General features: G+C 65.4%; 110 protein-coding genes, 1 tRNA gene and 3 rRNA genes (1 of these 114 cut by a window edge). 54 read left to right on the top strand and 60 right to left on the bottom strand.

The features are described 5' to 3' along the window. Window positions 1-101: 101 nt before the first annotated feature. The 3 genes from NKH51_RS04750 to NKH51_RS04740 all read left to right on the top strand — a co-directional run bounded on the left by NKH51_RS04750 (window position 102) and on the right by NKH51_RS04740 (window position 3866). Window positions 102-1280 (top strand): thiolase domain-containing protein, encoded by a 1179-nt coding sequence (locus NKH51_RS04750; protein ID WP_254764101.1) that lies wholly within the window; start codon window positions 102-104, stop codon window positions 1278-1280. After that, complete coding sequence (locus NKH51_RS04745; protein ID WP_254764100.1) at window positions 1277-2704, top strand: zinc ribbon domain-containing protein; 1428 nt, start codon at window positions 1277-1279, stop codon at window positions 2702-2704. The genes NKH51_RS04750 and NKH51_RS04745 overlap by 4 nt, the downstream gene beginning before the upstream one ends. A 316-nt stretch (window positions 2705-3020) precedes the next feature. Beyond that, window positions 3021-3866, top strand: coding sequence for a hypothetical protein (locus NKH51_RS04740; protein ID WP_254764099.1), 846 nt, complete (start codon window positions 3021-3023; stop codon window positions 3864-3866). An 840-nt stretch (window positions 3867-4706) separates the two neighbouring features. Here the strand turns inward: NKH51_RS04740 and NKH51_RS04735 are convergent. From NKH51_RS04735 to NKH51_RS04725, 3 genes are all read right to left on the bottom strand, one after another. After that, window positions 4707-5705, bottom strand: coding sequence for an ornithine cyclodeaminase family protein (locus NKH51_RS04735; protein WP_254764098.1), 999 nt, complete (start codon window positions 5703-5705; stop codon window positions 4707-4709). Between the two features lie 66 nt (window positions 5706-5771). Beyond that, window positions 5772-5987, bottom strand: coding sequence for a DUF8015 family protein (locus tag NKH51_RS04730; protein WP_254764097.1), 216 nt, complete (start codon window positions 5985-5987; stop codon window positions 5772-5774). 297 nt (window positions 5988-6284) lie between these two features. Further along, window positions 6285-6710 (bottom strand): DUF3054 domain-containing protein, encoded by a 426-nt coding sequence (locus NKH51_RS04725; RefSeq protein WP_254764096.1) that lies wholly within the window; start codon window positions 6708-6710, stop codon window positions 6285-6287. Window positions 6711-7066: 356 nt separating this feature from the next. Here NKH51_RS04725 and NKH51_RS04720 point away from each other — a divergent pair, with 356 nt between their 5' ends. Continuing rightward, complete coding sequence (locus NKH51_RS04720) at window positions 7067-7759, top strand: J domain-containing protein (RefSeq protein ID WP_254764095.1); 693 nt, start codon at window positions 7067-7069, stop codon at window positions 7757-7759. On the opposite strand, the gene NKH51_RS04715 is transcribed toward NKH51_RS04720, so the two are convergent. The 9 genes from NKH51_RS04715 to ligA form a co-directional block, all read right to left on the bottom strand. Beyond that, complete coding sequence (locus tag NKH51_RS04715) at window positions 7732-8370, bottom strand: toll/interleukin-1 receptor domain-containing protein (protein WP_254764094.1); 639 nt, start codon at window positions 8368-8370, stop codon at window positions 7732-7734. The two genes, NKH51_RS04720 and NKH51_RS04715, sit on opposite strands and share 28 nt — an antisense overlap. 58 nt (window positions 8371-8428) lie before the next feature. Continuing rightward, window positions 8429-8875: a DUF8159 domain-containing protein gene (locus tag NKH51_RS04710; protein WP_254764093.1), complete on the bottom strand. Its 447-nt coding sequence runs from the start codon at window positions 8873-8875 to the stop codon at window positions 8429-8431. A gap of 97 nt (window positions 8876-8972) precedes the next feature. Then, window positions 8973-9617, bottom strand: coding sequence for a triose-phosphate isomerase (gene tpiA, locus NKH51_RS04705; RefSeq protein ID WP_254764092.1), 645 nt, complete (start codon window positions 9615-9617; stop codon window positions 8973-8975). 60 nt (window positions 9618-9677) lie between these two features. Beyond that, the gene (locus tag NKH51_RS04700; RefSeq protein ID WP_340674297.1) at window positions 9678-10223 is read right to left on the bottom strand and encodes a multiprotein bridging factor aMBF1; all 546 of its coding nucleotides are present in this window, start codon (window positions 10221-10223) and stop codon (window positions 9678-9680) included. Window positions 10224-10308: 85 nt separating this feature from the next. Beyond that, window positions 10309-10923: a CDP-alcohol phosphatidyltransferase family protein gene (locus tag NKH51_RS04695; RefSeq protein ID WP_254764091.1), complete on the bottom strand. Its 615-nt coding sequence runs from the start codon at window positions 10921-10923 to the stop codon at window positions 10309-10311. Further along, complete coding sequence (locus NKH51_RS04690; protein ID WP_254764090.1) at window positions 10920-11477, bottom strand: adenylate kinase family protein; 558 nt, start codon at window positions 11475-11477, stop codon at window positions 10920-10922. Before NKH51_RS04690 ends, NKH51_RS04695 begins: the two co-directional genes overlap by 4 nt. Next, window positions 11474-12616, bottom strand: a complete 1143-nt coding sequence (gene hisC, locus NKH51_RS04685) for a histidinol-phosphate transaminase (protein WP_254764089.1) — start codon at window positions 12614-12616, stop codon at window positions 11474-11476. Before hisC ends, NKH51_RS04690 begins: the two co-directional genes overlap by 4 nt. 146 nt (window positions 12617-12762) lie before the next feature. Further along, complete coding sequence (locus NKH51_RS04680) at window positions 12763-13131, bottom strand: rhodanese-like domain-containing protein (protein ID WP_254764088.1); 369 nt, start codon at window positions 13129-13131, stop codon at window positions 12763-12765. A 63-nt stretch (window positions 13132-13194) separates the two neighbouring features. Beyond that, window positions 13195-15018: an ATP-dependent DNA ligase LigA gene (gene ligA, locus NKH51_RS04675; RefSeq protein ID WP_254764087.1), complete on the bottom strand. Its 1824-nt coding sequence runs from the start codon at window positions 15016-15018 to the stop codon at window positions 13195-13197. Between the two features lie 100 nt (window positions 15019-15118). Between ligA and NKH51_RS04670 the strand changes: the two genes are divergently transcribed. Next, window positions 15119-16672, top strand: a complete 1554-nt coding sequence (locus NKH51_RS04670) for a glutamate-cysteine ligase family protein (RefSeq protein ID WP_254764086.1) — start codon at window positions 15119-15121, stop codon at window positions 16670-16672. 42 nt (window positions 16673-16714) lie between these two features. Here NKH51_RS04670 and NKH51_RS04665 read toward each other — a convergent pair whose 3' ends face one another. Further along, window positions 16715-18118 (bottom strand): FAD-binding oxidoreductase, encoded by a 1404-nt coding sequence (locus NKH51_RS04665; RefSeq protein ID WP_254764085.1) that lies wholly within the window; start codon window positions 18116-18118, stop codon window positions 16715-16717. A gap of 252 nt (window positions 18119-18370) precedes the next feature. Here NKH51_RS04665 and NKH51_RS04660 point away from each other — a divergent pair, with 252 nt between their 5' ends. The 3 genes from NKH51_RS04660 (at window position 18371) to NKH51_RS04650 (ending at window position 21701) form a co-directional block, all read left to right on the top strand. Then, complete coding sequence (locus NKH51_RS04660) at window positions 18371-19801, top strand: FAD-binding oxidoreductase (protein WP_254764084.1); 1431 nt, start codon at window positions 18371-18373, stop codon at window positions 19799-19801. 144 nt (window positions 19802-19945) lie between these two features. Beyond that, window positions 19946-20938, top strand: a complete 993-nt coding sequence (cofD, locus tag NKH51_RS04655) for a 2-phospho-L-lactate transferase (protein ID WP_254764083.1) — start codon at window positions 19946-19948, stop codon at window positions 20936-20938. A gap of 1 nt (window position 20939) precedes the next feature. After that, window positions 20940-21701 carry a tRNA-dihydrouridine synthase gene (locus NKH51_RS04650; protein ID WP_254764082.1) on the top strand — a complete coding sequence of 254 codons (762 nt, stop codon included), beginning with the start codon at window positions 20940-20942 and terminating at the stop codon, window positions 21699-21701. A 24-nt stretch (window positions 21702-21725) separates the two neighbouring features. Here NKH51_RS04650 and NKH51_RS04645 read toward each other — a convergent pair whose 3' ends face one another. Then, window positions 21726-22070, bottom strand: a complete 345-nt coding sequence (locus tag NKH51_RS04645; RefSeq protein WP_254764081.1) for a cupin domain-containing protein — start codon at window positions 22068-22070, stop codon at window positions 21726-21728. Window positions 22071-22221: 151 nt separating this feature from the next. Between NKH51_RS04645 and NKH51_RS04640 the strand changes: the two genes are divergently transcribed. From NKH51_RS04640 to NKH51_RS04630, 3 genes are all read left to right on the top strand, one after another. Beyond that, window positions 22222-23073 (top strand): triphosphoribosyl-dephospho-CoA synthase, encoded by an 852-nt coding sequence (locus NKH51_RS04640; RefSeq protein WP_254764080.1) that lies wholly within the window; start codon window positions 22222-22224, stop codon window positions 23071-23073. Beyond that, a complete protein-coding gene (locus NKH51_RS04635) occupies window positions 23070-23675 on the top strand; it encodes a DUF447 domain-containing protein (protein ID WP_425606689.1) in 606 nt (201 codons plus the stop codon). Before NKH51_RS04640 ends, NKH51_RS04635 begins: the two co-directional genes overlap by 4 nt. Window positions 23676-23760: 85 nt before the next feature. Next, the gene (locus tag NKH51_RS04630) at window positions 23761-23952 is read left to right on the top strand and encodes a 30S ribosomal protein S17e (protein WP_254764079.1); all 192 of its coding nucleotides are present in this window, start codon (window positions 23761-23763) and stop codon (window positions 23950-23952) included. Window positions 23953-24100: 148 nt separating this feature from the next. Here the strand turns inward: NKH51_RS04630 and NKH51_RS04625 are convergent, their stop codons facing one another. Then, window positions 24101-24358 carry a hypothetical protein gene (locus NKH51_RS04625; protein ID WP_425606688.1) on the bottom strand — a complete coding sequence of 86 codons (258 nt, stop codon included), beginning with the start codon at window positions 24356-24358 and terminating at the stop codon, window positions 24101-24103. A gap of 186 nt (window positions 24359-24544) precedes the next feature. On the opposite strand from NKH51_RS04625, the gene asd reads away from it, so the two are divergent. The 3 genes from asd to NKH51_RS04610 all read left to right on the top strand — a co-directional run bounded on the left by asd (window position 24545) and on the right by NKH51_RS04610 (window position 26678). Further along, window positions 24545-25579, top strand: a complete 1035-nt coding sequence (asd, locus tag NKH51_RS04620) for an aspartate-semialdehyde dehydrogenase (RefSeq protein WP_254764077.1) — start codon at window positions 24545-24547, stop codon at window positions 25577-25579. 92 nt (window positions 25580-25671) lie between these two features. Beyond that, window positions 25672-26316 (top strand): helix-turn-helix domain-containing protein, encoded by a 645-nt coding sequence (locus NKH51_RS04615; RefSeq protein ID WP_254764076.1) that lies wholly within the window; start codon window positions 25672-25674, stop codon window positions 26314-26316. Window positions 26317-26369: 53 nt separating this feature from the next. Further along, a complete protein-coding gene (locus tag NKH51_RS04610) occupies window positions 26370-26678 on the top strand; it encodes a HalOD1 output domain-containing protein (RefSeq protein WP_254764075.1) in 309 nt (102 codons plus the stop codon). Window positions 26679-26702: 24 nt separating this feature from the next. Here the strand turns inward: NKH51_RS04610 and NKH51_RS04605 are convergent, their stop codons facing one another. Both NKH51_RS04605 and NKH51_RS04600 read right to left on the bottom strand, forming a co-directional pair. Beyond that, window positions 26703-27134, bottom strand: a complete 432-nt coding sequence (locus NKH51_RS04605; protein ID WP_254764074.1) for a universal stress protein — start codon at window positions 27132-27134, stop codon at window positions 26703-26705. Between the two features lie 87 nt (window positions 27135-27221). Further along, entirely contained in the window at window positions 27222-28196 is a 975-nt protein-coding gene (locus tag NKH51_RS04600; protein ID WP_254764073.1) for a D-2-hydroxyacid dehydrogenase, read from the bottom strand. 164 nt (window positions 28197-28360) lie between these two features. Between NKH51_RS04600 and NKH51_RS04595 the strand changes: the two genes are divergently transcribed. Together NKH51_RS04595 and NKH51_RS04590 are read left to right on the top strand one after the other, a co-directional pair. Beyond that, entirely contained in the window at window positions 28361-29752 is a 1392-nt protein-coding gene (locus NKH51_RS04595; protein WP_254764072.1) for an NAD(P)/FAD-dependent oxidoreductase, read from the top strand. Between the two features lie 71 nt (window positions 29753-29823). After that, complete coding sequence (locus tag NKH51_RS04590) at window positions 29824-30735, top strand: cytochrome c oxidase subunit 3 (RefSeq protein WP_254764071.1); 912 nt, start codon at window positions 29824-29826, stop codon at window positions 30733-30735. Between the two features lie 181 nt (window positions 30736-30916). On the opposite strand, the gene NKH51_RS04585 is transcribed toward NKH51_RS04590, so the two are convergent. Both NKH51_RS04585 and NKH51_RS04580 read right to left on the bottom strand, forming a co-directional pair. Beyond that, a complete protein-coding gene (locus NKH51_RS04585) occupies window positions 30917-31474 on the bottom strand; it encodes a DUF7979 domain-containing protein (RefSeq protein ID WP_254764070.1) in 558 nt (185 codons plus the stop codon). Window positions 31475-31476: 2 nt separating this feature from the next. Next, window positions 31477-33759 (bottom strand): DUF6789 family protein, encoded by a 2283-nt coding sequence (locus tag NKH51_RS04580; RefSeq protein ID WP_254764069.1) that lies wholly within the window; start codon window positions 33757-33759, stop codon window positions 31477-31479. A gap of 219 nt (window positions 33760-33978) precedes the next feature. Here NKH51_RS04580 and coxB point away from each other — a divergent pair, with 219 nt between their 5' ends. Together coxB and NKH51_RS04570 are read left to right on the top strand one after the other, a co-directional pair. Beyond that, the gene (gene coxB / locus NKH51_RS04575) at window positions 33979-34749 is read left to right on the top strand and encodes a cytochrome c oxidase subunit II (RefSeq protein WP_254764068.1); all 771 of its coding nucleotides are present in this window, start codon (window positions 33979-33981) and stop codon (window positions 34747-34749) included. A gap of 78 nt (window positions 34750-34827) precedes the next feature. After that, window positions 34828-36117, top strand: a complete 1290-nt coding sequence (locus NKH51_RS04570) for an MFS transporter (protein WP_254764067.1) — start codon at window positions 34828-34830, stop codon at window positions 36115-36117. Window positions 36118-36258: 141 nt separating this feature from the next. Here NKH51_RS04570 and NKH51_RS04565 read toward each other — a convergent pair whose 3' ends face one another. From NKH51_RS04565 to NKH51_RS04530, 9 genes are all read right to left on the bottom strand, one after another. Continuing rightward, window positions 36259-37056 (bottom strand): enoyl-CoA hydratase/isomerase family protein, encoded by a 798-nt coding sequence (locus NKH51_RS04565; protein ID WP_254764066.1) that lies wholly within the window; start codon window positions 37054-37056, stop codon window positions 36259-36261. A 603-nt stretch (window positions 37057-37659) separates the two neighbouring features. Further along, window positions 37660-38076: a DUF7344 domain-containing protein gene (locus NKH51_RS18885; RefSeq protein WP_425606687.1), complete on the bottom strand. Its 417-nt coding sequence runs from the start codon at window positions 38074-38076 to the stop codon at window positions 37660-37662. A 172-nt stretch (window positions 38077-38248) separates the two neighbouring features. Beyond that, a 5S ribosomal RNA gene (rrf, locus tag NKH51_RS04560) occupies window positions 38249-38370 on the bottom strand. 124 nt (window positions 38371-38494) lie between these two features. After that, window positions 38495-41412 (bottom strand): 23S ribosomal RNA (locus NKH51_RS04555). A 224-nt stretch (window positions 41413-41636) separates the two neighbouring features. After that, window positions 41637-41708 (bottom strand) — tRNA-Ala (locus NKH51_RS04550). 137 nt (window positions 41709-41845) lie between these two features. Next, a 16S ribosomal RNA gene (locus tag NKH51_RS04545) occupies window positions 41846-43319 on the bottom strand. The 16S, 23S and 5S rRNA genes sit together here with 1 tRNA gene alongside, the layout of an rRNA operon. An 853-nt stretch (window positions 43320-44172) precedes the next feature. Beyond that, window positions 44173-44781 (bottom strand): metal-dependent hydrolase, encoded by a 609-nt coding sequence (locus NKH51_RS04540; RefSeq protein ID WP_254764065.1) that lies wholly within the window; start codon window positions 44779-44781, stop codon window positions 44173-44175. A 166-nt stretch (window positions 44782-44947) separates the two neighbouring features. Further along, window positions 44948-45787, bottom strand: coding sequence for an NmrA family NAD(P)-binding protein (locus tag NKH51_RS04535; protein ID WP_254764064.1), 840 nt, complete (start codon window positions 45785-45787; stop codon window positions 44948-44950). Next, window positions 45784-46218 carry an NAD(P)-dependent oxidoreductase gene (locus NKH51_RS04530; protein WP_254764063.1) on the bottom strand — a complete coding sequence of 145 codons (435 nt, stop codon included), beginning with the start codon at window positions 46216-46218 and terminating at the stop codon, window positions 45784-45786. Before NKH51_RS04530 ends, NKH51_RS04535 begins: the two co-directional genes overlap by 4 nt. Window positions 46219-46347: 129 nt before the next feature. Here NKH51_RS04530 and NKH51_RS04525 point away from each other — a divergent pair, with 129 nt between their 5' ends. The 7 genes from NKH51_RS04525 to NKH51_RS04495 all read left to right on the top strand — a co-directional run bounded on the left by NKH51_RS04525 (window position 46348) and on the right by NKH51_RS04495 (window position 51269). Further along, the gene (locus tag NKH51_RS04525; protein WP_254764062.1) at window positions 46348-46827 is read left to right on the top strand and encodes a winged helix-turn-helix transcriptional regulator; all 480 of its coding nucleotides are present in this window, start codon (window positions 46348-46350) and stop codon (window positions 46825-46827) included. Window positions 46828-46909: 82 nt separating this feature from the next. Then, entirely contained in the window at window positions 46910-47983 is a 1074-nt protein-coding gene (locus NKH51_RS04520; protein WP_254764061.1) for an ABC transporter ATP-binding protein, read from the top strand. After that, a complete protein-coding gene (locus tag NKH51_RS04515) occupies window positions 47980-48822 on the top strand; it encodes an ABC transporter permease (protein ID WP_254764060.1) in 843 nt (280 codons plus the stop codon). The genes NKH51_RS04520 and NKH51_RS04515 overlap by 4 nt, the downstream gene beginning before the upstream one ends. A 106-nt stretch (window positions 48823-48928) precedes the next feature. Next, entirely contained in the window at window positions 48929-49150 is a 222-nt protein-coding gene (locus tag NKH51_RS04510) for a hypothetical protein (RefSeq protein WP_254764059.1), read from the top strand. A gap of 43 nt (window positions 49151-49193) precedes the next feature. After that, on the top strand, window positions 49194-50489 hold the full coding sequence (hisD, locus tag NKH51_RS04505; protein WP_254764058.1) for a histidinol dehydrogenase: 1296 nt from the start codon (window positions 49194-49196) through the stop codon (window positions 50487-50489). 91 nt (window positions 50490-50580) lie between these two features. Continuing rightward, window positions 50581-50793 carry a hypothetical protein gene (locus NKH51_RS04500; RefSeq protein ID WP_254764057.1) on the top strand — a complete coding sequence of 71 codons (213 nt, stop codon included), beginning with the start codon at window positions 50581-50583 and terminating at the stop codon, window positions 50791-50793. Between the two features lie 101 nt (window positions 50794-50894). Then, the gene (locus tag NKH51_RS04495; protein WP_254764056.1) at window positions 50895-51269 is read left to right on the top strand and encodes a HesB/IscA family protein; all 375 of its coding nucleotides are present in this window, start codon (window positions 50895-50897) and stop codon (window positions 51267-51269) included. Window positions 51270-51397: 128 nt separating this feature from the next. Here NKH51_RS04495 and NKH51_RS04490 read toward each other — a convergent pair whose 3' ends face one another. The 5 genes from NKH51_RS04490 to NKH51_RS04470 all read right to left on the bottom strand — a co-directional run bounded on the left by NKH51_RS04490 (window position 51398) and on the right by NKH51_RS04470 (window position 55045). Beyond that, entirely contained in the window at window positions 51398-51598 is a 201-nt protein-coding gene (locus tag NKH51_RS04490) for a dodecin (protein WP_254764055.1), read from the bottom strand. A gap of 63 nt (window positions 51599-51661) precedes the next feature. Beyond that, entirely contained in the window at window positions 51662-52636 is a 975-nt protein-coding gene (locus NKH51_RS04485; RefSeq protein WP_254764054.1) for a M48 family metalloprotease, read from the bottom strand. A gap of 77 nt (window positions 52637-52713) precedes the next feature. Then, complete coding sequence (locus NKH51_RS04480) at window positions 52714-53373, bottom strand: DUF2238 domain-containing protein (RefSeq protein WP_254764053.1); 660 nt, start codon at window positions 53371-53373, stop codon at window positions 52714-52716. Then, the gene (locus NKH51_RS04475; RefSeq protein ID WP_254764052.1) at window positions 53366-53983 is read right to left on the bottom strand and encodes a hypothetical protein; all 618 of its coding nucleotides are present in this window, start codon (window positions 53981-53983) and stop codon (window positions 53366-53368) included. Before NKH51_RS04475 ends, NKH51_RS04480 begins: the two co-directional genes overlap by 8 nt. An 81-nt stretch (window positions 53984-54064) precedes the next feature. Beyond that, window positions 54065-55045, bottom strand: coding sequence for a metal-dependent hydrolase (locus NKH51_RS04470; protein ID WP_254764051.1), 981 nt, complete (start codon window positions 55043-55045; stop codon window positions 54065-54067). Between the two features lie 159 nt (window positions 55046-55204). Here NKH51_RS04470 and NKH51_RS04465 point away from each other — a divergent pair, with 159 nt between their 5' ends. Then, window positions 55205-56416: a pyridoxal-phosphate-dependent aminotransferase family protein gene (locus NKH51_RS04465; protein ID WP_254764050.1), complete on the top strand. Its 1212-nt coding sequence runs from the start codon at window positions 55205-55207 to the stop codon at window positions 56414-56416. A gap of 29 nt (window positions 56417-56445) precedes the next feature. Here NKH51_RS04465 and NKH51_RS04460 read toward each other — a convergent pair whose 3' ends face one another. Together NKH51_RS04460 and NKH51_RS04455 are read right to left on the bottom strand one after the other, a co-directional pair. Continuing rightward, the gene (locus NKH51_RS04460; protein WP_254765114.1) at window positions 56446-56754 is read right to left on the bottom strand and encodes a DUF7116 family protein; all 309 of its coding nucleotides are present in this window, start codon (window positions 56752-56754) and stop codon (window positions 56446-56448) included. Between the two features lie 214 nt (window positions 56755-56968). Then, window positions 56969-57208, bottom strand: coding sequence for a DUF5816 domain-containing protein (locus NKH51_RS04455; RefSeq protein ID WP_254764049.1), 240 nt, complete (start codon window positions 57206-57208; stop codon window positions 56969-56971). 181 nt (window positions 57209-57389) lie between these two features. Between NKH51_RS04455 and NKH51_RS04450 the strand changes: the two genes are divergently transcribed. Beyond that, window positions 57390-57800: a universal stress protein gene (locus NKH51_RS04450; protein WP_254764048.1), complete on the top strand. Its 411-nt coding sequence runs from the start codon at window positions 57390-57392 to the stop codon at window positions 57798-57800. Window positions 57801-57880: 80 nt separating this feature from the next. On the opposite strand, the gene NKH51_RS04445 is transcribed toward NKH51_RS04450, so the two are convergent. Both NKH51_RS04445 and NKH51_RS04440 read right to left on the bottom strand, forming a co-directional pair. Continuing rightward, complete coding sequence (locus tag NKH51_RS04445) at window positions 57881-58324, bottom strand: universal stress protein (protein ID WP_254764047.1); 444 nt, start codon at window positions 58322-58324, stop codon at window positions 57881-57883. Window positions 58325-58479: 155 nt separating this feature from the next. Continuing rightward, complete coding sequence (locus NKH51_RS04440) at window positions 58480-59535, bottom strand: mechanosensitive ion channel family protein (protein WP_254764046.1); 1056 nt, start codon at window positions 59533-59535, stop codon at window positions 58480-58482. A 139-nt stretch (window positions 59536-59674) separates the two neighbouring features. On the opposite strand from NKH51_RS04440, the gene trmB reads away from it, so the two are divergent. The 8 genes from trmB (at window position 59675) to NKH51_RS04400 (ending at window position 68499) form a co-directional block, all read left to right on the top strand. Next, window positions 59675-60742: an HTH-type sugar sensing transcriptional regulator TrmB gene (trmB, locus tag NKH51_RS04435; protein WP_254764045.1), complete on the top strand. Its 1068-nt coding sequence runs from the start codon at window positions 59675-59677 to the stop codon at window positions 60740-60742. Between the two features lie 277 nt (window positions 60743-61019). Beyond that, window positions 61020-62486 (top strand): extracellular solute-binding protein, encoded by a 1467-nt coding sequence (locus NKH51_RS04430; protein ID WP_254764044.1) that lies wholly within the window; start codon window positions 61020-61022, stop codon window positions 62484-62486. Further along, window positions 62476-63573 carry a carbohydrate ABC transporter permease gene (locus NKH51_RS04425; protein ID WP_425606686.1) on the top strand — a complete coding sequence of 366 codons (1098 nt, stop codon included), beginning with the start codon at window positions 62476-62478 and terminating at the stop codon, window positions 63571-63573. Before NKH51_RS04430 ends, NKH51_RS04425 begins: the two co-directional genes overlap by 11 nt. Continuing rightward, window positions 63573-64667: a carbohydrate ABC transporter permease gene (locus tag NKH51_RS04420; RefSeq protein ID WP_254764043.1), complete on the top strand. Its 1095-nt coding sequence runs from the start codon at window positions 63573-63575 to the stop codon at window positions 64665-64667. Before NKH51_RS04425 ends, NKH51_RS04420 begins: the two co-directional genes overlap by 1 nt. Before the next feature lie 4 nt (window positions 64668-64671). Further along, window positions 64672-65856, top strand: a complete 1185-nt coding sequence (locus NKH51_RS04415; RefSeq protein ID WP_254764042.1) for an ABC transporter ATP-binding protein — start codon at window positions 64672-64674, stop codon at window positions 65854-65856. A gap of 183 nt (window positions 65857-66039) precedes the next feature. Further along, window positions 66040-67107 (top strand): Gfo/Idh/MocA family protein, encoded by a 1068-nt coding sequence (locus NKH51_RS04410; protein ID WP_254764041.1) that lies wholly within the window; start codon window positions 66040-66042, stop codon window positions 67105-67107. Between the two features lie 77 nt (window positions 67108-67184). Next, entirely contained in the window at window positions 67185-67430 is a 246-nt protein-coding gene (locus NKH51_RS04405; RefSeq protein ID WP_254764040.1) for a DUF7127 family protein, read from the top strand. A gap of 100 nt (window positions 67431-67530) precedes the next feature. Further along, the gene (locus NKH51_RS04400) at window positions 67531-68499 is read left to right on the top strand and encodes a sugar phosphate isomerase/epimerase family protein (RefSeq protein ID WP_254764039.1); all 969 of its coding nucleotides are present in this window, start codon (window positions 67531-67533) and stop codon (window positions 68497-68499) included. Window positions 68500-68511: 12 nt separating this feature from the next. On the opposite strand, the gene NKH51_RS04395 is transcribed toward NKH51_RS04400, so the two are convergent. Next, a complete protein-coding gene (locus NKH51_RS04395) occupies window positions 68512-68826 on the bottom strand; it encodes a HalOD1 output domain-containing protein (RefSeq protein WP_254764038.1) in 315 nt (104 codons plus the stop codon). Between the two features lie 179 nt (window positions 68827-69005). Continuing rightward, complete coding sequence (locus NKH51_RS04390) at window positions 69006-70415, bottom strand: cryptochrome/photolyase family protein (protein WP_254764037.1); 1410 nt, start codon at window positions 70413-70415, stop codon at window positions 69006-69008. Window positions 70416-70715: 300 nt separating this feature from the next. Here NKH51_RS04390 and NKH51_RS04385 point away from each other — a divergent pair, with 300 nt between their 5' ends. Next, on the top strand, window positions 70716-71873 hold the full coding sequence (locus NKH51_RS04385) for a tubulin/FtsZ family protein (protein WP_254764036.1): 1158 nt from the start codon (window positions 70716-70718) through the stop codon (window positions 71871-71873). Between the two features lie 66 nt (window positions 71874-71939). Here NKH51_RS04385 and NKH51_RS04380 read toward each other — a convergent pair whose 3' ends face one another. Then, window positions 71940-72380, bottom strand: a complete 441-nt coding sequence (locus NKH51_RS04380) for a hypothetical protein (RefSeq protein ID WP_254764035.1) — start codon at window positions 72378-72380, stop codon at window positions 71940-71942. 308 nt (window positions 72381-72688) lie between these two features. Here NKH51_RS04380 and NKH51_RS04375 point away from each other — a divergent pair, with 308 nt between their 5' ends. Then, entirely contained in the window at window positions 72689-72877 is a 189-nt protein-coding gene (locus NKH51_RS04375; RefSeq protein WP_254764034.1) for a hypothetical protein, read from the top strand. Between the two features lie 63 nt (window positions 72878-72940). Here NKH51_RS04375 and NKH51_RS04370 read toward each other — a convergent pair whose 3' ends face one another. The 4 genes from NKH51_RS04370 to NKH51_RS04355 form a co-directional block, all read right to left on the bottom strand. Further along, on the bottom strand, window positions 72941-73642 hold the full coding sequence (locus NKH51_RS04370; RefSeq protein ID WP_254764033.1) for a 6-hydroxymethylpterin diphosphokinase MptE-like protein: 702 nt from the start codon (window positions 73640-73642) through the stop codon (window positions 72941-72943). 263 nt (window positions 73643-73905) lie between these two features. Next, the gene (gene folP, locus NKH51_RS04365; protein WP_254764032.1) at window positions 73906-75099 is read right to left on the bottom strand and encodes a dihydropteroate synthase; all 1194 of its coding nucleotides are present in this window, start codon (window positions 75097-75099) and stop codon (window positions 73906-73908) included. Window positions 75100-75149: 50 nt separating this feature from the next. Continuing rightward, on the bottom strand, window positions 75150-76370 hold the full coding sequence (locus NKH51_RS04360) for an AMP-binding protein (protein ID WP_254764031.1): 1221 nt from the start codon (window positions 76368-76370) through the stop codon (window positions 75150-75152). A gap of 211 nt (window positions 76371-76581) precedes the next feature. After that, the gene (locus NKH51_RS04355) at window positions 76582-77811 is read right to left on the bottom strand and encodes a Cdc6/Cdc18 family protein (protein WP_254764030.1); all 1230 of its coding nucleotides are present in this window, start codon (window positions 77809-77811) and stop codon (window positions 76582-76584) included. An 841-nt stretch (window positions 77812-78652) separates the two neighbouring features. Between NKH51_RS04355 and NKH51_RS04350 the strand changes: the two genes are divergently transcribed. Further along, the gene (locus NKH51_RS04350) at window positions 78653-79435 is read left to right on the top strand and encodes an RNA methyltransferase (protein WP_254764029.1); all 783 of its coding nucleotides are present in this window, start codon (window positions 78653-78655) and stop codon (window positions 79433-79435) included. A 122-nt stretch (window positions 79436-79557) separates the two neighbouring features. Beyond that, the gene (locus tag NKH51_RS04345) at window positions 79558-80592 is read left to right on the top strand and encodes a hypothetical protein (protein ID WP_254764028.1); all 1035 of its coding nucleotides are present in this window, start codon (window positions 79558-79560) and stop codon (window positions 80590-80592) included. 64 nt (window positions 80593-80656) lie between these two features. On the opposite strand, the gene NKH51_RS04340 is transcribed toward NKH51_RS04345, so the two are convergent. The 4 genes from NKH51_RS04340 to btuC form a co-directional block, all read right to left on the bottom strand. Then, complete coding sequence (locus tag NKH51_RS04340) at window positions 80657-81319, bottom strand: HTH domain-containing protein (RefSeq protein WP_254764027.1); 663 nt, start codon at window positions 81317-81319, stop codon at window positions 80657-80659. 182 nt (window positions 81320-81501) lie between these two features. After that, window positions 81502-83370, bottom strand: coding sequence for a Glu-tRNA(Gln) amidotransferase subunit GatE (gatE, locus tag NKH51_RS04335; RefSeq protein WP_254764026.1), 1869 nt, complete (start codon window positions 83368-83370; stop codon window positions 81502-81504). 108 nt (window positions 83371-83478) lie between these two features. After that, window positions 83479-84822, bottom strand: coding sequence for a heme ABC transporter ATP-binding protein (locus NKH51_RS04330; RefSeq protein ID WP_254764025.1), 1344 nt, complete (start codon window positions 84820-84822; stop codon window positions 83479-83481). Then, window positions 84819-85916, bottom strand: a complete 1098-nt coding sequence (gene btuC, locus NKH51_RS04325; RefSeq protein WP_254764024.1) for a vitamin B12 ABC transporter permease BtuC — start codon at window positions 85914-85916, stop codon at window positions 84819-84821. Before btuC ends, NKH51_RS04330 begins: the two co-directional genes overlap by 4 nt. Window positions 85917-85975: 59 nt before the next feature. Here btuC and NKH51_RS04320 point away from each other — a divergent pair, with 59 nt between their 5' ends. From NKH51_RS04320 to NKH51_RS04305, 4 genes are all read left to right on the top strand, one after another. Continuing rightward, window positions 85976-87055, top strand: coding sequence for a PGF-CTERM-anchored ABC transporter substrate-binding protein (locus NKH51_RS04320; protein ID WP_254764023.1), 1080 nt, complete (start codon window positions 85976-85978; stop codon window positions 87053-87055). 94 nt (window positions 87056-87149) lie between these two features. After that, window positions 87150-87431: a signal recognition particle subunit SRP19 gene (gene srp19, locus NKH51_RS04315; RefSeq protein WP_254764022.1), complete on the top strand. Its 282-nt coding sequence runs from the start codon at window positions 87150-87152 to the stop codon at window positions 87429-87431. Between the two features lies 1 nt (window position 87432). Beyond that, window positions 87433-87702: an H/ACA ribonucleoprotein complex subunit GAR1 gene (locus NKH51_RS04310; protein WP_254764021.1), complete on the top strand. Its 270-nt coding sequence runs from the start codon at window positions 87433-87435 to the stop codon at window positions 87700-87702. A 102-nt stretch (window positions 87703-87804) separates the two neighbouring features. Continuing rightward, on the top strand, window positions 87805-88839 hold the full coding sequence (locus NKH51_RS04305; RefSeq protein WP_254764020.1) for a presenilin family intramembrane aspartyl protease PSH: 1035 nt from the start codon (window positions 87805-87807) through the stop codon (window positions 88837-88839). Between the two features lie 21 nt (window positions 88840-88860). Here the strand turns inward: NKH51_RS04305 and NKH51_RS04300 are convergent, their stop codons facing one another. The 4 genes from NKH51_RS04300 to NKH51_RS04285 all read right to left on the bottom strand — a co-directional run bounded on the left by NKH51_RS04300 (window position 88861) and on the right by NKH51_RS04285 (window position 93231). Then, entirely contained in the window at window positions 88861-89556 is a 696-nt protein-coding gene (locus tag NKH51_RS04300) for a DUF6517 family protein (protein ID WP_254764019.1), read from the bottom strand. Window positions 89557-89642: 86 nt separating this feature from the next. Then, window positions 89643-90773: a sensor histidine kinase gene (locus NKH51_RS04295; RefSeq protein ID WP_254764018.1), complete on the bottom strand. Its 1131-nt coding sequence runs from the start codon at window positions 90771-90773 to the stop codon at window positions 89643-89645. A gap of 84 nt (window positions 90774-90857) precedes the next feature. Further along, complete coding sequence (cysS, locus tag NKH51_RS04290) at window positions 90858-92396, bottom strand: cysteine--tRNA ligase (protein ID WP_254764017.1); 1539 nt, start codon at window positions 92394-92396, stop codon at window positions 90858-90860. 292 nt (window positions 92397-92688) lie between these two features. Continuing rightward, on the bottom strand, window positions 92689-93231 hold the full coding sequence (locus NKH51_RS04285) for a DUF7523 family protein (protein ID WP_254764016.1): 543 nt from the start codon (window positions 93229-93231) through the stop codon (window positions 92689-92691). A 116-nt stretch (window positions 93232-93347) separates the two neighbouring features. Between NKH51_RS04285 and NKH51_RS04280 the strand changes: the two genes are divergently transcribed. Then, window positions 93348-93674, top strand: coding sequence for a NifU family protein (locus NKH51_RS04280; protein ID WP_254764015.1), 327 nt, complete (start codon window positions 93348-93350; stop codon window positions 93672-93674). Window positions 93675-93757: 83 nt separating this feature from the next. Next, window positions 93758-94018 (top strand): BolA family protein, encoded by a 261-nt coding sequence (locus NKH51_RS04275; protein ID WP_254764014.1) that lies wholly within the window; start codon window positions 93758-93760, stop codon window positions 94016-94018. 1 nt (window position 94019) lies between these two features. On the opposite strand, the gene NKH51_RS04270 is transcribed toward NKH51_RS04275, so the two are convergent. Further along, window positions 94020-94832, bottom strand: a complete 813-nt coding sequence (locus tag NKH51_RS04270) for an enoyl-CoA hydratase/isomerase family protein (RefSeq protein WP_254764013.1) — start codon at window positions 94830-94832, stop codon at window positions 94020-94022. A 136-nt stretch (window positions 94833-94968) separates the two neighbouring features. On the opposite strand from NKH51_RS04270, the gene NKH51_RS04265 reads away from it, so the two are divergent. Then, complete coding sequence (locus NKH51_RS04265) at window positions 94969-95448, top strand: PH domain-containing protein (RefSeq protein ID WP_254764012.1); 480 nt, start codon at window positions 94969-94971, stop codon at window positions 95446-95448. A 1-nt stretch (window position 95449) separates the two neighbouring features. Continuing rightward, complete coding sequence (locus NKH51_RS04260; protein ID WP_254764011.1) at window positions 95450-97060, top strand: PH domain-containing protein; 1611 nt, start codon at window positions 95450-95452, stop codon at window positions 97058-97060. A gap of 91 nt (window positions 97061-97151) precedes the next feature. Here the strand turns inward: NKH51_RS04260 and NKH51_RS04255 are convergent, their stop codons facing one another. Continuing rightward, on the bottom strand, window positions 97152-98186 hold the full coding sequence (locus NKH51_RS04255; protein ID WP_254764010.1) for a Na/Pi cotransporter family protein: 1035 nt from the start codon (window positions 98184-98186) through the stop codon (window positions 97152-97154). 317 nt (window positions 98187-98503) lie between these two features. Here NKH51_RS04255 and NKH51_RS04250 point away from each other — a divergent pair, with 317 nt between their 5' ends. Beyond that, window positions 98504-99916 carry a class II fumarate hydratase gene (locus tag NKH51_RS04250; RefSeq protein ID WP_254764009.1) on the top strand — a complete coding sequence of 471 codons (1413 nt, stop codon included), beginning with the start codon at window positions 98504-98506 and terminating at the stop codon, window positions 99914-99916. Between the two features lie 756 nt (window positions 99917-100672). Here the strand turns inward: NKH51_RS04250 and NKH51_RS04245 are convergent. Beyond that, window positions 100673-101749, bottom strand: a complete 1077-nt coding sequence (locus NKH51_RS04245) for a CNNM domain-containing protein (protein ID WP_254764008.1) — start codon at window positions 101747-101749, stop codon at window positions 100673-100675. Between the two features lie 300 nt (window positions 101750-102049). Between NKH51_RS04245 and NKH51_RS04240 the strand changes: the two genes are divergently transcribed. Beyond that, a complete protein-coding gene (locus NKH51_RS04240) occupies window positions 102050-102283 on the top strand; it encodes an HVO_2901 family zinc finger protein (protein ID WP_254764007.1) in 234 nt (77 codons plus the stop codon). 99 nt (window positions 102284-102382) lie between these two features. On the opposite strand, the gene NKH51_RS04235 is transcribed toward NKH51_RS04240, so the two are convergent. Next, window positions 102383-103039 (bottom strand): enoyl-CoA hydratase/isomerase family protein, encoded by a 657-nt coding sequence (locus NKH51_RS04235; protein WP_254764006.1) that lies wholly within the window; start codon window positions 103037-103039, stop codon window positions 102383-102385. Window positions 103040-103168: 129 nt separating this feature from the next. Here NKH51_RS04235 and NKH51_RS04230 point away from each other — a divergent pair, with 129 nt between their 5' ends. From NKH51_RS04230 to NKH51_RS04210, 5 genes are all read left to right on the top strand, one after another. Then, on the top strand, window positions 103169-103657 hold the full coding sequence (locus NKH51_RS04230; protein ID WP_254764005.1) for a PH domain-containing protein: 489 nt from the start codon (window positions 103169-103171) through the stop codon (window positions 103655-103657). Further along, a complete protein-coding gene (locus tag NKH51_RS04225) occupies window positions 103654-105255 on the top strand; it encodes a PH domain-containing protein (protein WP_254764004.1) in 1602 nt (533 codons plus the stop codon). The genes NKH51_RS04230 and NKH51_RS04225 overlap by 4 nt, the downstream gene beginning before the upstream one ends. An 845-nt stretch (window positions 105256-106100) precedes the next feature. Beyond that, on the top strand, window positions 106101-106505 hold the full coding sequence (locus tag NKH51_RS04220; RefSeq protein ID WP_254764003.1) for a DUF5805 domain-containing protein: 405 nt from the start codon (window positions 106101-106103) through the stop codon (window positions 106503-106505). Further along, window positions 106495-107544, top strand: coding sequence for a tyrosine-type recombinase/integrase (locus tag NKH51_RS04215; protein WP_254764002.1), 1050 nt, complete (start codon window positions 106495-106497; stop codon window positions 107542-107544). The genes NKH51_RS04220 and NKH51_RS04215 overlap by 11 nt, the downstream gene beginning before the upstream one ends. A gap of 341 nt (window positions 107545-107885) precedes the next feature. After that, window positions 107886-108404, top strand: coding sequence for a hypothetical protein (locus NKH51_RS04210; RefSeq protein WP_254764001.1), 519 nt, complete (start codon window positions 107886-107888; stop codon window positions 108402-108404). A 19-nt stretch (window positions 108405-108423) separates the two neighbouring features. Here the strand turns inward: NKH51_RS04210 and NKH51_RS04205 are convergent, their stop codons facing one another. The 4 genes from NKH51_RS04205 to NKH51_RS04190 form a co-directional block, all read right to left on the bottom strand. Next, complete coding sequence (locus tag NKH51_RS04205; RefSeq protein ID WP_254764000.1) at window positions 108424-109146, bottom strand: hypothetical protein; 723 nt, start codon at window positions 109144-109146, stop codon at window positions 108424-108426. Between the two features lie 83 nt (window positions 109147-109229). Further along, window positions 109230-110447, bottom strand: coding sequence for a PQQ-binding-like beta-propeller repeat protein (locus tag NKH51_RS04200; RefSeq protein ID WP_254763999.1), 1218 nt, complete (start codon window positions 110445-110447; stop codon window positions 109230-109232). A 159-nt stretch (window positions 110448-110606) separates the two neighbouring features. Then, window positions 110607-111533 (bottom strand): phosphoribosyltransferase HisG-related protein, encoded by a 927-nt coding sequence (locus NKH51_RS04195; protein ID WP_254763998.1) that lies wholly within the window; start codon window positions 111531-111533, stop codon window positions 110607-110609. A gap of 97 nt (window positions 111534-111630) precedes the next feature. Next, on the bottom strand, window positions 111631-112790 hold the 3' portion of the coding sequence (locus tag NKH51_RS04190; RefSeq protein WP_254763997.1) for a midas domain-containing protein. The gene runs 703 nt beyond the window's last position; 1160 of the gene's 1863 nt are visible here — the last part of the coding sequence; the start codon falls outside the window, past its right edge — the gene reads right to left on this strand; the stop codon is at window positions 111631-111633.

The following is a 112790-nucleotide window of genomic DNA, read 5'->3' as shown; positions in this document are numbered from 1 at the left end:
TCGAATCCGAACGGGACGCTCGCGGTCGATTTCAGCCAGTTGAGACGTGTCGCGGCCGGAGAACGCACACTTATTTCATCTGGATACCCGAACGGGGCAGTATGCGCGACGCATATCTCGTCGGTGCGGGACAATCCGACTACGGGGCTTTCCCCTCGGAGAGCTACCGGTCACTGTTCCGGACCGCATTCGACGCGGCGACCGACAGCGTACCGAAAGGGATCGACGCCGACGACGTCGACGAAGCGTTCGTCGGCAACCTCGGCGTCGGCGGCCGTCAGCTCGGCCTCTCCGGGCCGGCGGTGACCGAACACGTCGGCCTCGACGGCGTCCCGACGACGCGGGTCGAGAACGCCTGTGCGGCCAGCGGCTTCGCGGTTCGACAGGCCGTCCAAGCCGTCAAATCGGGGATGGCCGATGTCGTTCTCGCGGGCGGCTTCGAGATCATGTCCGACATGAGCTCGGACGCGACGAAGTACTGGCTCGGCGTCTCCGGCGAGACCGAGTGGGAGCGGCTCTCGGGCACCACCTTCTCCGGCGTCTACGCCCAGATGGCCAGCGTGCACATGGAACAATACGGCACGACGCGCGAGCATCTCTCGCAGGTCGCCGTCAAGAACCACGCGAACGGCTCGAAGAATCCCCACGCGCAGTTAGGATTCGAGTGCTCGCTCGAGGACGCCCAGTCCGCGCCGGTCGTCGCGGACCCGCTGAACCTCTATCACTGCTGTCCGACCTCCGACGGCGCGGCCTGCGCGCTGATCGTCAGCGAAGACGTGGTCGACGACTACACCGACGACCCGATTCGAGTCGCCGGCGTCGGCGCCGGCAGCGACACCGTCGGACTTTTCCAGCGTGACTCCTACACCGGTGTCCCCGCGAGCCAGCGGGCCGGCGAGCAGGCCTACGAGATGGCCGACGTGACCCCGGACGACCTGGACTTCGCGGAGGTCCACGATTGCTTCGCCATCGCCGAACTCCTGGCCTACGAGGATCTGGGCTTCTGTGAGAAAGGCGAGGCCGGACAGTTCATCGACTCCGGCGCGACCGAGATCGGCGGTGACCTCCCCGTCAACACCTCCGGCGGTCTCAAGTCCAAGGGCCACCCCATCGGCGCGACCGGCGCCGGACAGGTCGTCGAGGCGTACAAACAGCTCTCCGGCAAGGCCGGCGAGCGACAGGTCGAGAACCCCACACGCGGGCTGACCCACAACGTCGGCGGCAGCGGTGGTGCCGCCGTCGTCCACGTCTTCGAGAAGGAATCGGAGGTGAGAGCATGAGCGCGATCACCGGCGTCGGCGCGTACGCGCCGCGGTTCCGCATCAGCAGCGAGGCCTTCGAGGAGGCCTGGGGCCAGTTCCACGCCGCGGGCGTCAGCGAGAAGGCCGTCCCCTCGGCCGACGAGGACGCCCTGACGATGGCCTACGAGGCCGCGACGCGAGCGCTCGAGGCGAGCGACACCGATCCCGCGGCGATCGACTGGCTCGGCTTTGCCTCTTCGCGGCCGCCCGAAGCCGAAGAGGACCTGACCGCCCGGCTGGGCGCGATGCTCGCCCTCTCGCAATCGGCGACCAGACAGACCTTCACCGGCAGCACGCGGGCCGGGACGCGCGCGCTCTGGGCCGGCCAGGACGCGCTCGAGGCCGACGCGACGACCGCCCTCGTCGTCGCCGCCGACGCGCCGAAAGGCGACCCGGACGACGGGATCGACCACGCCGCCGGCGCGGGGGCCGCGGCGTTCGTCGTCGAGCGCGACGGCCCGGCCGAGATCGTCGACCGCGCGGAGTACGCCGCGCCCTACCCCGGGACGCGGTTCCGAACCACCGGCGAGGACGAGACCCAGGGACTCGGCGTCACCCAGTACGACCGCAGCGCGTTCACCGAGACGATCGGCGGCGCCGTCTCCGGACTCGAGGTTGACCCCGAGCCCGAAGCGGCCGCAATTCAGGCCCCCGACGGCAAACTCCCCTACCGCGCGGCGGGCGCGGCCGGCGTCGGCACCGACGAGATTCAGGCCGCGGCGACGGTCCACGAACTCGGTGATCTCGGCGCTGCGAGCGTTCCGGTCTCGCTCGCGCGGGCGCTGGCCGACGGCTACGAGTCCGTCCTCGCGGTCTCGCAGGGCAGCGGCGCGGGCGCGGACGCGTTCGTCGTCGAGGCCGACGGCGAGGTACCGGCCGCGACCGCCCTCGAGGGCGACGATCCGCTCTCCTACGCGGAGTACCTGCGCCAACGCGGCGTCGTGACCACTGGCCCACCGTCGGGCGGCGGCGCCTACGTCAGCGTCCCGTCCTGGCGGCGCTCGATCCCGCAGCGCTACCGGCTCGAGGCCGGTCGCTGTTCGGAGTGTGGCGCGCTCGCCTTCCCGCCCGAAGGAGCCTGTGACGACTGCGGCGCGCTCGCCGACTACGAGCCAGTCGAACTCGCGGGTGAGGGGACGATCGAGGCCGTCACGACCATCTCGCAGGGCGGCGCGCCGCCGGAGTTCGCCGAACAGCAGGCCAAGTCCGGCGACTACGCGGCCGCGATCGTCGCCTTCGAAACTGACGGCGGCGACGAGACCGTCAGCGCCCCGGCCATGGGGACCGATGCAGACCCCGCCGACTTCGCGGTCGGCGACCGGATCGAGACGACGATTCGCCGCATCTACACGCAGGAAGGCGTCACCCGGTACGGCTTCAAGATCCGGCCCGCGGACGAGTAGCGGGCTCGATTGGCATCCGCTTCGAGACGCAGTAGTTCCCCGTTTAACAACCGTTGTGGGGCTCGCGAAGTCGGTTACTCGCGATTCGAGTGGGTCTCTACTCTGTCGGTCGTTTCGGTCAGGAAGGGGTCACTATATCTGTGAGACGGGTAATTGGAAGTAGCATCAAACCCGATCTACTTCATGTGGGTTTGTAATCCATACAATGTGATATTTCCGCCCGGAACCAATACAGTCGGATCACTGGATATGAGAATATATTTTAATTTTATAAAATAGTAAATATTAAGTATATTTGCTATTACTTTCTACTCGGATGAAAGACTCGAATAATGACTTCGACAGGAGAAGTGTACTGAAAACGGTCGGTGCAGCCGGGATCGCTGGCGTCGGTCTCACTGGAGTAGTAAGTGCTGAACAGACCGACCTAGTAGAGGAAACCGAAGAACTCGAGGGGGCGGACGCAATATCCGCGTACAGATCAGCGCTGTCGACCGAATCGGGGAAGGCCATCCGCGAGTTCCTCGTCGGCAAATCCGCCTCGCTTGACTCGTCGAGACTCGAAGGACACGTCGTCGATCCCGCCGGGGACGCCCCTCGCCACAAAGTTCTGGATGTCCCCCTCGAATCGGCTAATCGAGAGGACGGTCTGCTTTCCATCCGTCTGTTCGACGACAACGCCAGTGCAACGGTCCTGCTTGGAGAATCGTCCTACAGAACCAACCCGGGAATTCGAAAAGAACTCGAGGAAGATGTGGTTCCCGTCGAACGATGGGTGACGTACAAACAGGAAAACCTCGGGGACGAAACCCAGCGCGTAAGTACGCAAATTTCCGTGGGCCTCAACGAATGCGTTACAGCGGATCCCCACGACGATTGCTACATTTTAGGAGGAATCGCGTTCTTGGGTGCAGTCACGCTGGTTATCGTGCCTGAACCGAGTTCGACAGCGGCCGGTGCGGCCTACTCGGGAGCAGTCGCAGCCGAAGCCCTCTTGGGTACCTCGGGAGGGGCCTGTGCTTTCACGAAGATCATCGACGAGCACATCGCTACCGGTTGTAATTACAGTGAAATCGAAATGTGTCTGGACTGGTCGTCCTCTGTCGGATGGGACGGTGTGAGTTGGGAACTCGAGGTCACGGCTACTCCGGTCGACTGTTAATCAGTTCCGTCTTCCGTTCTTTTGAAAATCACGGGCTCGCATCCAATGTAACTAGACTCAGACGTGCATCGTCACGGCTAGTGCTGTTCGGACTCGACTGCCAGAGAATGCGTCTATCGAAAGCACATACCGATACCGGGCGATGGAACTATAGGCGTTCTCCGCGAACGGCAGGTCCACTCCGAGACGGCTCCCACCGAGATAACTCTGTAACGAGAAATCCGCTATCCGGTTATCGCAGCCGTAGGCCTCGGTAGAGGAGATATCCAGCGGCCACCAAACATATCAGAGCGATCCCGGGAACGAAACGCCCAAGAGCGCTTTCGAGTTGCGTGACGTTGCTTTCCACTTCAAGAAGTAACGCAGAGACTGCAACGAACCACGCTGCGGCTACGAATCGTATCTCGGCTTGCGACAGGTTACTCCAACGGTTGATGACGAATACGGTCGCAGGTCCGAGAGCTACTATCGCGCCAACGATATATATGCTCTGTTCCACTGCCATAATTTCATTATATGCGCTCTGGTACAAATCATTTCCGTTCCGTCGTTCGATCAGTTAGCGAACCCCAACCGGTGCCTGTCTATCACGCGATCGCCGTCACTCACAACGATCGACATCGGGATCTGGTTGCCGATTACCGCGGCCTCGTGTCTCTGGCGCACGATGTGTCGACATGGCCCGCCGACAGACGACCGCTGTTGCGACTGGCTAACGGATCTTACGGAGTCGAAAGGTCGGTAGCCGTCGGCTGTCTGCATCCAGCACTGACCCGGAGGCTACCTGATAGATCTATCCGTTCCTGAAGTGCGGAACTCGAGCGGACTACGTGATCGAGTTCAGTTCCCGGTCAGCGCCTCGCTGGCCGGCGCGAACTCGATCGTCTGGCCGCGACCCTCCGCTTTCGCGCGCTCGTAGAGCAGATACGCCGCCGCGACCGTCTCGATCCCGGTCCCGCCGCTGTCGAAGACCGTGATCTCGTCGTCGCTCGTCCGACCGGGTGCGTTCCCGGCGACGACCTCGCCCAGCTCCGCGTGGACGTGGTCCTCGTCGATCGCACCCTCCTCGAGCGCCTGTATGAAGGAGCCGGCGTCGAACGTCGCCCGCTCGCGCAGGTCGGGCACGTAGGTCGCGTTCGCAACCGTCTTCGCGTCGAGTTCGCGCTTATCCGGCGAGTACTGGCCCATCGCGGTGACGTGGGTGCCGGGCTCTAAATCGTCGCCGTCGAAGACCGGTTCGCTGGCCCGTGTCGCAGTGATGACCACGTCCGCGCCCGAGAGCGCGGCCGTGCTCGAGTCGACGGGTCGGACGGAGGCCTCGAGCGACTCGTCGAAGTCGGCAGCGAATGACTCGCGGCTCTCGGGCGTCGGCGAGTAGACGCGAACGTCAGTGAAGTCCCGGACCGTCGCGGTCGCGTGGAGCTGCCCCCGGGCTTGCGCGCCGCTGCCGATTACCGCGAGGGTGTCGGCGTCGTCACGCGCGAGGGCGTCGACGGCGACGGCACCGGCGGCGCCGGTCTTGTGCGGGTTCATGCTCGCGCCGTCGAGCAGGGCCAGCGGCGCGCCGCTCTCGGCGTCGAACAGCGGCGTCATGAACCAGGCGTCGACGGCACCGAACCCGGAGCTGTACATGTAGCCACCCATCGCGCCCGTTTCGGGGAGCACGGCGGCGTAGGTCGTGAGCATCCCCTGTGGGTCCTCTCGGAAGAACTTCGATCGCGGCTGTGCCGGTGCGCCGTTGCCCCGCTGGCGATAGCCCTCGCGGACGGCGTCGACGTACTCGGCCGGTGTTGCGAGGTCAGCGACATCCGAACTGGTCAGGAACAGCGTGTCGGTCATGACCGACACCACGGAACGAAGCGGGGAAAAGGAATCGAAACCGGGGATAGAGACGGGAAAGGGAGATCAGTCCGCGTTCATCGGGGGACGCGCGGATCGGGCCTCGTCGGAGACGTCTGCGGGCGTGTTGACGAACATCGCATGACCGATGATTCCCATCGCGACCAGCGAACCGAGCGGCACTGCCGCGGTCAGCGAGAGGCCGACGACGGTGAGGGCTGCGGTAATGCCGAGCAGTGCGACTGGGATGAGGCCGAGAACAATGTCGTAATATCCAGTCATAATCTATCCTATAGTATGGGGAATAGGTATATAAGTGTTTCCCATAATTAGCCCGTTGGAGATGTCTTTCCGACAGATATTTGACCCAGACTATTCCTGTAACTTATGGGTGTGTTATTCGACCGTCGGTATTCGATCATATTACATTATAGTCACGTCTGGTATGGAGAATGATTTCAAAATTTAGCCCACTCAGAGTCTACAGGCAGAGTATTAGGCGGGGATCCAAACAGAAGTTACGGAAACGGATAGGTCACGGACGACCCATGTTCGTCCGAACGTCGGTCAAGCGATGACTTACGTCGTCGCCGACTGGAACAGCGCGTACCCCAGACGCCAGCCGAGGAGGGCGAGCAGTCCGAAGCCGGTGATCACGAGCGGAAACGGCCAGTTCGCACCGCCCTCGAACAGTGACGACGCCCGAAGCATGAGGCCGACGTTCGCCGCCGCGATCCAGGTGACGGCCAGCAGTCGATAGTCGCCCACCGGTTCGAATTCTTCACGGGTGTAGACACCCGCGAGCAACGCGACAGCGATCCAGCCGATCGCGAAGGGGGCGACGGTCTCGAGCGATGCCAGCGGGTCGGCGATCGGATTCCCGCCGTGTTCGACGTTCCCGAGGAGGACCAGTCCGACGACGAGCGCGGTGTCGACGGTCGCGGTCACGAGCCGGTCTCGGCTGACGGTGCCGTCACGCGTCTCGGTCCGTACTGCCGTGTCCATACGCGTCCCTCACGGTCGAGAGACCATTGGTGTCCCGGTTCGAACCGGCCGCCGGAACGACCTGACAGGACAGGAGAGGAGGAACTCGGCGACGGTTGCCGCCGAGTACCGTCCAACGGACAGCGCGTCCGGTGCGAGGGTCGCCTCGCACGACCGCTCGGTCGGTAGGTGGCTACTTTGTTATCGGTCCCGTTCAGACATGGGTGCTGACTAACTGCTCCAACGACGATCGGTAAGCGAATCATACGCCGCCGCGTGTCCCGGTTTGGGAGTTCGATCGTGGCCGGTCCATCCCGCTCGTGAGTGCGACTGTCAGCAGAAATACTAATGAAGGTCGACGACTAATCGGTCGGATAATGGCTGTCGTCGGCGATCGTCGGCCCGGTTGTGACGGGTGCGGCCGAACGGTTCCGGTCGAGGACGCGGCAACGATACGCATGCCGGACGGCGAAGCGGTCGTCTGCTGTCCGGACTGTGCACCACACGCCAGAGTGGCCGCCCAGAAAGGCGGCTCGCTCGACCAGCGCCGCGACGCGTGTGACGGCTGTACCGCGACCGTCCCCGTGGCCGACCTCGAGGACGTGGTGCTCGACGACGGGACGGTGGTGACCTGCTGTCCGTCGTGTGCGGCAGAAGCATCGGGATATAGCGCAGACGATGCGAGCGCTACGGACGCAACCGGCTCGACTGCAACCGGCGGTCCCGGCTCGACGAACGGCGGCGACGCAGACGAACAGACCCGCTGTACGCAGTGTCGCGATCGAGTGTCCGAGGAACTGTATCGCGTGACGACGATCGACGAGCGTACCGAACGACTCTGTTCGGACTGTAAGGCAGACGCCGACGAGCGGGGAATCGTCGCCGCGGTCGCCATGCGAAAGCGGCGGGCTCGCGAGATACTCGGCGTCGACGCGGACGCGACCGACGAGCAACTCCGCGCCGCATACTACGAACAGGTGAAACGCGCCCATCCGGACCGGAAAAGTGGCAGCAAATCGGCGTTCGCGCTTGTCACCGACGCCTACGAGCGACTTCGAGACGGCGACTGACGGTCGGGACCGTCCTCGCGGCGGACGAAACCGATCGTCCCCGGATGGAAGTAGTACGTGGACTCACAGACCTCACAAGACGCCGAGAGCAGTTTTCCGTGACTGTGGAGCTTCCAGAGTTTCGTCTGCCCCTGCTCGAGCTCGAGGGTCACAGGGTGGCCGCAGTCGGGAACGGTGCAGGGAAATCGGATGTACCAGTTCGGCACCGACAGCGCACCCAGCGGCGCGAGTTCGCTTCGCAGCCGACAGAGGAGGTTAAAGATCGTAAAGGAGAGATTGCTCCGATCGATCGTCACCCCCTCGACGTCGCTGACGAAGCCGCGATGAGTGATCCCCTCGTCGCGCAAGGGGAGGACGGGGATCCCTTTGGCCACCGCGTATCCGATCTCCTGGTTGATCCAGGTGTTCTCGACCGCCGACTTCGTCAGCACCGCGACGACGACGTCACTGTTCGCGAGTCGTCCCTCAAGGCGCTTGCGCGAGCGGCCGGATTCGACCTCCTCGAGCGCGATGTGGACGCCAAAGGGGAAGTTCTTGACCGTCGAGAACAGGTCCTGAACGAGCGAGAGATCGTTGGGCGCGTGCGATACGTACACCTGTTCCCCGGTCATGATCCCACTTAGGACTACCAGGTAATCGGATCGTTATTAATCTATCTCTCGGACACATTCAATTTGTGTCAGGTCCGGTCGGGCGGTCGGTGATCGTCCGCAACACGCGCTCGGAGAACACGAGTTCGGAAAGCTCCGCTCCCAGTCGCTCGAACCAGTCGGATTCGACGTGCCAGCGACCGCGAACCGCCCCGTCGGTCGACAGTGAGGTGGCCTCGAGTCGGCCCGGTGTCCACGCTCGCTCGTCGGCGATCGACCGCAGCGTCCGGAGGACGGTCCCGACCTCGTCGTTCGAGACCCGCGGTGACGCGGTGACGACCTCGTACTCGAGTTCGAACCCGGCCCCGTCTTCGACCGCGTCGGGCCCGTCGGTCGGCTCGTCCAGCCACGCGAACGAGGTCACGTAGAGGCCGTGGCCCATCAGCCGGTTCTCGAGCGCGACGGGGACGGGCGGGTCGCCGGATCCGGAGTCAGGGCTGGCGCCGCCGGAACCATCGTCGATCATATGGGTCGGTTCGACGGGAAGCGAGAAAAGACGGTCGGCGGGCGCGCCGTCGCCACGAGGATGGGACGATCCGGATCCGCCGATCGGTGACCGGCGCTCAGAGCGGGTCGACGAGGTCCTCGAGGGCGGCTTTCGGGTCGTCGGCCTTCGCGACGCCGCTTGCGAGCAACACGCCTTCGGCGCCGAGATCGCCCGCGGCGACGACGTCGTCGCCCGTGCTGATGCCCGCGCCACAGAGGACCGAGACATCGGGATCGACGCGCTCGGCGGCCGCGACCGCGTCCTCGACGATGTCGGGGTCGGCCTGACTGACCGGCGTTCCGGTGCCGATGAGTTCGGGCGGTTCGACGGCGACCGCGTCCGGTCCCAGCGCCGCCGCAGCGCCGATCTGGGCCGGATTGTTCGCGCAGACGACCGTCTCGAGGCCCGCTCGCTCGGCCGCCCGAACCGACCCGTCGATGTCGGCCAGCTTCAGCCGCCGCTCGGAGTGATTGATCAGCGTCCCGTCGGCGCCCGCCTCGGCGACGGACTCGGCCAGCGCGTGGCCGGTGTTGCTCCCGTGGTCGATCGGGTCCACGTGCTGGGCCCACGTTTCGACGCCCGTCTCCGCGACGCGCTCTATGTGGGCCGCCTGCGGCGCGACGACGAGGCGGACATCGGTTGTCTCGTCGACATCGCGGACGGCTTCCGCGACGGCGACCGGATCGCACGGATAAGTCTTCAGGTTAACGAGGACGAACATATCGACACCCGCACCCGCCCGAAAGAAATAGCTTGCGAGTCCGCGACGGGTCTCCCAGCGTCAGTCCTTGCGCTTGACGACGTCGCCGAGCGTGTAACTCCCCGTCGAGGAGCCCCCAGACCACTCGGAGTCGTCGCCGGAGCTTCCCTCCGCGCTCAGATCGATCTCGAGGAAGTTCTCGAGTTTGGACTGGACGCGGTCGCTCGGGAGGGTGTCGCCGCGCTCGATCTTGCGAATGAGGCTCGCCTTCTCGTTGAGTTCGTTCGCCAGATCCGACTGACTGAGCCCCTTGCTCTCGCGAGCGTTGCGGACTCGGTCGTCGTAGTCGGTCGCCAACTCCTCCATGTCGTCGAACATGTCGGAGCGACGGCGCTGGCTCGAGCCGCCCGAACTCGAAGTGCCCCCGCCGGAACCGGAGGACTGGCTCCCGCTCGAGGACGAGGAACTCGAGCCGGTCGAGTACTTCGTCGACGTGCTCGAACTCGAGGTCTGTTTGACCTCTGTGCCGAAGTCGGTGCAGTTCGAACACACGTCGAGCTTGGCGCCCTCGACTTTGATGGTCTTCGGGGACGACGTCTCGGCGCCACACATCTCGCACTGAACCATGTGACTCCCTATATCGTGGCGAGGGATAAAGCATGCGGCGCGCTCCCGATCGGCAAAAACCGTCGGAAAGCGGGCGAACCGTCCCTCACTCGAGCGCGGCCCAGGAGTAGTAAAAGCGCTGGAGCGCGGTCAGATGACCGACGACCGCGAGGAAGATGAGCAACCAGCCCACGAGCGTGAAGCCGGCGAGGAGCGCTCCCGAGACGGGATACGCGAGGAAGCCGACGATCCCGATAATCGCCAGGCGGTCGGCCCGACCGACGAGTCCGCCGTAGACTCGATCGAGGCCGACCGCCTGGGCCTGCGTGCCGAGATAGGAAGTCATCACGACGCCGGTTACGGCGGCGAATCCGAGGAGGTAGTTCTCGAGGCCCGCGGCGAGTCCGGCGATAACCACGATGTCGGCGTAGCGGTCGAGAACGTGATCAAGCAGGTCGCCGCCGGCCGAGGCGACCTCCTGTTCGCGCGCGAGCGCGCCATCGACGATGTCGAGCCAGCCGTTGAGGAAGACGAGCGCCGCGGCGACGGCATACCACATCGGGTCTTCGAGGCCGCCCAGCGCGAACGCCCCCGCGGCCAGAATCGCCATCCCGAACGCGATCACGCTCACGCCGTTGGGCGTCATTCCAATGCGGTCGAACCCCGTGACGAACGGGTCGAGAAACCGCGAGACGTAGGGGCGGAACTTGTCGAGCGTCACGTCAGGTACCCCACGAAGTCGACCTCGCCGGCGCTCGGGTCGCGCTCGCCCGTCGCGACCGCCGCGAGGGCGTCGGCGACGCGCTCGGGATCGCGGTCGGTCGTGTCGATCTCGTAGACCGACTCGAGGCCGTGTACCTCGACGGCCTCCGAGAGGATCACGTCCAGCGCCTCGCTCTCGGCGTTCTCCCTCGCTTTCGCCTCGGACTCGCCGCGCTCGCGCAGCCGTCCCTCGAGTTCGTCGGGCCGACACCGCAACACGGCGACTCGGTCGGCGTCGACGTGGTGGGCGAGGTGCGATTCGATCACCGCGTCGTCGCGTCCGGCGAGTCGCTCGCGCAGGGCCTCGAGGTCGGCGATTTTACTATCGCGGTCGGCGTCGACGTCGGTGTAGAGCTCCTCGTCCTCGAGGACGCGGTTGAGGTGGATCACCTCGAAGTCGGCCGGGAGACCGTCCCCGCCGGCGTCGGCCGCTCGGTCGGCCAACCGGGACTCGAGCAGGTCCGTCGCGGTCGTCTTCCCGGTGCCGGGCGTGCCGGTGACGGCGACTCTCACGTGTCGGCCACCTCCGTGTCGGGGTCTGCGACGTCGGGCTCGAGGCCGAGATCCGCGAGCACGGCGTTGAGCGCGTCGACCGCGCGCTCGGTCTCCTCGTCGGTGCCGCAGGTGATGCGGATACAGCCCGGCAGGCCGAAGCTCGAGCAGTCCCGAACGATGACGCCGCGGTCTTGCATCTCCTCGGCGACTGCCGTCGCGTCGCCGACGGCGACGAGGACGAAGTTCCCCTCGCTGTCCCAGACGTGGGCGTCGATGTGCTCGCGCATGTACTCGCGAGAATCGCGGGCCGTCTCGACGGTGCGCGCGACGTGTTCCTCGTCCTCGATCGCGGCCAGCCCCGCGCGGCAGGCGAGTTCGCTCGCCGCGAACGGCGTGTTCACGCGGGCGTAGGCGTCGGCCCACTCCTCGGGGACGACGGCGTAGCCGAGCCGGATCCCGGCCAGCCCGTATGCCTTCGAGAACGTCCGTAAGACGGCCACGTCGTCGCGAGCCGCGAACCCCTCGCGGCCCTCGATGAGGGCGACGGCGCTGTCGCGGTCGGCGAACTCGCCGTAGGCCTCGTCGACGACGATCAGGGTTTCCTCGTCGGTTTCCTGGGCGAGTCGCTCGATCTCCGCGAGCGGCATGGTCGAGCCCGTGGGGTTGTGCGGACTGGTGATCCAGACCACCCGCTCGCCGTCGTAGACCTCGAGGACGCCGTCGGCGGTCTGGGCGAAGTCGTCGGCTCTTGAGAGGTCGTACTCGCGAACGTCGCCGTGGTGAAACCGGGAACTCATCCCGTAGTAGGCAAAGCCCGGCGTCGGAACGAGGGCGTCGTCGCCGGGCTCTACGGTCGCCCGGTGAAGGTAGTCGATGGCTCCATCGCCGCCGTTTGCCAGCCAGACCTGGTCGTCGCTGACCTCCCAGCGGTCGGCGACGGCGCTCGTCAGATCGGCGTGGGCGGCCTTCGGGTAGGAACTCACGCTCGCGGCCGTCTCCCGGATGGCCACGGCGGCGGCCGGCGAGGGTCCGTGCGGGTTCTCGTTCGAGGCGAGTTTGACGAATTCGGAGGGATCCCGGTCGAGTTCGCGGGCGACCTCCTCGATGCCTCGCCCCGCCTCGTAGGCGACGTGGTCGGACAGGTCGCGCGGTTGCATACGCGAATCCTGTTTCCCGTGGCTCTTAAGGGTGCTTACATGTGGTCGGCCGTTCGCGCTCGGCTGTCACACTCGTAGGCGGACTCGAGCCCAGCAGAGCCGACGCGAGCGATCGCCTCGAGCCGCCGTCGACAGTCACGTTGAGCCTACCGGAGCCTCCAGAGCAACGATCGGAGTTTGTATCCCAACGAGCCGCGCTGATACCCGGTCCACCCGCTCATCCCACCGGCGAGCGTTGCCGCGTCGTACCCCTCGTCGGTCAGCAGCGCGGTCGCCCGCTTGGCGACTACGCCCATCTTACACACCACGACCACCTCCTCGTCGGCCGGAATCTCGTCGAGTTGATCGCGTAGCGACTCCTCGTCACCCCGACGCAGTGCTCCGTAGACCGGAACGTTGTAGCTGTTTTCGATCGCGTTCGACTGAAAGGCCGAGCGCGGGCGGATATCCAGCAGAAACGGGCCGTCTCCCGAGTTGAGTCGCTCGGCCAATTCGTCCGGACGGATACCACTCATCGCCACTATATTGTTCCGTGTGAACAAAACCGTGGCGCTTCGAGCGGCCCCTCGGATAGCGTGTCACTCCCCCTGAAGCCGCTCGAGCCGTTCCAGCGAGTCCGCGTCCGCCGGATCTTTGTCGGACCGAACGCCCTGGAACCGCGGGAACCGCAGCGCGTAACCCGACGAATAGGTCGGCGAGGACTGGATCTCCTCGTAGCCGACCTCGAAGACGACTGCGGGCTCGAGGTCGACTTCCTGTCCCTCCTCGGCGGCGATATGGGGCTCGAGCAGCTCCGTCAGTTCCGCGAGTTTCTCGTCGGTGATTCCGGTCGCGACCTTACCGACCGTCTCCAAGTCGTCGCCTGACTGCACTGACAGCTCGAACGTTCCGAGGAACGTCGCGCGCCGGCCCTCGCCCCACTCCGCGCCGGTCACGACGCAATCGAGAGTCTCCACGTCCGGTTTGCGCTTGCGCCAGTGTTTCCCGCGTCGGCCGGGCGAGTACGTCGAGTCGGGGTCTTTGAGCATGATCCCCTCGTGGCCCGCCTCGAGGGCGTTGGCGTCGATCGACTCGATCTCGTCGGGGTCGTCGGTGCGCCAGAGCAGCGAGAGGCCCTCGATGTCGTCGTCCGCGACGCCGTCACCCGCATCGCCACCGACGTCTGACTCGGCCAGCACCGACCGCAGCCGGTCGTGACGCGCCGTCAGCGGCTCCTCGAGCAGGTCCGCCCCGCCCGCGTGCAGGCAATCGAAGAAGACCGGCCGCACCGTCACGTCCTCGCGGACCTTCGCCACGTCGTGTTTCCGGCGGAAGCGCTTGAGCACCTCCTGGAACGGCAGCGGATTCCCGCCGTCGTCGACCGCGACCACCTCGCCGTCGAGGATGACAGGCTCCTCGAGCGTCTCCTCGGCAAACTCGACCACTTCGGGCAGCGCGCCGGTCACGTCCTCCATGTTTCTCGAGAAGACGCGGGTCTCCGTCGCCGACTCGCCGTCCCCTCCCGACGCGCCGAGCACGTGATGCAGTTGCACTCTCGCGCCGTCGTATTTCCATTCCACCGCGGCCTCGTCCCACTCCTCGAGCGCATCGGTGACCGTCCCCGCCTGCGCGAGCATCGCCTGGACGGGGCGGCCGACCGCGAGGTCCATCGCGTCCAGCCCTTCGAGGCCCTCATCGCGCGCGATCCGCGCCACCTGCCCGTAGTCGTTCGAGACCTGCAGGGCGCGCTCGACCCGATCGTGGGGTACGTCGAACGCCTCGGCGATCGCGTCGCGGACGCTTCCCTCGCCGACGCCGATTCGCATCTCCGAGAGGACGAGCCGGGCGAGATACCGGGCCTCCTCGCTCGAGCAGCGATTGTACAGTCCGAACAGCAGGTCGACCTTGCGGTCCTGGCTGCCCGAGCCCTCGGCGGCGGCCAGTTCCTCGAGCGTGTCGTAGACCTCGCGAACGGTGAGATCGTCGCCGTTCCCGCCGCTGCCGGCGCCGACACCCCCGCCGCTGCCGGCGCCGACACCCCCACCGCCAGTGAACGCACCGAGCCCCTGTTGGCCGCCGAACTCGTAGCTCGCCGCCACGTCGCCGATCTCACCGACCTCCGCGAGGCGATCTTCCACGTCGTCGGCACCCACGTTCGTCCCCGCAGCGCGGGCGATCGCCTCGTAACACGCGCTCGGCCCGATATCGAGCGTCGTCGAGTCCCAGGCCGGGAAGACCCGCCCCTGAACGAAGCGCGCGACGAGCTCGAGGGTCTGTGGTTCCACCGCGTCCTTCGAAGATCGTCGTCCCTCGCCGTCGTTCCCGGCGTCCGCGAGCAGGTCCCGAACGTGGGCAACGATCTCGAGATCCGCGGGTTCGGCTTCGATCGTCCCGGCGCGGTCGGCGAACGTGGCGAACTCCATCGGCCGACTCTACCGCCGCGTGGAGTAAAACGATTCTGAGACGCGCTCGGGCAGCGGGAGAGGGACGCGTTTAAAGACCCTCGCGTCCCCACTCGGAGATATGCCAGAGGAGGAACTCGCCGCGCGGGTCGCGGACGTGCTGGCGGTCGACGCCGCCGACTTTCGCGAGCAGGCCGAGGCGGACGCCGAGGTGATCAAAGACGCCGTCGAGGAGGGGGTCTTCGACAATCCGCAGGCGATCGTCGGCCTCGAGTACGAGTTTTACGCGGTCAAGGCCGACGACTGCACGCTGCGGCGGGTTCCGCGCCGGCTGCTCGAGTTGATCGGCTTCGAGAAGGAACTCGGCCTGCACAACGCGGAGATGGTAACCAGCCCGCAGCCGCTGAACGCCCCCGGGCTGGCCGCTCAGGAGTCGGAGGTGAAAGCGCGCTTGCGAACGGCGCTGGACGTGACCCAATCCGAACGGATGCGGCTGGTCAGCGACGCGCTGTGGACGCTCCCGCCGGAAGGCGAGGCGGCCGGCACGTACCTCACCGACAGCGTGGAACGGACGGCAGTCGCGCCGGACGGGACCGAGCGCACGTTCCGCATCGCGACGAACATGAGCGACTCCGCGCGCTACCACGCGATGGCCAACACCGACCAGGCCGACTCCGCGGGAATGCGCATCGAGGCACCGCACGTCTCGCTGCAGGCAGACACGGTCATGCCCGAGAGCCTCATCACGTCGATCCAGCCCCACTACCAGGTCGCCCACGCGCCGGACCTCCCGGAGTACTTCAACTACGCCCTGCGAGTCGCCGGCCCGCTGCTCGCGCTCGGCGTCAACTCCCCGTTTTTCCCCCCGGACCTGTACGACGAGAGCGCGACGGCCGACGAGATTCTCCGGGACGGATGGATGGAACACCGGATCAGCGTCTTCGAGACCGTCCTCAACGACCCCACGACCGGCGAGGGAAAGGTCCGCTTCCCGCACGATTTGGAGACCGTCGAGGAGGCCATCGACCGGATCGCCGACGACGATACGATCGTCCCGATGCCGGTCGGCTCCGGCGACCGCTTCGACGACCAGTTTCCCCACTTCAGCCGCAAACACGGCACCTACTGGCGGTGGGTCCGCCCGGTCTTCGGCGGCCCGACGCGCTCGGCCGCCAACGCCCGCATCGAATTTCGACCGATCCCCGCCCAGCCGACCGTCCGCGACTCGATCTCCTTCCTCGCCGCCTTCGCCGGCCTGATGGAGAGTCTCACCCGCCTCGAGCACCCCGTCGTCGAACTCGACTGGCAGATCGCCCGCGAGAACTTCTACGCCGCGATGGTCGACGGCCTCGGGGCGGACCTGACCTGGATCACCAACGACGGCAAGGAGACGACCGATAGCCTGACGCTCTACGAAGATCTCTTGGCGCACGCCGAGGACGGGCTGACGAACCGCGGGCTGAGCGAGGAAGACGCCGCGAAGTACCTCTACCCACTCCGACGACGCGTCCGGCAGGCGGTGACGCCGGCGAGCTGGAAACGCGAGCAAGTCGAGGCGGCGCTCGAAGACGGCGCGGACCTCGCCGACGCGATCGAGCGGATGCAACAGGAGTACGTGGCTCGACAGTCGGAAACCTTGCTCGAGGGAAGCTTCGCGGACTGGATCGGGGACTAGCGGTTCGACGGCGTTCGTCTGATTGGCGAACGAAAAAGGAGATCAGCGAGCCGGTGCCGGCTCGACGTTCTGGTTCATCCGGAACAGGTTCTCCGGGTCGTATTTCGCCTTGAGCTCGGCCAGCCGCTCGTAGCTGTTGCCGTAGGCGATGTTTTCCTCGCCCTCGCGCTCGCTGACGAAGTTCACGTAGACGCCACCGGTCGCATGTGGCGCCATGGCGTCGTGAAACGTCCTCGCCCAGGCGATACACCGGTCGTCGTCCGCCGGGTCTTCCCAGCGCGTGTGGACGTTCATCCCGTACGCCGCGTCGCGGTGTGGGAACGCCGTCGCGTCCGCCGGAACTCGCGCCATCACGCCGCCGAGCTGCCCGAAGAAGATCTCGGACAGCGGCGTCGGGAGCGTTTCGGCGTATTCGATCGCCGTGTCGATGGCGCCGTCGGAGAGTTCGCTGAAGTTGTGCGATTTCCAGTAGTTGCGCGCGCCCTCGGTGAGCAGCGGGTCGAACGACTGCTGGAATTCGGCGTAGGTATGCGGACCGATGCCGTCGGCGATCGGGTCGCCGAACTCTCGAAGCGAGGCCAGCACTTCCTCGCCCTCCGAGATGTCGCCCGTATAGAACGCGACGACAATGACGACACCGACGCCGTGGACGTCCTCCGGGAGGAACGGGAGCGGCGGTGCCTTCCGGAGGACCACCCAGACCGTCGACTCGTCCGGCGCGTCCTCGTTGAAGTCCCGGACGTGCCGGAGGACATCGGGTGCGTCTTCACCGAGATAGACCATCGGCCCAGCGAGCACTTCCGGTCCGACCTCGTGGAGATCGAATTCGAAGTCGGTGACGACGCCGAAGTTGCCGCCGCCGCCCCGGACCGCCCAGAAGAGGTCCGGGTTCTCCGTCTCGCTCGCGCGGCGCAGGACGCCGTCCGCGGTGACGATGTCGACGGAGCGCAGGTTATCGACGGTCATGCCGTACTTGCGCGTGAGCCAGCCGAAGCCGCCGCCCAGCGTGAGCCCCGCGATGCCCGTCGTCGAGTTGATTCCCAGCGGCGTGGCCAGTCCGAACGCCTGCGTCTCGTGGTCGACATCGGCGAGCGTCGCCCCCGGCTCGACGCGAGCCGTCCGCGCTTCCGGATCGACGCGGACCGACCGCATCGCCGAGAGGTCGAGCATCAGTCCGTCGTCACAGACCGCGTTCCCGGCGATGTTGTGCCCGCCGCCCCGGACCGCCAAGAGCAGGTCGTGCTCGCGGGCGAAGTTTACCGCCGCGATCACGTCCGAAACGCCCCTCGAGCGGACGATCATCGCCGGATACTTGTCGATCATCCCGTTCCAGATCGCTCGAGCCTCGTCGTAGTTCGGATCCTCCGGCCGAAGCAACTCTCCGTGAAGCCGCTCGCCGAATCCGTCCAGTGCACCGTCGTCTACGGGTGTGGTAGTAACTGCCATTCTCCCCCAGTGGTCGTACGCCTCGCGCGAGCATATAGTTCCACATGATTAATAACTATAATATATCCGCTAGCCGAGAGAGACTCGAGAACTGGCTCGTCAGCGCCTGGTGCGAGCGTACGGGCGAGGTACGGCTGCCGCTCGGCCGTCCGCCTCGCGATCCGACTGACGCCGAATTGGACATATCTACCCGATTGATCATCGTGTTAGATATACAACTGTTTTATTTCCGCCGGCCGCTTACTGAGCCCCATGGGAGCAACACACGAGCAAGAGGGCGAAGCGGCGTTTCAGGGGCTTCCGGCCGAAGCCGTTCGGTCGTTCGTCAGGGGATTCCGGGGCGACGTGGTGACACCCACCGACGAGGGATACGACGACGCTCGAGCGATCTGGAACGGGATGATCGACAAGTACCCGGCGCTCGTCGCGCGCTGTGCCGGCGTCTCCGACGTCGTTTCGGCCGTGGATTTTGCCCGCGAGCACGACCTACCGCTCGCGGTCCGGGGCGGCGGGCACAATGTGGCCGGGACGGCCGTCTGCAACGGCGGCGTCGTCGTCGACCTCTCGGCGATGAACGGGGTCCGGGTCGACCGCGAGCGACGGACCGTCCACGCCGAAGGCGGCGCGACGCTGGGTGACGTCGACCGCGAGACGCAACTGTTCGGCCTCGCCACGGCGCTCGGTGCGGTGTCGCAGACGGGCATCGCGGGGCTAACCCTCAACGGCGGCTACGGACACCTGAGCCGCGAGTACGGACTGGCGCTGGATAACCTGGTCAGCGTCGACATCGTCACCGCGGACGGCCACGTGCGCACCGCGAGCGAAAACCGAAACGAGGATCTCTTCTGGGCAGTCCGGGGCGGCGGCGGCAACTTCGGCGTCGTCACGACCTTCGAGTACGACCTTCACGAAGTCGGCCCGGAGGTCTACGCCTTCTTCGCCTGGTTCCACGCCGACGACGCGGACGCGACGATGGCGGCCTTCCGCGAGTGGACCGAGACCGCACCGCGAAACGCAGGCGTCCTCGCCTTTACGGCTCACGTCCCCGAACTCGAGGAGTTCCCCGAAGAGACGTGGGGTGAACCGGCCATCGCGTTCCTCGGCTCCGCCCGCGGCGATTCGGCCGACGGCGAGGTCTACGACTCGCTCCGGAAGAGCGCGACACCCATCGTCGACATGAGCGGGCCGATGGCCTACGTCGACCTCCAGTCGATGCTCGACGAGGACTATCCGGACGGGCTGCGCTACTACTGGAAATCGGTCTTCCTCGAGGAGGTCACCGACGAGGTCTTCGATCTCATGATCCGGTACAACGAGTCGGCCCCGTCGGCGCTCTCGACGATCGACTGCTGGCACCTCGGCGACGCGGTCGCGGATGTGCCGCGGGACGCGACCGCGTTCTGGCATCGTGATAAGCCGTACATGCTCACCGTCGAAGCGAACTGGGAGGACGCCGACGATGACGACGCGAACGTGAACTGGGCGCGCGAGGTGTTCGCCGACGTGCAGGCGCTGTCGGTCGCCTCGGGTCGCTACGGCAACTTCCCGGGGCTGAACGAAGACCCCACGAAACTGCTCTACGGGGACAACTACGAGCGGCTGGTCGAGGTCAAGACGGAGTACGATCCGGAGAACCTGTTCCGGATGAACCAGAACGTCGCGCCGCGAACCGACACGAAATGATAGCACGGCGCTCGCCGATATCCACGGACTGATCGACCAACCCGGCTGTCGGAGCGCGACGCCGAATCGCACCGATCCGTGGCTCGCGGTCCGGGCCTCGAGCGGCCGAAAGCGATTAAGTAGCCTCGCTCGAGAGTTGTGGGTATGGTAACCTTCCTCTCCGGGGGCACCGGGACGCCGAAGCTGTTAGACGGGGCAGCAGCCGCGTTCTCGCCGGAGGAGACCACGGTCGTCGCCAACACGGGCGACGACATCGAGCTCGGCGGACTCTTCGTCTCGCCGGACGTCGATACACTGCTATTTCAGGGTGGTGGAATCCTCGACCGCGAGACGTGGTGGGGCATTCAGGGTGATACGCACCGAACCAACTCGGCGCTGGGCGACATCGCATCGGCTGCGGGACTCCCCGAAGGCCCGCAGTATCTGCCCGAGGAACGCCAGACCGAGGGGCGCCGACTCGCGAACTGGCGGCGCTTTTCCGGTATCGCGGAGTTCATGACGATCGGCGACCGCGACCGGGCCGTCCACATTACGCGGACGAGTCTCATCGACGAGGGCCACACGCTGAGCGAGGCGACCCAGCGGCTGGCCAGCGCGTTCGGGTTGACGATCGACCTCCTGCCGATGAGCGACGACCCCGTCGCCAGCCTCGTGCACACGGATCAGGGGCTCATGCACTTTCAGGAGTACTGGGTCGCCCACCGTGGCGAACCGACCGTCGACACCGTCGAGTTCCGCGGCTCCTCGAAGGCCGAACCGGCGCCGGGCGTCCTCGAGGCGCTCGACGACACGGTCATCATCGGCCCCTCGAACCCGGTCACCAGCATCGGCCCGATGTTGGCGCTCCCCGGCGTCGCGGACGCCCTCGCCCAGACGACGGTGATCGCCGTTTCCCCGTTCCTCGGCGACGACGCCTTCTCCGGCCCCGCAGGCAACCTCATGGAGGCCGTCAACGCCGAACCCAGCACCGACGGGCTGGCGACCGCCTACCCGTTCGCCGACGCCTTCGTGATCGACGAGGACGACGACGCCGACTTCGACCGGCCGACGGTCCGGACGGACATCAAAATCGACTCCCGCGAGGACGCAGCCCGCATCATCCGTGGAATCGACGCCGCGATCGATCGGCTGACCTGAGATGGCCGCAAACGCCCCGTTCACGCCGCCGCTCGCTCTCGCCAGCCTCAGCGGCGAGGCCGACGCCGACTGGGCGCGAGCCGGCGCAGCCTACGCCGGCGCCGCGTTCCTCGGCGGCATCGCCCTCGACGCCGACTCGAGAGCGGCGGCGCGAGAACTCGTCGCCCGCGACCGATCCGAGTTCCTCCCCGACGAACCGATCACCTTCATCGACCGCGAACTCGCCGCGCTCGGGGACGTGCCCATCCAACCGGCGTTCAACGTCCGAAGCGCCACCGTCGAACCGGTCGCCGAGGCCGCCCGCGTCTGCCGGGATCGCGACACCCTCCTCGAGATCAACGCCCACTGCCGGCAGGACGAACTCTGCGCCGTCGGCTGTGGCGAAACGCTGCTTCGGGACCGTGAGCGACTCGCGACCTACGTCGAACGAGCCGCCGAGACCGGCGTCACCGTCGGCGCGAAGGTCCGCGCCGAAGTCCCCGGCGTCGACTTACCCGTGCTGGCACGGGACCTCGAGGCCGCCGGCGCGGCCTTCGTCCACGTCGACGCGATGGACTCGGAACCCGTGATCGCGGACGTGGCCGACGCTACCGACCTGTTCGTGATCGCGAACAACGGCGTTCGCGACACCGAGACCGTCCGCGAGTACGTCGAGTACGGCGCCGACGCGGTCAGCGTCGGCCGACCCAGCGACAACCCCACGGTACTCGAGCGAGTCCGCGCGGCCGTCGATCGGGAGTTCGGGCTCGAGGCGACGCGATAGCCGCGAACCGATTCCGAACCTCGCTCACAATGGTGCGCCGACCAGCACGAGTTTCGCGCGCTCGTCGCCGCGGTTGAAGATCTGGCGCGTCTCGTCGGAATCGAGCCGGATCGCCTCGTCCGTCTCGAGTCTCACCGTCTCGTCGGCGTCGGACAGTTCGATCTCGACCGCACCGGCGACCACGTAGTAGACTTCTTCCTGGCCGGTATGCGTCTCGTCGTGTTCTTTGCCCATCCCGTCCGGCTCGAGTTCGAGCACCGAGATGCCGATGTCGTCCGTCTCGAGTTCTTCCTTCAGAAACCACATGCCGCCCCACTCCTCGGGGACGACGGAGTCGACGTCGGTCTTGGCTGCGGTATCGTAGCCCATACCCCCATCGTCGTCCGTTCGAGGCATAAATCGACGGGACGGCGAACTCCCTGCCGGCTGCCGACTCCGACGATCGGCGGCCCGACCGGATCGGCGATCGCAGCGGTCGACAACCCCTACCCCTAAGCCGTCCCGGCACGCAGCGGGAGGTATGCGATCGCCGGACGCGAACGCGGAACTGGCGCTGCTGCTCGAGGTCGCCGGCACCCCGAAACCGGGTAACGTCGACCGCCACCGCGACCTGTCGGAGCTGCGGTTCGAACACTTCCTCGCCGGTGCGGTGGGTGCCCGCGAGGGGCTCGAACTGGCAGCCGACGGCGCGGCGGTCGGACCCGCCTTCGAGCGAGCCGTGGCGGGGATGGCGACGCAGCAGGGCGGCAACACGCAGTTCGGGGCGCTGTTGTTGCTCGTCCCGCTGGTTCGAGCCACTCGTGAAGAGCTCTCCCAACCCGTCGCCGAGGCCGTCGTCCGCGAGACGACCGTCGGCGACGCGGCGGCGTTCTATCGCGCGTTCGACCACGTCGACGTGGGGGTGGGGGACCCGCCCGCGGAGATGGAAGCGCTGGACGTGCGCCGCGGCTCGGACGCGGTGCCGGCCGTCGAGGAGCGCGGACTGACGCTGCTCGAGCTCATGGAGCGATCAGTCCCGGGCGACGATGTCGCCCGCGAGTGGGTCCGAGGATTCGAACGGTCGTTCGCGGCGGCCGAGCGGCTCGCGGACGCCGACGGCCCGATCCCGGATCGGACCGCGTCGGTCTTTCTCACCCTGCTCGCGGAGCGACCCGACACACTCGTCGCGACGCGCCACGGCGAGGGCGCCGCTCGAGCGGTGACCGAACGCGCAGCGGAACTGGTCGACGCCGACGCCCTCGAGACCGATCGGGACGCCGTCGAGGCCTTCGCGGACGACCTCGTCGACCGCGGACTCAACCCGGGAACGACGGCCGATATCACCGCGGCCGGGCTGTTCATCGCTCTCGAGCACGGGGCGATCGAGCCGTGACCGGCGACCGAACAGCGGACGACACGCGGCGTGAGGGGGCCGCCGAGTGGCCCGTCTCGATGTCCGGCGTCACCGAGTCGGTCGTGACCACGCTGGGGCCGAACGGGCTGTGGAACGCCGCCGCGCTCGGCCTACACGCCGGCGACCCCGTCACCGCGCGGACGTGGGGCAACACCCGCACCCGCCGAAACTTCCACCGGCAGGGCGAAGGCTACGTCCAGTTCGTCGACGACCCGGTGGTCTTCGCCGACGCGGCGCTCTCGATCGTCGAAGACGAGGACCCGGTCCTCGAGTCGGCGACCGCCTGGGCGCGCGTGGCCGTCGAACGAGTCGACGCGGGGACCGAGGGCGAGACCGACTGGGAGGAGTGGGTGCTCCGTCCCGTCGAGTCGGCGGTCGTTCGCGAGACGGTCCCGACGATCGACCGCGGGTTCGGAGCCGTCGTCGAAGCGACCGTCGCCGCCTCCCGGCTCGAGGTGGCCGATTACGACGAGGCCGAACTCCGCAACCGGTTGGCCCACTGCGCCGCGGTCGTCGAGCGCGCCGGCGGGCCGCGCGAACGTGAGGCGCTCGAGCGCGTCCGCGAACACTCGACGTGGTGAGCGCGACGCGTCGATCCTCGCCGAGGCCGACCCGTCGCCGCCCCAGAACGAATGGCTTTAGGGCGCGCTCGGAGAACGAACCGACATGGCAATCAAACCGGCCTACGTCAAGAAGACCGGGACCCTCCTCTTAGAGCGGTACCCGGAGGCGTTCACGACCGATTTCGAACAGAACAAAGAGAGCGTCGAAAAGCTCACCAACGTCGATTCCAAGGGCGTGCGCAACCGCATCGCGGGCTACGTGACCCGGAAGAAAGGCGCCGAAGTCCCTGCGTAAGTCGGTATTCTGCTTCATCGATAGTCGTCTCGAGCCACGACGAGCCGCGGCGCTGGCCAGTAGTCTCCGGTCTCGAATACCGAGAGAATCGGTCCGTCTGTGATCGGCGGACGAGCCGGCCGGGCCGCCAGTTCGACGCAGAAGATCGTTACTCGCCGAGGCCGGGCTCCATGTAGGACGCGGCGACGAACGCGACCAGCGCAACGCCCGCCAGGAACAGCATGCCGACCATCCCGGATAGGATGTTCATCTGGTAGCCCAGTACCGGCAACACGCCGTCGGTGTACCCCAGCCAGCCGAAGGCGAGGGCCAGCAACACCGCGACGCCCGCCACGGCCGTCGCACCCATGCTGAATCGCGTCTCGAGCAGTCCCCGATCGCTCGTACTCGTGGTCGAACTCGTCATCGGGACCACCTCCTATCGGCGGCCTCGCGTCGGTCCTGTCGGTAGTGCATCGGTCGCTAGGTGCCGCTCCCGTTTCTTAATATCTTCTATCCGGGCGCTGGATCCGCTCGGCCGCAGCGTCCGCGCAGTGACATGCGCTACCGAAAACCCAAACGGTTTTGCGGACACGACTCGGAGGTGCGGAAAATGGCAGTACGAGTAGGCGTACTCGGTGCGACCGGCGCAGTCGGACAGCGACTGATTCAGCTGCTCGATCCTCACCCGGACTTCGAGATCGCAGCGCTGACCGCGAGCGGTTCGAGCGCCGGCAAGACGTATCGACAGGCCGCCAAGTGGCGCGTCGACAGCCCCATCCCGGACGACGTCGCCGACACCACCGTCACGGCGACCGACCCCGACGAAGTGCCCGACGATGTCGATCTCCTGTTCTCGTCGCTTCCCTCGAGCGTCGGCGCGGAGGTCGAGCCGCCGTTCTGTGAGGCGGGCTACGTCGTCTCTTCGAACTCCTCGAACGGCCGGATGGACGACGACATCCCCCTCGTGATCCCGGAGGTCAACCCCGATCACCTCGACTTACTCGAGGTCCAGCGCGACGAGCGCGGCTGGGATGGCGCGATGGTCAAAAACCCCAACTGCTCGACGATCACCTTCGTTCCCACGCTCGCGGCGCTGGCAGAGTACGGCCTCGAGAAGGTCCACGTCTCGACGTTGCAGGCCGTCTCCGGCGCGGGCTACGACGGCGTCTCCTCGATGGAGATCATCGACAACGCCATCCCCTACATCGGTAGTGAGGAAGACAAGCTCGAGACCGAATCCCGAAAACTGCTCGGCGACTTCGACGGCGCCGAACTCTCGCACAACGGCATGTCGGTCTCGGCCTCCTGTAACCGCATCCCGACGATCGACGGCCACCTCGAGAACGTCTGGGTCGAGACCGAGGAGGAACTGACTCCCGACGAGGCCGCCGAGGCTATGCGCGAGTACCCCTCGCTCGACCTGCGCTCCTCGCCGGAACCGCTGATCCACGTCTTCGACGAGCCCGACCGCCCGCAGCCGCGGATGGACCGAACGCTCGGCGACGGAATGGCGGTCGCCGCGGGCGGCCTCCAGGAGACCCCCTTCGGCCTGCAGTACAACTGTCTGGCCCACAACACGATCCGCGGTGCCGCCGGCGCGAGCGTCCTCAACGGCGAACTGCTCCTCGAGAACGGCTACCTCTAACGGCGCGAACCGCTTTTCCGCGACGTCGGTCCCGTCCGCGAGCGTGCCATACTATAACAATCGTTCGCGTGGTAGGTGGACGGAGAGCGTGTATGGTCCTCATCGCCGAGTTCGAGATCACGACGCCGATCCTCCAACGGACGGCCGAGGCTGCCTCGCGGATCGACGTCGAGGAGATCTTCCGGACCGCGACCGGCGAGACGAAGTTCATCTTCTGGGTCTACGGGGCGGACCCGGACGCCATCGACATCGCACTGGACGACGACGAGACCGTCCGTCAGTGTTCCCTCCTCGAGGACCACGCGGACCGTCGGCTCTACAGCGGTACGTTATCGGAGTACGGAGACGGGAAGCTGACCTATCCGATCGCGGTGGAGTACGACATCTCGTATCTGGAGATCACCGTCACGGGGAATACGAGAATCCGCGCGCGCATTCCGACGCGAGAAGCGCTGTTCGCCTACCGTGACGCCTGTCGAGAGCGAGAGATCCCGTTTCGGATCGACCGCATCTTCGACGAATCGGATCGGTCCGGCGATCGGTACGGCGTCACCGACAGACAACGAGAGGCACTGCTGGTCGCCCTCGAGGCGGGATACTTCGACGTACCGCGGAAAACGACGTTGTCGGAAGTCGCTGCGCAACTGGACATCTCGGATCAGGCGCTGTCCGCTCGCCTTCGCCGCGGTCAGGCCGCTCTGCTCCGGAGCACGCTCGAAGAGCGTACCCCGTCTTAAACCGTTGGCCCTCCAAGGGGAGTCGTTTCCCCCATCGCACCGCTATGAGAGGTATGGAAACCGAAATCACTACTGACGAGTCGCGGTCGCAGGGCGCAGGTGAGATCTATCAGGCCGCCCCGTCTCAGACGCTCACGGAAGCAGTCGTCGAGGCGATCGCCTCGGCGTCCGGGCTGGACACGCTCGAGATCGCCGACGAGTTCGGGCCGCTGTACGACGTGATCGATCCGTCGGCGCTGGACTCGCTGTTCCAGTCCGGCGGGGGACCGAGCCCTGCCGTCGGCAGCGTCACGTTCGAATACGGGGACTACAGAGTCACGGTCGACGAGACGGGTCGCGTCGAACTCGCCGAGCAAGCGTAACGACCGCTCGAGGACGGTCAGCGGTTACTCGCCGGTCCGCGGCAGTGCGACCACGGGAACCGACGCCTCTCTGACGAGTCGACGCGCCACGTCGCCGGTCAGCAGTTCCACGAACCGATTCCCCTTGCGGGGCTCGAAGACCACGGCGTCGACGTCGCGTTCGATCGCCGCTTCGAGGATCGTCTCGGCGACGTCGGTCCCGAACAGGATCGCCGTCTCGACCGATCCCGCGCGGTCCTCGAGGGGCCCGCGTGCGCGCTCGAAGATCTCGCGGGCGTACTCCTCGCGCTGTTCGACCGATGCTTTGTCGGGCGCACCGCCGGCTTTCTCGATCACGTTGACGACGAGCACCGTACTCGAGGGCGAGAGGTACGGCGCGAGCGCCGCCGCGGTCTCTTCACCGTCGTCCGGGTCCGCGACGGGGACGAGGACAGTCCCGTCGAAGGAGAGCGTCATACGCGCAGTTCGGTACACGGGATCAAAAAGGTGCGTCGGACGCCTCGGGCTGTTCGAGCGAGCGGAGACCGCCCGCAGTGGGGGCGATCAGAACGATACCTGATTCCGAAGCGCCGCGTCGGCACCCTCGTCGTCGAACCGGCGGCGGTTTTCGGCGACGATGTCCGCCAGCCGGTCGTAGTACTGCGGCGTGTGGCCGGCGTTGTGGGGCGTTATCTGGACGTTCTCGAGCGTCCAGAGCGGGTGCGCTTCGGGTAGCGGTTCGGGGTCGGTCACGTCCAGCGACGCGCCGCGGATCCAGTTCGAGCGCAGCGCCTCGACGAGTGCGTCGGTGTCGACGACCGGGCCGCGGGCGACGTTGACCACCACCGACTCGGGGTCCATCGTGACGAACGCGTCGCGATCGATCAGTCCGCGAGTGGTTTCGGTCAGCGGACACGCGAGCACGAGATAGTCCGTCCGCGCGAGCGCGTCGTCGAACTCTTCGCCGTCGAAGCCGACGACCTCGTCCGTCGGTCCGCCCTTTGCGGGCGTGTAGCGCACGCCGATCGTCTCGACGCCGAAGGGCTCGAGGCGCTCACAGACCGCCCGCCCGATCGCGCCCAGGCCGACGACGGTGACCGTCGACCCCTGTAGCTCGTGAGCCTTGTAGTGGCGCCACTCGCGGCGGCGCTGGCGGCGCGCGCCGACGTGAAAGCGGCGCGTGAAACGGAGGATCGCGCCGAGCACGTGTTCCCCGATGTTCGGACCGTGAACGCCCGACGCGTTGGTCACCGCCACGCTGCGCTCGTCGAGTTTCGCGAGCGGGAGGTGGCCGGTCCCCGCGTAGGCACACGCGAAGACCGCGAGGTTCTCGGCGTTCTCAAGGAGGTCGTCTTCGAGGGTCATGCCCGTGACGAACGTCGCGTCTCGGATCGCCGCGTGCTCCTCGGCGGGCGTCCGCGCGAGTGCAACGGTGTGATCGGGGAGGCGATCGCGGATCGCGTCGGCGTACTGTTCGATCGGCGTTCCATGGGTCCCCTTCCGGAGGACGAGCACGTCCGGCGCGTCGGCGTCGCTCATGTCCGTGGCGTCGTCCAGCGCGCTCAAAAGCGTTCGTCTCGCGGCACTCGGCCCGCTCGGGGAGGCGACACAACGGAGTCGAACCGGTCGCTCGAGCGGAACCACCTGGTTGCCGGAAAATCGCCTCGCAGTTTTTATAATGGCTCAATGAGTCTCACTGCCGTATGGAACGCGTAGACGTCGCGATCGTCGGCGGTGGCCCCGCAGGCGCGTCCGCGGCCGAACAGGCCGCCGCGCACGGTGCCGAGACGGTCCTCTTCGAACAGGGGGTGCCTCGAGAGGACCGCGAGGGGCTGGGGCCGGACTCGACCGACGCCGCCGGAATGCTCGACTACTGGATCGACCTCATGGAGTTCGACTATCGGGAGATTCCCGACGACGTCGTCCTCCGCGAACTCGAGGGGACGGAGTTCATCGGACCGAACAGCGCCGTCGAAATGCGGACGACGGGAATCGAGGCTAGCTATCCGAAGTTCGGCTACACCTTCCACCGAGCGCGCATGGACGACTGGCTTCACGAGCGCGCGGCCGACGCGGGCGCCGATCTGCGCGTCGGCACCGGTGTCAAGGACCTCGAGACAGACCTCCGATCGGCGAGTGCGAAGGGGCCGACCCACACCCTGACACTCTCGAACGGTGACGAACTCGAGGCGCAGTACGTCGTCCTCGCGGACGGCCCCCAGCGCCGAATCACGCTCGGGGCGCTCGATCAGTTCACCGCGCCCGGCCGGAGCGTCTCCGACTACCTCTCGCCGCCGGAAGCAAACCACATCGCCTATCAGGAGTATCGGGAGTTCCCGCCGGAGCTGTTCGCGGAGTTCGAGGACACCCTCAAGTTCTGGTGGGGGTACATGCCCGGCGAGACCGCCTACCCGTGGATCTTCCCGAACGACGGCACGGTCGCCCGCGTTGGACTGACGATGCCCATCGGGATGGACCTCGAAGACGTCGACAACCCCGGCGGCTACAAGCTCTTGCGGCCGGACGACGACAAAATCCCGTCGGGCGCGGAGTACATCCGCCGCCTGCTCGAGCAGGAGTACGGCGACGAGTACGACATCGAGGAGGACATCCCGCGCGTCGAGGACCGCGGGAAGTCCAAGGGGACCGAAACGTATCCGATCTCCTCGACGCGGCCGATCGACTCGCCGGTCGGCGCGAACATCGCCGTCGCCGGCGGCGCGATGGGCACCACCTCGGCGTTCCACGAGGGCGGCTACCACGTCGCCGTCCGCACCGGCAAGATCGCCGGCCGTCTCGTTGGAACCGACTCGCTCGAGAACTACAACCGACTCTGGAAGGACGCGATCGGCGACGAGATCCTGCGCAACGTCGCCTTCGCGGACATCGTCGAGGACTACGGCCCCGACGACTGGGACTGGGCGTTCGACACCATCAACGATATGCAGGGAAACGGCACCGACAACGTCCTGATCAACCGGCGCTACACCGCCGGCATCGACGCCGCGAAAATCTTCGCGATGTACAAACGCCAGAAGTACAGGTACCGCGACGGGCGCTACGTCCAACTCTCGGAAGACGAGTATTTCTACTGACTGGGGTGTAGCGGCTCCCTAACCGCGCTTGAGCGGCGATCCTTTTTCCCGCTCGACGTAGGACCGGGTGTATGGACGCTGGCGTATCCGGGGGACCGTCCGGCGAGCGCGACCCTCGGACGGACGGTGCGAGCCACCGAGTTCCCGAGGGACAGGCACCCGAAGAGTACGGCGACCACCGCGGGCAAGGCGATCACGACGATCACGACCACCACCGGAGTCGCTGGCCGCTGATCGCCGCCGCGGGGGCCGGCGGACTTTACGCCGGGGTCGGAATCTTCATCTTCGGACGGACGACCGACATCGTCCCGCCGGTGATCGGCCTCGCGCTCGCCGTCGTCGGGACGATCGTCCTGTTGGCCGGCGTCGCGGGCTGGCTCGAGCAGGCGTTTCTGGCACCGGCCCGCGACATGCAGGGGGACACAAACTCCCGTCAGTCGTACGTTTCGACGACGGTGCTCTTTCTCGTGACCGATGTCGCGACGTTCAGTGCGCTGTTTATCTACTATTTCTTCATCAGAGTGGGAACGTGGCCGATCGATGAGCTGCCGCCGCTTTTGGGGTCACTCGTCGTGATCAACACCGTACTCTTGGTCGCCAGCAGCGTCACCTTTCATTTCGCACACGAGGCGCTCGAGGACGACAACCGGCAGCGTTTTCTCGGCCTGCTCGGTGCGACACTCGCGCTCGGAATCGTCTTCCTCGCCGGTCAAGCCTACGAGTACTACGAGTTCATCGCTATGGAGGGGTTTTCCCTCACGACCGGAATCTTCGGGAGCGCCTTCTATGGACTGACCGGTCTCCACGGACTTCACGTTACGCTCGGCGTCGGCGGAATCGCCGTTCTCTGCTGGCGGGGGGGTCGAGGCCAGTACGGTCCCGACCGTGATACATCCATCACGACCGTCTCGCTGTACTGGCACTTCGTCGATGCGGTATGGCTTTTTCTCGTCGCCGCCCTTTATATCGGCGCGACGGTGTGATGACTGTGACTCGTACCGCCCGTCCACCGTGTCACAGTCGCTGGTCGAACTCTAGATCGCGCTCGAAACTGCACAACGCCGGCGCGTCACCATTCTAGAACAGTGTCTCGATCCGCTGGGCGACTCACGCGGCCAGCGAAGATGGGCTCGGTCAGCGGCCTTTGTGTGACTCAGCGACGGTTCACTGTTGGTCACCTCGTATCCGCTCTTCGAAACCAGCCATCTTCCGATAGATCGGTGGCGTCAACACGCCGGCGATCCCCACGAGAATCGCGATTCCGCCAATCGGAAACAACAACGGTTCTGCCGTGAGACAGGAGTTGCGAGACGTAATCCGGACGTAGTACCGTTGGCCTTCATACGAGATGACTACGCCATCGAACAACGCCTCCCTGTTTGCCATGTCGCCAGCAATGGTTCCCTCCCGGAGCGGGCTCTCGAGGGCTTCCTCGAGGGCACGCCGCTCGGCAGCCGTGAGTTGCTCCGCGGGGAGTTCCTCGACTGTCGCCGGAAAGTCGCCATACTCGTCGACAGGTGTCGCCGTAATCGAGGGGGAACCACAGAGTCCAGCACTGTTCTGAATGACGACATAACCGCCGACGATCGTCAGCGGAAGCCCGACGGCGATCAGGAGGACGCCGAGAAACGGCGCGATGTAAGTCAACAAAAACGATTCCGAGTCGGTCGTCGGTTCGCTTGGACTCGTGTCGTCCACAGAAGGCGCATCGTCAGCACTCATCGCTACTCGGTCTCCCCCATTGATCGACGGCGTTGCCGGCCACCGAGATACGCGATCGTTCCCGCAAGTCCCAGCCCGTAGAGCCAGTGAGCAAGCAAGACGAAAACGAGGTACGCAACCAACTCGAGGCCGGATTGACCCGTGTAAAAGGCGATGGCGAACCCGGAGGCGATGACGGTCGCGTACCACAGCCCCGTAACGAGGGTGAGTTCACCCGGCAGGTACTCGCCCAGCGAGAGGAACAGCAACGCCCAGACCGTCATCCCGCCGACGAGGAAGAGGCCGTAACCGAGTGCGACGCTCGCGGGGAGCCCGACGAGCGTCGCGAGGTTCGCGAACGACGCGAGGTCGAACGCGCCCAAAATCACTGCCGCGAAGAGGACGCCCGACATGAGCATCGTCCCGACGAAGCCACCGGTCGCGCCCGCGCCCGCATCGTTCGCGACGGTGCGGGCGACCGGCACGATCCGGCCGGAGAGCGACGGCGGCCGCTCGTCACGTGCGGGCACGTACGACGGCCGAACCTCCTCGGGTTCGCTCGGCGGGATGCCGCGTTCGCGCTCGAGGCGGTCTTCGAACCACTGCCACTCCGGCGTGAACTGCTGGGTCGCTTTGAGGTCCCAGGGATCCGCGGTCTCGACCGGCGCCCCCTGAAAGTACGACCAGAGCATGTTGTACAGCCACATCAGAACGCTGATGCCGATGATGAACGCCCCGACGGTCGCGACCACTTGCAACGCCGAGTATCGCGGCGGATAAGTCGCCCAGCGACGGGGCAGCTCGAGGAACCCGAGCGCCATCAGCGTCATGAACGTCAGCGCGGAACCGGCCACCAGCAGCGACGACTGAAAGAGCGCGAGCCGGCGGTCGTACATCCGGCCGGTGAGCAGCGGATACCAGTAGTAACTCGCGGCGAACATCATCAGGGGGATGATCCCCATGAGGATGAGGTGGAAGTGGCCGACGACGTAGTAGGTCCCGTGGTACATGATGTCGACGGGGATCACCGCGAGGAAGATGCCGGTGACGCCGCCGACGATGAACAGGCCGATCGAACCGACACAGAGGATCGTCGGCGCGGCGAGTCGAACGTCGCCGTTCCACATCGTGGTGATCCAGTTGAACACTTTGATCGCGCTCGGAACGGCGATGGCCACCGACGTCGCCATGAAACTCGCTCGGACGCGCGGGTCGACGCCGGTCACGAACATGTGGTGGGCCCAGACGCTGAACGAGAGGACGCCGATCGCGATCGTCGAGTAGACGATGAACTTGAACCCGAACAGCTTGCGGCCAACGAACTTCGGCAAGATCAGACTCATCAGGCCCGTCGCGGGCAAGAAAATGATGTACACCTCCGGATGACCCCAGAACCAAAAGAGGTGCTGCCAGAGGATCGGGCCACCGCCCTCGACTGCGAAAAACGTCGTCCCGAAGTTCCGGTCGAACAACAACATGAGCACAGCGGTCCCGAGCAGCGGGAACGCAAAGATGACGATCGCGCTGGTGACGAGCATGTTCCACGAGAAGATGTCGAGGTTCGCCCAGCCGATCGACTCGTCGCGCTCGTAGATCACCGTCGTGATGAAGTTGAGCGCACCGATCGTGGTAGCGATGCCACTCAAGTGGAGTCCGAGCAGGAGGAAATTCGTCTGCGGATTCGGAGCCAGTGACAGCGGCGGATAGAGGTACCAGCCGATCGCCGGCTCGCGCAACGCGAACAGCGCGGTCAACAGGTCGGCCGGAACCACCAGCGCGAGTACCTTGCCCGTTACCTCGGCGACGATTCCCAGACGGGCGAGCAAGAGCGAGGGCGGCAGCATCCAGAAGCCGACGGCGTTGAGCCGCGGAAACGCCATATCGTCGGCCCCGATCAACAGCGGGAGGAAGTAGTTCCCGATCCCGAAAAACACCGGCGTAACGAAGAAAATCAGCATCGTCAGCCCGTGCATCGTGAAGAGTTCGTTGTACGTCTGTTCCGTCCAGAGGTTCGCCTCTGGCGTCAGCAGATGCGTCCGCATCATCATCGCGTCGATCCCGCCCCATAGCGCCGCGACGGTCCCGAACGCGATGTAGAGCAGCCCGATTTCTCGGTGATTCGTCGTCGTCGTCCAGCGAACCGCGGCCGCCCTGGCGTCGGCGAGCGTAAATCGACGGTCGCGACCGACGGCATATCCGCCATCCGGCGACGGCTCAGCACGCAATCGCCGCGCGAGTACCACCGTCAGCAGGCAACTGATGGCGACGACACCGAACAACGATACCTCCACGAGGGCGCGGTTCATCGTCACCCGCCACCTCCGATCGATCGACCGCACCGCTCGCCGCCGTGCATAGCGGTGGACTCATCACCGCCCCAAATAAATATGAACTGACAACATACAGATTGTCATCGTCCTCGACACGTCTGCCCGTAGAATACGGCCCCTAGAACCGATACGTACTCGTGACAGTTCAACGATCAATGGCTGCCGTATATCAGCGCGGCCCTCGAACCCCCGCCAATGGGTCGCCGTCGACGCACGATCGAGACGCTCACTCTCACAGCCCTCCTGAGTCTCCTCGCGCTATCCGGCTCCGTCGCCGCACAGTCGGTGAACCGAGAACTCATCGACGACCTCGAGTATCAGTTGCTCTACGTCGCGCTTCCCCTTACTCTGTTCGTCCTGCTCATTCTAGTCTACGCGGCCGTCAAATTCCACGACAACGACGACCCGCAGCCGACCACCGAGGACCCCGCCCTCGAGATTACCTGGACCGCCGCGACGGCGATCATCCTGCTGTTCGTCGGCCTCTCCGGCTACACCGTCCTCGTCAGTCCCTACGTCTCGCCCTCACAGTCGGCCGACATCGATCGCAGTCAGCAGGGGTTCGATTCGTTCGCGGACCTCCCCGACACCGGCGACGAGGAGGTCTACGTCACCGGCTACCAGTGGGAGTGGCAAGCCAGCTACCCCGGGACGAACGTGACGACCGAAGACGAGATCGTCATTCCGGCCAACGAGAGCGTGACCATCTGGCTCACGAGCGAAGACGTCATCCACTCGTTGTTCGTTCCGGACCTCGCGATCAAGCAGGACGCCTTCCCCGGCCGCTACACCCGCGCCCGGACCGTCGCCTACGAACCCGGCCGGTACAACGTCGTCTGCGCCGAATTCTGTGGCTCCGGCCACTCGTGGATGGACGCCGAACTCGTCGTCCTCGAGCCCGACGCCTACGAGCAGTGGCTCGCGGAGAACGAGGGTACCGTCACCGAGACGCCCCAACCCGAATAACGTCCGGAACCGAGACTCCGTAGCCGGATCGGAAGAAACGGCTTTTATCCGCCCGGCATCGAACCGTCGAGCAGTGCTATGGACTCGAACGATCGTGCCATCGTGAGTTTCGCGATGCTCTCCCACGCGATGGTACACACGTACGAACTCTCGATCCCGATTCTCATGTTGCTGTGGACGGCCGAGTTCTCGATTTCGATCGGCTTTCTCGCCGTCGTGGTCTCCGCCGGCTACGCGATGTTCGGGCTGGGGGCCCTCCCGTCCGGCGTCCTCGCAGACATCTACGGCTCGCGCCCGCTCATCGTCTGCTGTCTCGTCGGCATGGGCGCGTCGTTTCTCGTCTTGAGCGTCGCGCCGAGCCTCCCCATCCTCGTCCTCGGCTTGGTCTGTTGGGGGATCGCCGCGAGCATCTACCATCCGGCCGGTCTCTCGTTGATCAGCACCGGTGTCGTCGATCGCGGAACCGCGTTCGCGTACCACGGCATGGCGGGAAACGCCGGCATCGCACTCGGCCCGCTCGTGACCGCACTGCTCTTGCTCGTCGTCGACTGGCGGCTCGTCACCGCCTTCCTGGCGATGCCCGCGCTCCTCGTCGCGCTGTACGCGCTTCGCGCTCGGTTCGACGAAACCGCGGGGACGAGAGACCGACGGGGCGAGGCCGATTCGACCGACGGGACGCCGGCGACCTCGCCGGCGGAACTGTGGGCGGGTTCGAAAGCGCTGTTCGCCACCGGGTTCAGCGTCGTCTTCGCGATCGTCATGCTCAACGGGCTCTTCTACCGCGGGACGCTGACGATGCTGCCCGAGATACTCACCACGTTTCTCGAGCCCGTCGTCGGCGGTTTGCAGGTGTTCGATCCGAACTCCCCGATGGCAGACGAGTTCGAACCGTCGCGGTTCCTCTATACGGGACTCCTGGTGGTCGGCATCGGTGGTCAGTACGTCGGGGGGAGACTCACCGAACGAGTGGCAACCGAACGGGGCCTCATGGTCGTGCTGGCATCGCTTTCGATTACCGCTCTCGCGTTCATCCCCGCGGCGCGGGCCGGTATCGCATCGCTCGTGGCGGTCAGTGCGGTGCTCGGCTTTCTCCTCTTTATGCTCCAGCCGCTCTACCAGGCGACGATCGCGCGCTACTCCCCGGCGGACGCTCGTGGCCTCTCGTACGGCTTCACGTACGTTGGGACGTTCGGAATCGGAGCCCTCGGCGCTGCCATCACTGGAATCATTTACGAAACCTTCAGTGTGTTCGTGATGTTCGCGACCCTCGCCGGGTTCGCGCTCCTCGCAGCCACGCTCAGCTACTCGTTGCTCGCCAGCAGTTCTGCCGGCGCGCACTCGAGTACCGCGGAGTTGGATAGCGACTAGACGCTCCCGGAACGCATCCGGGTCGACTTACCGTTCCTGAATCACCGCGCGACAGCCCGACGGCGTTGACGATCACGCCCCGCACTCGAGAGCGGGACAGGCATCGGTCACGGCTGACCCGATCGCTGACCGGAAATCATACTAGTGTCCCTCGAACTCCGGTTCGCGGTCCTCCTGAAAGGCGGCGACCGCTTCCTCGTGGTCGGCCGTCTGCGAGCAGATCCGCTGTGCGCGGGTGGCGTCCTCGAGCGCGCGCTCGAGGTCCGAGTCGAAGCTCTCGTTGACGAGGCGTTTACTCTGGGCAAGCGCGACCGGCGGCCGGCCGGCCAACTCGTCTGCGAACGCCGCGGCCGCCTCGAGCAGGTCGTCCGCGGGGACCTGTTCACGTGCGAGGCCCCACTCGACGATCTCCTCGCCGGCGAGTTTCCGGCCGGTGAAGATGAGTTCCTTCGCGCGCTCCTCGCCGATCAGTCGCGGTAGGAGGAACGCGCCGCCGTCGCCGGGAACGAACCCCACGTCGATGAACGTCTCGCCGATGACGGCCTCGTCGCTGACGATGCGGAAATCACAGGCCAGCGCGGTGTCACAGCCGGCCCCGAGCGCGTAGCCGTTGACCGCCGCGATGACCGGCGTATCGATCCCGCGGATCGTTCGGACGACGTTCTGGAACAGCCCCAGCCCCGTCTCGTACTCGGCGAAGTCCATCTCCGGAGTCAGCGGCATGTCGTTTAGGTCGACGCCGGCACAGAACGCGTCGCCGGCCCCCGTGAGGACGATCGCGCGGACCTCATCGCGATCGTCCAGCCGTTCGAACGCGTCGACCGCCCCTCGAAGCAGGGCTTCGTTGTACGCGTTCATCGCGTCGGGTCGCTCGTACGTGACGCGGGCGACGTGATCGTCAGTCCGTTCGACTCGCAGTGGTGCGTCAATCTCGATCATCGATTGTCCCTCGCTGGGAAATGTCACCGTCGACTCGTACAGTTCCATCGATCGAACCGGTCACGGCGTCGACACCATTGCCATCACCGGATGTCGACATCGCTTGACGGTTGCTCCGTCGGACTCGACAGTTCGGCGGGACCTCCGGTTCGTACGCGGAGCCGGGCAGCGACACGTGCTCGAGCGAGAAGCGCACCACTGCGGTAACTCTCTGTGCACTCACCACTCTCGCCCCATCTGACGGTATCCGTGAATATCGTGTCGTCCGAACACGTGACCCAGCGCCGCGGAAGAGTAGAAGAGTTAAACGATCGACGCACGTAGGCAGATCGCGTGCCTTTAGTCCCCGTCCGAGCTCACCCATTCGGGTGCGATGACAGCACGGCGAACCCGGGCACGCGACAGCAGTACCGGGGAACGCGACGTTCCTCCGCCCGGCACGAGGGTTAGCCAGCCGACGCGGCACGCCGCCACGGGATGAGGCTGGACGTTAGTGTTCCGGGCGATAGTTCTCTCCAGAAGCCTATCGGCTCTCGGCCCGTCCTGACGGGATTTAGAACTACACCGCTACTGCCTATCGACGATCGTCCGTCCTACTCCGTCTCAGTGATCCTCGCCGGTCGATTCCGGTACCGGATGCCGAGACAGAAACGACTCAGCAGCGCCGTTGGTGACCGAATCGGGTGTCTCCTCCTCTCGCGCACGCTTGACGGTCGAGCGAACACTGTCGAACTCTGTCCCGACGGCGACATCCCCGCTTCGCTGATCGAAGGTAACGAGCCCGTGATCGGACAAACGTGGGAGATGATTGTGGCGCAGCGCCATCGAAACCGTCTCTTTCTCGTCGTCGGAGACAGACTCGAGGGGGGCATCGGTTTTCCACCCAGCGAGTTCCAGCGCTATTCGGTCGATAGTGCTCCGTTCGTTCTCGAGGAAGTAATACAGAACGTATCGTCGGTCCGAATCGGACAGTAATCCATAGATAACGTCGAGATCGGACGGGTCTACCTCTGTATCCATGTTTTACTTTTTCAGAGATAACAGGATAAGCTCGGCTCCAAAAATATTTGGTTGTCGATTGTGGAAGCAAACCGTGAACCGATTCACCGAGCTTGAGCTGCAGCTGTATAAAACTGCAAAAAGCCCCACAGCGCTAACCGCGACGCTGTGAGGCTTGAAATGAAGTATGAGTGGTCGGCGGCGAATCAGATTTCCCAGAGGCTCGCGCACTCCAGTACTGACCGAAACGCAGGCGAGCTTATCTTCCGTGTTCGGGATGGGTACGGGAGGAACCTCGCCGCTGTGGCCGCCTTAACGCCGATTCACGGAATCGAACCGCGATCATGCCAATATCGGTGGTGTCTGACCGTCATGTACGTGTAGTCCAGTTTGCGTCCGGACCCGTTCTCGCGTCACGGATCCAATGCGATGTAGTATGAGTGTGTGGCTCGATCGGTTAGTGCTCGCGGGCTCAACGCCTCGTTGCCTTGGCGCGTACACCCCGAGTCTATCGAACTCGTCTTCTACGAGTGATCTCGGTGGTATCTCTTTTTCAGGTGGGTTTCGAGCTTAGATGCGTTCAGCTCTTACCCCGTGGTGCGTGGCTGCCCAGCACGTGCTCTTTCGAACAACTGGTACACCAGTGGCACCCATTCGTAGTTCCTCTCGTACTATACGAACGTTCCCGTCAGATACCGTAACACCCCCAATAGATAGCAGCCGACCTGTCTCACGACGGTCTAAACCCAGCTCACGACCTCCTTTAATAGGCGAACAACCTCACCCTTGCCCGCTTCTGCACGGGCAGGATGGAGGGAACCGACATCGAGGTAGCAAGCCACCCGGTCGATATGTGCTCTTGCGGGTGACGACTCTGTTATCCCTAAGGTAGCTTTTCTGTCAGCAATTGGCCGCATCAAGCAGCCTAATTGGTTCGCTAGACCACGCTTTCGCGTCAGCGTCCGTCGTTGTGCCGGACACTGTCAGACTTCCTTTTGCTCTTGCGCTCTTCCTCGGGTCTCCGACCCGAGTGAGGAAATCTTGGGGCGCGCCCGATATCTTTTCAGGCGCGTACCGCCCCAGTCAAACTGCCCGGCTACCAGTGTCCTCCGCCAGGAGTGAGAGTCGCAGTCACCATCGGGTAGTATTTCAATGCTGCCTCGGTGGCCCGCTAGCGCGGGTACCTGTGTAACGGCTCCTACCTATGCTGCACAATGGCGACCACGTCTCAGTGACAGCCTGCAGTAAAGCTCTATAGGGTCTTCGCTTCCCCTTGGGGGTCTCCAGACTCCGCACTGGAACGTACAGTTCACCGGGCCCAACGTTGGGACAGTGGCGCTCTCGTTGATCCATTCATGCAAGCCGCTACTGAAGCGGCAAGGTACTACGCTACCTTAAGAGGGTCATAGTTACCCCCGCCGTTAACAGGTCCTTCGTCCCCTTGTACGGGGTGTTCAGATACCTGCACTGGGCAGGATTCAGTGACCGTACGAGTCCTTGCGGATTTGCGGTCACCTATGTTGTTACTAGACAGTCGGAGCGCCCGAGTCACTGCGACCTGCCCCTTCGCGGGGCAGGCATCCCTTATTGCGAACGTACGGGACTAACTTGCCGAATTCCCTAACGTCGGTTACTCCCGACAGACCTTGGCTTTCGCCGCCACGAGTACCTGTGTCGGATCTCGGTACGGACAGTGTGCTTGCCTTTTCACGGGCTCTAGGTTGGCCTCTCTTACGCTATCCAGCCATTCGTTCGCTTCGTGCCATTACGGCTTCCACGAATTTCGACTGTTCGACCGGGCGAAGGCCCGGCAGAGGCGGCCCCAAAGCGTCGGCTTTGAGTGCACACTGGCATAGGAATATTAACCTATTTCCCTGTTGTCAGCTTCGACTTACGGGCTGACTTAGGACCGGCTAACCCTCAGCTGATTAGCATTGCTGAGGAACCCTTACTCGTTCGGCCGTCGGGGTTCTAACCCGACTAACGCTGCTACTATGACCAGGATTTTCGTTACTGAACGGTCCACACGACTTCTCAGCCGTGCTTCCACCCGAACAGAACGCCAACCTACAAGATTGCGGTTTGATCCGCACTGCTAGGTCTCGGTGGTGGATTTGAGCCCCGATCATTTTGGGCGCCTCAAACCTCGGCCGGTAAGCTGTTACGCTTTTCTTAGAGGGTAGCTGCTTCTAAGCTCACCTCCCGGCTGTCTAGGGCTTGAGACCACCTTCGATCGCACTTAATCCACACTTGGGGACCTTAACCCAGCTCTGGGTTGTCTCCCTCACGGTACACAGGCTTACCCCGCGCACCGGACTCCCTGCGTCAAACGGCGTTCGTAGGTTCGGAGTTGGACAGGGGGGCGCACTCCTCTCGGAGTGCGGTCCCCCAATCCGTCGCTCTACCCCACGAACTACCTCGGCAGAGGTCATGCTTCGACATGTTTCGGTTGGAACCAGCTGTTTCCGGACTCGATGGGCCTTTCACCCCTACACAAAGGTCACGAGAGGGTATTGTAGGACACCAACTCTAACAGGCCTCCACGTGCCTTTCGGCACGCTTCACCTTGCCCTTGCGTAGATCGTCCGGTTTCGGGTCGTGCCCGTTTGACTCCCCGCGCTTGAACACGGCGGCCCTCGTCGTAAGACTGCGGCCATGTCGGTTTCCCTTCGCCTTCCTCGATAATCGAGTTAGACTCGTCAAACAGGCACACTCCCTGGTTCGTTTTTCAAAACGTACGACAGAACATCGGCTTCCCAAACTTCCTACTTGAGGCTCGCGCCTGGTTCGTTTTGTCCGGGACCTTCTATGCCCTGTCGCTCCATCGCCAACTGATTTCACGCCCTATTGCACCTCCCTTCTTGGGGTGCTTTTCAGCGTTCGCTCACGCTACTTGTTCGCTATCGGTCTTGAGGAGTGTTTAGTCTTCGCGGTCGATGCCCGCGAAATTCACGAGGGATATCCAACCCCCGCTACTCTGGAGCTGACTCGTTCCTTACTAATCGACAGTACGGGACTGTCACCCTGTCTCGTGCTCTATTCCAAGAGACTTCGTGTCGCGGTTCGGGAAGTGATCGTCAGTCCGAACACCACATTGCCCGAAGGCTTCGGTTTGGACTGTATCGCGTTCATTCGCCATTACTAACGACATCACATTCGTTTTCTTTTCCTGTCGATACTAAGATGTTTCAATTCTCGACGTTCCCCATTGCGCGAAGCAATTGCGGTGGGGATTCCCATTCGGAGATCCTATGTTCTTTGCCTCCGTGCGGCTCCCATAGGCTTATCGCAGCTTGGCACGTCCTTCTTCAGCTCTCAAGCCGAGCGATCCACCAGCTGGCACAGTAGCCACGTTCATCGGATCGGCGTTGCACCGAAGTGCAACATCGTGACCCGGGAACGGGTCCAGTGGACGCCTGGACTACACGTACACACGGTCTCATTTGCACGCCGGTAGACGGCCGGCCTGCATTAACCCTTCCCAGCCACGTTTACACGGGCTGGTGCATCGGTTTCGTTCGGATTCAATCGTCGGGCCTTGCCCCACTTAAGGGGCACGATCCGAGATTTCCACCGAGTGATGGACCCACAGGGATTCGAACCCTGGGCATCCTCCTTGCAAAGGAGGCACTCTCCCACTGAGCTATGGGCCCACTCCCATCGCGCTTGGACGCGATGGGACATCTAGTGTTAGCCTTGGTAGTTCAAAGGTGCCCGATCGGCCGGTCGGACGACGTGGTCGATCGAACGCGAACCGTGTGGGCTGGGGCATCGCCCCAGTCCCGGTCTGTGGAGGTGATCCAGCCGCAGATTCCCCTACGGCTACCTTGTTACGACTTAAGCCCCCTTGCGGAGCCCAGATTCGACCGACGTTACGTCGGCCTCATCCGGACCCCACTCGGGTGCTTTGACGGGCGGTGTGTGCAAGGAGCAGGGACGTATTCACCGCCGTCTTCTGAACGGCGATTACTACCGAATCCAGCTTCATGAGGACGAGTTTCAGTCCTCAATCCGAACTACGACCGAGTTTCGGAGATTAGCGCCCCCTTTCGGGGTTGCGTCCCACTGTCTCGGCCATTGTAGCCCGCGTGTCGCCCAGCACATTCGGGGCATACTGACCTACCGTTGCCCGTTCCTTCCTCCAGTTTGGCACTGGCAGTCCTCCTAATGTACCCAACCACCGCAAGGGTGTTGCTGGCAATTAGGAGTGCGGGTCTCGCTCGTTGCCTGACTTAACAGGACGCCTCACGGTACGAGCTGACGGCGGCCATGCACCTCCTCTCAATGGCTCCAGTAAGGTCATCAACCTGACCTTCACAGCACATTGTCGATGCTGGTGAGATGTCCGGCGTTGAGTCCAATTAAACCGCAGGCTCCTCCGGTTGTAGTGCTCCCCCGCCAATTCCTTTAAGTTTCATCCTTGCGGACGTACTTCCCAGGCGGTCTGCTTCACGGCTTCCCTACGGCACAGCACTGGCTCGTAGCCAGTGCCACACCTAGCAGACATCGTTTACAGCTCGGACTACCCGGGTATCTAATCCGGTTCGTGACCCGAGCTTTCGTCCCTCACCGTCGGATCCGTCTTCCAGAGGCGCTTTCGCCACCGGTGGTCCGTCCAGGATTACGGGATTTCACTCCTACCCCAGACGTACCCCTCTGGTCTTCCGGTCCCAAGCCACGCAGTTTCCACCGGACGCCCACGCGTTAAGCGCGCGGATTTCCCGATGGACTTGCGCGGCCAGCTACGGACGCTTTAGGCCCAATAAGAGCGGTCATCACTCGTGCTGCCGGTATTACCGCGGCGGCTGGCACCGGTCTTGCCCAGCACTTATTCCACCACCACCTTACGGTGGTGAAAAGCGAGGACTATATGCCCTCGCACTTGGAGTCCCCTTATCGCACTCTCGTGCAGTGTAAAGGTTTCGCGCCTGCTGCGCCCCGTAGGGCCCGGTATCTTGTCTCAGATACCGTCTCCGGGCTCTTGCTCTCACAACCCGTACCGATTACAGGCACGGTGGGCCGTTACCCCACCGTCTACCTAATCGGCCGCAGCCACATCCTATGGCGCCGGAGCGTTTCGCGTTCACGCCACTCCAGGCTGTGAACGGTATTCCGAATTAGCCTCAGTTTCCCGAGGTTGTTCGGATCCATAGGGTAGTTTGGCCACGTGTTACTGAGCTATCTGCTACGAGTCTAAACTCGTGCAACTAGCATGGCTAAATCGGACTCCAATAGCAATGACCTCCGGCAGGATCAACCGGAATGCTCTTCCCCGGCAGAGCCGGGGAGGTTGGCGGTGAATGTAGGTACACACTCACACTTCGCTATATGGTCCACGTTCGGCGACGTCGCCGGTCGCGATGACCGGTCGGGCGTCACCGAACTACCAAGGCTAACATCAGATCCCATCTGTACGGCGGACCGCAGGGGTAGGATCCTCATTTCCTTCGGACGTATTCGTAGGCCATCTGGGGTACATAACCCCTTCGAACCCTTCCCGTCCGAGAGCGGGATGACGGCTCGAGTCGAACGTGCCGTCGATCACGCGTTCGCGTTCTTATCCGAAGACCCTCGTACACTTAAGGGCGTCGGATCGTTTCCACGCCGGAAATCGCATCCGGCGAGGACTTTCGCGTATCCTGAAGTACGCTGCCCGAGTATATAAGGGCGTCGTACTGGGACGCCGAGAACCGGCGTCAGACGCGATCGATCCGAACGGCCTCGAGATGACCGACCATTCGACAGTCAGTCGTGACGAGGAAACGGAATATTTCCTGCCTCCGCGCCGGAGAACGGCCGGAGGGAACGTGGCGGCGTGCGCCACGTCGTTCGCATTAGTGTCGAAAGCCGGGTTTCTATAAAAGGCCGTCGTCTCGGCTCCCCATTGGCTATCGTTGGCATTCAACCGGGAGAACCGTTCGCTGTGAGAAAGACTCTATTACCGTACTCGTCGAAACGGGACGGTTCGACCGAGCAGATCCGAACGTTGGACCGGCGAAGGTAGGCGAGGCGACCGGCGACGGCCGAATGGGTCGACGCGTGCTGTGCCGCAGGCGATGAGTCCCCTCTGCGGACCGACAAAGGCGAAACTGAACGTACCGAAAGCGCTCGAAGCGGTTATCGGTGCTTCGAGCGCGATCCGTTCGTCTCCGGAAGGAGTCGTTTGCCACCCAGCAGGCATTCACGAAGGACGGGCGCACCGTCGTAGAGCCAGAGCAGGAAGGCAAAGGCGGCTAATCCCAACTGAATCCAGACGTACGTCGGGACATCGCCAGCGAGGAGCTCCGACAGATAGCGGCCGAACAGTAGTTCGAACGACTCGAGGAATCCCCGACTGGGAGGATGCCCCACCACAGTTTCGACCGGCCAGAGCATGAGTTCCACCTGGACGATACCCTGGCTAAGGTAGGAGTAGAGGAGGTCGGCGGGGGGATGCAACAGCGACCCGAGGGCGAAAGCCAGGCCGGTACGCGGGCGGCCGGCCGCGGCCGCGATGGTTCCGACGGTGATCGAGAGCGGAACGAGGAAGAACACCGAGTGGCCGATCGCATACCCCGCGTCGAAGACGCCGAACTCCCACGCGAGGGGCTTGTCGATCAGATCCGGGAGCGTCGACGCCAGCACGACGGCGAACGCCTCGAGTCCGCTGGGTGAGTCCCGAAACAGGAGGTGACAGCACACAGAATACGCGAGATAGCCGACGACCGCGTGTTCCCAGGGCCACATAGGTCGGTGGTGCGGTGGACGGGGAATAGTTATGCAGGACTTGCCGAGTCCTCGGGACGCGACCGGGCCGTTCCTTCGAGAGAACGGACCGAAACGGTCCCGATAGCCGGTTCGGATCCGGGAAAGAGGTTGTTACGAACCGCGTACAGCGGCCTGTGTCGACGGATTACGTCCAAACCGTGCGATTGTCGCGGACGAACGCCCGAAAGTCGGTCGGCGGACGGCCGAGGAGCGATCGAACGTCGTCGGTCACTCGAGCCGCCAGTCCGAGCCGAGCGGTCGTGTAGATCGCAGCCATCACGCCGGCCTTCGCGAGATCGCCCTCGAGGCGGTACCGCGAGACGAGAAATCGGGGGAGCGATGGATCGGTGTACTCTACTTCGCGCTCGAGCGTCGCCGAGAGCACCGCACAGACCTCGGCGTACGAGAGCGCGTCCGGACCGGTGAGGTCGTACGCGCCGGTAATCCCCTCGCGGAGCGCTCGGACCGCGACGTCGGCGACGTCTCGAGCGTCGACGAAACTCGTCTTTCCGTCGCCGGCGGGGACGGCCAGCCGACCGTCGCGGATCTCCTCGCGGTGAGTCGTCGAGAGGTTCTGCATGAAAAACGAGGCGCGCAGAAAGGTGGTCTCGAGGCCGGAGTCGGCGATCCACGACTCGATCCGCGCGTGGGGGACGAGGGGGTTCCGGTCGGCACCGATGACCGAGAGGAAGACGACGAACTCGACACCGGCACCGACGGCGGCCGACAGCGCCGGAATGATGTCCCGACGAACGCGGGACAGCGCCGGCGGTCGGACGAGCAACAACGCGTCAATCTCGGCGAACGCGTCGCGGTAGGTCGTCGGATCGGTGAAGTCGAACCCGACGGTCGCACAGTCCAACCGCTCGCGGGCGGTGACGGGATCGCGGCTCGCGGCGGTGACGGCTGCGTCCGGTGCGTAGCGGAGGCCGTCGACGACGTGGGCGCCGACGGTCCCGGTCGCGCCCGTGACGAGGACGTTCACGCGGGGCCCACCGTCGGCAGTTTGCGGACGAACTCCTCCCCCTCGAGACAGTCGAGGACGAACCGCGCGATATCCGCGCGGTCGATCGATTCGAAGCCCAGCGCGAGGTCGCCGGCACCGACGAGGGTGACGTACCGGTCGACGCCGGCGTTCTCCATGGCCCCGAGGACGTTGTCGCCGGCCACGGTGAGCAGGTCGTCCGGCGAGCCGGCGGTCTGTCCGAGCACGGAGACGACCGCGTCTACACCTTCGATAGCCTCTGTGACGCCAGTTCCGGCGTAGACGTCGCCCTCGACGACGGTCACGTCGTCGGCGAACGGCAGCTTCTCAGGCGAGCGCGCGTGCGCGATAACGGTGTGCCCGCGCTCGAGGGCCTGCCGACAGAGCGGGCGGCCGGTTCGACCGGTCGCCCCGAAAGCGGCGAGTTGCATACCCGTCACTTCGGCCGCTCGAGACATAAGCTTGTGACTTCGAAGTCTCGAAGTAGCGGCCCCGAGACCGGCTTCTACTCGATAGTTAGAAACGCGAAGTATTAGTTTTTGGTCCACCCAGTAACAGGTATGAGTGACGAGCGGAACGACGACGAGCGATCGAACGGCGAAACCAGCCGAAACGGAGAACAGGCGCCGTCTGGCGTCGGTACTGTTCCGGGTCTAGATGCCGGTCGGTCGCAGAAGACTGCGCGAGCGATTCGCGACCGCCTCGAGCCCGACGAGCAAGAACGGGTCGAACGGACCGTCGCGCAGTTGCTCGACCTCCTCGGGAAAGCCCACGCGATGGCGATCCTCTCGGCGTTTGCCTTTGCCGACGGACCGCTTCGCTTCTCGGAACTCGAGGAGCGCCTCGAGGTGCCGGCGAACACGCTCTCCGAGCGGCTCAAAGAGCTGGTCGCGGCCGGGTTGCTCCGGCGAGAGGCCTACGACGAGGTCCCGCCGCGTGTCGAGTACGAGCCGACCGAGAAGGGGCGGGCGGCGTTTCCGGCCTTTGGCCACCTGCACGCGTGGGCCATCGAGTACGACCTCGAGCCGGTTTCTGAGTGACGGTCGCCGATAGTTCGAAACACGAAGTTACGAACCAGCTTCGAACTCGCAGCTATATCCCGGTGGTCGCCCAAACACGACTGTGACCGACTACGCTATCGAGGCCCGGGACGTGGCGGTGACGTACGCGGACGGGACCGAAGCGGTCCGCGGCGTCGACCTGCTCGTCGACGAGGGGGAGTTCTTCGGCTTTCTCGGCCCGAACGGTGCGGGGAAGACGACGATGATCAAGACGCTGGTGACGCTGTTGCGGCCGACGGCCGGCTCGGTCGAGGTCAACGGGTTCGACGCCATCGCCGACCCACACAGCGTGCGCGCGACGGTCGGCTACATGGCCCAGGAGACGAGCATCGATCCGGAGCTGACGGCCCGCGAGAACCTTCGGTTCGCCTGCGACGCCTACGGCGTGGCGAAAGCGGATCGAAACGACCGGATCGACGAACTGCTCGAGCTCGTCGAACTGACCGACGTGGCGGGCAAGGTCGCCGACGACTTCTCGGGTGGGATGAAGAAACGCCTCGACGCGGCGACCGCGCTGGTCCACCGGCCGCAACTCGTCTTTCTCGACGAGCCGACGACCGGGCTCGATCCGGCGGCGCGAAACCGCCTCTGGGAGTACTTCCGGCGGATCAACGACGAGGGGACGACCGTCTTCCTGACGACGCAGTACTTAGAGGAGGCCGATCAGCTGTGCGATCGGCTGTCGGTCATCCAGCGAGGGCAGGTCGTCGCCGAAGGGGCGCCAGCCGAGTTGAAACGCCGCGTCGGCGGTGAGATCCTCGGCGTCGAGCTGGCGAATCCCGACGCGAGCGAGCGGGCGGCGACGGTGGCACGCGACGAAGGGCTGTTCGCCGAGGGAGCGGCGGTCGAAGAAATCGAGTCGGGAATCGAGGTGACCGCACGCGACGCGCGGACGCGCGGGACGGACTTACTGGTCGCGCTGCGGGACGCCGGCATCGACGTGGTCGGGTTCGACGTTCGCGCCCCGACGCTCGACGACGTGTTCCTCGCCGTGACCGACGAGCGGCCAGACGCATCGGAGAGCGCCGAAGAAGCGTCGACGGCAGCCGACGCAACGCGATCGGAGTCGATCAGCGACGGTGGGACCGTCGACGGCGACGAGCGGGAAGGCGGTCGAACGGGGGGTGAGCGATGAGCGCGCCGAGCGTCGACCGCCACGGCGGCGGGTTCGCGAGCGACGTTCGGGTCACGTTCGTCCGGTGGACGATCAAGTCGGTCCGGAACCCGTTCGTGCTCGTCGTCTCGCTGATCCAGCCGATCATCTTCCTCGTCCTGTTCACGCAGGTGTTCGGCGGCGTCGCGACGGGCGCGCTGCCGGGGATCACCTACGAGACGTACCTCGTGCCGGCGATCGTGATCCAGGTGGCGCTGGTCGCGGCCGCGACCTCGGGTATCGGACTGGTCAACGACATCGAGACCGGAATGTTCGAGAAGATCCTCGTGAGTCCGATGAACCGGACCGCGGTCTTCCTCGGAAAGACGCTGGCAGAGGTCGTCCGCATCGTCGCGCAGGTAGCGATCGTGCTGGGACTCGGCGTCTTGCTCGGCGCCGAGATCGAGACCGGACTCGTCGGCGCCGTCGCCATCGCCGGCATCTGCGTCGTATTCTCGGTCTGGTTCACCGCGTTCTCGAACGTGCTGGCCGTCGTCACTCGAGACGAGGAGTCGACGATCATCGGGGCGAACCTGCTGCAGTTGCCCTTGCTGTTCGTCTCGAGCGCGTTCCTCCCGCTGCCGGCGCTCCCGGAGTGGATCCAGACGGTCGCGACGTTCAACCCGATCACTTACGGCGTCGACGCCGCCCGCGCGGTGATGCTCGGCGAGGACACGATGACCGTCATCGAGGTCACGCGGTTCGAGGGGATGTGGAACACGCTCGTCCCCGCGCTGGCTGTGCTCGTGGGGCTCGCGCTGGTGTTTGGCTCGGTGGCCGTCTACGCCATCGGTCGCGCCGCGAGCGCCGACGTGCAGTGACCGTGTCGGGAGTCGCCGACGCGAACCGCGAACCGTCGACGTGCGACGGAAACGGCGGCGTGGGAACAACCGACATCGTTTAGCGACCGTGCTCGTAGGGATAGACATGGACCGTTCGGGATTCGTTAAACTCTCGCTCATCGCGTTCGGACTAGTGATCGTGAGCTTCGTCGTCCGCGGGCTGAGCCGGATCGTTCTCGAGGTCGAGATAGCGAACCTCCTGCAGGCACCGTTCGCGCTGGTGGGCTTTGGCATCCTCATCTATCTATTCGTTAGGGCGACCCTCGACGCCGTCGGGATCTGGGAGGTCGAGAACCCGGACGCGTGAGCAGAAGGAAACCGTTTTTCGCTCGCCGCTCGAATCCGCGGGCATGACAACCGACGTGCGGGCCATCGCCGACCTCGGGCCGGCCGATCGCGCGGCCTTCTTCGAGCGCGACGCCGGTATCGAGGCGGTGAGAGAGGACGTCCGCGGGATCGTCGACCGGGTTCGCGAGGAGGGCGACGTGGCCGTCCGCGAGTTCACGAGCGAGTTCGACGGCATCGAACTCGGCAACGTAGAGATCACCGACGCCTGCGAACGGGCCTACGACGACGACATCGACGAGGAGATCAGGGAGGCGATCGAGACGGCCGCGGCGAACGTCCGCGAATTCCACGAGGCCCAGCTTCCCGAAGACTGGCGGCGGGAGTTCGGCGACGGGCGCACGCTGGGACGGCGCTTTCGCCCCCTCGAGCGCGTCGGCGTCTACGTCCCCGGCGGCTCGGCGGCCTACCCCTCGAGCGCGATCATGGGGATCGTCCCGGCGGTCGTCGCGGGCGTCGACCACGTCGCGGTCGTCACGCCACCGGCCGACGAGTTGAGTCCCGTCACGCTGGCGGCGATCCACGCCGCGGGCGCGGATGTCGTCTACAGCGTCGGCGGCGCACAGGCGATCGCGGGCCTGGCCTACGGGACGGAGACGATCGACCGCGTTCAGAAGATCGTCGGCCCGGGGAACAAGTGGGTGACCGCGGCCAAGGCCGAAGTCCGCGGCGATGTCGAGATCGATTTCCTCGCGGGGCCGAGCGAAGTCGTCGCGATCGCCGACGAGACCGCCCCGCCCGAACTGGTCGCCGCAGAATTAGTCGCACAGGCCGAACACGACCCCAACGCCTCGGTCGTCGCCGTCACCGACGACGAGGCCACTGCCGACGCGGTCGCTGCGGCGGTCGAGGAACAGGCGAGCGGACGAGAACGCGAGGGCGTGATCCGCGAGGCGCTGGCAAACGACGCCAGCGGCGTGCTCCGTGCCCGGTCGATGAGCGAGGCAATTCTCTTTACCGAGGAGTACGCCCCCGAACACCTCGCGGTCGTCGCCGATGACGACGAGTCGATCGTCGACCGAATCGACAGCGCGGGCAGCGTCTTCCTCGGGCCGGACACCCCCGTCGCGGCCGGAGACTACGCCAGCGGGACGAACCACGTCCTGCCGACGAACGGCGGGGCGCGGGTGACCGGCGGGCTCTCCGTCGAGACCTTCCTCCGGTCGACGACGATCCAGCGCCTCTCGAGCGAGGGCCTCGCCGACTTAGGCGAGACGATCACGACCCTCGCCGACGCCGAGGGGCTCGAGGCCCACGCCGAGAGCGTTCGCCGCCGCCTCGACGGCGATCGAGATCCGTAGCGAACGGTAATCTATCGTTGTTCGACGGCGGTTTTAGGTTACCAAAGTGCAAACTGGTTTTACGTAGGTGGAGGTCCAAGTGGCTGGTGAGATGGAACCGCGTGTCGATCCGACGGACGGGCGCGTCCTCGAGCGCAACTACGACTACGCCCAGAAGAACGTGCGGCTCCTCTCGATGTGGTATGGCTGCGAGTTAGAACGAATGCTCGAACTGCTCGCGGAACACGAGATCGAACTCTCGCGAAACGACGAGCGACAGTTCGGAACGTGCTACCGATCGCTCCGGCGACGATCGAACTGTTAGCCGGGCAGCACCGACCACCGAGAAGGAGTAACCGGGAACGGCTAGCCCGTTCGCGTTGGAATGGCGTCACAGTTAACATCGTCGCGCCGAAACAGAGAGACATGAGCACGGACAGTATGGACGGTGGGCAGGCGGACACCCAGCCGGAGATCGAAGTGACCGAGGACGCCGCCGAGCAGGCGCTGGCCTTGCTCGAGGGGGAAGACCTCGACGTGACGGAAGCCGGCCTTCGACTGTTCGTCCAGCAGGGCGGCTGTGCCGGCCTCTCCTACGGGATGCGGTTCGACGACGAACCGGACGAGGACGACACGATCTACGAACACCACGACCTGCGCGTGTTCGTCGATCCGGCGAGCCTGAAGTACATCGAGGGCAGCGTCCTCGACTACGAGAGCGGGCTCCAGGCGGAAGGGTTCCACGTTGAGAATCCGAACGTCGTCAGCGAGTGTGGCTGCGGCGAATCCTTCCGAACGTAATCCGGACCGTCCGAGGCCGTTTCTTCCGACCCACCGCTTCCGTTTCAGCGCCGATAGACGACGCTCCGTTCGGGAGTTCCGACCGAAAAACGGGGGTTCGAGGCGCGATGCCGAGTCGACAGCGCTACTTACTCCTCGAGTCGGAAAGCGACCGTGACTTCCGCTTGGTACTCGCGGTCGTCGGCGCTGGCGATCTCGACGCCGAGTTCGTCGACCTCGATCCAGTGGACGTTCTCGAGGGTCGCTTCGGCGCGGTCGATGGCGTCGTCTGCGGCGGCGTCGAAGCTCTCGGGACTGGTGCCGATGAGGGTGATCTTCTTGAAGACCATGGCCGGCCGTTCTACACCGTACGGTGATGTAAAGCTGGCTGTCAGCTTCACACACGGGAGCCGCTATCTGTCGCGTTCGAGCGCCGCCAGTTGCTCGATTCGGTCGGCCGTCGGCGGATGCGTCTCGAAGAGGTAGCGCTCGAGCCGGTGGAGCCGTTTCCGCAGCCACCAGTAGGACGGCTCGGTGTCGCCTTCGGGCCCGAGCATAACCTTCTCGAGTTCGCTCGGCTCGAGCGGCAATACGGACAGCGAAGAGACACCCGACGCCTCGCGCAGATCGCTGGTGGGTGTGTCGGCGATCTCCCGATCGAGTCGCTCGAGCGCGCTGGCGAGGGCCGCGGGCGAGCCGGTCGCTTCCGCGGCCGCCCGATCCGCGGCTCGCTCTCGTGCTCGAGAGAATCGGGCTGTGAGGGTTCGCCCGACGACCCACACCACGTTCGAGAGGATCCCCAGGGGCAGGATGACGACCCCGGCTACTCCCGGATCGTCGACTCGTTCGATCCGCGACCGGAGTCCACTTGCGAGAACGACGGGGAGCGAAACGAACGTCACGACCATCGTATCCCGGTTCCTGACGTGTGCGAGTTCGTGTGCGACCACCGCCTCGAGTTGCTGCTCGTCGAGTGCGTCGATCGTTCCCAGCGAGAGGACCAGATGAACGGTTTCCGGACGAAACCCGACGGCCAGCGCTTCGGGTGCGTCGCGATCCGAGATGGCGATCGTTGGGACGGGCACGTCCAGTTGAGCGGCGACGCGCGTTGCGATCCCGTACAGGTCCGGAGCCGTCCCTCGATCGACCGGGTGGGCGTCTGCGAGTCGCTCGATCGTCTCGAGCTGTCTGTACTCGAGCCAGCCGATCGACAGTAGCGTCACGGCAGTACTCGCGACCGCGATCGGAATGGCGGATCCGACCCCGAGAATCGAGAGGACGCCGTAGAAGACCGCCCAGACACCGACGAGTAAGGCAGCCGTGACGAGCAGAAGTCCGAGGAGGGCAGCGACCATCCGTATCTGAAGCGTGGTCGGTCGAGCGGCCATACGAAAGACGGATACCTGACAGGTGAAAAATTCATTGTTCCAACTCGACTGCATTCAGCCTCAATGGAGGCGACACCTCAATCGGCTCGTGACTCGAAGCGCTTTCGGATCGCCCCGGACACGTCCGTGAGGTAAGCTCCCCCCCAGAGTGCGACGATGACCGCGCCGATCGAGTTGAAGACGAAGTCGAGCATCGTGTCGCCGAGGCCGTACTGCGTGAGCACGGCGTCGACGCCGAACGCCTCCGCCGACAGCGCGATGACGAACTCGAGGATCTCCCAGAGGACGCCGAAGGCGATGACGAACAGCAGGATGAACACCGAGATGAACTTCGGTGGGAGGTGGACGCCGTCAGAGTGTTCGTCGAACGCGCGGACGGTGGCGTAGCCCACGGCGGCGACCAGTGACGCCGACAGCGCGTGGGTCAGGTGGTCCCACCACCAGATGTCGGTGTAGAGCGTCCGCGTCGATCCTGGCAGCCCGACGGTGCCGAACGCGTGCAGGAAGACGGCGGTGGTGATCCACAGCGTGAGCCGCGGGTCCATCGGGATTTCGTAGTCGCGCTCGAGGATCGGCGGGAGTTGCGTGACCGCCAGTGCAACGCCGGTGTTGATCACGATTCCGCCGTTCCCGCGGTCGAGACCGACGAACAGCATGCCGATGAGGCTGAGTTCCATGAGATAGGAGAGCTGTCGCTGACGCCGTTGGGAAGGGAGCCACCGAGAGCGGTTACGCATCGTCCACCTCCGCAATCGGCGCGACCTCCTCGGGCAGGCGCTGGTCCGTCGGTGCGAAGCGTCTGAAGTAGAATTCGAAGATGACTCCCGCACCGATACCCGCGACCGCCGAGTAGACGAACTCCCACATCACCGCGTCGTGGTCGGCCGTAAACGGGATGCCGAGCGTCTTCGAGGCGCTCCATCGAAGCAAGGCCCACAGTCCCGCTGCAGCCATCGTTCCAACGACGACGAGGACGACGGCGAAACTCGGCGTCATCCGCACAGTCGTAAACGATTGCAGTTCGACCGCGAGGACGAGCGCGATGGCCGCGACCGACAGGTACGCGGCGAAGTGGCCGGTGAGCCGGTCGGCACCGATCGCCATTCCCAACACGGGCAGCGCCGCTAGCAACAATACTTCCCAGGGGAGCATCGCCTGCAGCGACCGGAAAGCGACCGGCGGAAGTACCGCCAGCACCACGAGCGTCGTCGCGAACGTCGCCCACAGGAACCCACCCGTCAGCAGTTCAGCGAGGCCGATCGCGCCGATCGCGCCGATCAATACCCACGCGATCGCCGCGTTGGTTCGGCCGTCGGCGATCAACCCCTCGAGCGTAGTCTCTGACACACCCGTTCGTATTGACCGTTCTTACAAAAGCGTATGTAACCGCGAACTGAGACGACGCCGCGACAAAGTCAGTGAAACCGCTCACGCGGGGACGACGACTAGATAAACGACTGCGTATGCGGCGAGCGCGATCGTTACCGCAGCCAGCGCCGTCAGCGCGGTCTCGAGAACCGACTCGGCCGACGGCAGCGAGTACCAGAGCCGACCGAACGCCGGCGAGGGCGTGGTTCGAACGGCGCCGCAGACGAGCCCGACGCCGAGGATGGAGAAGACGAAGTGGTAGGACACCTCGAGTGTCGGCGGCGTCACGGCGAGCGCGGCGATTCCGTAGGCAGCGCCGACGGTTGCCCGCCGGTCGACGGAGCCGAGGATCGGCCGGTCGGTGAGCCGGCAGATCGCCACGAGCGCGAGCGCGATGGTCGCGAGTTCGATCGCGAACGCGCCGAGTAAGTGCAGCGTCGGGTCCGAGTGGAGGACGACGCGGGACTCGAGGACCGGTGAGCCGAAGGGAAAGAGCAGATCGGGCGGCGAGCCGGTGACGAGGTCGCCCCACGGGTGCGACCAGAGTCCCCAGAGTGCCGCGACGGCGACCGTCGGCGGCGAGAGGGTCGTCAGCCTGGCGGTCCCGCGGGCGATGGCGACGCCGCCGACGACGAACAGCCCCATGACGAGCGCGGCCAGCGGGCCGCCCGCGACGAGCGCGACGGCGACGAGCGCCGCGAGGAGTCCACCGGCGAGCGCGCGGGCGTGGCGTGCGTACTCGCTTCGGGCGCGGACGGCCGCGAGGCCGAACGCCGGCGCCGCGACCGCGCCGACGACCAGCGAGTGAGTGACCGAGCGGTGGACGGCGCGGCTCGCGTCCCAGAAGGCCGTCGGGACGCCGACCGACCCGGTCGCGGCGTTTCCGAGGCCGACGACCGCGTACGCCACGTCGATGTCCGGAACCGCGGCGAACAGGCCGGCGACGATGCCGACGAGGAGCGCTCGCTGGGCGTTCCAGCCGCGTCGGTCGGCGACCAGCGCCGCGACGGCGAACGCGAGGAGGGCGTGGCCAATGAACACGACATATCGACTACGAGAGTCGGTGGCTTAAACTGCTCGCACAGTCGTGCGAACCGATACCAATGGTCTCGCTGACGCCGACGCGCGCCGCCGAACCCGCCGGGCCAGTCGTTCGCCGCTGTCGGTACATCTTTGCGGATGGCAGGCGAGCACACGCCCATGGCTCAGGAACCGCCGGCCGAGACGGCTCGAGCGCCGGACGTTGGCGAACTCACACCGCCGGATCGCACGCTGATGGGACCGGGACCGAGCGACGTGAACCCGCGCGTCCTCCGGGCGATGAGCACGCCCCTCGTCGGACACCTCGACCCCTCGTTCATCGAGATCATGGACGAGGTCCAAGAGCTGCTGCGCTACGCGTTCCGGACGGACAACCAGTGGACGATCCCGGTCTCGGGGACCGGCTCGGCCGCGATGGAGGCCGCGATCGGCAACGTCGTCGAGCCCGGTGACACGATGCTCGTCCCGACGAACGGCTACTTCGGCGGCCGGATGGCTTCGATGGCCGAACGCGCGGGCGGCGAGGTCGTCGAAGTCGACGCGCCGTGGGGCGAACCGCTCGAGCCAGACGACGTGGCCGACGCGCTCGCCGACCACGACCCCGACGTCTTCGGCTTCGTCCACGCGGAGACGAGCACGGGCGTTCTCCAGCCCGACGTGCCCGAACTCACCGCCGCGGCCCACGATCACGACGCGCTCGTGATCGCCGACAGCGTCACCTCGCTGGGCGGCGTCGAGTTCCGCGTCGACGAGTGGGATATCGACGTCGCGTACTCGGGTCCGCAGAAGTGCCTCTCCTGTCCGCCGGGCGCCAGTCCCCTCACGCTGTCGGACGAGGCCATGGAGAAGGTCCTCTCGCGCGAGGAAGAGCCCCGATCGTGGTACCTCGATCTCTCCCTACTCGAGGGGTACTGGGGCGACGACCGCGCGTACCACCACACCGCGCCGATCACGAACGTCTACGCGCTCCGGGAGGCGCTACGGCTCGTCGCCGAGGAGGGCATCGAGCAGCGTTGGGACCGCCACGAGCGTCTGGCCGGCGCGCTGAAAGCCGGCGTCGAGGCGATGGGCCTCGAGATGAACGCCCCCGACGAGTACTGGCTGCCGAGTCTCAACGCCGTCCGCGTCCCCGACGGGATCGACGACGGCGAGGTCTGTGACGCCTTGATCGAGCGGTACGACCTCGAGATCGCCGGCGGTCTGGGTGATCTGGCCGGCGAGATCTTCCGGATCGGCTGCATGGGCCACTCCGCGCGACCCGAGAACGTCATCTACGTCGTGACGGCGCTGGGCGACGTGCTCGAGTCGATGGGGGCCGATGTCGATCCGGGCGCGGGCGTCACTGCGACGCGCAACGCCCTCGAAGAATAACCGCCGTAACCGCTGTTTTCGCCGCTGCGTTACGCCGACACGCGCGGTCCTGGTGGTGCTCGTTCGACCTGATAGTCCTCACCGTCGACGACGATGATGGCCCACTCGTAGTTCGGCTCGGCGCGTTCGAGTCGGTGCTCGAGGTCGTCCGCGTCGTCGGGTTCGGCGACGAAACAGTGGAACTGTCCTGACGACGGTGCGGGGAGTTCGCCCGCCTCGAGTACGGTGTTCACGTGGACGACTTTCCACGCTCGTTCGGCTCGGAACTCGGGGCCGTTACCTTCGACGGTGTAGCCCAACTCTGCGAAGATCGACCTGGCCTGCTCGACGAGTCGCATGTTAACAGGACCCATTCGTTACTACCTATGTCGGCATCCACCATAAACGTTGGTACGTAACAAGAATGAGCAGTTACTTCCCAACGATTCGGAACTGTCCCGAGAGTTTGATGTGTCCGTCTCCTACCGGGAGTCGGTTCCAGTCGGTAATTGTCTATTATCGATATCGGTTCGTCTGCAACCAGTCGGACCGTGCGAACGGATCCTCACCGAATCACTCGTGAGCGGCATCCCACTCGGTCGGTTTGCGGAAGTTCCCACATCGATTGCACTTGATCCGACCCATCGCGTCCATCGCGTTGTCGAGACTCTCGCAGTTCGTACAGAACCAGCCGTAGCGGCGCTCGCGGTCGTCGGATTCGAAGGCGACCAGAAACGGTCCCTTCGATCCCTTGTCGCCGTCCGTCTCCGAGATGTAGACGGTATCTCCGTCGTCGGTCGACCAGGATTGCATGTCTCCACGTACCGTTGCTCGCGGTAAATGGCTGTCTTTCCGGGTCCGTTTCGCCGCTGCGAGTGGGAGCGGTGGTCGACCCGTCGGTTCGCGAAACCCACGAGCGAGGCATGGGACAGGTTCGCAGGGTGGACTGTCCGTACTGAAAGGTTTACCCGCCCGGGAATCGTTCGGTCGCCTAATGTCGCTGGTCGTGGTTCCCGTTCGGTACCCGTTGACGAAGCACTCGAGACGAACGCTCGAGCAAGCGATCGAGGTGGCTCGCGAGCGGGACGCGTCGCTGACAGTCCTGCACGTCGACCTCTATCAGAACGGGAAGAAAGTAACGCGAATCGACCTGAAAAACGCCGTCGAGCAGGCGTTCGGGCGGCTCGAGAACGTCCGATACGTCGTTCGAACGGGGTTTCTCGTCGAAGAGAGCATTCTGGACGAAGTCGCCGCGGAGGGGGCCGACGCGGTCGTCATCGGCAGCAAGCAGGCGAGTCGGCTGCGACGGATCTTTCAGCGATTTACCGACAACCCGGACATCGACAGCTACCTGCGGAGCCACCTCGACTGTGAGGTCATCACGGTCGAAGGCGCGCAGGTGTAGCGAGACGAGTCTGCGCGAGTACGCGGGAGAACGGACTTGTCGATCAGCGGTACGCTCGACCGTTTCGACCTCCGAGCGGGTTACTCTACCTCGCCCGCGTTCCGGACGACGAACACCGGGATCGAGGCGTTGTCGACCACTCGCTCGGAGACGCTGCCCAGCGAGGTCACCTTCTCGCGTGGGCTCTTGCCACGCGTTCCGATGACGATCAGGTCGATTCCGTGGTCGTCGGCGTATTCGAGGATCGTCTTGGCCGGCGTTCCGGTCTGGACCTCGCCGACGGTCTCGAGGCCCTCGGCCGTCGCTCGCTCCACGACGTCGGCGACCGCCTGTTGGCCCTCGTCGCGGAGCGAACGCTCGAGGTCGGTACTGGTCTCCTCGCCGGCGGCAGCGGTGACGCGGCTGTCGACCACGTACAGCGCGTGGACGGTCGCGTCGTTGTGCTCGGCGATCGGCAGTCCGTGAGCGAGCGTCTCGGCGATCGTGTCGCTTCCGTCGGTGGGAATGAGAATATCGTCGTACATCTCTCGGCTGAGTGTCGAATTGGACCGGAGTCGGTATAAATCACCCTGCCGATACCGGCCGACGGGAACGGAACGACGGCGCTACCGCGTCCGGGTGACCGCCGGGCAGCGACTCTCGAGGCGATCGTAGCGGAACGGCCTGGGCATGCGAGCCGTCACTGATCGGCCGGATCGGCGGGGCTCTCGCCCGGATCGCTCGAGTCGGCAGGCTCGGTGGGAGCAGCGGAGCTAGACATGGCGTCCGCGGGCGGCCGTTCGAAGCCGGAGTCGTCGATAGCCAGTCGCGCGACGCCGCTGGTGTCGTCGAAGACGTGGTGGCGGTGGGGGTAGGCGAACTCCACGTCGAGGTCGGCGAACCGTTCGCCGATCGCCCGCTGGACCGCCGACCGGACGACGACCTGCTTGTAGGGGTGTTCCATCCAGAAGTACAGGTCGAGGATGATGCCGTGGTCGGCGTACTCTCGGATCATGCAACTCGGGGCCGCAGCGTAGCGAGCGCTGCCGATCCGTATGTCCGGGCCGCCGGAGATGACGTCGTCGACGCTTCTGGCCGCGCGTTCCGCGGCTCGACAGGCCGCCTCGAGGTCGCTCTCGTAGGTGATCTCGAAGCCGACCGAGATCCGGGTTCGCTCGTCCTCTGCGGAGTAATTTATCACGTCGCGCGCGTGGATCTCGGAGTTGGGGATGACGATAAAGGAGTTCTGGAGGGTGAAGATCTTGGTGTAGCGGATCGTGATGTCCTCGACGAAGCCGCGGTGGCCGGCGTCGGTGACCTCGATCATATCACCGATCTCGTAGGGCCTGTCCGCGAGGACGTAGAGGCCGTTGATCAGGCTCCCGACCAGCGGTGCGAGCACGATGGCGACGACAGCTGAGATGACGGTCACCGACAGGAGGATCTGCGTACTGCCGACGCCGATGATGCCGGCGGCGACGGTCCCGGCCCAAAGGAGGACGGTGAGTCTGATCCATCCCAGGACGGTTCGCGTGACGCTCGGCCGTTCGATCCGACGGGCGACCGTGCGACCAGCGAGTCGAACGGCGACTTTCGACAGATACCAGCCGATAGCGAGAACGATGAGCGCGAGCGCGACCTCGATAACGTCCAGCGGGATGGGTTCGCCGCCGGGGAGCGTTGGAAGCGCCTCCTGAATCCGCTCGTCCGTCGCGCTCTGGGTGGCGCTCTCGTTGGCCTGTAAGACCCCGCGCATGCCAACACTCTCTGGCCCGCTGTGGTTAAGGGTTCTGACCCTCTCTTCGTGCTACCAATCCCCAAACAACCCGATTTCGAAAACGCGTGCTACTCGATGTATAATAAATCATTTAGTCGCTGGGATCGTACGACCGAACATGGCACCAGACGAACTGCGCTCGACAGTCGAGCGCGTCGGTGATCGATTCAACCTCGGCGAGTACGAGATCGACGCCTACCTCACCGTCCTAGAGCAGGGGCAACTCACGGCCAGCGAGATCGCAGATCACACGGATATCCCCCAGCCGCGCGTGTACGACACCGTCCGCAGCTTGAGCGATCGCAATCTGGTCGAACTCCGCGAGTCGCGGCCGATGAAGGTCGTCGCGATCGACCCCGCGGAGGCCTTCGACGATGTACAGCGCTCCTTCGAGCAGATGATCGCCGAACTCGAGGCGCGATACACCGCGCCGGCTCGCGATACGGAGGCCGTCTCCCTCGTGAAATCGCGGTCGACGATCTTGCGGTACTTAGAGGAGGTCATCGACGCCGCGGAGTTCGAACTCGCACTGTCGTTAACCCCTGATCTCCTGACTCGCTTCGAGGACGAACTGCGCACGGCAGTCGAAGCCGGCGTGAGCGTCGACCTGATCGTGACCCCGGCGTCCGACGCCCCCGATCCGGCCGAGTTCGCCTACGGCGAGGTCGCATCGACTGCCCGCGCCCGTCGCGGAATCACCACGCCTGTCGTCGCCGTCGCCGACGGCAACTACTCGGTGTACGCGACGCAGGACGCCCTGCGCGACGATCAGGACCGATACGGTGTCATCTTCAACCGGTCGGCGCTTGGCTTCCTCGTCTCGAGTTTCTTCGGGACCGTCCTCTGGACGACCGCCGACCGCACACTCGGTGAGGACGACACGGCGCGATCGTACCCCCGGAAGTACGCCTCCATCCGCCGCTGTGTGAAAGACCTTCTCGACGAGGGCGGCGAGTTCTACGCGACCATCGAGGGCCGTGACGTTGAGGTCGGCGGCCAGCGGATCGTCCGCGGGCGCGTGCTCGACATCTCCTTCGAGGTCAGCGAGGAAGTCGCCAGCCTCACGATCGAGACCCCGGAGGGAGAGGAACTCTCGGTCGGCGGCCGCGTCGCCGCTCTAGAGGACGTCGAGGCCCACGAGATCCACATCGGACGGGACGAACCGCCCGCGCTCGAGGACGCCTGATTCGTTCGATCGCCACGGATCTCGACCGCAGCGCGGGACGATGGTTCGGCGACCCCGTACGGTGATTCGCCCTCGGCATATTGCTCATTCGCCGGCAGATGCAGACCGGCGATCGCCAATGCGCAATTGCGCGGCGGTGGCGACCGACCGCTGTGAGAGCCCGCTCTAGTATCGACCGACAACCACATCGTAACCGACAGCATCGATCGACAGTCTCGTTTTAGTACATTATTTATTACCAACAACTAAGTCCCATACCGTGGACCGCTCACGGGCAATGGGACGCGATTCCACCGGCCCACCCGATCGACCCCATCGAGGGCGTCGATCGTTTTTGAAAGCCGCGTCAGTATCGACCGCCGCCGGAGCCGTCGCCGTCACCGGCTGTCTCGGTCGGGGTCGGTCTCCGGGAACGGTGGTGATGACCGCCGCCTCGGATATCGCGGGGATAATGCACAGCGATGGCGACGAGCCGTCGATCCAGCAGGCGCTCTGGGACGCCGGCCTCGACGAAGACATCCGCGTCGAGGTCCAGACCGTCGTCAGCAGTTCCGCCCAGCGGATGCAGACCACGCAGTCGGCGCTCGAGGCGGGTCGCGCCCCGCCCGATATCCACATGATGGACAGCGGTTGGACAGTGCCCTTTGTCCTCCGAGAACAGACGGTCAACCTGACCGAACGTTTCCCGGACGATACCCTCCAGTACGTCAACGACAACTATCTCGAGGCGATCCTCGAGACGGCGCGTCATCCACAGACCGGCGACCTCCACGCCCTCCCCCTATTTCCGGACCTGGGCTTTACGCTGTTCCGCCGGGATCTAATCGAGGAGGCCGGCTATGACACCAGCGGCTGGGGGACGAACCCGCCGCGCTGGGAGGAGTTCGCGAACGCGGTCCGCGATGCGAGAGACCAGGCCGGCCTCGATTACGGGCTCACGACGCAGGCGGCCGCCTACGAGGGGCTCTCTTGTTGTACGTTCAACGAGGTGATGACGACCTGGGGCGGGGCGTACTACGGCGGCGTGGACAACCTGTTCACCGCCGGCGACCGCCCGATCACCGTCGACGGCGAGCGGGTCATCGACGCGATCCGGATGATGCGCGCGTTCATCGAGGGCGAAGCGGAGAACACCCTCGATCAGTATCCCCAGATCTGCCCGTCGGCGATCGTCCAGTGGACCGAGCAACAGTCCCTCGCCCCGTTTTCCGCCGGTAATGCGGTCTCGAACCGCAACTGGTCGTACGCCATCGCGGAGACGGGCACCGAGGAGGCCTTCGGCGAGAACCTCGGCGTGATGACGCGCCCGTACGCGGTCTCCCGGCAAGAGGCCCAGTATCAGGATGTCGGCGGCACCGCCGCGGCGCTCGGCGGCTGGAACCTCGCCGTGAGCCCCTTCTCGAACCGCGAGGAGGAAGCCCTGCAGGTCCTCGAGGCGTTCGCCAACGAGGAGGTCATGCTCACCGTCTTCCGGCTCGGTGGCTTTCTCCCGCCGAACCTCGATCTGGTCGCGGAGGCCGATCCGAGCGACGTCGGCCCCGTCGCGCGGTACGCCGACGTGGTACAGTCGGCCAGCGAGACGGCGATCCCGCGACCCGCGACCGACCTCTGGCCCGAGCAGTCGGCGCTGATCTTTCAGGCTGTGAACTCGGCCTATCGCGGCGCGCAGACGCCCGAAGCGGCGATGAACGATCTCGCACAGGAACTCGAGCAGAGCGAAGCGGAGGTGCAAGATGGGAACTGAATCCGACGACGAGACGGCGACCCGCTCCGAACCGAGTACGGACCACGGCGCGCTGACGGACGGCGGGACGGTGACCGGCGGCGAGACCGGACGCGGTCGGGAGCACGAGCGGACCGGCAACGCCGTGGTCAACTGGATGGAGAATTTGAGCGAGGCGGCCTACGCGTATCTACTCTTGTTACCGGCTTTCGCCTTGCTGACGCTGATCGCGTTCTATCCGATGATTCGGACGTTCATCATGTCGCTGCGGGCCAACCAGACGCGGGGGCTGGACCCACTGGGCGGGTTCGTCGGCCTCGAGAACTACGTCGACATCTTCACCGGGAACGCGCGGTTGGCTCGGCAGTTCCTCGACGTGGGGCTAACCTCGTCGTTCCCGTTCATCGAACTCGGCACGCCGTTCTTCCAGCAGGCGCTGTTCGTCACGCTCGCGTTCGCGGTGATCAGCGTCACCGTCGAGACGGTGATCGGCTTCGGTCAGGCCTACGTGCTCGACCAGGAGTTCACCGGACGGCGCTGGGTCCGCGTGGCGATTATCCTCCCGTGGGCGGTGCCGATCGTCATCCAGGGGATGATCTTCTTCCTGCTGTTCCAGCCGACGGTCGGCTTCGGCTCGGATCTGATGCAGAGCCTCGGCATCTTCAGCGGGACGCCGCTTGCCAACAGTCAGGACGCGTTCATCATCATCCTCGTGGCCGACATCTGGAAGTCCTCGGCGTTCATGGCCCTGCTGATTCTGGCGGGGCTCCAGAGCGTCGACCGCAGCCTGTACGACGTGGCGCGCGTAGCCGGGGCCTCGCCCTGGCAGCGGTTCAAGCTGATCACGCTGCCGCTCGTGATGCCGGCGCTGCTGGTCGCGATGCTGTTCCGAACGATGGACGCGATGCGCGTCTTCGGACTGATCGAGTCGACCGCCGGCTGTACGACCGTCCCGTCGCTGAGTTGCCTCGTCGTCGAGGCGATGTTCGGCGGGACCCGCATCTACGCGACCGCGGCGGCCGTCGCGTTCTCGACGGCGCTCGTGATCGGCGCGATCATCGCGCTGTACCTCGTCCTGTTCCGCGACGCCGAAGGAGGTGTGACCTGATGACAGATAGCAACGATCCCACGGCAACCGACGGTGATCCCGTGACCGAGAGCGGACCGACGACCGAACGCGAATCGTCCACAACCGATCGCGCGGGCCCGCGCCCGCGAGGCGAGGGAAGCGCCTCCCGACCGGCCGCCACCCGACCCGACGGCGGGACGGTCCTCACCGACGATCGCGACGCCGAACTCGATCGAGGTCCGCTCCAGCAGTGGGTGTCGGACTCGATCTCCAACCCCGGCCGCGTCTACCGCGCGATGTTCTACGTCGCCGCGATTTTCTTCCTCTTTACCACGCTGTTTCCCTTCTACTGGCTCCTGATGGTGGCGCTGACGCCGGAAGGACAACTTCAGGACATCTTCCTCACGCCCAACGGCTTCAATCCGGGCGCGTTCGTCGAGGTCTTCCAGGTCATTCCGTTCCACATCTACATGTTCAACAGCTTCGTGATCGCGCTCGCCTCGACGATCGTCGTGCTGGTCGTCGCCAGCCTCGCCGGCTACGCCTTCGGCCGCCTCGAGTTCCCCGGCCGAACGCCCCTCATGTTGCTCGTGTTAGTGATCTCCTTTTTCCCGCCAGCCGCCTTCTTCATCCCGTTGAACGACCTGTTCAACACCTCGTTTTTCTTCCTCGAGCCGATCACCGGCGACGGCACCCTCTACAACACGCCCTTCGCGTTGGTGACGCCGCTGTCGGCGATCTTCATGCCGCTTGCCATCTTCATCCTCACGACGTTCTACGCCCAGATCCCGGACGGGCTCGAGGACGCCGCGCGCGTCGAGGGGACGACCCGGCTTGGCGCGCTGTTCCGGGTCATCATCCCGCTGTCGGCCCCCGGCGTCGCGACCGCGGGCGTGTTGACCTTCATTGCGGTCTACAACGAGTTCTTCTTCTCGTTCCTGATGACGGACGGCCAGCCCGAGAACTGGGCGCCGATCCTCGACGGCATCCTCGCCTATCAGGGGCAGTATCAGGTGTTGTACAACCTCATGGCCGCGGCGAGCATCCTCGGGGTGATCCCCGTCGCGATCCTCGTGGTCATCGCACAGGAAAAGATCGTCAGCGGGCTCACCGCGGGCGCACTCAAGGAATAACACAATGGCACGAGTACGACTCGAGAACATCACGAAACGCTACGAAGACGTCACCGCGGTCGACGACGTGAGCATGGATATCGAAGACGGCGAGTTCGTCACCTTCGTCGGCCCGTCGGGCTGTGGAAAGTCGACGACGATGGAGACCGTCGCTGGACTGACACAGCCGACGTCGGGACAGGTCTACATCGGCGACGACGACGTGACGGACCTCGCGCCCAAGGATCGGGGTGTCGCGATGGTCTTCCAGAACATCGCGCTGTTTCCCCACATGGACGTCTACGAGAACATCTCCTTCGGGCTGCGCCTCCGGAAGTACGACGACGAGGAGATCCGCCGCCGCGTCGAGGAGGCCGCCAGCATCGTCCAACTCGAGGGGATGTTAGACCGAATGCCCGACGAGCTCTCGGGCGGCCAGCAACAGCGGGTCGCGATCGCTCGAGCGATCGTGCGCAACCCGGACGTGTTCCTGATGGACGAGCCGCTGGCGAACTTGGACGCGAAACTGCGCGTCCACATGCGGACGGAGCTCCAGCGGCTCCACCGCGAACTGGATACGACGATCATCTACGTCACCCACGACCAGGCCGAGGCGATGACGATGTCCAATCGGATCGCGGTCCTGAACGACGGCCAGCTCCAGCAGCTCGCGCCCCCGCTGGTCTGCTACAACGAACCCGCGAACCTGTTCGTCGCCGGCTTCATCGGCTCGCCGTCGATGAACCTCGTCGAGGGCGAACTCGCCGAGAACGCCCTCGAGACGGCCAACTTCACCGTCGACCTCGATCCGACGCAGGTCCCGAAGGTGGCGGCCGGCGACGCGGTGACCCTCGGCATCAGACCGGAAGACGTCCACTTGGTACGGGCGGCCGAGACGCTCGCCGCGCCGACGGACCGGATCGGCGCGCGAACCGATGTCCTCGAGCCGATGGGCGACGAGGTGTTCGTCTACCTGCTGCTCTCCGAGGCCGCGGGCGGATCGATGGAGGAGGATCCGGCCACCTCGTCCGATCAGTTGTTGATGAGCGTCACGCCCGATACGGACATCGAGGCGAACCAAGACGTAGAGGTCGTCCTCGATCGGTCGAAGATCCACCTCTTCGAGACGGCCACCGGCGAGGCGCTGGTCCACGGTGTGACCGACCTTTCGGGTCCCGAGCCCGGCACGACGCCGACGGAAGCGGAGTGAGTCGGCCGCCCGCGCTCGAGTCACCCGTCTCGCCATCTCCTCGGGGAGAGTGGTTCGCCTCGGCCGGCGTCGGGCACGTTTGGCGACGGAGGGAAGGTGCTCGAGCCGAACATTCGATATAGCGACTATGGGTGTATCGGGCCGAGGCGAGACGAACACACGCGGTTCCAGAATTACAGGGAGATGACAGTTGATCGATCCGACATCGAAGCCGGCATCGTTGGCCTGGGAAACATCGGCCAGTACCACGCCGAGCGGCTCGTCGACCTCGGGGTGACGCTCGCTGGCGGCATGGATGTCGCCGCCGACGCGCGGACGCGCTTCGCCAGGCGGTACGACGTCGACGTCTACGACGACCACCATGAGCTGTACGACACCGTCGACGCCGTCATCATCACGACGCCGAACAAGTATCACGAGGAGTACGCGGTTGACGCCTTCGAGCGGAATCTTCACGTCCTGCTCGAGAAGCCCCTGGGCCACTCGATCGACAGCGCCGAGCGGATCGCAGAGTCGGCAGCAGCGTCCGATGGCTACGCCATGGTGGGGTTCAACAATCGGTTCGCCAACACCGTCCAAATTGTAAAGAATCGGATCGATCGGGGGAACCTTGGTGATATCTCCCACGTCGAAGCCAACTACGTCCGTCGGCGCGGCATTCCGGGACGGGGCTCGTGGTTTACCCGTCGGCAGATCGCCGGTGGCGGCGCGCTCATCGACCTCGGCGTCCACGCGATCGACCTCGCGCTGTACCTCCTGGATTATCCCGAGGTCACGGAGGTCAACGGGGTCACCCGCAGCGAGTTCGGCTCCCGAGAGGAGTACGCCTATCTCGATATGTGGGCAGAGGACGCGGGGCCGGAAGGGTTCGACGTCGACGACTCCGCCAGCGCCTTCATCCGCTGTGCGGGAAACCGAACGATCTCCCTCGAGGTCGCGTGGGCGACCAACCGCCCGGCGACCCACGAGTTCGTCGCCCGCGGGACGGACGCGGCCGCCCGATTCGACCTCCTTGAGGGTGATCTCTCGATCTACTCGGCGAGCAAGATCGGTCCGGACCACCTCGAAGATACGAGCATCGAGACGAATCAGAACGACACGCACACGGACGAACAACGGGCGTTTTTCGATCGAATCGTCGGTTCGGGTGGGCCGCACAACAGCGTCGAGGAGGCGCTTGCGGTCCAGCGGGTGATCGACGCCATCTACCGCTCGAGCGAGGAGGGCGGAACGATCGAGATCGACGGCTGAGCGCGCTCGCGGCCGACTCGACTCACGGGGCAGTTTCGTGCACGACGTTTACGGGCGGGAGCCACCTAAGCGCGCGCATGGAAACGCCATCCGAACTGCAAAGCGTCGCCGGCAGCCAAGATGAGATCACCATCAGCAACCGGGAGTACGACGACGAGTGCCTCATCGCCGTCGATTTCGGCCCGATCAGCGGCGAGTCGTCGGTCGACGTCGTCGGGGGAACGGCGATCGTCACCGTCGACGAGCGACAGTTCGAGTTCGATTTGCCGCCCGACGCGACCGACATCACCCTCAACCGCGGCGTGCTGACGATCAACGGCTGACCGGTCGCGAGAGGCGACGAGTGAGGTCGGCGTCCGCCGCGGCCCGTCGTCGTTCGTTGCCAGCACCCGTTTTATTTCCCCGCTCGTGGTCGCTGTCCGCATGGAGATCGGCGTTCACACCCCGCCGCTGGCCGACGAACCGCTCGAGAGCGCGCTCCCCTATCTCCACGACCTCGGCGTGGGCGCGATCGAACCGGGCGTCGGCGGCCATCCGGGCCAAGACCACCTCACCCGCTCCGAGTATCTCGACGACGAGAGCGAACAGGCCGAACTGCGCGATCTGCTCGCAGAGTACGACATGCGGATCAGCGCGCTCGCGACCCACAACAATCCCCTCCACCCCGACGGCGAACGCGCCGACGAAGCCGACACCGAACTCCGTGAGGCGATCCGGCTGGCCGGGCAACTCGAGGTCGACGCCGTCACCTGCTTTTCGGGACTCCCCGCGGGCAGTCCGAACGACGAGACGCCGAACTGGATCACCGCGCCCTGGCCGCCCCAACACGCCGAGGCCCTCGAGTACCAGTGGGAGCAGGCGGTCGAGTACTGGGACGAGATCGCCGACCACGCCGCCGACCACGAGGTCGACGTGGCGATCGAGATGCACCCGAACATGCTGATCTACGAGCCCCACGGTATGGCGCGGCTGCGCGAGGAGACCGGCGATCGGATCGGCGCGAACGTCGATCCCTCGCATCTCTACTGGCAGGGGATCACGATCACCGACGCGATCCGATATCTGGGCGAACGCGATGCCATCCACCACGTCCACGCCAAAGACACCCGAATCTACGACGCGCAAGCGCGCGAGAAAGGCGTCCTCGATACGACGCCGTACGACGACGAGCCGAACCGCTCGTGGCTCTTTCGCTCCGTCGGATACGGGCACGGGGAAGCCCACTGGAAGGACATCGTCTCGACGCTCCGGATGGTCGACTACGACGGCGCGTTGAGCATCGAGCACGAGGACTCATTGACCAGTTCTCGAGAAGGCCTCGAGAAGGCGATCGATCTGCTCAAGCGAGCCGTCTTCGAGACCCAGCCCGGAGAGGCGTACTGGGCCGAGTGAGCCCAGACGCGGCTACTCCTCGATCGGTCCGGGGCCGTCGACGGAGTCGTCGCGAGAGCGCTCGCGGACGACCACGTCGCCGCCCTGCCGGACGACGACCTCGTACCCCTCGTACTCGAGGCGTACCACCGCGGTGCTGGTCGTGCCGGCGGTGGTCTGGAACAGTTCGTCGAGCGCCTCCGGGTTGACGACGGTAAACAGCGGGTCGTACGCCGGGGGCTCGACCTCGGTAGCGTCGACGCCCTCGTGTGTGGCGATCGTCTCGATGATGGCTTGGGTAGGCGGTACCTCGCCATCGGGCGACGACAGTTTGTCCGGAGCGGACATACTAGGACGTTGGAGAGTCCGGTAGATAAGGGTGATGGCAACTATAGAAACCTGATGAACGGGCGTAATTCGCGCCCGATCGGTAGATAACCGCGGATTCTGATTCGAGCCGGCTGTCGTTCAGCACCGTCTCCGAGACCGTTCGCTCGGTCCGGACCGCAGTAGACGGCTCCCGCGACTCACTCCGACGACTCACCGCGTGCCCGTTCGAACGTCTCGATCGCCCGCTCTCGCCGTTCGGCGTGATCGACGATCGGGGCCGGGTACGCGGGTGCGATCCGGTCTCGAGCCGCCGCCTCGAGGTCGTGCCAGCCGTGGATCTCGTCGGCCGTGGCGTCGGCGAGTTCGGGGACGTACTCGCGGATGTACTCGGCGTCCGGATCGTACTCGCGGCCCTGTTTCATCGGGTTGAACACCCGAAAGTACGGCTGGGCGTCGGTGCCCGTCGAGGCGGCCCACTGCCAGCCGCCGACATCGTTTGCCGTATCGTGATCCGCGAGCATCCGCCGGAACCAGGCGTACCCCTCACGCCAGTCGAGCAGCAGGTCTTTCGTGAGGAAGGAGGCGACGAGCATCCGCACCCGGTTGTGCATCCATCCCTCCGCGCGGAGCTGGCGCATCCCCGCGTCGACGATCGGGTATCCCGTCTCGCCGGCCTGCCAGGCCTCGAGGGCGTCTTGTTCGTCGCGCCATTCGATCGGCTCGGCGTAGCCGCTGAAGTTCTGGGTGACCGTCTCGGGATTGAACGCGAGGACGTGCGCGTAGAACTCGCGCCAGGCGAGTTGGCGCTGAAATGCCCGCACGCTCTCGCGGTCCGCGTCACTCTCCGCCTGCTCGGCCGCCCGCTCGGTCGCCGCGTATAACTCGCGCGGCCCGATCGTCCCCCACTTGAGGTGCGGCGAGAGCCGCGAGGTCCCGTCGGTCGCGGGGTAGTCGCGCTCCTCGGCGTAGCGGTAGATCGGGCCCGAACAAAACGCCTCGAGACGGTCTCGAGCCGCCGCCGTCGTCACCGTCGGGGGCGTGGGTTCGGGCTCGTCGAACCCGAGGTCCGCGAGCGACGGGAGCGACTCGCCCGTCACGTCTGCGAGCTCGTCGCCGTCGGGTTCGTCGGCCGGCGTTCGCTTCTCGCGGTCGCGCCACTTCTTCCAGAAGTAAGAGAACACCGAGTAGTGGTCGCCCTGGTTCGGCGTGATCGACCCCGGTTCGTGGTGGATCGCGTCGTGGACCGACTCGGCCGCGACGCCGTCGTCCTCGAGCGCCGCGCGAACTGCCCGGTCGCGGTCCTGTGCGAGACCGCTGTAGTCTTCGCTCCAGACGACTCGGTCGGCGTCGTAGGCCGCCGCGACCTCGGGGACCGCCCCGCTCGCTTCGCCCTCGGCGAGCACGAGGTCGCTCCCCAGGTCCCGATACCGCGCCCGGAGGTCGGAGAGCGCCTCGAGCAGACACGCGACCCTGACCGGCGAGGCGTGCTCGAGGACGGTCGGGTCGAGGACGAACAGCGGGACGACGGGGTCGTCGGACGCCGCGGCGCGGGCGAGGCCGCGGTTGTCGCTCGTCCGGAGGTCCCGGCGGTGCCAGTGAACGATCACGGTCTAGATGCGGGCTCGAAGACCGAAAGCATGGGGTTATCGGCGACCGGCGCGGGACGCGAATCGGCGGATGGAGGCGGTTCGATCTCGGACCGTCCGGCCGAACACTTTCGCAGCGTGAAAGTCACGAGTAGAAGACAGTAAGTAGAGCGTGACTGTCGTCGGTTCCCGTATATGACGAGCATAACAATGTTTTCACATCGAGACCGTTCGGGCGTGGAATCCGTTCGTAACCCGGTCGATCCGCCCGGTCCACGGTGATCGGGCCCGGTCGCCGGGGGACGGCCACGAGAGATAGCAATGAAACTCGCACTTATCGGCTTCGGTCAGGCAGGTGGGAAGGTAGTCGACGAGTTCCTGGCGTTCGACGATCGGATCGACGGCGGCTTCGTCGAGGCGGCGATTGCGGTCAACTCGGCGACGACGGATCTCAAGGGACTCGAGCACGTACCGCGGGAGAACCGCGTCCTCATCGGACAGGCCCGCGTGAAGGGTCACGGCGTCGGTGCGGACAACGAACTCGGCGCAGAGGTCGCCGAAGAGGATATCGACGAGATCCAACACGCAATCGACCGGGTGCCGGTTCACGAGCTCGATGCGTTCCTGGTCGTCGCGGGGATGGGCGGCGGAACCGGCTCCGGCGGCGCGCCCGTTCTCGCGAAACACTTGAAGCGGATCTACACGCAGCCCGTCTACGGACTGGGCATCCTCCCCGGCACGGACGAGGGCGGCATCTACACGCTCAACGCGGCGCGATCGTTCCAGACGTTCGTGGACGAAGTCGACAACCTGCTCGTCTTCGACAACGACGCCTGGCGCAGCGCCGGCGAATCCGTCGAGATGGGGTACGACCGAATCAACCGGGAGATCGTCGAACGGTTCGGCCTCCTGTTCGCCGCCGGCGAGGTCAGACAGGGTGACCACGTCGCCGAGAGCGTCGTCGACTCCTCGGAGATCATCAACACCCTCTCGAACGGCATCTCGACGGTCGGCTACGCCAGCGAGACGGTCGACACCGACGACGGGTTCCTCTCCTCGCTGACCGGCGGCGACGACTTCGACGAGGGCGCCGCCACCAACCGAATGACCAGTCTCATCCGCAAGGGAACCCTCGGCCGGCTCACCCTCCCCTGTGATGTCGGCAGCGCCGACCGCGGGCTCGTCGTCGCCACCGGCCCGCCGAAACACCTCAGCCGCAAGGGCATCGAACACGGTCGCCAGTGGCTCGAGGACGAGACCGGCAGCATGGAGATCCGCGGCGGCGATTACCCGATTCCGGACCGCGACGAGGTCGGGATGATCGTCCTGCTCTCGGGCGTGACGGACGTGCCGCGAATCGACCAGCTCCAGCAGGTCGCCATCGAGGCTCAGGAGACGACCGCGGAGGTACAGGCCAGCGCCGAGGAGGAGTTTTCCTCGCTGATGGACACCGGCGACGAACTCGACGCGCTCTTCTGACGCCCGGATCGGTCGTCTCCGTTCCGACGGGCTCGCCCAACTCGAGTCGAGTATCGGGAACCGATCTCACTGGTTCGCGTCCGACGGCCCCACGAGCCGTTCGATCGCCGATCGAAAGCCTGGACTCTCGCGGTACCACAGCCAACAGCCGCCGGCGGCGGTCAACAGCGAGCACGCGATCAGGCCGACCGTCGCGGTCAGGTACGCGGCCGCGCCGTCGCCGGACACGGCGAAGACGTTCCCAGGATTATCGTGGACGAAAAAGAAGTACGTGACGAACCAGGCGGTCGTGAGCATCGTCGAGACCAACACCGGAGAGCCGTAGCCGTAGTTTCGCGCCCAGATCAGGCCGATCCCGACCAGCGGGCCGAGCAGGCCGACGACAGCGAGAAACGCCGGCTGGCCCTGTGTCAGCGGCGCGTTCACTGTCGACTGGGCGAGCCCGAACAGCCCGCAGAGAGCCAGATAGACGAGAAACGGCGTCGTGACGATGATCCGTTGGTCCACGTCCTACTCTGGTGATCTGGTCGTCTTAACTGTTGGTTCGAGTTCGACGAGTGAGTCGCGCCCCGACCGGACGTGCCGCCGGACGCAACGGACCGCTTTCACGACGGGCCTCGATCGCAACAGCCCGGTCGACGGCGTCGACGACGCCCGATTCGGTGCGGACCGGCCGGCTGCGTGCCCCACACGGGAGAAACGCCGGACGCAACGGACGTTCTAGGAATCGGTTACCACGGCCCAAATCCGTCGGCTCTCTTGATGGTTCGTATAACGAGACAATAACGAACACCGGTATCGCCGTTCGAGCGTCCATGAGGGGTCAGCAGCAGTCGGACGGTACAGCGCGCTCGACGATGCGAAAAGCGCTCTCGGCGGTCTTGAGCCGGACCGACGATCGAACCGTCATCGAGGAGTGCCGACGCTGTGGCACGACCCTCGAGTCGGTGTCGATCTGTCCCGCCTGCGGCGGCAGCGACATCGTCGAGTACCGGCTCCGCTGAGTCGAACGAGCGAAGCGGCCCAGAGAGCACGCGCAGCGGCGCCGGGGTCGTTCCGCGAGGTCGCTACTCGAGCGGGAGCGCCCCGGTCTCGATCGCATCCCGCCGGCCGTCGAGCACGGCGAAGCGCTCGCCGCGGCGCGACTCGAGCCAGTAGAGGAGCCGTTCGGCCCACTCGAGTTTGCGGGCTTTCGTCGGATCGACCGACGGATCGTCGACGTCCCAGCCCACGAACGCGAGGCGGGCTGCGCCGAGGTGGTCGGCGAGGAACGCCGCACGATCGCCGTCGGTGAAGCCACCGAAATTCCGGACCGCGGCCGTCGGCTCGGCCTGGGTCGTCGGCAGGACGTACCGGTGGTCGCAGTTCGGGACGACCGCGCGGATCGCCTCGAGGTTGTCGCCGTGGGCGTGGACCGCGACCGGAACCCCGGATTCGGTGAGCCGTGTGACGGTTTCGGGGTTCTTATCGAGGTCCGTCACCATGCAGTCGACCTCGATACGGTGTGCCGCGAGGGTATCGACCGCGGTCGACGCGGCGACGACGGCGTCGGCCTCACGCGCTCGCTCGAGGTCCCGTTCGCGCTCGAGCGACGGGCCGGCACCCGCCACGGCGACGGTCGCGTCGGGGACGGCCGTGAGATCGGCGGAGTCGAACGACGACTCGAGGAACGACGCCAGAAGGTCGCGTCCCCGCTCGTCGCCGGCGCGGTCGTAGCCGAAGTCGCGCAGGATCGCTTCGTAGACGGGCTCCCACTCGTCGAACTCCATGTAAGCCGTACTCGGCGTGCGATCCGCTTGTGCCTTCGGTCTCGGATTCGGCCGTCGTCTCGCGGCGGGCGACCGGCCTTCTACCGGCGACTCGAGCGGACGGCCGAGACCGACGGAGCGACACAGCGCCGAGTCGCCACTGGGCGACGTAGTGTCACAATAATTCCGTGTTGTGGGCCGGGGGTCGCCTCCAAAGTACCCCTACCCGGGAGGCCGCCCGGCGTCCACTCCCCCTTTTCTAAGCATCCGGCATAAGCTTTCTCTTAACGCAGTACCCCTGACAGCTTCTCGCCGAGAGGACCAAAAGTGTCGTTTTCGTCGGACAAACGGCCTGCAAAAGCAGAAACGGCCGTCGTCGAACCCATCAACAGGAGCCGGCTGTCGGAGCCGGACTGGACGACCGCGCCGTGCTCGGCCGCGAGCGACGCCAGCCGTTCGCCCGCGTCGGCGTCAACCCCCTCGAGTTCGATAAGCTGGGCCTGCCAGTCGTCGGCGAACGACGGATCGACGCCGCGCTCCCGAAGGTGGGACCGGAACTCCCGGCTCGAGTGAACGTCGAGTTGCGAGATCGACACGCCGTCCGTGGCGGCACTCGAGCGTTCGGTAAAGGCCGACCCGATCAGGGCCGCGTCGCGCGTCTCGGCCACGTCGTGGGTCCGGATCACGTGTGCGCCGCGCTCGACGGCCATCGACGTCGCGGCGAGGCTGACCGGCAGTCGCTCGTCGGTCTCGCGGTCCGCGATCTCGCCGAGGAAGTTCTTCCGGTTGATCGAGACCAGCACCGGCCGGCCCAGCGCGCGGAACTCACGGAGCCGGCGGAACGTCTCGCGGTCGTCCTCGAGCGTCTGGGCCTCGCTCCAGCCGCCGAAGGCCGGGTCGAGGATCGTCTTGTCGGTCAGCCCGTTCTGCTTCAACGCCTCGTAGACCCCATCGACGTAGTCCGCGTTCGCGGCCCATTCCGCCGACTTCCGGCTCGTCCAGTCGGTTTCCTCGATGGCCCCCGGTCGCTCCAGATCCGGCGGGCTCGCCATCTTCGCGACCGCGGCGTCGTGGTCCTCGCAGACGGTCGGCATCGCGGGGTCGGCAAAGCCACAGATGTCGTTGACCATGTCGAACCCCTGTGAAAGTGCCTCGTCGGCCACCGCGGCGTAGCGCGTCTCGATCGAGAAGACCGCGTCGCCGGAGACGCTCTCGATGGTTTCGAGCGCGATATGTAGTCGCTCGAGTTCCTCCTCGGCCGAGAGCACGTCGAAGCGCTTGTTAGCCGACTCGAGGCCCACGTCGACGATGTCGGCCCCCTCGCCGATTAGCTCCTCGTCGACGTACCGGGCCGCCTCGCCGGGGTCGTCGTAGACGCTGGGATCGTACGGCGACTCCTCGCTGACGTTCAACACGCCCATGATCCGGGGCGGGTGGTCGTCCCCGATCCCCAGGCCGGCGGCGTCGACGTTGTGCATACCCGGTTTCAGGAAGCGAAGCAAAAAGGCGTCGCGGTTCCGGCGAACCGCTATCGCGTCGGAACCCGGTCACTGCATCGGGGAGCTCGAAGCGACTCCCCGGCAGTCTCGATGGCACCCGCGTCGGTCCCTGCTCGAGCCGGAATTCCGGTTTTGACCCACCGCACCCCGTCGACTGTCGCGGTCCGTTCGTCGGTCAGCTCCGGGCGATCGAAGTAGCCGTCCATAACGGTCGGCCCCGCGACTGCGAGTTCGTCGCCGTCGGGTCCCTCGAAGGGCCGCGTTCGCACGTCTGAAAGGGGTCGTCCGAACTCGCCGGTCTCGTCATCGGAAGGAGAGGTAGCATGCGAGAGGCCCGTTTCAGGGCGGCCAAAGAGGCGGACAGCGTCGCCGCTGGGATCAGCTCGGCCACCGCCTGCGTCCGGCAGCGGTGTCACGACGCGGAGACACCGATCGTCGATCGACGACTCGCGCTCTCGAAGGGGCCGGTACAGCTCGGGCGTGACGAACGCGCGATCGACGTCGGTCGTCACGAGCAGAGACCGGACCGTTTCCGGGTCCGAACTCACGGCCGGGACGTACCGGCCACCGTCGGCGAGCGTCGCGTTCGCACCGTACGTGAACGCGATCGGGTCCGAAAGCGGCACGGCGCCGAGATGGGTCTCGAGCCCGTCGTCCACGGGAAGCGACCTTCCAACCGTCGCAGCCGCGCGGAGCGAGGCGTGCGTGTGAACGACACCGAGCGGCCCGGTTCCGGCCCGGTCGAGGTACGCGATCAGTCCCGCCGCGTCGTCGGACCGCCGCACGACGTTGGTTCCAGTCCGCGCGTTCGACCCGTTCAAGCCATCGTTCTCGAGAAACGACGAGAACGCTGCGCCCATCCTCGTGTCGGTACCGACGGTGATCGCGACGCGCAACGCCTTGCTACTGGTGAGCAACGGCATGACCGGACTCGAGTCCGTTACGAGCGCCTTCGCGTCGGTTTCGTTCAGGACGGTTCTGACATCCCCGTTCCGGTAGCCGGCGGGCAGCGTAACGGGAACGCAACCCGCTCGAAGCGTCCCGTACGCCGCAATGAGAAACGGACGCGGCGCAGCCACGTGAATCGCGACCCTGTCACCGGCCGTGATATCCCGATCCGTCAGGCCGCCCGCAAACGAGTCCGTCGCGGACCAGAGCCGCGAGTACGTCAGTGGATCGTCACAGTCGAGCGCTATCGCAGAAGGGGACGACATAATCACCGATTGTAGGTCCTTTACGAAGTTCGTCATTGATTCGTGGTTGTAGATTGGACTATAGAGTTATAACGCTTTACTATAATTGTAATAGGCCCACATTCGTCGCATTAGTAGGAGAGTCAGTACCGTTCGATCCGCGATGATTCCGAAACTGCGGACGAAAATTGAATAGACCAAGACACCGTCATGGCCCACTGTTACGACCCCGACGACAGCGCAGCGACGGGAGCGACGGACCGGTCCGTTACTCGTCGTCCTCGAGCACCGCCAGCCGCGAATCCCGCAGGAGCACCTTCTTGACGATCGAGGGGTTCTCGAGCAGGCGGTGTTTGGCGTGCGCGCCGCGGCCGCGTCCCCGCCCCTCGCGCTCGGACTGGATCACGTTGAGGAAGTTCTGCTCCTGGAGGATCTCCTGGACGCGGCGTTCCGAGAGCACGTCGAAATCGAGTTGGCGGGCGACCTCCTTGTACTGGTTGTAGATGATCTTCGTCGGGAACTCCTTCTCCGAGCTGTTCTCGGTCAGCAGCGTCAGCGAGTAGAGGATCGCCTTGGCCTGCTGTGGCGAGCCCTCGATCAGTTCATTGAACCGGTCGGCCTCGGTCTTCTCCTTGGCGTCGCGGACGTGGTCGGCGGTGACCCGCGTGTCGTTTCGTTTCTTCGCGATTCGACCGGCGTTCCGGAGGATGTCGATCGCCTTGCGCGCGTCGCCGTGTTCCTGCGCTGCGAGGGCGGCCGTCAGCGGAATCACGTCGTCGGAGAGCACCCCGTCGTGGAAGGCGTCGCGCCGTTTCTCCAAGATCTCGACGAGTTGGTTCGCGTCGTACGGCGAGAAGACGAGTTCGTCCCGCGAGAGGCTCGACTTGACGCGTTCCGAGAGGTGGTCCGGAAAGTCGATCTTGTTCGAGATGCCGATGATGCCGATGCTCGAGTCCGAGATGCGGCGGTTCTCGCCCGCCCGCGACAGTTTCCGGAGGACCTCGTCGTCCTCGAGCATGTCGATCTCGTCTAAGATGACGATGGTGACATCGGTGCAGTGGTCGATGGCCTGCCAGAGGCGCTTGTAGTAGTCGCCGGTGCCGAGGCCACGGTCGGGGACGGTGACGCCGCTCGCGTCGGGTTCGTTGACGATCTGGGCGATCGTCTTGACGATCGACGCCTCCGTGTTCTGCTCGCCGCAGTCGATGAACGCATACTTGACGGTGACGTCGTCGTGTCTGGCTTCGGTGATCACACGCTGCGTGACCGACCGCGAGATGAGCGATTTGCCGGTACCGGTCTTGCCGAAGATGAACAGGTGGTTGGGCTCGCTCCCGAAGATCGCGGGGTTCAGGGCGTCCGCAACCCGTTGCATCTGCTCGTCGCGACCGACGATCCGATCCGGACCGGGCAGGTGCGTGATCTCGAGCAGGCGCTCGTCGGCGAAGACCGGATCGTCGTACCGAAAGAGCGGGTCTCGATCGTCGTTGGCGGACATTGCGGTACCCCGCCCCTTCCGACCGAACTGAAATAAAGCTGTGGAGATCGATCGCGGATGTAAATACGCCGTCAGAGCGCCTCGAATACGGGACGACGGCAACGTCGCGAAAGAAAGCTTTTCCCGCTGCCCTCGCGCTTCTAACTGCCGACCGGTGGGACTCGAGACGGACACCCCCTTCGCGGATGTAAGTGTCTTCCGTTTCGATCCGGGACGAAAGCGCCATCGTCGATTCTGAGGCGCGACGCGTTGCGGATGGTTTGGGTTTCTTCGACCACGGAAATCGCCGAGAACGTTCGGAAACTCCGAACGGAACCCGATTCGGCGGCCCCATCCGGCGGAGGACACACACCCCCCTCGCGTTTGTAACGGAAAATGAAGGGTGGTGGGTGAGGCCGATCGGCTGATATCCCGTCACAAACGCCTGTTGCCCCGACTATTTTCATCCGCGACACAGGTGTGTTCCCGAACAGACCCTCCACCCATAATCGGCCTTACAAACGCGAGGGGGGTGTGTCCCCCTCTCTCAGCCGGTCCACATCGAATAGATAGGCACGAGATGCCAGTCGTGCCCAGATTCGACTGTCTTTCGTTCTAGACTTCTAGTTCTAGCTAGGAAGGAACGGAACAAGAAGAACAGAGAATGAGAACGAGATGAGGATGGAACGAGGCTGAAACGGAACATCGGGTCGACGACCGGACTTCTTTTTGTGTTCCCGTTCGGAACTCCCGCTATGACCTCACCTGTCGCAGCCTCCCGCGGGTCCGTTCCCGTCGCCCTCGGAACCGAACGTCCCGACACCGTTCCTTCGCTCTCTGGAGTCGCCTGCCGCGAGTACCGATGACCGACGGTTCCGATACCGCCGACGAGCCATCCGGTCCCGAACGCGATAGCAGGCGAACGCCGCCGGCCGTCGCCGTCGTCGACGCACAGTCACCGGGCAACGTCGGGACCATCGCGCGTGCGATGAAGAACTTCGGATTCGACGACTTGCTGCTCGTCGATCCCCCAGAACTCGATCCCGACGGCGAGGCGTACGGATACGCGGGGCACGCTCGAGAGGACGTGCTCCCGAACGCCGACGAGATCGCGTTCGACCACCTCGTCGAGAGCTACCACACGATCGGCTGTACGGCGGTGACGAACGAGGACGACCGCAGCCACATGCGCTTTCCGTACTCGACACCCGCAGACCTCGCCGACCGGTTGCCGACCGTCGAGGCCCCGACCGCGCTCGTCTTCGGCCGCGAGCGCGTGGGGCTGACGAACGAGGAACTCGCCCGAATCGACGAGATCTGTTCGATCCCGGCCAACGCAGAGTACCCCGTCCTCAACCTCGGGCAGGCAGCCACCGTCACCCTCTACGAGCTCCGCGAGCTCGCCCTCGGCGACGAGACGCAGTTGCCCGACCTCGAGCGGGTACGCGCCGACGAACCGACGATCGACCGGCTCTACGACCAGTGGGCCGACCTCCTCGCGGAGATCAACCATCCCGAAGAGAAGCGAGAGAAGACGATGCGGATGCTCCGCCGGGTGTTCGGCCGGGCCGACCTGACCGAACGCGAGGCGAACACGCTGTTGGGGCTACTCCGGCGGGCGACCGAACGGCCGGCCGAGAAGTGACGGCCGCCAGTCGCTTCGGTGTCACTCTCGCGGTTCCTACTGGGTCCACGGGTGCATCGCCTGTCCGGCCGCTATCACGACGGCCATCATGGTAATATAGCCGTAGTCACCAGCAACACGGGATGACCGACCTTCGACGACGAAAAGCGCTGGGAATGCTGGGTGCAGGAATGGCCTTCCTGGCGGGTTGTTCGAACTCGTCAGACGAAACCGAACCTGGCGACGGGGACGATTCGAACAGCCCGAGCGATTCGCTCGATGGTGAACTCCCGTCGTACGCCTCGATGCTGCCGGCGACCGAGCGCTCGTCGTACTTCTACGGCGCGATCGATGTCGAAACGATGAACACGCTGTTACAAGACGAGGGGGCCGAGTCGGGTCAGGAGCCAACTGACCCGCTCGTTGGCAACCCCGTCGTCGTCGCGTTGCTGGCCGCGTTCGGCCTCCAATTGCTCGGCTCCTCGGCCGCGTTCGAGGCATACACCAGCAACAACGTGACGGCGAACGGAGAGGAGCAGTTCGTCTACGCCGACGGCGTCTACGCCCTCGTCGGTTCCTACGACCGCGATGCGCTCGCAAGCGACCTCGAGAGCGAGGGCTACACCCTCGAGTCCGAAGGGGACGCGTACGCGGTTTACGCTGCCGGCGGCAGCGACCAGGTCGTCGGCGTCGCGGACGACGTGGTCGCCTACTCGTATCCCAACGGCAGCGATTCGACGTTCGACCCGCTCGGTGCGGTAGAGCGCACGGTCGCGACGGCTACTGGCGACCGACAGCCCAAACACGAGACCGACGACGGCTTCGAGCGGCTCCTTCGCGCCGGCGAGAACGGCGGCATCGCCTGCTGTCTATACACCGCCAGTGACCAGTTCGCGTCGGAGACTCTCTCGAGCGAGCAGGCGAGCGACAGCGACGGGCTCCAGTTCGACTTCGGCGCGTTCGAGGGCGCACGCGGCGTCCACCAGCAGCTCGGCGTCTCGGGGGGTACCGCGACGGCGAACGCCGTCGTCACCTACAGCAGCGCGGATCTGGTCGATCGCACCCGCCTCGAGTCCTCGCTCGGAGCGGACGCTGACGCCGATACGCTGGCGTTCGATGGCGACGGCTCGACGATCAGCGTCGACGCGACGTACGGCGGAAGCTTCGCCACGGAGTAACGCCTCGATCGGCGGAGAACGAATCGTGTGTTCGGCCCAGGGGGTGTCGGCCCAGGGGGTGGGGTTACTGAGGGTTCGGTTGCGACGCTTCGGGCTCGTCGACCGCCGTCTCCGGTCGGGACTCGTATCGGCCGGACCCGGTGACGGTCCCGAGCCACCCACAGTCGCTGCACGCGAAGAGCCCCTGACCGTCGATCAGCGCGCCACCGCAGTCCGGACAGGTGTTGGGCGTCGACGGCTCGTCGACGTCGGTCTCCTCGACCGAACCGAGCGGGATCGGCACCTCGCCCGTCCGCAGCGTGGCGATCGCGTCGTCGGTCGTGTACGTCTCGTCGGTCGCCTCGTTCGAGTGGGGGAAGACGCCGAGCAACTCGTCGTCGGCGTAGAGCTCGAGACACAGCAGCGGCGTCACGAGTCGCTCTCGCGTCGTCCCGGTCACCTGCGACGTGGTCGAGCGCTCGCGGAACGGCGGACGGACGCTCACGCCGCGCTCGTCGGCCCACGCCGCGAATCGTTCGTACTGGTCGATGACCTCTTGGTAGGGGCTCTCGTCTGAGAGCGCAACCTCCTTTGGCCAACTCCGCAACAACAGGTCGTCGACCGCGCCCTCGTCCTCGCAGGCCTGCAGGGTCTCGATCTGCTGGTCGACGGGCTCTAACAACAGCGGTGCGCGCACGTGACAGACCGCTGTAAGCGTCGCTGTTTCGGTATCGAGCGTCTCAGTCATTGGTCACGTAATGGGCCAACGTTTGTGGTGATAAAGGTTTTCGACGGCGCAGATATCGACATCCATCCAATGAGGGTGACAGTCTCTCACGGAACCCAAACCGCCTTCGGGTGGTTCGAACCACGACCGATGATCGAAGGCAGTGATCAGCCTGGATCGAGGCGACGCTCGAGCCGCGGCGTTCAGGTACGTTTCTGAATCTCCTCGCGCAGGAGTTCGCTCACGAGGTCGCCGTCGGCTTTCCCGCGTAGCGCGCCCATGCACTCGCCCATGAGCCCCGAGAAGGCCTGCATGCCCTCGTCTGCGACCTGTGCTTCGTTTCGCTCGACGACCTCGACGACGGCCTCGCGGACCGCCGCTTCGTCGGCGCCACCGAGTCCTTCCGCCTCGGCGGCTTCCTCGGCCGACCGGCCTGGGTCCGCGGCCAGCGCCGTCAGCAAGTCCGGTACGCCCTCGTTGGGGAGGTCGCCGTCCTCGGCCATCGCGAAGACGTCCTCGAGGTGCGTACGGGTCAGGTTCTCGACCGGCACGTCGTCGCGTCGGAGTTCGGTCAGCGTCGACTCGAGGGTCGACGCCGCGAGCGTCGGATCGATACCCTCCGCGACCACGTCCTCGAACAGCGGCATGTACTCGCCGTAGGCGACCTGCTCGGCCAGCCCCTCGCCGAGACCGTGTTCGTCCTGATAGCGCTCGACCTTCTCGGTCAGCAGTTCGGGTTCCGGCACCTCGCTCGGGTCCGGCTCGACCGGCGGCACGTCGGTCTCGGGGTACATCCGCGCCGCGCCGGGCAGCGGTCGCAGGTATCGGGTCGTCCCGTCGTCGTTCGCGCCGCGGGTCTCCTCGGGGACGCCCTCGAGCGCGGTTCCCGCGCGCTCGGCCACGGCGTCGATCGCCGTCTCGGCGACCTCGGTATCGGCGGCGACGATGGCGACGGCGTCTTCGGACCCCGCCCCGACTGCGTCCCGAAGCGCCGCGACTTCGTCCTCCGTGACCCCGTAGGCCGGCAGTTCGTCGGTGTGGAAGATCCCGCCCGCACCGTGGCGCTTCGCGTGATCCGAAAACTCGGTCCCGAGCCGTCGGTCAGGGGCGATCTCCCGGCCCACGAGCCCGTCGAAACCGTACAGCGGAACGGCCATCACGGAGCCGCCGGAACTGAGCGCTCCGCCGATGACGCCGCTGTCGGTGCCTTCGAAGACGCCGGTCACGTCCTGTACGTCGCCGACCGAGGCCTCGCGCTCGGCGAGTTCGTCCCGGATCTCGACCAGCGCGACCTGCCGGGCCACCTCGTTGCGGACGATGTCGTCGATGTCGTCTAAGCTCTGGACGCCCTTGATCTCGACGCGCGCGCCCTCCGCGATGGAGACGTTGACGTCCTGGCGAATCGTCCCCAGACCGCGCTTGACCTTGCCCGTCGAGCGCAGGAGCATCCCGATGCGCTCGGCCGCCTCGAGCGCCTGTTCGGGCGTCGAGATGTCGGGACTGGTGCCGATCTCGACCAGCGGAATCCCCAGTCGATCGAGGCTGTAGCGTACTCCGGCGTCGGTCTCCGCGACGCGCTGGGCGCTCTCCTCCTCCAAGAGCAGATCCTCGATCCCGACCGGGCCGTCGCTCGTCTCAATCTCGCCGTCGGTGGCGATCAGCGACGAGCGCTGGAAGCCCGTCGTGTTCGAGCCGTCGACGACGATCTTGCGCATCACGTGGGCCTGATCGACGGGGCTCATGTCCATCAGCTGGGCGACCTCGAGGGCCGTCTCGAGGGCCTCGCCGTCGAGTTCGTGGGGCGGCTCGTCGTCTTCCTCGACGAGACAGGTCGTGTCGTAGGCGAGGTACTCGAACTCCCGCTCGACCATGCTCTCCTCGACGGCGGCATCGTCGAGTTCGCCCAGTTCGCTCCGGGTCGGGTGGAGGTACCGGGTGAACGAACGCACCGACTCCTCGGGCTCGCGAAGCTCGGTCGGACACTGGCAGAACAGCTTCGTCGCCGTGTCGAGTTGCTGGTGGATCTCCAGCCCGGCGACGAGTCCGAGGTCCTCGTAGTCGTACTCGGTCATTGGCGGCCACTCGGAGGCGGAGGGGTAAAAAACCGTCCAGTCCGGCTCGGCGACGGGCCTGCGGTGTGAACGCGTCGAGCCCCATCGGCCACGCTCCACTGCATCCGTTCAGTCGTCGGCGTCGATCGAGTCGATCGACGACCGCGAGCGCGATCGGTTCGCGTCGGCTTCAGCGACCGCCTCGAGTATCGTCTCCGGCGTCGCCGCCACCGCTCGCGTCCGACACGCGTTGTATCGGGTTTCGGCTGCCGTTCCCGCGAAGTTGCGCTCACCGAGCGGCCGCGTCTCGACGATCACCAGCGCGTCCGCCGCCTCGAGCGTATCGAGCATCGTCTGATTGCCGGCCCCGACGACGAAGTCAGCCAGCACCGTCACGTCGGACTCCCGGACGAACCGCGCGCCCGCGGCCCGTTCGTCCGACGAGAGGTGTGCGAACGGCTCTGTCTCGATCGCGTCGATCTCGAGCGACCGGGCCGCCTCGGCCGCCGCGTCGCCGCTCGAGACCGGGCCGAGCGTCACCTCGACGCCCGCGGCTTCGAGGCGCGCGACGACGCCGGCGGCCGCGGCTCCGGTGCCGAGCACGTGGACGCGATCCGGCACCGATTCGGGCTCGCACTCGCGGGCGGCCGCCAGCGCGGTCACCGTTTCGGAGCCGGTCACGGGGTTCGGCGTGACCACCGCGTTCGCGTCGAACGAGTCAGCGAGCGTTTCGCTCGTGAGCACCGTCGACGGCGCGCCGTCCTCGGCGATTCGCCCGTCAGAGAGCATCACGAGCCGATCGCAGTAGCGTGCCGCCAGATCGAGGTCGTGGATCGCCGCGACCACGGTCCGCCCCTCGTCGACCAGTTCGCGGACCAACTCGAGCGTCTCGACCTGATGGTTCACGTCGAGGCTCGCTGTGGGCTCGTCGAGCAGCATGACCGGCGTCGACTGGGCGATCGCCCGCGCGAGGACCACCCGCTGGCGCTGGCCGCCGCTGACCTCGTCGATCGCTCGGTCGGCCAGCTCGGCGATTTGGGTCCGCTCTAAGGCGTTCTCGACTGCCTCCCGGTCCTCGGTCGTGGCCGACGAGAACCGCGAGCGGTGCGGATGTCGCCCCATCTCGACCACGTCGCGGACGGGAAACGAAAACGACAGCGTCGTATCCTGGGGCACGACCGAGACGAGCCGGCTCGAGCGCCGCGAGGAGACGCCGTGTACGTCCACGTCGTCGATCGTCACCGTTCCCGAATCGGGCTCGAGCGCCCCGCTGATGAGCCGGAGCAGGGTCGTTTTCCCCGCCCCGTTGGGCCCGACGAGCCCGACGAACTCGCCGGGATCGACCGTGAGCGAGATGTTCTCGAGTACCTCGAGATCGCCGAAGGCGATCGAGCAGTCGGCGACGGACACCGTCGCCGGATCGGGGTCGGAATCGGCGTTCGACTCGTCCCCGGGGTGATCGGGTTCGCTCACAGCGAGTGCACCTCCCGGCGGATGAGAAGAAACAGGAAGAAGGGGGCACCGAGCGCTGCTGTGATGATGCCGACCGGAACGACGGCCGGTCCCGACCGAGCAAGCGTATCGGTCGCCACGAGGAAAGACGCGCCCGCTAGCGCGCTGGTCGGCAGCAGGATTCTGTGGTCCGGGCCGACGATGAGCCGCATGATGTGTGGCACGACGAGGCCGACGAAACCGATGACGCCTGCGACCGCGACGCCGGCGGCGGTGACGATACTCGCGAGCGCCAAGAGGAGCAGTTTGGTCCGTTCGACCTCGACGCCGAGGTGGTGGGCGTCCTCCTCGCCGAGCAGGAGGACGTTCAGTTCCCGACGGTACGTACAGAGGACGAGGAGCCCGAGCAGCGTGATCGGCAGGGCGAACTTCACGTCGCTCCACTGGCTGTTGTTGAGATGCCCCATCATCCAGTAGACGGCCTGTCTGAGCGAGTCGCCGCTGTGAACGAGCATGTACGAGATCAGCGCGCCGAGGAAGGCCTGCACCGCGACGCCGGCGAGCAGAAGCGTCGCGACCGGTGTCCGCCCGCCGTCGGTCGCGATGGCGTAGACGAGAAACGCCGTCGCGAGCGCGCCGGCGAACGCCCAGAGGTGGAGGCTCCCGAACGGAAGCACCGCCGGAAACGCGATCGCGGCGACCGCGCCCGCGGCCGCACCCGAGGAGACCCCGATGATCGACGGATCCGCCAGCGGATTCCGGAAGAACCCCTGCATCACCGTTCCCGCAGCCGCGAGTGCGAGCCCGACCGTCGCCGCGAGTATGATCCGGGGAAGCCGAATATCCTCGACGATGATCTGGCGCGTCGCCGGGACATCGAACGAGAATAGGGGCGCGTACTCGAGGACGGGAATCGGAACGGGAACGCCGAGGACGGGAAGCGATGCGCTGCCGACGGTTACGCCCGAAGGGACGACGATCGCGTTCAACATCGCCATCGCGACGGTCACGAGGTCGATCCTGACCGGTCCAAGTGCCGCACTGGTGAGGACGACGGCGACGAGCAGGACGAACAGCCCCGTCGACCACGCCGCCGTTCGGACCGATCGGTTCATACGAACAACCAGCCTTGCAGTAGGCAAATATTTGTTGAAGTAGCGGAGAGGTGATAGCGATGCGACGACACGTACCCGTACTACTGGCCGTACTGCTTATCGTCTCCGCGTTCGCGCCCGCCGCAGCCGGGCAGTCGAACGCGGAGTCCGAATCGACCGTCGAGTGCGAGTTCCCGCTCGAAATGACTGACGCCACGGGCGAGACGATCACGCTCGAGGAGCGACCCGACTCGATCGTGGCGCTCCAGGCCAGCGACGCCCAGACGGTCTTCGAAATCGGGGCCGAAGGAAATCTGACGGGAATGGCCTACAGCAGCGCGACCGGAAACCTCGAGCGCGGCGACCGCGCGAACGTCGGGAACGGCTTCGAGATCAATCACGAGCAGGTAATCTCCCTCGAGCCCGACCTCGTGCTGGCGGCGAGCATAACGAGCGACGAGGACATCGAGCAACTTCGTAGCGCCGGGCTCACCGTCTACAAGTTCGAGAGAGCCGAATCGCTCGAGGACGTCAAAGAAAACGTCCGAACCACCGGGAAACTCACCGGCGAGTGCGACGGTGCCGAAGAGACCGTCGACTGGATGAACGAACAACTCGCGATCGTCGAACGGACGCTCGAAAACGTGGACCGCCCGACGGCGTACTACGCGATGGGCGACGGCTACACCGCCGGATCGGGGACGTTCATCGACGAGGTGCTGACGACCGCCGGCGTCGAAAACATGGCCGCCGAGGTGGGTATCGAGTCCTACGGCCAGGTCAACCCCGAAACGGTCGTCAACGAGAACCCCGACTGGATCATCTACCCGGACGACAGGGAGAGCCCGCCGATCCACGAATCGGTGCAGGCGACGGCCGCCTACCAGAACGACAACACCATCGCGGTGAACGCAAACCACATCAGCCAGCCCGCGCCGCAGGTCGTCAGCGCGGTCGTGAGCATCGTCGAGACCGTCCACCCCGAGGCCTACGCGGAAGCGGAGGCCGAACTCGAGGTATCCGCCGGAAACGGTACCGAGAGCGATAACGAATCGACCGACGACGAGAGCAGTGGCGAGAGCGCTATCCCCGGATTCGGCGTCCCCGCCGCCGCCGTCGCCCTGCTGGCCACCGCTGGATTCGTCACGCGCCGACGATAACTCACAATCGCCACCGTCTCTCCTCTTCCCGCTACGTTCGATGCGCCGTCTCGCTTTGAAAAGCGTTTACTCGCCTGACCACTCAGGAAAGCGCATGGTCGAGAACGTCATCTGGCCCGCCTATCTCGATGCGACCCTCTCGAGGGCCGAGGGACGACGCGTGTCGCAGGATCTGGCGGTCGAAGAGCCGACGGTCGACGAGATCGCGAAGGCCGTCCAACAGATCGGGTACGACGCCACGATCGAGCGGGACAAGGCCTACTCGCGGGAGTCCTGGGCAGACCGCGGCCGGGTCGTCGTCCGCGGGGCCGACGACTCCTCGAAGAACGACCTCGTGCAAGCCGTCGCGGCGTACGTCGTCGCGATGCGCGAGTGAAATGCGTCGGGTCGGCGCGGTCGTCCGCACCGCTCAGGGGCTCGCCGTCTTACGCGCGGACGAAGTAGACGACGCAGACGGCACCAACGGCGCGGGCGAGATCGACGCACACCGCGACGAGATCGGGACGATGGTGGTAGACGACTCCCTCGAGGAGGTGGGCCGCGTCGTCGACGTGTTCGGCCCCGTCTCACAGCCCTATCTGGCAGTAACGCCGGACGACGACGTACACCTGCCGTCGCTGGTCGGGGCGACGCTGTACGCGCGGTAGCGCTGTTTCCGACCGCACTGAAATCCGCGCAACGATGGCCGAAAGCTTCGCACCGGAGCCGGAGTGGAAAAACCAATAGGAGCGGGGTGCAAACGCCGCGCTATGAACGATCGGACTCGGGTCCTCGCCGCCGTGGGGCTGACGGTACTGCTGTTTCTCGGCGTCCAGCTCGGTTCGCTGGCGCTGGTCGAGCCGTTCGACGAATCCGGCCGGCAGGCCGTCGAGAATCCACAGAATCCGACCAACAGCATCCTCTACGTCGGCGTCATGCTCGTCGCGACCGGGCTCATGCTCGCGGCGTTCAAGTACGACCTCGATTCGCTGATCAGGCTCTTACTCGTCGGCGTCAGCGTGATGATCTCGTGGTACGTCTTCGCCGAACTCGTGCCGCCGCTGGTCTCGCCGGTCGCCTCTGAGGGGGTCGCAAGCGGGCTCGCCATCGCCGCCTCGCTCGCCGTCGGGGCCGCGCTCTTGCTCTATCCCGAGTGGTACGTCATCGACGGTGCCGGGGTGTTGATGGGAGCCGGTGCCGCCGCGCTGTTCGGGATCAGCTTCGGCCTCCTGCCGGCCCTGCTGTTGCTCTCGGTTCTGGCCGTCTACGACGCCATCAGCGTCTACGGCACCGAACACATGCTCGACCTCGCCGAGGGCGTGATGGACCTCAAGATCCCCGTCGTCTTCGTCGTCCCGACGACGCTCTCGTACTCCTATCTGGCGGCCGGCAGCACCGAGGACGTCCTCGAGAACGACGGCGGTCAGCCGCCCGAGGCACCCGCGAGCGATGCCGACGACGCGGCCGACACGCCGGCGTCGGAGACGGCGGACTCGAGTTCGGACGCCTTCGAGCGCGACGCCCTGTTCATCGGGCTGGGCGACGCCGTCATCCCGACGGTGCTCGTCGCCAGCGCGGCCTCGTTCCTCGAGGTCGAGACGCTCGCGGTCCCGCTGCTCGCGGTGAATCTGCCCGCGCTCGGCGCGCTGGTCGGGACGATCGTCGGCCTCCTGATTCTCATGCGCATGGTCCTCGAGGGGCGCGCCCACGCCGGCCTGCCGCTGCTCAACGGGGGCGCGATCGCCGGCTACCTGCTCGGCGCGCTCGCGAGCGGGCTCTCGATCGCCACCGCGATCGGCCTCTGAAGCAAAAATCGGCCACGTTTTCTAGTCGCCGCCGTCACTGCCGCTCTCGACGATCTCGACCTCGATGTCGTCGTACTGCTCGAGGCCCCGCACGAGGGTGTCGATCCGCTCCTGCTCCGACCCGCCCTCGAGCAGGTCCTCGACGGGGTAGATGGCGGCGATGACGTCGTAGTCGTCCTCGTGCTGACGCTGGGCGATATCGAGGCGGACGGCGATCTCGGCTTCGCCCTGCAGGGCCGCGGTTCCCTCGTACGATTGGAACGAAAAGCGCTGGCCCAGCGCCTGGATCGCTCGGCCGCCGACGGCCCGATCGATCTCGAACCCGTCGTAGTGGCGCTGGATTCGGTTGGCGAGTTCCCGTCTCGAGCGGTCGCTGATCGGGTTGATCGTCTCGTCGCCGACGGTGACCTGCGGCGCGGCAAGCACGGCGAACACGCCCGCTTTCACCGCGTCTTCGCCGAACTCCGCGGTCGGTAACTCCATCGCTCGGTCGTAGACGCTGACGTAACTCGTCACCTCCACGTCCTCGCTGCCGACCCGTTCCGTCTCGACTCGCTCTCTGGTCCCCTGATACTCGTAGCCGGCCGTTGCAGCCGCGTCCGCGGAGACCCGTGCCGGCGTCGCCGAAATCGTCCGCGAGTCCCCGGCGCTGAGACAACCCGCCACTGTGCCGACCGCGCTGGCCCCGAGCGCGCCGATGAACAGGCGTCGATTCATTCATCGACGCCGACCAGACTCGAGGAAATAAGCGCCGCGGTGGTCCTCACTTCCTGATGACTCTCCGTCCGACTGGCACGTCGACCTCAGGCGTCGAGCGTCGACACGCCCTGAATTTCGAACCGAGCGCCGCCGTCGCGACCGGCCGTCGCCTCGATCGACCAGCCGTGTGCGTCGACGACTTCGCGAACGATCGCCAGCCCGAACCCGGAGCCGCCATCCGACGAATAGCCGGACTCGAACACCTGCTCGCGCTCGTCGGCCGGAATGCCGGGGCCGTCGTCCTCGATGTAGAACCCGTCGGCTACTCCCCGGTCACCCGACCCATCGGTGACCGGCCGCTCGAGTGAGTCCGCTTCCGCTGTACGTTCGCCCGACGCATCGGCCGCCGCCGGTCCCTCGAGCGCTCCGATCTCGATGTGGCTGTCCTCGCCCGCGTGTTCGATCGCGTTTCGGAAGAGATTCTCGAAGAGGTGGCTCACGAGCGTCGGGTCCGCGCGAATCACGATGTCGTCGACCACCGACACCGTCGCCGCATCCGTCCGGACGTGTGCCCACGCGGTATCGACCGCGTTCGCGAGCGGGAGCGGCTCGGTCTTCTCGACGCGGTCGGTCGAGACGAGCACCAGCGCGTCCTCGATGATCGACTCCATCCGCTCGAGCGACGAGCGCAGATCGCTACGCTCGCCGTCGGTGCGATCGAGGTCGATATCGTCGTCCAGTTCGAGCATCTCGGCCTGGGCCAGCGCGACCGCCAGCGGGTTGCGCAGGTCGTGAGAGAGGAGTTTCGCGAACCCCTCCATGCGCTCGGCCTGGTCGCGATTTTGCTGCTCGAGCCGGTGCCGTTCGGTGATGTCGACGTGCATGACGAGGACGAATCGCCCGCCGTCGTGCTCGTACGGCGTCGCCCGCATCATGAACCAGCGCTCGCGCTCGGGCGTGTGACAGGGGTACTCGAGCGAGAACTCGTCGCGCTCGCCGGCCGCGACCGCGCGGATGCCGCGTGCCGTCTCCGGGGCCTCTTCGTCGTCGCTAGCGTCGCAGACATCGAGGTAGTTACTCCCGACGCCGCCGGTCGTTTCGGGTAGCCCTTGCGTGTCTCCGAACGTGTCCCACGACTCGTTCGTGTAGACGATCGTCCCGGATTCGTCGAGGATCGCCACGTGTGCGGGCATGGCGTCGAATCCCGCGGTGACGAACGAGTCGGAATCAGTCATTGCAAGATAGTGGAGCGCCACCCACTTGAACGGGCTGGCTAACTGACTGTCACGATCGCCAGTGTGACGGCGCTCGCCTGCCGCTCACTCGCCCGACGGCAGTCGGTACGTCGCGCCGTCGTCCGTGTCCTGTACCTCGATGCCCAGGGCCGCGAGTTCGTCGCGCAACTCGTCAGCGCGCTCGTAGTTGCCGGCCTCGCGTTCCCGCGCGCGTACCTCGAGAACGAGAGCCACCACGTCGCCGGCGAGTTCGGCCGACCCCGTCGTGTCGCCCGAAAAGGAGAGGCCGAGCACGCCGCCCAGTTCCTCGAGCGTCTCGACCGCACGTCGAAGTCCGCGATAATCGTAGCCCGTCGCGCCGTCTTCGCCACCCGCGTCGTCCGCGCCGTCGGCGTCGACCGACTCGAGGTGGCGGTTGATCGCCGTGACGACCGACAGCAGCGCGGACTGCGCCTCGCGAGTGTTGAAGTCGTCGTTCATCGCGGTCGCGAACGCCTCGCGCGCGCCGTCGACCTCGTCCCGGAGCCGCCCGTCCTCGGCCTTCGAACTCGCGGCGGGCGAGTCGAGCGCCTCGACGGCGGCCTCGTACCCCCGCTCTAAGCGATCCCAACGCTCCTCGGCCTCGGCGATCGTCTCGTCGGAGTAGAGCTGTTTGCTGTTGTACGAGCCCGCGGTGAGGAAGGTCCGCACGACGTTCGTCCCCAACCGCTCGACCGCCTCCTCGACGGTGACGAAGTTGCCGAGGCTCGAGGACATCTTCTCGTCGTCCATCTGGAACAGTTCGCAGTGGAGCCAGTACTTCGCGAACTGGTGGTCCGTCGCGGCCTCGGACTGGGCGATCTCGTTTTCGTGGTGGGGAAAGACCAGATCCCGGCCGCCGACGTGGATGTCGAGCGTCTCGCCGAGGTGGGTCATGCTCATCGCCGAGCACTCGATGTGCCAGCCGGGTCGGCCCTCACCCCACGGCGAGTCCCACGTCAGGGACGTCTCGCAAGCCTTCGCAGCGGGTGCCGCGCCCTCGTGGCGGTGCTCTTCGACAGCGTCGGGGCCGACGCCGCCGGCCTTCCAGAGCGCGAAGTCGGCAGGATTGCGCTTCTCCGAGCGCTCGTCGGGGTCGCCCTGAGACTCGATCTCCTCGAGTTCCTGATTCGAGAGCTTGCCGTACTCGTCGAAGCTGTTCACGTCGAAGTAAACAGAGCCGTTCGACTCGTAGGCGTAGCCCTTCTCGATCAGCGTCTCGACGAGGTCGATGATCTCGGGGACGTGTTCGGAGACCCGCGGATAGACCTCCGCGCGCAGGAGATTCAGCGAGCGCATGTCGTCGATCGTCCGCCGGATGTAGCTCTCGGCGACCTCGCCCTCGCTGTCGCCGAGATCGTCCTCGCCGACGCGGGCGACGATCTTCTCGTTGACGTCCGTGAAGTTCTCGACGTGACGCACGTCGTAACCGAGGTGCTCGAGCCAGCGGTGCATGACGTCGACGTGGACCCACGACCGCGCGTGGCCCAGGTGGGGCGGGTCGGAGACCGTCAGACCGCAGTAGTACAGAAGAACGTTGTCGGGATCCTGCGGCTCGAACGGCTCCGTTTCGCCCGTCAACGTATTCGTCACGTGCAGGGTCATTCTGATTGTGCTCGCTTCGCCCGGCCGAAAGTTAAACGATGTGATGCCACTCGAGCGCCGCGTACGCGAGTCGAACGGACCGGTTGGGCGGGTTTGTCAGAACCTCGTTTCCCGTACTCGTCGATTGTTCGACCGCGAGCGGTGCAACCTAACGTCGCCCTCGCCGCCGTCCTCCGAGCGGTGGCGGTGTGGACGATCCGCTGATCGTTCTCGTCCGCGACGGCGGCCGGGTCTCGATTGCTAGAACGAAGACCCGCTGGACGCGCCACTGTTCGAACCGTGACGATCCTCGTCAGTCGATAGACACGCCGACGTGCTCGAGCGCTCCCTCGACCGCCCGTAGCGCGTTGGCCCCCTCGCGTCGCTCGACGACGATCACCATCGTTCCGTCCGCGACGGCGGCTGCGTCCGCCGATATCCCGTCAGTCGAGAGCCGTGCGAGCGCGTCGGCGAGTGCGGGCGTATCGACATCGCCAGTCGCGACGATGGCCGTTCGGTCGCCGCCACAGGGACCCAAGGCCGCGCCGCCGACGGTGAGCAGCGCGTCGCCATCGGTCGATGTCCCCTCCCCCTCACCCTCGAGCGGGCCGATTCCGCTTTCCATCCGGACCCGTGCGTCTCGAGACGCGGTCTCGTAGGCCGGTAGCTCGTCAGCGTACCGTCGCAGCGCCGTCGCGACCGCATCCGGCTCGCCGTCGATCTCGAGGTAGCGAGCGGCGGCGGTGTAGTTGACCACGCCGGCCCGCAGTGCGGTCCGAAGGAAGGGGTGGCGATCGACCGCCCGCCGCGTCTCGGCTGCCAGTGACATAGTCGGGACGGCGTCTCGAGTCGGCATAAAGTCGCCGTCATCGGACCCGACGGAGACGGAAGGATCGGTAGCGGCCCCCGACGGCTCGATCCGGGAACTGGTCCGACCGACAGTATATACCGCTTCGGTCCCTCGTGCCAGCCATGAGCGAGTCCGAGCCCGAAGGGTCCACCGAAGACGCGGTCCGCGAAGAGGTCTCGCTGTTCCTCCGGCGGAACTTCCCACAGATCGAGCTACACGGCGGCGACTCCTCGATCACCGAACTCGACCTCGAGGAACGCCGCGTCGCGATCAACCTGAGCGGCGCGTGCGACGGCTGTGGCGTCAGCTCGATGACGACTCAGGCGATCCAGCAGCGACTGCCGGCCGAGATCGACGCGATCGACCGCGTCACCGTCAGCACCGGCTTCGACGGACTGGCCGAGGGGGGGTCCTCGGGGCCGAACGTGCCGGACGACGTCCCCTTCTGACGCGGCCGCCTCCCGAGGGGCGACGCCGCTGCAGCCGCTGCCGAGACCGCGGCGTTTTTGCCGCAAGCGGCGTACTCCCGCATATGAAGCCAGCAGCCGTCGAAGAACTCATCGAATCGAATCTCGAGGACGCCGACGCGACGGTCACCCACGCCCGCGACGAACACGACGAAGACCACCTCGCGGCGACCGTCGTCTCGCCGGCCTTCGAAGGGCTGCCGCTGGTCCAGCAACATCAGAAGGTCTACGACAGTCTTGGCGAGCACATGACGACGGACATCCACGCCCTCGAGTTGTCGACGTACACGCCCGACGAGTACGACGATCTCGAGGCCGAGCAGTAACTCAGCGCTCGGGCCACTCGTCAGCGGCGAGGGGCTCGCCCTCGAGGAAGGCCGCGATCCCCTCGTTCGCGTCGTCGGTCGTACAGAGGGCTGCGAACCGCTCGTTCGAGTACTCGAGGGCATCGTCGTACTCCATCTCGACCATCTCGTAAAACGCCTCCTTACCCAGTTGGACCGCCATCGGGCTCTTCGACGCGATCGTTTCGGCGAGCTCCACCGCCGCCTCGAGGTGTGCTCCTTCGGGGGTGACCCGATTGATCAGTCCCCATTCGAGGGCCGTTTCGGCGTCGATCAGTTCCCCGGTCAGGATCAACTCGAGACACCGCTTTCTGGTGAGCGCCTGCATCAGCGGGACGGCCGGACCCATGCAGAAGAGGCCGACTTTGGGGGCCGTCGCGCCGAACTGCGTGCCCTCGGCGGCCACGGCCAGATCGCAGGCTGCGACTAGCCCGATTCCGTTGGCGGCCGCGTGGCCGTGGGCCGCGGCGATCACGGGCGTCCGCATCTCGGTCACGGTGTGGAACGGTTCCTCCATCCGCGTCACCCACTCCTCGTACTCCGTTTCGCTTTCGTGATCGCCGTGTTCGGAGAGGTCGATTCCGGCGGAGAAGGTCTCGCCGGCCCCATGGACGACGATCGCTCGCACCTCCGAGTCCTCGTCTAACGCGCGGAGCGCTTCGTCCAGATCCTGTGCGAGGCCGGTGCTGAACGTGTTCATCGCCTCGGGTCGGGAGAGCGCGATCCGGCCGATATGGCCGTCGCGGCTGCTTTCGACGTTCTCCCACTGATCGGTACCGGGTACATCAGAAGCCATGTGTGACCGATTCGTCGAAGAGCGTGTTAAACACAACCACCCCCACCTCGCTCTGCCGCGAACGGCTCCACCTCACCGAGCCGGGGACAGCTCACCGAACCGTAGATTTATCCACCAGTCCTGACACGTTACACACATGGAATCCCTCCATCCTCGTATCAGGCTGCTCTGGATCGCCCGCGGGGCGATCGCCGCGGTCATCCTCGGAGTCGTCCTCGCGGCCGTCGACCAGGTCGATACCGTCGGCCGGTGGCAGTTCGACGTGCCGACGGCGGCGATCGTCGTCGTCGTCGCGATAGGGCTCGTCCTCGGTGCCGTCTACGCCCTTCGGCTGTATCAGGTCTGGCGGTTCGAACTCCAAGACGACGCCCTCTACCTCGAGCGCGGCGTCGTCACCTTCGTCGAGACCGCCGTCCCGTTCGTCCGCGTCCAGCACGTCGACACCCAGTTCGGCCCGATCGAACGGGCGCTCGGCCTCTCGAGCGTGGTGGTCTACACGGCAGGCTCGCGAAACGCCGACGTTCGCATTCCGGGGCTGACGCCGGACAGAGCGCGAAGTCTACAGGACACGCTTCGGGAACTGGCCGTCGAGAGCGAGGCCGAGGACGCGGTCTGATATGAAGCGTCTCCACCCGCTCAGCGCGGTGTCGCAGGCGCTCCAGCGCGGCGTCACCGGGCTCTCGCTTCCGTTCTTTTTCATGGCGATCGGCGGCATCGTCGGTCTCGACGGTGATCGACTCGTCGACGGGATATTCCTGTTCGCCCCGATCGGCTTCGTCGTCGGCGTCGCCTACGGGATCGCGTACTACTACCGATTCACCTACGAGACCACTGCGAGTACCTTCGACGTGACCTCGGGCGTCCTCTCGCGGCGCGCCCGAGAGATCCCCTATCGACGCACTCAGAACGTCGACGTCTCCCAGAGCGTCTTGCACCGGGTCCTCGGACTCGCCGTCGTCTCGATCGAGACCGCTGGCGGCGGCCAGACCGAAGCCACACTGAACTTCGTCAGCGAGGACGAGGCCGAGCGGCTCCGGTCGGAGATCCGGCGGCTGACGGCGAAAACGGACGCCGAAACAGCGGGCGACGAACGGACGGCTGCTGCCACGTCCGAGTCGACAGCCGACACCGGCGATCCCACACGCCGCGAGCGGCCGCGAGACGAGGGCGGACCGCTCCTCCTGTTCGAACTCGAGGTCCGCGAACTCCTCGTCTACGCCCTGACCTCGTTCCGGTGGGGCGCAGCGGTGTTCCCCGTCATGCTCCTGTTCTTCCTGCAGGGTGCCGACTCCGGTTCGGGACTGGTTCCCGAGTTCCTCCTGCTGGCCGCCGAGCCCTTCGGCGGCCCGGAGGCGGTCGACGGCGCCGCCGTCGGCCAACTCCTCGTTTTGGCCGCGATCACTGCGATCCAGTGGACGGCTGCCACGTACGTCGCGAGCGCGATCTACACCGTCGCGAACTACCACGGGTTCCGGCTCGGACGGGCGGGCGAGGACTTCGTCTACGAGCGCGGCCTCGTTCAGCGCTACAGCGGTTCGATCCCCGTCGAGAAGGTCCAGTCGGTCTCCGTCACCGAGAACCCGCTCCAGCGGCTGGTCGGCTACGCCGGTCTCTGGGTCGAGACGGCGGGCTACGGTCCCGACAGCGGGAGCGGCAGTCAGTCTGCCGTTCCGCTGGCCGGCGTCGACCGCGTCTATCGGTTCGCCGAGAACTTGACCGGCGTCGAGACGCCCCAGTTCCGTAGTCCGCCGACGCTGGCCCGCCGGCGGTATCTCGTCCGCTATTCCGTCGTCGCGGCCGTGATCGTCGCCGCCGCGTTCGGGTTCGCGACGGTCTCGACGTTCGACCGCTGGTATCTCTCCGCGGTCGTCTTCGTCGCGGTGCCGCCCGCTGCACACCTGAAATACGCCAACCTGGGCTACTTCGTCGGCGACGACCACCTCGTGATCCGAAGCGGGTTCTGGAAGCGCCGGACAACCGTCATCCCCTACTACCGGATCCAAACGGTCTCGACGCGGCGGTCGATCTTCCAGCGCCGGCTCGGGCTCGCGTCGCTTGCCGTCGACACCGCCAGCTCGCGCACCTTCGCGTGGGGGTCGCCGACGATCTACGATATCGACCTCGAGACGGCCCGCGACGTGCACGGCACGGGTCGAGAACGCCTCCAGACGGCGCTGCGCGAGCGCGCCCGCGAGGACGATCTCAGGTTGTCGATCGAGTTCACTTGATCGGCCCGACTCCGGTCGGAGCGCCCGTCGGGCTCGAGGCTCTGGTCGGACCGTTCGCCGGGTCCCGTCTTCGAAGGTAACCTGCTGGGAATTACGGGAACGCGACCAGCAATACCGGAACGAGCAGTAGAAAGAGGAGGACGGCGACGAAGATGCTTCGATCCTCGAGGATTCGATCCTGGGCGCTGTCGATGAGCCTGCTGTACGGCGCGAAGAACGCGAGTGCCGCGACCGATATGATCGAGCCGATAGCCACCAGAAAGAGGACGATCCGCACGCCGACGGCCGTGTTCAGTGCGAGCGCGACGATGAGCGTATCGACCAGCGTCCCGATGTTCGCACCCAGCACGAACGGCATGATCTCGGTTCGCTTGATATGGCCCCGATTATAGAGCGGGACGATCACGCCGAGGGAAAACGCGACGCCCGTCGTGAGTCCCGTCACGACGAGTCCGAGCCCGAACGAGACCCACTTATCGTTCAGCCTCGAGATGTAGCGACGACGCAGCCGCTGTTCGTCGAGGCCATCGAGTATCCGATCGAACAACCGGAGGCTCGCGAGGATACAGCCGATCGCCACGAGGAACGCGATGCCGGGCCCGACGGCGTCGATGAGTCCGTCGGCGACGATCGCGAGCGCGTCCGGGAGCGAGACCTCGAGGTCGGGAAGCGCCCGACCGCGTCCGTCTTCTACCCGAATCGCCGGCATCGCGGCGTATCCAAGCGCCATCGCGGGCAGGTAGATCGAGTGGGTGAGCAGGAAGGTCAGGAGCCCGAGACTCGTCGACTCGCGCAGGGACTCGATCTCTTCGTGCTGGTAATCGAACGCTCCGATGAAGACGACGACGGCCGCACCGCCGAGCCGGGAGCCGACGATCATCAAGAATAGTTGTGAGGGGAGGACCAGCCCCGAATTGAACAGGGACAGCGAGAGGGCGGCGACGATCGACCCGTTGGCCAACACGTACGAAGCCAGCCAGCTGAGGCCGAGCGCCGAGCCGTCGTCGACGATGATCCGATTCAGCACCACCCTGAGCGACGGGGTAAGCGCGTCCGTCGCTGACCCCAACAACCGTATCGCGAAGAGAAACAGCGCGACGGTCGCGACGACCTGTACCGCGACCACCAGGGACGAGTCGTCGCGAAGCCACCCCGTACTGGTTTCCCGGCTGATGTCGCTCCACCCAACTCGTGATACGCGCGGGGCCGGGTAAAGCGTTAGTTCAGCGTCCGATGAAACACGGAACATCGAACGTCTCGCTTCCGCGGCTTCCGGCTCGCCCGTTTCGCGAGCGGACCCGTTCGGCCCCACGAGCCGACGGCCTCGGTCGCCCTCGAGCGCGCGCTCAAGTGACCGATCTCGGGCCCTCGGTGGTGGCGTCCACGAGACCGACGTATCGGGCTTTCGGTGGATTTTACCTGACCGGTCCCGACGCTCCGCGTATGGCAGACGACGACTACCGGATCGAGGAGGACAGCTTAGGCGAGATGCAGGTGCCCGCGGACGCCTACTGGGGCGCCCAGACCCAGCGCGCGATCCAGAACTTCCCGATCTCGGGGATCACGTTCAGCCGTCGGTTCGTCCGCGCGCTCGGCGTCGTCAAGAAGGCCGCCGCGCAGGCCAACCGCGACCTCGAGCTCGTCGACGAGGACATCGCCGAGGCGATCATCGAGGCCGCAGACGAGGTCATCGCCGGCGAGCACGACGACCAGTTCCCGGTCGACGTCTTCCAGACCGGCTCCGGGACCTCCTCGAACATGAACGCCAACGAGGTCATCGCCAATCGCGCCGCCGAACTCATGGGCAGCGAGATCGGCGACCGCGTCGTCCACCCCAACGACCACGTCAACTACGGGCAGTCCTCCAACGACGTCATCCCGACCGCGATGCACGTGGCTTCCCTCGAGGCAGTCGAGAAAGACGTTATCCCCGCGCTCGACACCCTCCGCGAGGCCCTAGAGGAGAAAGAAGAGGAGTTCGACGATGTCGTCAAGACCGGACGTACGCACCTGCAGGACGCAACGCCGGTGACGCTGGGCCAGGAGTTCGGCGGCTACCGCACGCAGGTCGAGAAGGGGCTGGCTCGCGTTGATCAGGTCCGGAACCACCTCGGCGAACTCGCGCTGGGCGGCACCGCGACCGGGACGGGGCTGAACACTCATCCCGAGTTCCCCGGCCGCGCTGCGGAGTATATCACGAAGGAGACCGGCGTCCAGTTCCGCGAGGCGGACAACCACTTCGAAGCCCAGGCCGCCCACGACGCGATGAGCGAGGCCCACGGGGCGCTCCGCACGGTGGCCGGTTCGCTGAACAAGATCGCCAACGACCTCCGACTGCTGGCCTCCGGCCCCCGAAACGGCCTCGGCGAGATCGAACAGCCCGAAAACCAGCCTGGCTCCTCGATCATGCCCGGCAAGATCAACCCCGTCGTCGCCGAAGCCGTCAACCAGGTCCACAAGCAGGTCGTCGGCAACGACGCCGCCGTCTCCGCCGGCGCGGCGGAAGGACAGATCGACCTGAACCTCTACAAGCCCGTGCTGGCCCACAACTTCCTCGAGTCGGCTGAACTCATCTCCAACGCGAGTCAGGTCTTCGGCGAGCGCTTCGTCCGGAAACTCGAGGCCAACGAGGAGTACTGCGAAGAACGCGTCGAGCAGTCGATGGCGATGGCCACCTCGCTCAACGTCCACATCGGTTACGACAAGGCCAGCGAGGTCGCCAAGACCGCGCTCAAGGAGGACAAGACCGTTCGAGAAGTGGTACTCGAGAAAGGCTACCTCGACGAGGAGGAAGCCGACGAGGTGCTCGACCCCCGGAAGATGACCGAGCGGGGCATCCTCGGGCAGGACGACTGAACCGGCCGCTCGTCCCACGAGGGTGATTGGGGTCCGAGTTCCGTATTCTCTCGATTCTGAACCCCGTTCGATAGTATCTGTGTCCTCGAGGCGGTGTTCACGCTGTCTCTCGTTCTCTGAGGGTGCGTTCGATGTCGCCTGCCAGACCCGCGAGAAGGACTACGCCGACCCAAAGAAAAATGTACACACCGAACGGTGTCGGCGAGCCTTGCGGGGCAGTGAGTGGGTGTTCCAGCCACGAACGAGATACCGAGACGATCAGTATTACACCGACCAGTAGAACGGGCGAAACGGTCTTCTGCGTCGCGGAGTACGCAACTGGGACGAATCCGAGGGCGAACATCCCGATGAGAAGATACGTCCCAAAAATGGATCTACCGACAGAACGTCCCCTATCTGTTCGAAGAAGTAATTCCAGAGCAAAACAGAGGTGCCCGCATGAAGCAGACCGGCGACCAGACCACTAACAGCCGCCGTCCTCGATAGGAGTGGTCGCTCTGTCTTGCCTGTCATAGCAAGCGGTACGAGTCACCGATCCATATTACTTATGAGCGGTTGAAATTCCGCGGATCATGGATAGCCCGTGCGGAACGCTCTGGTCACGAGGACACGCTGGAGAAAGAGAGTCTGGCACGATCGACTGGGACGCGGTCCCTGTAGCCGACTCGTTCGGGGCCGTACGATGGATACGGAAATCGAAAGCGGGCAATCGGAAGCCGTTCTCTCAGTCGCGTGGCCGATTCGCGGTCCGAACTATTACCGATCGGCCATCTCGACCTGCTCCTGATCGAGCGGATCCTCGATGTCGCCCATCACGGCCTCGAGCAGGTCGGTTACGGTCACCAACCCGACGACCTCACCGTCTTCGATCACGAGCGCCAGTTCCTGATTTTCCGCCTGGAACTGATCGACCGCGTCGCTGACGTCCACGTCAGGCGAGAGCGTCATCGGCGGCGCCGCGAGTTCCGCGAAGTCGATATCGCCCTCGGCCAGTTCCTCGCGGTGGCGGACGAAGATCGGCGTGTAGACGATCCCGCGGAACTCGGTCAGTTCGTCGCCGACGAGCGGATACCGCGTCTGCGGTCGCTCTTCCATCTTCCGAAAGTTTTCGTCTGGGCCGTCTTCGGTCGACAGCGCGACGATCTCCTCCGGTGGCACCATCAGCTCGCTGATCGACTGCTCGCCGATCTGGAACGCGTTCATGATCTCTTCGCGTCGCTCCTCGGGGAGTTCACCCTCCTCGAGCACCGACCCGAGCTTGTTCCGGAGATCCGCGCGGGATTCGATGACATCCTCTTCGGTCTCGAGCCACGCGCCGGTCATCTCGATGCCGAAGAGCCTGAGCGTCCATTTGGCGATGGCGTCGCCGAGCGTGATCAGCGGCGAGATGAGCCAGTTGAACCAGTACAGCGGCCCCGCGCCGTACCGACAGACCATCCGCGATCGCTCGACGCCGAGGTACGTCGGCGTCTGTTCCCCGTGGGTCAGGTGAACGAGGTTGATGATCAGGAAGGCGAGGATGGCCCCGCTGCCGATCGTCGCCAGCGCCGTGTTCGCGAAGAATGGCTCGAAGATGGCCGCCAAAGCCGGCTCGGCGACGATCCCGACGGCGATACTCGAGGCCGTGATCCCGACCTGGCACGTGGTGAGATAGATCTCCAGGTTGTCGGTCATCTCCCAGGCTCGCTCGAGGGCTGGGTCGCCGCCGACGAACTCCGCTTCGGTGAACTGCCGCGCTCGAGTCAACGCGAACTCGATGGCGACGAAGAAGCCGTTCGCCAGGATGAGCAAGACGCCTGCGATCAATCGACCGGCGATGATAGGCGGATCCATTATCCGGCTCGTTGTCTCCGTGGCCACAAATTAGTGGGGCCGACCGATCGGTAGAAATCGCCGCTCGGATGCTAACCTATCTCATTCGGAACACGAATTCGAGCGGGGCGGTACCAGATACCAGAGAGCGTGCGATCTACCAGCACACGGAATACTCGGGACCGAGTAAACACGGATTCCACCCGTTCTTTTTTGCCGACCGATCGGCCGTAAATCGGGGTAGTGACGCCGAATCGGATGCAGATCCGGCGGAATAAAAGAACCCAAGCAGTTTTGATGGAGGCTCGCGTCAGACGAAATATGCACACCTGTCGCAACTGCAACCAGTCGTTCCAGACCGAGCTCGCCCTCGAACTTCACCGGGACACGTGCAAAAAGGGACAACTCTTCTGCCAGGTATGCGGGGAGCGATTCCGCGAGGGGAACGCAACCCAGGACGGTTGGCACTACGAGTGTCCGAACGACGACTGCGACGGTGACGGGCTGCAGGAGGACCTCTATCGCGTCGAAGACGTCCGCACCACGACCCACTGACGCCTCGTCCCCCGTTTCCGGCTTTTCGTTTCGTCCCGACCGATAGTTCCACGTCTTTCCTCCCGGCACCGCAACCGTTCGTCTTCGAGCAGCCCCGGCCTACTCGGGGGCGTAAGCCGCCGATTTCAGTGCGCTCACGGCGTCCGAATCGTGTTCGGCGATCCCGCTGACGAGCTCCAGCGCCGCGTCCGCGACCTCGTCTTCCGGCACGACCCTGTTCGCCAGCCCCAGTTCGCGAGCACGGTCCGGTTCGATCGCCTCGCCGGTGAGAATGATCTCTTTTGCGGCTCGGGTTCCGACGATCCGCTCGAGCGGTTCGACCGTGTGCGTCGACGCGATGCCGAACTGGACCTCGGGAAGCGCCAGCGTCGTCTCCGCGCCGAGGACGAGAAAGTCACAGTGCAGGGAGAAAATGAACCCGATGCCGACGAGCGCCCCGCGGGCCGCCACGACCGTCGGGTACGGCCGGGAAGCGAGAAAGCCGTAGATGTCGTCGTTCAACTCGTCGATCCGGTCTGCGTACTTCTCGTCGTACGCTGGATCGGAGACGATCTCCCTGTCCATACCCGCACAGGTGGCCGGCCCGTCGCCGGCGAGGACGAGTCCGTCTACCTCCTCGTCGGGCAGGTCGAGAAGCGCATCTCGTAGCTCCGAGAGGAGCTCGAGGGTGACGGCGTTGAGCTTGTCCGGCCGGTTCAGTCGGACAGTGGCGATCCCGTCCGCTCGCTCGACATCGACGAGGTCGGCTGCTGCCATGATCGGCATCACCCGTGCGAGCCGCATAAATTCGGGTGATCGATTGCACCCGTTGCCGGTCGCTCTCACGTGCTGCGAACGCCCACCGCTTTCCAACCCTTTAATCTCGTTTGTTCCGTCACGACAGCTATGGAACGGCTCACTCCGCGAGTGCGAGTCGTCTGGCTCATCCTCGCCGTCGCTCGAGCCGCGATCCTCGGCGGACTCATCGTCGGCGGAGCGCTCGCGCTCACCCGAACCGAGCTCCCGAACCCCGCACAAGGGACGCTCGTCCCTGCCGCTATCGGACTCGCCGTCGCGCTCGCCGTGTTGCGCGTCATCGTCGCCTGGCGACGCTACGGCATCTGGCGGTTCGACCTCCGGGACGACGACCTCTACATCAAACGCGGCGTCTTCACACGGATCCAGACCGTCGTCCCCTACGTGCGGGTCCAGCACGTCGACTCCCGACGCTCGCCGCTCGAGCGGACCGTCGGTCTCTCGACGGTGGTCGTCTACACGGCGGGCTCCCGGAGTTCGGACGTGGCGATCCCCGGGCTGACGCCGACGCGCGCGGAAGATCTTCAGGAGTCACTGCGCCGGCTCGCGATCGAGAGCGCGGGTGAAGACGCCGTATGAAGAAACTCCACCCCGCCTCGATCGCCGTCCGGTCGCTCTCGCGCAGCCTCAACACGGGGTTCGTCTTCTTCGTCATCGGCGTCGTCGTCTCGCCCGGCAGCAACGGGATGAACCTCCTCTCGGTGTTCGGGCTCGTCACCATCGGGATCGTTATGGGTATCGTCTACGAGTTCGCCTACTACCAGCGGTTCCACTACGAACTCACCGCGGACACGTTCGACGTTACCTCCGGCGTGATCTCGCGTCGGGATCGCGAACTCCCACTCGGACGGGTCCAGAACGTCGACATCCGACAGAACGTCGTCGAACGGCTCCTCGGAATCGCCGCGGTCCACATCGAGACCGCCGGCGGTGGTGAGACCGAGGTCAGCCTCCGGTACGTTGACGAAGACGAGGCTCGCCGCCTCAGACGGCAACTGCGACGCGGCGCGAGCGCCGACGCGGCCGACGAGGGAGGTGACGCCGACGCGCTCGAGACCGGACTCGAGGGGACTCCCACAGCCCGCGAGACGACGGCCGCCGCGGAGGAGGAAGTCCTATTCGAGATCCAGCCTCGAGAACTCGCGGTCCTGAGCATCTTCACCATCGATCCGGGTGCCAGCGTCCTCGGTGGCATCGCGCTTTCCTTCGCCAGCGGCCTCGACCCCACGACGCTGGTCCCCGTCGACCGCATGGAGGCCCTTCCGGGGCCCGCGAGCGGAGTGCTCGCCCTCGTCTGGGGCCTCCTGCTTTTCGCGCTCGCCGCCTGGGTGCTGAGCGCGGCCCTGACGGTTTCCCGGTACTACGGCTTCCGGCTTACCCGCACCGACGACGAACTCTACTACGAGCGGGGCCTCCTCCAGCGCTACAGCGGCACGATCCCCCTCGAGAAAGTGCAGGCGCTGACGATCTCCGAGTCGATTCCCTATCGCTGGTTCGGGTACGCCGCGTTGAGCGTCGAGACCGCCGGCTACGCGCCCGGCCAGTCCGGTGCCCGCGGAACGGAGTCCGCGATTCCCCTCGCCGACGCCGATCGGGTAGGTGCGCTCGCGCGTGCGATCGAACCGTTCGGGCCGGTCGATTTAGAGTCGCCCCCGCGACGCTCGCGAGAACGCTACGCGGTCCGCTACCTGCTCGTCGTCGCCGTCGTCGTCGGCCTCGCGTACCTGATCGCGCGGTACGCCCCGTTCGTCCGGCGGTGGTACCTCGTCGCCGCCCTCGCGGTCATCGCCCCCATTGCCGCCCACCTCAAGTGGACGAACCGGGGATTTCGCGTCGGCGAGCGATACTTCCTCACGCGCACGGGGTTCTGGCGGCGAACGACGAAGGTCGTCCCGCACTACCGAGTACAGGCCGTCCTCCACGAATCGACGATCTTCCAACGACGGCGCGGTCTCGCCAGCGTGACGGCGGACACCGCCAGCTCCGCCTCGTTTTTCGGGCGCGCCGCGACGGCCTACGACGTGGACGCAATGCGGGGGCTCGAGCTCCAGACCGAAATCGAGGAGCGGTTACAGGAGCGACTTCGCGTTCGCAAGCAACAGCGAACGAGCAGTCGGGGAAGATGGGATGCGAGCACGACGGTGGACGACGAAGCGGTCGACGACGGCGAACTGTAATCGAGACGCGCTCGTTCTCGCTCGTCATACTTGGCCACTCTGTATAGCACCATGAAGTTTACGAGCCCGATAGTCGTCGGCAGTGGGCTCGAGACGACGACTCTGGGGAAACGAACGGCACACCCCGGAGGAATCGAAACGCGACGGCGCGCTGTTCCACCCTCCTGTGGCAGTACGACGGTGGCGACGAACGGGGCCCCCTCGAGAGGGGAATGCACCAGTGAGAGAGTGCTGACCGCCCTCTAGAGCCGTCTGTGCCCCCTCAGGGAGGACGAAGACGGTGCAAAGAGATAAGAAGATCGACTGCGGCCGAGTACGGAGGCGCAGAGAGGCGAGTACGGCCGCCGACGCTTTCAGTCGATCGACAGACGCGACTCGGGAACTCGCAGGCCCCGTTTCAATTCGCCCAGCCGTCGGTAGATAGCGAGCAGGCCCCAACCGAGCGTGAATCGATAGACCACCATCGCGGAACGAATCGGGAGACAGTCTGTTTCTGACCCAAGTCGGTTGCCACTGGCTCGCCGAAGGAGGGCCGTCATCGACCACGACGATCGTAGCCCATCGCCGTTTTTCGAGCGTTGTTTCGAGACCGGTCTCTGAAAACGACAGCACTTCGTTCGCTCAGACGGCCGTTACTTCGCTCGAGTGCTTGCCCCAGTCAGTCTTATATCCTAAATTGTGGTCCTCCACTGGCAATTCTATTATCCGATCGCGTATCCCGTGCTTAAACGTTATCTCAAATAACGGGGACAGGTTCCGGAGAGATTACGGACCACTAACAGAGATAAATATACTTAGCTCGAATCATGGGAAGGTTGAAGGTCATCGCGTCTGATGAACGACGTATGGGTGACTCGGCGGATACCTCTAGAAAATCTGTTAAAACGTACGTGCCGGCCTACCAGAAAGCCGAGTGGCAATCTCACGCCGACGATCTCGAGATGAGCCAAAGCGAGTTCGTCCGGACGATGGTACAGGCCGGTCGAAAGGGGTTCGAACCCGATTCGACCGACGAGACGGACTCCGGTTCTCCGGCCCCAGACCCTGGGGGTAACGGCCTCGAAAGACAGGTCCTCGAATCACTCTCGTCTGACACGTACTCGTGGGACGAACTCCTCGAGTCGGTCTCCGACGATATCGAGTCGCGACTGGACGAGACGCTCGAGAAACTCCAGGCGAACAACCGGATTCGATACAGCGGTCGCCACGGCGGGTACACCACGGTCGACGGAGGCGGCGATGGCGACTGAGCCCGGGGCCACAGCGCCGGCGGATGTCGACGATCCGATCGCGTACTTCCTCGACGACCAGCGCTACCACGGCAAGAGCGAACGGACGCTCGAGGCCTACGAGCGCGTCCTCCGGCGGTTCGAGGCGTTCGTCGCCGAGCGCTTCGAGGTCGACGCCGTCGGGGCGGCCGAACGCCGGGAGTGTATGGCCTGGATTCACTCGCTGCGCGGCGAGTTCGAAGACAGTACGATCGCGTCCTACGCGTCGTATCTCAACCGATTCTACGATTACATGGCCCGCGTCGGCGTCTTCGACGAGAATCCGATGGCGCTGGTCATGGAGGAGATGTCCGAATCGATCGATACGAACCCGACCAGACGGGACATCTCGGTCGGCGAAATGCGGTCGTTCGTTGCCGATATCGCACATCCACTCGAGCGAGCCGTCGTGATCACCCTGCTCAAAACGGGGATGCGCGTCGGCGAACTCTGCAATCTCGATCTGTGCGACCTCTCCCTCGAGACGCCCGAGATCGACCTCGAGTGGTCTCCGCGGGTCGGACTCGAGCGCCGGCCCTCGTCGCTGTTCGTCTCGGCAGAGCCGGCCCGCGGGACGACCGTCAACGGCGAGGAGCGGACGGCCTCGAACAAGCGAAAGCGCGATACCGTCGTGCCGGTCGACGACGAACTTCGGCGCGCGCTCCTCGAGTGGCTGGCGATCCGCCCGGACGCGGTGTCGCCGGCGCGGCCCCTCTTCCTCGATACCGGCGAGTCGTGGGGCGAACGCCTCGAGCCGTCGGACGTGCGCTATATCGTCGAGAAACACGCTCGAGAGCGCGGCTGGTACCGGACCGGCGGCGGTACCCAAGAGAACGTGACGCCACACTACTTCCGTCACTTCTTCACCACGCATCTGCGGGATCGGACCGGCGATCGAGGGATCGTCCAGTACCTTCGCGGCGACGTCGCCGGCGACGTGATCGATACGTACACGCACAACTGGGGCGATCGGGTTCAGGAGACCTATCTCGACTGTATTTACTCCGTGACCGAGCGCTGATCGTGATGGCATCGACACGGTTGCGAACGATGCGTCGTCGGAGTGTATCGAGGTATCCGCGATGGTCGAAAGTAGTGTTTCTGGCCTTCTTGTGGCCGGATTCGTGGAAATTCCCGAATAGTTACTACATTCACACTCAATCTAGCAGTCTCTGTCTGGTCAAGTAAACTTCATAGCGCTATACTGATTCACTCCCGTGGCGGGGTTCGATCTCGTCGGGTCGATCCGAGAACGCGACGGGCGTGCTTCGGCGCTAGCGAGCGCCTGTGGCGTACCGGAGAGAGAGAGAGTTTCGGAACCGAATGGGGAATTATTTCAGTATTGCCGACACGACGACCAGTATGGCCTCACGACGAGTGGGCGTCCTGCTTGCCGGCCTGATCCTCCTCAGCGGCCTCACCGTCGCCGCCGGTGCGGTCATCGACGCGCCGCCGACGCTGACGGTCGAAAACGAGGACGACACGACGTACAGAGTGACTGCATACACCGTCGAGGACAGACAGACGGCACTGCTCACCAACTTCGCTATCACCACCGAAGACGGCGACCGACGGCTCGCGACGCTCTCCCAGTTGATCTGGCCCGAAGGATACCGGAACGTGACGGTGGCCGACGACGGCATCCCGTCCCAGCAGGTCACCGTCAAACCCGGCGACGAGGCGACCACGACGATCGACGGCTGGACGCCGGGCAACGTCACGGTCTACATCGTCGAGGATGTCGGCAACAACGAGACGCACGTGCACACCGATATCGAAACGTGTCCCGAGCGACAGCAAGAGCACCACCTGACGCTCGAGGAAGACGGGACTAGCGGCTCGTCGACCTGTGCCTCGAGCGTCGACTGGCTGCTTCCTTGATTATGGCCCGTCAGAACGGTCAGTCACTGTGCTGACCGGCTGCCCTCTTACTCTCCGCGCCATCGAGCAGCACGGCAAGCGAGACGGCGTGAACGGGGGCCACCACTGCGGTACTCAGGAAGCCGCCCGCAACCGGGACTTGTGCGAGCCCCCAGGACGCGAGCCCGAGCAGACCGATGAGCCAGAAGACGGGCCACCGCCGGCCTCGAGGCGCCAGAAAGCTCTTCCGGAGCGCCGTCGCGAACGACTCGCCAGCGGCCAGAAAACCGGGAAAGAGAAACAGGTGAATTCCGACGAGAGCGACGGTGATGATCGCCAACGCGCCGAGGACGAGGCTTCCGACCTCGAGCGACGGCGACCCGAACGAGCGAGAGAGGAGCGCGACTACCGAGAGGAGTCCGAGATAGCGAGCGGCCGACTCGAGCCGACGCTCGGCCCCGAACGCGCGCGTGATCGTCATCCACCCGGCGAGGCCGATCACCAGAACGACGAGCGACTCGAGGGCGACGGCGCCGAGGAGATACGGAAGGCGGAGGTCGACGAACGCACCGACGTGTCTGACCGTTCGGGGAGTTCCCTGCGGGAAGACCGACTGCTGGACGCTGACCGTCCGGGTAAACGAGTCCGGTGTCGCCACCGGCAGGGGATCCCACCGACGGAGCCGGTCGGCGAGCGCGACGAGCAACCCGGCGATCGTAAACGGGACGACGAGTCCCGGATCACGGCGGAGGCGGGCGCTCACTGTTCGTAACACCGCCCCGGTTTTCGTCTCGGACGGCGACGACGCCGGGGAATCCCTGACCGGTCCGTCGGTCGGCTCGGCCGTCATGTCGCTTCCCCCAGGGCGATGACCCGGTTGCGATTGGCGGCGTAGAGAACCTCGTCGCCGACGATCGGCGTCGAAAGCGGGACTTGCGACGGCCGGTACTCGAACCGTTGCTCGCCGGAGGCAGCATCGATTGCGACCAGCGAGAACCCCGACCGAACCGCGTACACGACCCCGTCGGCGACTACCGGCGACGCCGGGCCATCGAACGGCGTCGTCCACAGTTCCTCGCCGGTCTCGAGGTCGAACGCGTGCATCGACTCCCGTTGGTCGGGGAGGTAGACGGTCCCGTCGGCCACCGCGGGTACGCACTCGGTGATGTTTCCGCCGTGGGTCCGTTTCCACAGGCGTTCCCCGCTGGTCGCGTCGAGCAGCCGGACATCGTTGCGAGTCGGGACGACGACCCCCATCTCGGTCGCAACTGGGGCGAGGACCGTCTGTTCGCCGAGTTCACGCTGCCAGCGTTGCGCTCCCGTCTCGGCGTCGTAGGCAGTTACCTGCCAGGGCCAGTTCGTGACGAAGACGAGACCGTCCGTTACGGCGGGTCGGTTGAACGAGACGCTCACTTTGTCGTCTTGGTGGTGGGTGTTTCGCCATCGAACCCGGCCGTCGTCGGGATCGAGTGCGACGATCGAGTTCGTCCCGGGAACTGCGGTGTAAATCGTGCCGTCGGCAGCGACCGGAGTCGCCGGGTCTGCGGGACCGAAGAACCCAGGACCGGAGGACTGCGGTCCCGCCCATCGCTCGGCACCGATGGATCGATTCAGTACCGGGAGATCGATGCCACCACCGGAATTCACTCCGAAAATGCCGGACGGTGCGGTCACCGCGAGCGTGTCGGTGTCGTAGACCGACGTCCGAGCGCGGGCGAGGCCCGACTGATACGGCCCGGGAGAACCGAACTGCCGCGTTCCGGTCTCGCTGTCCAGTGCGAGGAGGCCGTTTCCCGCAGCGTAAATCGTCTCGCCGCGACGGATCGGCGGCGCCGTCCCGCGAAACCAGTCGGTCGCGTCGTGTTCCCAGGCGACCTCGACACCGTCTTTCGGCCCGGACGCCATGGGGTGATACCCGGTTCCAGCGGGGTCGTACCGCGCCATCGGCCACTCGTACTCGGATTCGGGATCGGATTCCGCACTGGCGGAGACGAACGCGGTACCGATCGAACCGGCGACCGCGAACCCGGCCGCTTCGAGGAATCGTCGTCTGGAGGGGACCATCACGCCGACCGTTCGGTGTCGCGTGTATAATTGGTGACGGTATCTGACCGAAACGACCGCGAGAACGTTCCGACCCTATCGGCCCCTCGCTCGGACAGCGATGACGAAACCCCCTGCCGGTACAGCACGAGTGGGCCGATCGACCCCCGTCGTTCGGAGCTATCGGCCGACCGCGAGTTCCGTCTCGAGGTCAGTCCCGTTCAACAGCGAGCGGACGAACTCGATCGTCTCGGTCGTTTCCGCGGTGTTCTCGAGCAACACGGTCTCGCTGGGGAACAACTGCTCGCCGAGCAGGAGGCCGTGGTCGCGAGCGGTCGAGCCGGTGACGGTCAGGTAGACGCCCAGACCGGCGTCGGCGATAGCCGCCTCCTCCTCGCGACCCTCCTCGGGATAGTGAAAGTCGATCCCGTCGAGCGTCCGCGTTCCGAGCACTGCCTGAACGAGTCGCTCGTATCGGGGCTCGATACACAGCGGGCCCTCGTAGGCCTCGAGGAAGTCCCGATCGATCGATTCCGCCGAGGGGACCGCCTCGGGCGTGGCCAACAGCGTGTGGTAGACGGTATCGCCGAGGCCGGTGACGACCTGCACGTCGGTGTCGGACGGGTCGATCCGAGCGTTCACGTCGGCGATCCGGCCGAGGGGCTCCGGCCGCAGTTCGACGACTTCCTCCAGGACGAGATCGGCGCTGTCGAAGCCCAGCGCGAACTCGTGGGTGCGAAGCGAGCGGAACGGTTCCTCGCGACCGACGAGTTGAACCGCGGCGTCGTCGGGCGCGTCCACGATTCCCTCGAGCGGGACCGTGACGCTATCGAAGACGATTCGCCGTGGCTTTCCGGCGCGATCGTCGCGGAGCAGCGTATACTCGGGCTCGGTCGGGTCGTCGACGGTGCTGTAGTCTGCGAGACGATGGTAGACATCCGCTTCGTCGGCGTCGAGCGTTCCTTTCGTGAGCGCCTTCTCGTGGCGCAGCGTCGACGTGATGTCATCTGCGAGGTCGGGAACGTCGAGGCGCTCCGCGAGTCGATCGAGCACCGACTCGAGCGGTCGCCCCTTCCGTGGCACGGCGATCGGTATCGTCTCGCCCATCGTTCGCTTCTCCACTGGCGACGGATAAACGAGTTGTGTTTCCGGACCAGTCGCCGTAGTGATCGAAAATCGGACCGCCGGTTCGGACGACAGCTGCTTACTCGGAGAACATCGAGCCGAGCTGGTCGCGCCACTCCTGAATTTCCGTCACGTCGTCGCGGACAGCTTCGAGGTCGTCCTCGACGGTCTCGAGGTCGTCCTCGACGTCCGCGAGGTCGTCCGCGACCGTCTCGACGTCCTCGTCGACGGCATCGATGTCGGCGGCGAGATCCGCGTTCCACTCGCTCAAGTCGGCGATGTCCCCTTCGTGGTCGTCGACCTGCGAGTCCGTCTCCTCGAGGCCGTCCTCGAGCTCCGAAACATCGTCCTCGAGGTCCCCGAGGTCAGCCTGAAGCTCTTCGATGAGCTGTGCGCCGGTCCCGTTCTCCTCGAGAAACGTCTCCAGGGAATCGGTGTACGCGGCGACCTCCTCGACACGGGACTGGAGGTGCTCGACTTTCGCGATGTCGGGGCCGGACGGCTCGAGATCGAGTTCGGCCCGGATGGCCTCGAGGTCCTCGTCGGCGACGGTTCCGTCGCGGATCTCGGTCGCGAGACGGGCCGCGATCGAGCCGCCGACCTCGGGACCGGCGTTCGGTGCTGCGTCGGCGGTCGGTTCGACGCCGGCCGCGTTCTCGTCCTCCGGTTCGGGCTCCGCACCAGTCTCGTCGGCTTCGTCGGTCGCATCGGGGGCGTCGGTCGCATCCTCTGCAGGGTCGGTCGACTCGAGGTCCTCTCCATCCGCTTCGGGTCCGTCCGAGTCCGCTTCGGGATCGACCGAGTCCATCTCGAGTTCGTCCGAGTCTGCTTCAGGTTCGTTCGGCTCCGCCTCTGACTCGTCGTCGGCCGGCGATTCGGGCGAGTCCTCCGGCGACGGTTCCGTCTCCGCCTCGAGTTCGTCCGGCTCAGCCTCGGACTCATCGTCGGTGTCGGTCTCGTCGCCGTCGGCGTCGGTCTCCGAGTCGTCGAGATCGAGGTCGGTATCCGAGTCGTCGTCGGCGTCGGCCTCCGAGTCGCCGAGATCGAGGTCGATCTCCGGGCCGGCGTCGTCCGTCTCCTCGGCTGTGGCCACCTCGTCGCCGATGTCGTCGTCCGACTCCTCCTCGCCGGCCGGTTCGTCGGTCGCGTCGGTGCCGAGATCGATTTCGACGCTCGGCTCGTCGGCGGCGCCGAGCGCGTTCTCGTCGGCCTCCGGCTCGGGAATCTCCTCTTCCTCGA

Origin of the sequence: Natrinema marinum, from assembly GCF_024296685.1 — an archaeon.
Classification (GTDB): Archaea; Halobacteriota; Halobacteria; order Halobacteriales; family Natrialbaceae; genus Natrinema; species Natrinema marinum.
The sequence above is the reverse complement of the archived record's forward strand: the minus strand, read 5'-3'. Positions and strand labels throughout refer to the sequence as shown.

Coding starts and splice junctions, on each gene's coding strand:
- NKH51_RS04660 (WP_254764084.1), top strand. CDS start 18,371: ATGGGAGCAACACACGAGCAAGAGGGCGAAGCGGCGTTTCAGGGGCTT.
- NKH51_RS18885 (WP_425606687.1), bottom strand. CDS start 38,076: ATGGATACAGAGGTAGACCCGTCCGATCTCGACGTTATCTATGGATTA.
- NKH51_RS04725 (WP_254764096.1), bottom strand. CDS start 6,710: ATGGACACGGCAGTACGGACCGAGACGCGTGACGGCACCGTCAGCCGA.
- NKH51_RS04285 (WP_254764016.1), bottom strand. CDS start 93,231: ATGCCGACTCGAGACGCCGTCCCGACTATGTCACTGGCAGCCGAGACG.
- NKH51_RS04525 (WP_254764062.1), top strand. CDS start 46,348: ATGAGTGACGAGCGGAACGACGACGAGCGATCGAACGGCGAAACCAGC.
- coxB (WP_254764068.1), top strand. CDS start 33,979: ATGGGTCGCCGTCGACGCACGATCGAGACGCTCACTCTCACAGCCCTC.
- NKH51_RS04225 (WP_254764004.1), top strand. CDS start 103,654: ATGAAGAAACTCCACCCCGCCTCGATCGCCGTCCGGTCGCTCTCGCGC.
- NKH51_RS04210 (WP_254764001.1), top strand. CDS start 107,886: ATGGCCTCACGACGAGTGGGCGTCCTGCTTGCCGGCCTGATCCTCCTC.
- NKH51_RS04625 (WP_425606688.1), bottom strand. CDS start 24,358: ATGACGAGTTCGACCACGAGTACGAGCGATCGGGGACTGCTCGAGACG.
- NKH51_RS04590 (WP_254764071.1), top strand. CDS start 29,824: ATGGACGCTGGCGTATCCGGGGGACCGTCCGGCGAGCGCGACCCTCGG.
- NKH51_RS04565 (WP_254764066.1), bottom strand. CDS start 37,056: ATGATCGAGATTGACGCACCACTGCGAGTCGAACGGACTGACGATCAC.
- NKH51_RS04490 (WP_254764055.1), bottom strand. CDS start 51,598: ATGGTCTTCAAGAAGATCACCCTCATCGGCACCAGTCCCGAGAGCTTC.
- NKH51_RS04585 (WP_254764070.1), bottom strand. CDS start 31,474: ATGAGTGCTGACGATGCGCCTTCTGTGGACGACACGAGTCCAAGCGAA.
- NKH51_RS04385 (WP_254764036.1), top strand. CDS start 70,716: ATGAAACTCGCACTTATCGGCTTCGGTCAGGCAGGTGGGAAGGTAGTC.
- NKH51_RS04265 (WP_254764012.1), top strand. CDS start 94,969: ATGGAATCCCTCCATCCTCGTATCAGGCTGCTCTGGATCGCCCGCGGG.
- NKH51_RS04720 (WP_254764095.1), top strand. CDS start 7,067: ATGGCTGTCGTCGGCGATCGTCGGCCCGGTTGTGACGGGTGCGGCCGA.
- NKH51_RS04750 (WP_254764101.1), top strand. CDS start 102: ATGCGCGACGCATATCTCGTCGGTGCGGGACAATCCGACTACGGGGCT.
- NKH51_RS04355 (WP_254764030.1), bottom strand. CDS start 77,811: ATGTCCGCCAACGACGATCGAGACCCGCTCTTTCGGTACGACGATCCG.
- NKH51_RS04350 (WP_254764029.1), top strand. CDS start 78,653: ATGACCGACGGTTCCGATACCGCCGACGAGCCATCCGGTCCCGAACGC.
- NKH51_RS04395 (WP_254764038.1), bottom strand. CDS start 68,826: ATGTCCGCTCCGGACAAACTGTCGTCGCCCGATGGCGAGGTACCGCCT.
- NKH51_RS04570 (WP_254764067.1), top strand. CDS start 34,828: ATGGACTCGAACGATCGTGCCATCGTGAGTTTCGCGATGCTCTCCCAC.
- NKH51_RS04700 (WP_340674297.1), bottom strand. CDS start 10,223: ATGGTTCAGTGCGAGATGTGTGGCGCCGAGACGTCGTCCCCGAAGACC.
- NKH51_RS04345 (WP_254764028.1), top strand. CDS start 79,558: ATGACCGACCTTCGACGACGAAAAGCGCTGGGAATGCTGGGTGCAGGA.
- ligA (WP_254764087.1), bottom strand. CDS start 15,018: ATGGAGTTCGCCACGTTCGCCGACCGCGCCGGGACGATCGAAGCCGAA.
- asd (WP_254764077.1), top strand. CDS start 24,545: ATGGCAGTACGAGTAGGCGTACTCGGTGCGACCGGCGCAGTCGGACAG.
- NKH51_RS04280 (WP_254764015.1), top strand. CDS start 93,348: ATGAGCGAGTCCGAGCCCGAAGGGTCCACCGAAGACGCGGTCCGCGAA.
- NKH51_RS04270 (WP_254764013.1), bottom strand. CDS start 94,832: ATGGCTTCTGATGTACCCGGTACCGATCAGTGGGAGAACGTCGAAAGC.
- NKH51_RS04230 (WP_254764005.1), top strand. CDS start 103,169: ATGGAACGGCTCACTCCGCGAGTGCGAGTCGTCTGGCTCATCCTCGCC.
- NKH51_RS04410 (WP_254764041.1), top strand. CDS start 66,040: ATGACAGTTGATCGATCCGACATCGAAGCCGGCATCGTTGGCCTGGGA.
- NKH51_RS04670 (WP_254764086.1), top strand. CDS start 15,119: ATGCCAGAGGAGGAACTCGCCGCGCGGGTCGCGGACGTGCTGGCGGTC.
- NKH51_RS04400 (WP_254764039.1), top strand. CDS start 67,531: ATGGAGATCGGCGTTCACACCCCGCCGCTGGCCGACGAACCGCTCGAG.
- srp19 (WP_254764022.1), top strand. CDS start 87,150: ATGGTCGAGAACGTCATCTGGCCCGCCTATCTCGATGCGACCCTCTCG.
- NKH51_RS04245 (WP_254764008.1), bottom strand. CDS start 101,749: ATGGATCCGCCTATCATCGCCGGTCGATTGATCGCAGGCGTCTTGCTC.
- NKH51_RS04580 (WP_254764069.1), bottom strand. CDS start 33,759: ATGAACCGCGCCCTCGTGGAGGTATCGTTGTTCGGTGTCGTCGCCATC.
- NKH51_RS04510 (WP_254764059.1), top strand. CDS start 48,929: ATGGACCGTTCGGGATTCGTTAAACTCTCGCTCATCGCGTTCGGACTA.
- folP (WP_254764032.1), bottom strand. CDS start 75,099: ATGCACAACGTCGACGCCGCCGGCCTGGGGATCGGGGACGACCACCCG.
- NKH51_RS04420 (WP_254764043.1), top strand. CDS start 63,573: ATGACAGATAGCAACGATCCCACGGCAACCGACGGTGATCCCGTGACC.
- NKH51_RS04320 (WP_254764023.1), top strand. CDS start 85,976: ATGCGACGACACGTACCCGTACTACTGGCCGTACTGCTTATCGTCTCC.
- cofD (WP_254764083.1), top strand. CDS start 19,946: ATGGTAACCTTCCTCTCCGGGGGCACCGGGACGCCGAAGCTGTTAGAC.
- cysS (WP_254764017.1), bottom strand. CDS start 92,396: ATGACCCTGCACGTGACGAATACGTTGACGGGCGAAACGGAGCCGTTC.
- NKH51_RS04680 (WP_254764088.1), bottom strand. CDS start 13,131: ATGAGTGGTATCCGTCCGGACGAATTGGCCGAGCGACTCAACTCGGGA.
- NKH51_RS04240 (WP_254764007.1), top strand. CDS start 102,050: ATGCACACCTGTCGCAACTGCAACCAGTCGTTCCAGACCGAGCTCGCC.
- NKH51_RS04250 (WP_254764009.1), top strand. CDS start 98,504: ATGGCAGACGACGACTACCGGATCGAGGAGGACAGCTTAGGCGAGATG.
- hisD (WP_254764058.1), top strand. CDS start 49,194: ATGACAACCGACGTGCGGGCCATCGCCGACCTCGGGCCGGCCGATCGC.
- NKH51_RS04500 (WP_254764057.1), top strand. CDS start 50,581: ATGGAACCGCGTGTCGATCCGACGGACGGGCGCGTCCTCGAGCGCAAC.
- NKH51_RS04540 (WP_254764065.1), bottom strand. CDS start 44,781: ATGTGGCCCTGGGAACACGCGGTCGTCGGCTATCTCGCGTATTCTGTG.
- trmB (WP_254764045.1), top strand. CDS start 59,675: ATGGCACCAGACGAACTGCGCTCGACAGTCGAGCGCGTCGGTGATCGA.
- NKH51_RS04310 (WP_254764021.1), top strand. CDS start 87,433: ATGCGTCGGGTCGGCGCGGTCGTCCGCACCGCTCAGGGGCTCGCCGTC.
- NKH51_RS04215 (WP_254764002.1), top strand. CDS start 106,495: ATGGCGACTGAGCCCGGGGCCACAGCGCCGGCGGATGTCGACGATCCG.
- NKH51_RS04730 (WP_254764097.1), bottom strand. CDS start 5,987: ATGACTGGATATTACGACATTGTTCTCGGCCTCATCCCAGTCGCACTG.
- NKH51_RS04665 (WP_254764085.1), bottom strand. CDS start 18,118: ATGGCAGTTACTACCACACCCGTAGACGACGGTGCACTGGACGGATTC.
- NKH51_RS04275 (WP_254764014.1), top strand. CDS start 93,758: ATGAAGCCAGCAGCCGTCGAAGAACTCATCGAATCGAATCTCGAGGAC.
- gatE (WP_254764026.1), bottom strand. CDS start 83,370: ATGACCGAGTACGACTACGAGGACCTCGGACTCGTCGCCGGGCTGGAG.
- NKH51_RS04615 (WP_254764076.1), top strand. CDS start 25,672: ATGGTCCTCATCGCCGAGTTCGAGATCACGACGCCGATCCTCCAACGG.
- NKH51_RS04595 (WP_254764072.1), top strand. CDS start 28,361: ATGGAACGCGTAGACGTCGCGATCGTCGGCGGTGGCCCCGCAGGCGCG.
- NKH51_RS04405 (WP_254764040.1), top strand. CDS start 67,185: ATGGAAACGCCATCCGAACTGCAAAGCGTCGCCGGCAGCCAAGATGAG.
- NKH51_RS04415 (WP_254764042.1), top strand. CDS start 64,672: ATGGCACGAGTACGACTCGAGAACATCACGAAACGCTACGAAGACGTC.
- NKH51_RS04745 (WP_254764100.1), top strand. CDS start 1,277: ATGAGCGCGATCACCGGCGTCGGCGCGTACGCGCCGCGGTTCCGCATC.
- NKH51_RS04710 (WP_254764093.1), bottom strand. CDS start 8,875: ATGATCGACGATGGTTCCGGCGGCGCCAGCCCTGACTCCGGATCCGGC.
- NKH51_RS04200 (WP_254763999.1), bottom strand. CDS start 110,447: ATGGTCCCCTCCAGACGACGATTCCTCGAAGCGGCCGGGTTCGCGGTC.
- NKH51_RS04295 (WP_254764018.1), bottom strand. CDS start 90,773: ATGACTGATTCCGACTCGTTCGTCACCGCGGGATTCGACGCCATGCCC.
- NKH51_RS04450 (WP_254764048.1), top strand. CDS start 57,390: ATGTCGCTGGTCGTGGTTCCCGTTCGGTACCCGTTGACGAAGCACTCG.
- NKH51_RS04360 (WP_254764031.1), bottom strand. CDS start 76,370: ATGACGAACTTCGTAAAGGACCTACAATCGGTGATTATGTCGTCCCCT.
- NKH51_RS04610 (WP_254764075.1), top strand. CDS start 26,370: ATGGAAACCGAAATCACTACTGACGAGTCGCGGTCGCAGGGCGCAGGT.
- NKH51_RS04485 (WP_254764054.1), bottom strand. CDS start 52,636: ATGGCCGCTCGACCGACCACGCTTCAGATACGGATGGTCGCTGCCCTC.
- NKH51_RS04465 (WP_254764050.1), top strand. CDS start 55,205: ATGGCTCAGGAACCGCCGGCCGAGACGGCTCGAGCGCCGGACGTTGGC.
- NKH51_RS04460 (WP_254765114.1), bottom strand. CDS start 56,754: ATGCGACTCGTCGAGCAGGCCAGGTCGATCTTCGCAGAGTTGGGCTAC.
- NKH51_RS04640 (WP_254764080.1), top strand. CDS start 22,222: ATGCGATCGCCGGACGCGAACGCGGAACTGGCGCTGCTGCTCGAGGTC.
- NKH51_RS04305 (WP_254764020.1), top strand. CDS start 87,805: ATGAACGATCGGACTCGGGTCCTCGCCGCCGTGGGGCTGACGGTACTG.
- hisC (WP_254764089.1), bottom strand. CDS start 12,616: ATGCAACCGCGCGACCTGTCCGACCACGTCGCCTACGAGGCGGGGCGA.
- NKH51_RS04480 (WP_254764053.1), bottom strand. CDS start 53,373: ATGCGTAACCGCTCTCGGTGGCTCCCTTCCCAACGGCGTCAGCGACAG.
- NKH51_RS04645 (WP_254764081.1), bottom strand. CDS start 22,070: ATGGGCTACGATACCGCAGCCAAGACCGACGTCGACTCCGTCGTCCCC.
- NKH51_RS04735 (WP_254764098.1), bottom strand. CDS start 5,705: ATGACCGACACGCTGTTCCTGACCAGTTCGGATGTCGCTGACCTCGCA.
- NKH51_RS04495 (WP_254764056.1), top strand. CDS start 50,895: ATGAGCACGGACAGTATGGACGGTGGGCAGGCGGACACCCAGCCGGAG.
- NKH51_RS04600 (WP_254764073.1), bottom strand. CDS start 28,196: ATGAGCGACGCCGACGCGCCGGACGTGCTCGTCCTCCGGAAGGGGACC.
- NKH51_RS04650 (WP_254764082.1), top strand. CDS start 20,940: ATGGCCGCAAACGCCCCGTTCACGCCGCCGCTCGCTCTCGCCAGCCTC.
- NKH51_RS04260 (WP_254764011.1), top strand. CDS start 95,450: ATGAAGCGTCTCCACCCGCTCAGCGCGGTGTCGCAGGCGCTCCAGCGC.
- NKH51_RS04425 (WP_425606686.1), top strand. CDS start 62,476: ATGGGAACTGAATCCGACGACGAGACGGCGACCCGCTCCGAACCGAGT.
- NKH51_RS04430 (WP_254764044.1), top strand. CDS start 61,020: ATGGGACGCGATTCCACCGGCCCACCCGATCGACCCCATCGAGGGCGT.
- NKH51_RS04740 (WP_254764099.1), top strand. CDS start 3,021: ATGAAAGACTCGAATAATGACTTCGACAGGAGAAGTGTACTGAAAACG.
- NKH51_RS04440 (WP_254764046.1), bottom strand. CDS start 59,535: ATGCGCGGGGTCTTACAGGCCAACGAGAGCGCCACCCAGAGCGCGACG.
- NKH51_RS04445 (WP_254764047.1), bottom strand. CDS start 58,324: ATGTACGACGATATTCTCATTCCCACCGACGGAAGCGACACGATCGCC.
- NKH51_RS04515 (WP_254764060.1), top strand. CDS start 47,980: ATGAGCGCGCCGAGCGTCGACCGCCACGGCGGCGGGTTCGCGAGCGAC.
- NKH51_RS04235 (WP_254764006.1), bottom strand. CDS start 103,039: ATGGCAGCAGCCGACCTCGTCGATGTCGAGCGAGCGGACGGGATCGCC.
- NKH51_RS04300 (WP_254764019.1), bottom strand. CDS start 89,556: ATGAATCGACGCCTGTTCATCGGCGCGCTCGGGGCCAGCGCGGTCGGC.
- NKH51_RS04455 (WP_254764049.1), bottom strand. CDS start 57,208: ATGCAATCCTGGTCGACCGACGACGGAGATACCGTCTACATCTCGGAG.
- NKH51_RS04715 (WP_254764094.1), bottom strand. CDS start 8,370: ATGACCGGGGAACAGGTGTACGTATCGCACGCGCCCAACGATCTCTCG.
- NKH51_RS04195 (WP_254763998.1), bottom strand. CDS start 111,533: ATGGGCGAGACGATACCGATCGCCGTGCCACGGAAGGGGCGACCGCTC.
- NKH51_RS04340 (WP_254764027.1), bottom strand. CDS start 81,319: ATGACTGAGACGCTCGATACCGAAACAGCGACGCTTACAGCGGTCTGT.
- NKH51_RS04630 (WP_254764079.1), top strand. CDS start 23,761: ATGGCAATCAAACCGGCCTACGTCAAGAAGACCGGGACCCTCCTCTTA.
- NKH51_RS04375 (WP_254764034.1), top strand. CDS start 72,689: ATGAGGGGTCAGCAGCAGTCGGACGGTACAGCGCGCTCGACGATGCGA.
- NKH51_RS04530 (WP_254764063.1), bottom strand. CDS start 46,218: ATGCAACTCGCCGCTTTCGGGGCGACCGGTCGAACCGGCCGCCCGCTC.
- NKH51_RS04605 (WP_254764074.1), bottom strand. CDS start 27,134: ATGACGCTCTCCTTCGACGGGACTGTCCTCGTCCCCGTCGCGGACCCG.
- NKH51_RS04220 (WP_254764003.1), top strand. CDS start 106,101: ATGGGTGACTCGGCGGATACCTCTAGAAAATCTGTTAAAACGTACGTG.
- btuC (WP_254764024.1), bottom strand. CDS start 85,916: ATGAACCGATCGGTCCGAACGGCGGCGTGGTCGACGGGGCTGTTCGTC.
- tpiA (WP_254764092.1), bottom strand. CDS start 9,617: ATGTTCGTCCTCGTTAACCTGAAGACTTATCCGTGCGATCCGGTCGCC.
- NKH51_RS04370 (WP_254764033.1), bottom strand. CDS start 73,642: ATGGAGTTCGACGAGTGGGAGCCCGTCTACGAAGCGATCCTGCGCGAC.